Origin of the sequence: Paraburkholderia sejongensis, assembly GCF_020880815.1 — a bacterium.
Taxonomy (GTDB): Bacteria; Pseudomonadota; Gammaproteobacteria; order Burkholderiales; family Burkholderiaceae; genus Paraburkholderia; species Paraburkholderia sejongensis.
The window spans coordinates 170739-283654 of sequence record NZ_JAJITD010000003.1 but is presented as its reverse complement, the minus strand read 5'-3'; the positions used below and the strand labels follow the sequence as shown (position 1 = coordinate 283654).

112 protein-coding genes and 2 pseudogenes (1 of these 114 only partly in view) are annotated in these 112916 nt (G+C 63.6%); 44 read left to right on the top strand and 70 right to left on the bottom strand.

Annotated elements, in window-relative coordinates:
• Together LJ656_RS07510 and LJ656_RS07505 are read left to right on the top strand one after the other, a co-directional pair.
• Positions 1–728: the 3' portion of an NAD(P)-dependent alcohol dehydrogenase gene (locus LJ656_RS07510; protein WP_230508638.1), read on the top strand. Its footprint begins 373 nt before the window's first position; the window shows 728 of its 1101 coding nt (coding positions 374–1101); its start codon lies beyond the left edge, outside the window; the stop codon is at positions 726–728.
• 194 nt (positions 729–922) lie between these two features.
• Positions 923–1336, top strand: coding sequence for a glyoxalase superfamily protein (locus LJ656_RS07505; RefSeq protein WP_329958836.1), 414 nt, complete (start codon positions 923–925; stop codon positions 1334–1336).
• Between the two features lie 98 nt (positions 1337–1434).
• Here the strand turns inward: LJ656_RS07505 and LJ656_RS07500 are convergent, their stop codons facing one another.
• On the bottom strand, positions 1435–2103 hold the full coding sequence (locus tag LJ656_RS07500; RefSeq protein WP_230508636.1) for a TetR/AcrR family transcriptional regulator: 669 nt from the start codon (positions 2101–2103) through the stop codon (positions 1435–1437).
• 69 nt (positions 2104–2172) lie between these two features.
• Between LJ656_RS07500 and LJ656_RS07495 the strand changes: the two genes are divergently transcribed.
• Together LJ656_RS07495 and LJ656_RS07490 are read left to right on the top strand one after the other, a co-directional pair.
• Complete coding sequence (locus tag LJ656_RS07495; RefSeq protein WP_230508635.1) at positions 2173–2817, top strand: glutathione S-transferase C-terminal domain-containing protein; 645 nt, start codon at positions 2173–2175, stop codon at positions 2815–2817.
• 95 nt (positions 2818–2912) lie between these two features.
• A pseudogene (locus LJ656_RS07490) lies at positions 2913–3116 on the top strand (SUMF1/EgtB/PvdO family nonheme iron enzyme); the annotation flags it as partial.
• 50 nt (positions 3117–3166) lie between these two features.
• Here LJ656_RS07490 and LJ656_RS07485 read toward each other — a convergent pair.
• On the bottom strand, positions 3167–4186 hold the full coding sequence (locus tag LJ656_RS07485) for an alcohol dehydrogenase (protein ID WP_230508633.1): 1020 nt from the start codon (positions 4184–4186) through the stop codon (positions 3167–3169).
• 153 nt (positions 4187–4339) lie between these two features.
• Positions 4340–5458 (bottom strand): NAD(P)H-dependent flavin oxidoreductase, encoded by a 1119-nt coding sequence (locus tag LJ656_RS07480; protein WP_230508632.1) that lies wholly within the window; start codon positions 5456–5458, stop codon positions 4340–4342.
• 327 nt (positions 5459–5785) lie between these two features.
• Here LJ656_RS07480 and LJ656_RS07475 point away from each other — a divergent pair, with 327 nt between their 5' ends.
• Together LJ656_RS07475 and LJ656_RS07470 are read left to right on the top strand one after the other, a co-directional pair.
• A complete protein-coding gene (locus LJ656_RS07475; protein WP_230508631.1) occupies positions 5786–6820 on the top strand; it encodes a GGDEF domain-containing protein in 1035 nt (344 codons plus the stop codon).
• Positions 6821–7657: 837 nt separating this feature from the next.
• Positions 7658–8917, top strand: a complete 1260-nt coding sequence (locus LJ656_RS07470) for a hypothetical protein (RefSeq protein ID WP_230508630.1) — start codon at positions 7658–7660, stop codon at positions 8915–8917.
• Between the two features lie 20 nt (positions 8918–8937).
• Here LJ656_RS07470 and LJ656_RS07465 read toward each other — a convergent pair whose 3' ends face one another.
• The 12 genes from LJ656_RS07465 to phaP all read right to left on the bottom strand — a co-directional run bounded on the left by LJ656_RS07465 (position 8938) and on the right by phaP (position 21257).
• A complete protein-coding gene (locus LJ656_RS07465) occupies positions 8938–9390 on the bottom strand; it encodes a DUF3237 domain-containing protein (RefSeq protein WP_230508629.1) in 453 nt (150 codons plus the stop codon).
• A 145-nt stretch (positions 9391–9535) separates the two neighbouring features.
• Entirely contained in the window at positions 9536–10303 is a 768-nt protein-coding gene (locus tag LJ656_RS07460) for a lipoyl protein ligase domain-containing protein (protein ID WP_230508628.1), read from the bottom strand.
• Between the two features lie 95 nt (positions 10304–10398).
• Positions 10399–11520 carry an acetoin dehydrogenase dihydrolipoyllysine-residue acetyltransferase subunit gene (locus tag LJ656_RS07455; protein ID WP_230508627.1) on the bottom strand — a complete coding sequence of 374 codons (1122 nt, stop codon included), beginning with the start codon at positions 11518–11520 and terminating at the stop codon, positions 10399–10401.
• Positions 11520–12539 carry an alpha-ketoacid dehydrogenase subunit beta gene (locus LJ656_RS07450; protein ID WP_230508626.1) on the bottom strand — a complete coding sequence of 340 codons (1020 nt, stop codon included), beginning with the start codon at positions 12537–12539 and terminating at the stop codon, positions 11520–11522. The genes LJ656_RS07455 and LJ656_RS07450 overlap by 1 nt, the downstream gene beginning before the upstream one ends.
• Positions 12540–12574: 35 nt before the next feature.
• A complete protein-coding gene (locus LJ656_RS07445) occupies positions 12575–13564 on the bottom strand; it encodes a thiamine pyrophosphate-dependent dehydrogenase E1 component subunit alpha (protein ID WP_230508625.1) in 990 nt (329 codons plus the stop codon).
• A gap of 25 nt (positions 13565–13589) precedes the next feature.
• A complete protein-coding gene (locus LJ656_RS07440) occupies positions 13590–14792 on the bottom strand; it encodes an ATP-NAD kinase family protein (RefSeq protein ID WP_230508624.1) in 1203 nt (400 codons plus the stop codon).
• A gap of 230 nt (positions 14793–15022) precedes the next feature.
• Positions 15023–17008 carry a sigma-54-dependent Fis family transcriptional regulator gene (locus LJ656_RS07435; RefSeq protein ID WP_230508623.1) on the bottom strand — a complete coding sequence of 662 codons (1986 nt, stop codon included), beginning with the start codon at positions 17006–17008 and terminating at the stop codon, positions 15023–15025.
• Between the two features lie 238 nt (positions 17009–17246).
• A complete protein-coding gene (locus tag LJ656_RS07430) occupies positions 17247–18665 on the bottom strand; it encodes a uracil-xanthine permease family protein (protein WP_230508622.1) in 1419 nt (472 codons plus the stop codon).
• A gap of 103 nt (positions 18666–18768) precedes the next feature.
• Entirely contained in the window at positions 18769–18933 is a 165-nt protein-coding gene (locus LJ656_RS07425; protein ID WP_178392161.1) for a hypothetical protein, read from the bottom strand.
• Between the two features lie 112 nt (positions 18934–19045).
• Positions 19046–20116: a GAF domain-containing protein gene (locus LJ656_RS07420; protein WP_230508621.1), complete on the bottom strand. Its 1071-nt coding sequence runs from the start codon at positions 20114–20116 to the stop codon at positions 19046–19048.
• A gap of 190 nt (positions 20117–20306) precedes the next feature.
• Positions 20307–20525, bottom strand: a complete 219-nt coding sequence (locus LJ656_RS07415) for a hypothetical protein (RefSeq protein WP_230508620.1) — start codon at positions 20523–20525, stop codon at positions 20307–20309.
• A 147-nt stretch (positions 20526–20672) separates the two neighbouring features.
• Complete coding sequence (phaP, locus tag LJ656_RS07410; protein ID WP_230508619.1) at positions 20673–21257, bottom strand: TIGR01841 family phasin; 585 nt, start codon at positions 21255–21257, stop codon at positions 20673–20675.
• A 435-nt stretch (positions 21258–21692) separates the two neighbouring features.
• Between phaP and LJ656_RS07405 the strand changes: the two genes are divergently transcribed.
• The 4 genes from LJ656_RS07405 (at position 21693) to LJ656_RS07390 (ending at position 25716) form a co-directional block, all read left to right on the top strand.
• Positions 21693–21992, top strand: coding sequence for an XRE family transcriptional regulator (locus LJ656_RS07405; RefSeq protein WP_230508618.1), 300 nt, complete (start codon positions 21693–21695; stop codon positions 21990–21992).
• 153 nt (positions 21993–22145) lie between these two features.
• A complete protein-coding gene (locus LJ656_RS07400) occupies positions 22146–22784 on the top strand; it encodes a 2Fe-2S iron-sulfur cluster-binding protein (protein WP_230508617.1) in 639 nt (212 codons plus the stop codon).
• Between the two features lie 17 nt (positions 22785–22801).
• Complete coding sequence (locus LJ656_RS07395) at positions 22802–24451, top strand: FAD-binding protein (RefSeq protein WP_230508616.1); 1650 nt, start codon at positions 22802–22804, stop codon at positions 24449–24451.
• Positions 24452–24474: 23 nt separating this feature from the next.
• On the top strand, positions 24475–25716 hold the full coding sequence (locus LJ656_RS07390) for a complex I 51 kDa subunit family protein (RefSeq protein WP_230508615.1): 1242 nt from the start codon (positions 24475–24477) through the stop codon (positions 25714–25716).
• An 11-nt stretch (positions 25717–25727) separates the two neighbouring features.
• Here LJ656_RS07390 and LJ656_RS07385 read toward each other — a convergent pair whose 3' ends face one another.
• On the bottom strand, positions 25728–26018 hold the full coding sequence (locus LJ656_RS07385) for a contact-dependent growth inhibition system immunity protein (protein WP_230508614.1): 291 nt from the start codon (positions 26016–26018) through the stop codon (positions 25728–25730).
• Between the two features lie 5 nt (positions 26019–26023).
• The gene (locus LJ656_RS07380) at positions 26024–26860 is read right to left on the bottom strand and encodes an RNase A-like domain-containing protein (protein ID WP_230508613.1); all 837 of its coding nucleotides are present in this window, start codon (positions 26858–26860) and stop codon (positions 26024–26026) included.
• 187 nt (positions 26861–27047) lie between these two features.
• Here LJ656_RS07380 and LJ656_RS07375 point away from each other — a divergent pair, with 187 nt between their 5' ends.
• A complete protein-coding gene (locus LJ656_RS07375) occupies positions 27048–27473 on the top strand; it encodes a DUF1810 domain-containing protein (protein ID WP_230508612.1) in 426 nt (141 codons plus the stop codon).
• A gap of 14 nt (positions 27474–27487) precedes the next feature.
• On the opposite strand, the gene LJ656_RS07370 is transcribed toward LJ656_RS07375, so the two are convergent.
• Together LJ656_RS07370 and LJ656_RS07365 are read right to left on the bottom strand one after the other, a co-directional pair.
• Positions 27488–28693, bottom strand: coding sequence for an amino acid aminotransferase (locus LJ656_RS07370; protein ID WP_230508611.1), 1206 nt, complete (start codon positions 28691–28693; stop codon positions 27488–27490).
• Positions 28694–28737: 44 nt separating this feature from the next.
• Positions 28738–30120, bottom strand: coding sequence for an amino acid permease (locus LJ656_RS07365; protein ID WP_230508610.1), 1383 nt, complete (start codon positions 30118–30120; stop codon positions 28738–28740).
• Between the two features lie 386 nt (positions 30121–30506).
• Between LJ656_RS07365 and LJ656_RS07360 the strand changes: the two genes are divergently transcribed.
• From LJ656_RS07360 to LJ656_RS07350, 3 genes are all read left to right on the top strand, one after another.
• On the top strand, positions 30507–30980 hold the full coding sequence (locus LJ656_RS07360) for an Lrp/AsnC family transcriptional regulator (protein WP_230508609.1): 474 nt from the start codon (positions 30507–30509) through the stop codon (positions 30978–30980).
• 78 nt (positions 30981–31058) lie between these two features.
• Entirely contained in the window at positions 31059–31604 is a 546-nt protein-coding gene (locus LJ656_RS07355) for a hypothetical protein (protein ID WP_230508608.1), read from the top strand.
• Between the two features lie 285 nt (positions 31605–31889).
• The gene (locus LJ656_RS07350; protein WP_230508607.1) at positions 31890–32231 is read left to right on the top strand and encodes a hypothetical protein; all 342 of its coding nucleotides are present in this window, start codon (positions 31890–31892) and stop codon (positions 32229–32231) included.
• A 102-nt stretch (positions 32232–32333) separates the two neighbouring features.
• Here LJ656_RS07350 and LJ656_RS07345 read toward each other — a convergent pair whose 3' ends face one another.
• Positions 32334–33206 carry an endonuclease/exonuclease/phosphatase family protein gene (locus tag LJ656_RS07345; protein ID WP_230508606.1) on the bottom strand — a complete coding sequence of 291 codons (873 nt, stop codon included), beginning with the start codon at positions 33204–33206 and terminating at the stop codon, positions 32334–32336.
• Positions 33207–33808: 602 nt separating this feature from the next.
• Between LJ656_RS07345 and LJ656_RS07340 the strand changes: the two genes are divergently transcribed.
• The 7 genes from LJ656_RS07340 (at position 33809) to LJ656_RS07310 (ending at position 40439) form a co-directional block, all read left to right on the top strand.
• Positions 33809–34525, top strand: a complete 717-nt coding sequence (locus LJ656_RS07340; protein ID WP_230508605.1) for an ABC transporter permease — start codon at positions 33809–33811, stop codon at positions 34523–34525.
• Positions 34522–35418, top strand: coding sequence for a glycine betaine ABC transporter substrate-binding protein (locus LJ656_RS07335; protein WP_230508604.1), 897 nt, complete (start codon positions 34522–34524; stop codon positions 35416–35418). Before LJ656_RS07340 ends, LJ656_RS07335 begins: the two co-directional genes overlap by 4 nt.
• 14 nt (positions 35419–35432) lie before the next feature.
• A complete protein-coding gene (locus LJ656_RS07330) occupies positions 35433–36086 on the top strand; it encodes an ABC transporter permease (protein WP_230508603.1) in 654 nt (217 codons plus the stop codon).
• A complete protein-coding gene (locus LJ656_RS07325) occupies positions 36083–37276 on the top strand; it encodes an osmoprotectant ABC transporter ATP-binding protein OsmV (RefSeq protein ID WP_230508602.1) in 1194 nt (397 codons plus the stop codon). The genes LJ656_RS07330 and LJ656_RS07325 overlap by 4 nt, the downstream gene beginning before the upstream one ends.
• 405 nt (positions 37277–37681) lie before the next feature.
• Positions 37682–38269 (top strand): FecR family protein, encoded by a 588-nt coding sequence (locus LJ656_RS07320; protein WP_230508601.1) that lies wholly within the window; start codon positions 37682–37684, stop codon positions 38267–38269.
• Complete coding sequence (locus LJ656_RS07315; protein ID WP_230508600.1) at positions 38266–38892, top strand: OmpA family protein; 627 nt, start codon at positions 38266–38268, stop codon at positions 38890–38892. The genes LJ656_RS07320 and LJ656_RS07315 overlap by 4 nt, the downstream gene beginning before the upstream one ends.
• Before the next feature lie 38 nt (positions 38893–38930).
• A complete protein-coding gene (locus LJ656_RS07310) occupies positions 38931–40439 on the top strand; it encodes a CHASE2 domain-containing protein (protein ID WP_230508599.1) in 1509 nt (502 codons plus the stop codon).
• Between the two features lie 75 nt (positions 40440–40514).
• Here LJ656_RS07310 and LJ656_RS07305 read toward each other — a convergent pair whose 3' ends face one another.
• Positions 40515–40919 (bottom strand): hypothetical protein, encoded by a 405-nt coding sequence (locus LJ656_RS07305; protein ID WP_230508598.1) that lies wholly within the window; start codon positions 40917–40919, stop codon positions 40515–40517.
• A 12-nt stretch (positions 40920–40931) separates the two neighbouring features.
• On the opposite strand from LJ656_RS07305, the gene LJ656_RS07300 reads away from it, so the two are divergent.
• Positions 40932–41228, top strand: a complete 297-nt coding sequence (locus tag LJ656_RS07300) for a hypothetical protein (RefSeq protein ID WP_230508597.1) — start codon at positions 40932–40934, stop codon at positions 41226–41228.
• Positions 41229–41395: 167 nt separating this feature from the next.
• On the opposite strand, the gene LJ656_RS07295 is transcribed toward LJ656_RS07300, so the two are convergent.
• The 6 genes from LJ656_RS07295 to LJ656_RS07270 all read right to left on the bottom strand — a co-directional run bounded on the left by LJ656_RS07295 (position 41396) and on the right by LJ656_RS07270 (position 46651).
• Complete coding sequence (locus tag LJ656_RS07295) at positions 41396–42331, bottom strand: dihydrodipicolinate synthase family protein (RefSeq protein ID WP_230508596.1); 936 nt, start codon at positions 42329–42331, stop codon at positions 41396–41398.
• 105 nt (positions 42332–42436) lie between these two features.
• Positions 42437–43321 carry a glycosyltransferase family 2 protein gene (locus LJ656_RS07290; protein ID WP_329958835.1) on the bottom strand — a complete coding sequence of 295 codons (885 nt, stop codon included), beginning with the start codon at positions 43319–43321 and terminating at the stop codon, positions 42437–42439.
• Positions 43322–43464: 143 nt separating this feature from the next.
• Positions 43465–44178 carry a GntR family transcriptional regulator gene (locus LJ656_RS07285; protein WP_230508594.1) on the bottom strand — a complete coding sequence of 238 codons (714 nt, stop codon included), beginning with the start codon at positions 44176–44178 and terminating at the stop codon, positions 43465–43467.
• An 81-nt stretch (positions 44179–44259) separates the two neighbouring features.
• A complete protein-coding gene (locus LJ656_RS07280) occupies positions 44260–45051 on the bottom strand; it encodes a maleate cis-trans isomerase family protein (RefSeq protein WP_230508593.1) in 792 nt (263 codons plus the stop codon).
• Positions 45048–46292, bottom strand: a complete 1245-nt coding sequence (locus LJ656_RS07275) for a D-amino acid dehydrogenase (RefSeq protein WP_230508592.1) — start codon at positions 46290–46292, stop codon at positions 45048–45050. Before LJ656_RS07275 ends, LJ656_RS07280 begins: the two co-directional genes overlap by 4 nt.
• 11 nt (positions 46293–46303) lie before the next feature.
• Positions 46304–46651, bottom strand: a complete 348-nt coding sequence (locus tag LJ656_RS07270) for a RidA family protein (RefSeq protein ID WP_230508591.1) — start codon at positions 46649–46651, stop codon at positions 46304–46306.
• A 304-nt stretch (positions 46652–46955) separates the two neighbouring features.
• On the opposite strand from LJ656_RS07270, the gene LJ656_RS07265 reads away from it, so the two are divergent.
• The 6 genes from LJ656_RS07265 to LJ656_RS07240 are packed head-to-tail and all read left to right on the top strand — an operon-like array spanning position 46956 to position 52736.
• The gene (locus LJ656_RS07265) at positions 46956–48059 is read left to right on the top strand and encodes an ABC transporter substrate-binding protein (protein WP_230508590.1); all 1104 of its coding nucleotides are present in this window, start codon (positions 46956–46958) and stop codon (positions 48057–48059) included.
• A gap of 26 nt (positions 48060–48085) precedes the next feature.
• Entirely contained in the window at positions 48086–48979 is an 894-nt protein-coding gene (locus tag LJ656_RS07260) for a branched-chain amino acid ABC transporter permease (protein ID WP_230508589.1), read from the top strand.
• The gene (locus tag LJ656_RS07255) at positions 48972–49856 is read left to right on the top strand and encodes a branched-chain amino acid ABC transporter permease (RefSeq protein WP_230508588.1); all 885 of its coding nucleotides are present in this window, start codon (positions 48972–48974) and stop codon (positions 49854–49856) included. The genes LJ656_RS07260 and LJ656_RS07255 overlap by 8 nt, the downstream gene beginning before the upstream one ends.
• Entirely contained in the window at positions 49856–50641 is a 786-nt protein-coding gene (locus tag LJ656_RS07250; RefSeq protein WP_230508587.1) for an ABC transporter ATP-binding protein, read from the top strand. Before LJ656_RS07255 ends, LJ656_RS07250 begins: the two co-directional genes overlap by 1 nt.
• On the top strand, positions 50638–51357 hold the full coding sequence (locus LJ656_RS07245) for an ABC transporter ATP-binding protein (protein WP_230508586.1): 720 nt from the start codon (positions 50638–50640) through the stop codon (positions 51355–51357). Before LJ656_RS07250 ends, LJ656_RS07245 begins: the two co-directional genes overlap by 4 nt.
• The gene (locus tag LJ656_RS07240; protein WP_230508585.1) at positions 51354–52736 is read left to right on the top strand and encodes an MFS transporter; all 1383 of its coding nucleotides are present in this window, start codon (positions 51354–51356) and stop codon (positions 52734–52736) included. Before LJ656_RS07245 ends, LJ656_RS07240 begins: the two co-directional genes overlap by 4 nt.
• Before the next feature lie 143 nt (positions 52737–52879).
• Here LJ656_RS07240 and LJ656_RS07235 read toward each other — a convergent pair whose 3' ends face one another.
• The 5 genes from LJ656_RS07235 to LJ656_RS07215 all read right to left on the bottom strand — a co-directional run bounded on the left by LJ656_RS07235 (position 52880) and on the right by LJ656_RS07215 (position 56661).
• Positions 52880–53275, bottom strand: coding sequence for a hypothetical protein (locus LJ656_RS07235; RefSeq protein ID WP_230508584.1), 396 nt, complete (start codon positions 53273–53275; stop codon positions 52880–52882).
• Positions 53276–53452: 177 nt separating this feature from the next.
• Entirely contained in the window at positions 53453–53851 is a 399-nt protein-coding gene (locus tag LJ656_RS07230) for a hypothetical protein (RefSeq protein ID WP_230508583.1), read from the bottom strand.
• A complete protein-coding gene (locus LJ656_RS07225) occupies positions 53848–54216 on the bottom strand; it encodes a tlde1 domain-containing protein (RefSeq protein WP_230508582.1) in 369 nt (122 codons plus the stop codon). Before LJ656_RS07225 ends, LJ656_RS07230 begins: the two co-directional genes overlap by 4 nt.
• A 439-nt stretch (positions 54217–54655) precedes the next feature.
• On the bottom strand, positions 54656–56023 hold the full coding sequence (locus tag LJ656_RS07220) for a sensor histidine kinase (RefSeq protein WP_230508581.1): 1368 nt from the start codon (positions 56021–56023) through the stop codon (positions 54656–54658).
• The gene (locus LJ656_RS07215) at positions 55987–56661 is read right to left on the bottom strand and encodes a response regulator (RefSeq protein ID WP_230508580.1); all 675 of its coding nucleotides are present in this window, start codon (positions 56659–56661) and stop codon (positions 55987–55989) included. The genes LJ656_RS07220 and LJ656_RS07215 overlap by 37 nt, the downstream gene beginning before the upstream one ends.
• Positions 56662–56850: 189 nt before the next feature.
• Here LJ656_RS07215 and LJ656_RS07210 point away from each other — a divergent pair, with 189 nt between their 5' ends.
• The 6 genes from LJ656_RS07210 to LJ656_RS07185 all read left to right on the top strand — a co-directional run bounded on the left by LJ656_RS07210 (position 56851) and on the right by LJ656_RS07185 (position 64458).
• Positions 56851–58143 carry a TolC family protein gene (locus LJ656_RS07210; protein WP_230508579.1) on the top strand — a complete coding sequence of 431 codons (1293 nt, stop codon included), beginning with the start codon at positions 56851–56853 and terminating at the stop codon, positions 58141–58143.
• Between the two features lie 7 nt (positions 58144–58150).
• Entirely contained in the window at positions 58151–59188 is a 1038-nt protein-coding gene (locus LJ656_RS07205) for an efflux RND transporter periplasmic adaptor subunit (RefSeq protein ID WP_230508578.1), read from the top strand.
• Complete coding sequence (locus tag LJ656_RS07200; protein ID WP_230508577.1) at positions 59185–61050, top strand: efflux RND transporter permease subunit; 1866 nt, start codon at positions 59185–59187, stop codon at positions 61048–61050. The genes LJ656_RS07205 and LJ656_RS07200 overlap by 4 nt, the downstream gene beginning before the upstream one ends.
• Entirely contained in the window at positions 61034–62380 is a 1347-nt protein-coding gene (locus LJ656_RS07195; RefSeq protein WP_230508576.1) for an efflux RND transporter permease subunit, read from the top strand. The genes LJ656_RS07200 and LJ656_RS07195 overlap by 17 nt, the downstream gene beginning before the upstream one ends.
• Positions 62381–62491: 111 nt before the next feature.
• On the top strand, positions 62492–63700 hold the full coding sequence (locus LJ656_RS07190) for an MFS transporter (RefSeq protein WP_230508575.1): 1209 nt from the start codon (positions 62492–62494) through the stop codon (positions 63698–63700).
• Positions 63697–64458, top strand: coding sequence for a phosphatase PAP2 family protein (locus LJ656_RS07185; RefSeq protein ID WP_230508574.1), 762 nt, complete (start codon positions 63697–63699; stop codon positions 64456–64458). The genes LJ656_RS07190 and LJ656_RS07185 overlap by 4 nt, the downstream gene beginning before the upstream one ends.
• Before the next feature lie 82 nt (positions 64459–64540).
• On the opposite strand, the gene LJ656_RS07180 is transcribed toward LJ656_RS07185, so the two are convergent.
• The 16 genes from LJ656_RS07180 to LJ656_RS07105 all read right to left on the bottom strand — a co-directional run bounded on the left by LJ656_RS07180 (position 64541) and on the right by LJ656_RS07105 (position 78351).
• On the bottom strand, positions 64541–64825 hold the full coding sequence (locus tag LJ656_RS07180; RefSeq protein ID WP_230508573.1) for a hypothetical protein: 285 nt from the start codon (positions 64823–64825) through the stop codon (positions 64541–64543).
• A gap of 150 nt (positions 64826–64975) precedes the next feature.
• Positions 64976–65671: a glycine zipper 2TM domain-containing protein gene (locus LJ656_RS07175; RefSeq protein WP_230508572.1), complete on the bottom strand. Its 696-nt coding sequence runs from the start codon at positions 65669–65671 to the stop codon at positions 64976–64978.
• A gap of 189 nt (positions 65672–65860) precedes the next feature.
• The gene (locus LJ656_RS07170) at positions 65861–66208 is read right to left on the bottom strand and encodes a copper-binding protein (protein WP_230508571.1); all 348 of its coding nucleotides are present in this window, start codon (positions 66206–66208) and stop codon (positions 65861–65863) included.
• Positions 66209–66273: 65 nt separating this feature from the next.
• A complete protein-coding gene (locus tag LJ656_RS07165) occupies positions 66274–67569 on the bottom strand; it encodes a copper oxidase (protein ID WP_230508570.1) in 1296 nt (431 codons plus the stop codon).
• Positions 67570–67571: 2 nt separating this feature from the next.
• Complete coding sequence (locus tag LJ656_RS07160; RefSeq protein ID WP_230508569.1) at positions 67572–69077, bottom strand: TolC family protein; 1506 nt, start codon at positions 69075–69077, stop codon at positions 67572–67574.
• Positions 69074–69367, bottom strand: a complete 294-nt coding sequence (locus LJ656_RS07155; RefSeq protein WP_230508568.1) for a hypothetical protein — start codon at positions 69365–69367, stop codon at positions 69074–69076. Before LJ656_RS07155 ends, LJ656_RS07160 begins: the two co-directional genes overlap by 4 nt.
• Positions 69368–69452: 85 nt before the next feature.
• A complete protein-coding gene (locus tag LJ656_RS07150; protein WP_230508865.1) occupies positions 69453–69845 on the bottom strand; it encodes a hypothetical protein in 393 nt (130 codons plus the stop codon).
• A gap of 117 nt (positions 69846–69962) precedes the next feature.
• Complete coding sequence (dhaK, locus tag LJ656_RS07145; protein ID WP_230508567.1) at positions 69963–70952, bottom strand: dihydroxyacetone kinase subunit DhaK; 990 nt, start codon at positions 70950–70952, stop codon at positions 69963–69965.
• 14 nt (positions 70953–70966) lie between these two features.
• The gene (gene dhaL, locus LJ656_RS07140) at positions 70967–71605 is read right to left on the bottom strand and encodes a dihydroxyacetone kinase subunit DhaL (protein WP_230508566.1); all 639 of its coding nucleotides are present in this window, start codon (positions 71603–71605) and stop codon (positions 70967–70969) included.
• Positions 71602–72621 carry an ABC transporter ATP-binding protein gene (locus LJ656_RS07135; protein ID WP_230508565.1) on the bottom strand — a complete coding sequence of 340 codons (1020 nt, stop codon included), beginning with the start codon at positions 72619–72621 and terminating at the stop codon, positions 71602–71604. Before LJ656_RS07135 ends, dhaL begins: the two co-directional genes overlap by 4 nt.
• On the bottom strand, positions 72614–73729 hold the full coding sequence (locus tag LJ656_RS07130) for an ABC transporter ATP-binding protein (RefSeq protein ID WP_230508564.1): 1116 nt from the start codon (positions 73727–73729) through the stop codon (positions 72614–72616). The genes LJ656_RS07135 and LJ656_RS07130 overlap by 8 nt, the downstream gene beginning before the upstream one ends.
• Positions 73730–73732: 3 nt before the next feature.
• The gene (locus LJ656_RS07125; RefSeq protein WP_230508563.1) at positions 73733–73927 is read right to left on the bottom strand and encodes a hypothetical protein; all 195 of its coding nucleotides are present in this window, start codon (positions 73925–73927) and stop codon (positions 73733–73735) included.
• On the bottom strand, positions 73924–74877 hold the full coding sequence (locus LJ656_RS07120; RefSeq protein WP_230508562.1) for a carbohydrate ABC transporter permease: 954 nt from the start codon (positions 74875–74877) through the stop codon (positions 73924–73926). The genes LJ656_RS07125 and LJ656_RS07120 overlap by 4 nt, the downstream gene beginning before the upstream one ends.
• The gene (locus LJ656_RS07115; RefSeq protein ID WP_230508561.1) at positions 74874–75830 is read right to left on the bottom strand and encodes a carbohydrate ABC transporter permease; all 957 of its coding nucleotides are present in this window, start codon (positions 75828–75830) and stop codon (positions 74874–74876) included. Before LJ656_RS07115 ends, LJ656_RS07120 begins: the two co-directional genes overlap by 4 nt.
• A gap of 71 nt (positions 75831–75901) precedes the next feature.
• Positions 75902–77233, bottom strand: a complete 1332-nt coding sequence (locus LJ656_RS07110) for an ABC transporter substrate-binding protein (RefSeq protein ID WP_230508560.1) — start codon at positions 77231–77233, stop codon at positions 75902–75904.
• Positions 77234–77346: 113 nt separating this feature from the next.
• A complete protein-coding gene (locus tag LJ656_RS07105) occupies positions 77347–78351 on the bottom strand; it encodes a LacI family DNA-binding transcriptional regulator (RefSeq protein WP_230508559.1) in 1005 nt (334 codons plus the stop codon).
• A 288-nt stretch (positions 78352–78639) separates the two neighbouring features.
• Here LJ656_RS07105 and LJ656_RS07100 point away from each other — a divergent pair, with 288 nt between their 5' ends.
• Entirely contained in the window at positions 78640–80415 is a 1776-nt protein-coding gene (locus LJ656_RS07100; RefSeq protein WP_230508558.1) for a site-specific integrase, read from the top strand.
• A gap of 13 nt (positions 80416–80428) precedes the next feature.
• Here the strand turns inward: LJ656_RS07100 and LJ656_RS07095 are convergent, their stop codons facing one another.
• Complete coding sequence (locus tag LJ656_RS07095; RefSeq protein WP_230508557.1) at positions 80429–80668, bottom strand: hypothetical protein; 240 nt, start codon at positions 80666–80668, stop codon at positions 80429–80431.
• A gap of 265 nt (positions 80669–80933) precedes the next feature.
• Entirely contained in the window at positions 80934–81269 is a 336-nt protein-coding gene (locus LJ656_RS07090; protein WP_230508556.1) for a hypothetical protein, read from the bottom strand.
• A 207-nt stretch (positions 81270–81476) separates the two neighbouring features.
• Here LJ656_RS07090 and LJ656_RS07085 point away from each other — a divergent pair, with 207 nt between their 5' ends.
• The 4 genes from LJ656_RS07085 to LJ656_RS07070 all read left to right on the top strand — a co-directional run bounded on the left by LJ656_RS07085 (position 81477) and on the right by LJ656_RS07070 (position 85399).
• On the top strand, positions 81477–82316 hold the full coding sequence (locus LJ656_RS07085; protein WP_230508555.1) for a universal stress protein: 840 nt from the start codon (positions 81477–81479) through the stop codon (positions 82314–82316).
• Between the two features lie 255 nt (positions 82317–82571).
• Positions 82572–83219, top strand: coding sequence for a response regulator (locus tag LJ656_RS07080; RefSeq protein WP_230508554.1), 648 nt, complete (start codon positions 82572–82574; stop codon positions 83217–83219).
• Positions 83220–83401: 182 nt separating this feature from the next.
• Positions 83402–84184 carry a fumarate/nitrate reduction transcriptional regulator Fnr gene (gene fnr, locus LJ656_RS07075; protein WP_230508553.1) on the top strand — a complete coding sequence of 261 codons (783 nt, stop codon included), beginning with the start codon at positions 83402–83404 and terminating at the stop codon, positions 84182–84184.
• Positions 84185–84298: 114 nt separating this feature from the next.
• Positions 84299–85399 (top strand): PAS domain-containing sensor histidine kinase, encoded by a 1101-nt coding sequence (locus tag LJ656_RS07070; RefSeq protein ID WP_230508552.1) that lies wholly within the window; start codon positions 84299–84301, stop codon positions 85397–85399.
• On the opposite strand, the gene LJ656_RS07065 is transcribed toward LJ656_RS07070, so the two are convergent.
• The 11 genes and pseudogenes from LJ656_RS07065 to LJ656_RS35085 form a co-directional block, all read right to left on the bottom strand.
• Positions 85359–85874, bottom strand: a complete 516-nt coding sequence (locus LJ656_RS07065; RefSeq protein ID WP_230508551.1) for a universal stress protein — start codon at positions 85872–85874, stop codon at positions 85359–85361. The two genes, LJ656_RS07070 and LJ656_RS07065, sit on opposite strands and share 41 nt — an antisense overlap.
• A gap of 241 nt (positions 85875–86115) precedes the next feature.
• Positions 86116–86748: a glutathione S-transferase family protein gene (locus LJ656_RS07060; RefSeq protein WP_230508550.1), complete on the bottom strand. Its 633-nt coding sequence runs from the start codon at positions 86746–86748 to the stop codon at positions 86116–86118.
• 8 nt (positions 86749–86756) lie between these two features.
• Positions 86757–87944, bottom strand: coding sequence for a Rieske 2Fe-2S domain-containing protein (locus LJ656_RS07055; protein ID WP_230508549.1), 1188 nt, complete (start codon positions 87942–87944; stop codon positions 86757–86759).
• A complete protein-coding gene (locus tag LJ656_RS07050) occupies positions 87937–88860 on the bottom strand; it encodes an aromatic ring-hydroxylating oxygenase subunit alpha (protein ID WP_230508548.1) in 924 nt (307 codons plus the stop codon). The genes LJ656_RS07055 and LJ656_RS07050 overlap by 8 nt, the downstream gene beginning before the upstream one ends.
• Before the next feature lie 40 nt (positions 88861–88900).
• A complete protein-coding gene (locus LJ656_RS07045; RefSeq protein ID WP_230508547.1) occupies positions 88901–90013 on the bottom strand; it encodes a BMP family ABC transporter substrate-binding protein in 1113 nt (370 codons plus the stop codon).
• Between the two features lie 107 nt (positions 90014–90120).
• Positions 90121–90951, bottom strand: coding sequence for an alpha/beta fold hydrolase (locus LJ656_RS07040; protein ID WP_230508546.1), 831 nt, complete (start codon positions 90949–90951; stop codon positions 90121–90123).
• Complete coding sequence (locus LJ656_RS07035; RefSeq protein ID WP_230508545.1) at positions 90948–91934, bottom strand: isopenicillin N synthase family dioxygenase; 987 nt, start codon at positions 91932–91934, stop codon at positions 90948–90950. Before LJ656_RS07035 ends, LJ656_RS07040 begins: the two co-directional genes overlap by 4 nt.
• Positions 91935–92123: 189 nt before the next feature.
• Positions 92124–93077 (bottom strand): LysR family transcriptional regulator, encoded by a 954-nt coding sequence (locus LJ656_RS07030; RefSeq protein ID WP_230508544.1) that lies wholly within the window; start codon positions 93075–93077, stop codon positions 92124–92126.
• Between the two features lie 153 nt (positions 93078–93230).
• Positions 93231–93656, bottom strand: a complete 426-nt coding sequence (locus tag LJ656_RS07025; RefSeq protein ID WP_230508543.1) for a RidA family protein — start codon at positions 93654–93656, stop codon at positions 93231–93233.
• A 46-nt stretch (positions 93657–93702) separates the two neighbouring features.
• Positions 93703–94440, bottom strand: a complete 738-nt coding sequence (locus LJ656_RS07020; protein ID WP_230508542.1) for a LysR family substrate-binding domain-containing protein — start codon at positions 94438–94440, stop codon at positions 93703–93705.
• Positions 94441–94467: 27 nt separating this feature from the next.
• A pseudogene (locus tag LJ656_RS35085) lies at positions 94468–94590 on the bottom strand (LysR family transcriptional regulator); the annotation flags it as partial.
• 121 nt (positions 94591–94711) lie between these two features.
• Between LJ656_RS35085 and LJ656_RS07010 the strand changes: the two are divergent.
• Together LJ656_RS07010 and LJ656_RS07005 are read left to right on the top strand one after the other, a co-directional pair.
• Entirely contained in the window at positions 94712–96247 is a 1536-nt protein-coding gene (locus LJ656_RS07010) for a UbiD family decarboxylase (protein ID WP_230508540.1), read from the top strand.
• Positions 96240–96833: a UbiX family flavin prenyltransferase gene (locus LJ656_RS07005; protein ID WP_230508539.1), complete on the top strand. Its 594-nt coding sequence runs from the start codon at positions 96240–96242 to the stop codon at positions 96831–96833. Before LJ656_RS07010 ends, LJ656_RS07005 begins: the two co-directional genes overlap by 8 nt.
• Before the next feature lie 167 nt (positions 96834–97000).
• Here the strand turns inward: LJ656_RS07005 and LJ656_RS07000 are convergent, their stop codons facing one another.
• From LJ656_RS07000 to LJ656_RS06985, 4 genes are all read right to left on the bottom strand, one after another.
• Entirely contained in the window at positions 97001–97642 is a 642-nt protein-coding gene (locus LJ656_RS07000) for a TetR/AcrR family transcriptional regulator (protein ID WP_230508538.1), read from the bottom strand.
• 11 nt (positions 97643–97653) lie between these two features.
• The gene (locus LJ656_RS06995; protein ID WP_230508537.1) at positions 97654–98055 is read right to left on the bottom strand and encodes a DoxX family protein; all 402 of its coding nucleotides are present in this window, start codon (positions 98053–98055) and stop codon (positions 97654–97656) included.
• 1053 nt (positions 98056–99108) lie between these two features.
• A complete protein-coding gene (locus LJ656_RS06990; protein ID WP_230508536.1) occupies positions 99109–100071 on the bottom strand; it encodes an SOS response-associated peptidase family protein in 963 nt (320 codons plus the stop codon).
• Positions 100072–100118: 47 nt separating this feature from the next.
• Positions 100119–101051, bottom strand: coding sequence for a LysR family transcriptional regulator (locus LJ656_RS06985; protein ID WP_230508535.1), 933 nt, complete (start codon positions 101049–101051; stop codon positions 100119–100121).
• 214 nt (positions 101052–101265) lie between these two features.
• On the opposite strand from LJ656_RS06985, the gene LJ656_RS06980 reads away from it, so the two are divergent.
• The 3 genes from LJ656_RS06980 (at position 101266) to LJ656_RS06970 (ending at position 107176) form a co-directional block, all read left to right on the top strand.
• A complete protein-coding gene (locus tag LJ656_RS06980; protein WP_230508534.1) occupies positions 101266–102039 on the top strand; it encodes a putative hydro-lyase in 774 nt (257 codons plus the stop codon).
• Positions 102040–102185: 146 nt separating this feature from the next.
• Entirely contained in the window at positions 102186–103493 is a 1308-nt protein-coding gene (locus tag LJ656_RS06975; protein ID WP_230508533.1) for an MFS transporter, read from the top strand.
• A gap of 50 nt (positions 103494–103543) precedes the next feature.
• On the top strand, positions 103544–107176 hold the full coding sequence (locus tag LJ656_RS06970; protein ID WP_230508532.1) for a hydantoinase B/oxoprolinase family protein: 3633 nt from the start codon (positions 103544–103546) through the stop codon (positions 107174–107176).
• A 127-nt stretch (positions 107177–107303) separates the two neighbouring features.
• Here the strand turns inward: LJ656_RS06970 and LJ656_RS06965 are convergent, their stop codons facing one another.
• From LJ656_RS06965 to LJ656_RS06945, 5 genes are all read right to left on the bottom strand, one after another.
• The gene (locus LJ656_RS06965; RefSeq protein ID WP_230508531.1) at positions 107304–108860 is read right to left on the bottom strand and encodes a methyl-accepting chemotaxis protein; all 1557 of its coding nucleotides are present in this window, start codon (positions 108858–108860) and stop codon (positions 107304–107306) included.
• Between the two features lie 360 nt (positions 108861–109220).
• Positions 109221–109493, bottom strand: a complete 273-nt coding sequence (locus LJ656_RS06960; RefSeq protein WP_230508530.1) for a hypothetical protein — start codon at positions 109491–109493, stop codon at positions 109221–109223.
• Positions 109494–109514: 21 nt separating this feature from the next.
• Positions 109515–110303 carry a hypothetical protein gene (locus tag LJ656_RS06955; protein WP_230508529.1) on the bottom strand — a complete coding sequence of 263 codons (789 nt, stop codon included), beginning with the start codon at positions 110301–110303 and terminating at the stop codon, positions 109515–109517.
• Positions 110304–110587: 284 nt separating this feature from the next.
• Complete coding sequence (locus tag LJ656_RS06950; protein ID WP_230508864.1) at positions 110588–111679, bottom strand: extracellular catalytic domain type 1 short-chain-length polyhydroxyalkanoate depolymerase; 1092 nt, start codon at positions 111677–111679, stop codon at positions 110588–110590.
• Between the two features lie 44 nt (positions 111680–111723).
• A complete protein-coding gene (locus LJ656_RS06945) occupies positions 111724–112149 on the bottom strand; it encodes a CopG family transcriptional regulator (protein ID WP_230508528.1) in 426 nt (141 codons plus the stop codon).
• Positions 112150–112916 lie beyond the last annotated feature (767 nt).

The following is a 112916-nucleotide window of genomic DNA, read 5'->3' as shown; positions in this document are numbered from 1 at the left end:
CAGGCTGGCGTTTCGGCAATCTGATCGACGGCACCCAGGCCGAATACGTGCTGGTGCCGGACGCGCAGGCCAACCTCGCGCCGGTGCCCGACGGCCTGACCGACGAGCAGGTGCTGATGTGCCCCGACATCATGTCGACCGGTTTCAAGGGCGCGGAGAACGCGAACATCCGCATCGGCGACACGGTGGCGGTATTCGCGCAAGGACCGATCGGTCTGTGTGCGACCGCGGGCGCGCGGCTGCTGGGCGCGACCACGATTATCGCGGTCGACGGCAACGATCATCGTCTGGAGATGGCCCGCAAGATGGGCGCCGACGTCACGCTGAACTTCAAAAATTGCGATGTGGTCGACGAGATTCTCAAGCTGACCGGCGGCCGCGGCGTGGATTCGTCGATCGAGGCGCTCGGCACTCAGGGCACCTTCGAATCGGCGCTACGGATTCTGAAACCGGGCGGCACGCTGTCGAGTCTCGGCGTCTACTCGTCCGATCTGACTATTCCACTGTCGGCATTCGCGGCCGGCCTCGGCGATCACAAGATCAATACCGCGCTGTGTCCCGGCGGAAAAGAGCGGATGCGGCGTTTGATGAACGTGATCGAATCGGGCCGCGTCGATCTCGGCGCGCTGGTCACGCATCAGTACAGGCTCGACGACATCGTTACCGCTTACGAACTGTTTGCGAATCAGCGCGACGGGGTGCTGAAGGTGGCGATCAAGCCGCATTGACTGGTGCGGGAGATGTTGATGCGCGTGGCGGGGCTCCGGGGGCCGTCACGCTGCGAACTTTATGCGTGATGCCGATTGCGCTTTCGCGGACCGATATTCAGAATAGGCGCCTAAAAACGGTAGCAGAACCATAACCATGCAAAATCTCGCAGCGGTCGTTTTCGATTTCGAAACGGTACCAGCAGCGCAAGGTCATCAAATACAACCAGCTCGTCGCGAATCACACACAGGAACGTGATGCCATGACCCTTCGCAACGCCATTCCGATTCTGCGCATCTTCTCGGTCCAGACAGCTTACGAGTTCTATCTCGACTATCTGGGCTTCACGCTCGACTGGGAACACCGCTTCGCCGACGATCTACCGCTCTACGCACAGATCAAACGCGACAACGTCGTGTTCCATCTGAGCGAGCATTACGGCGACGGCACCCCCGGCTCGGCCGTGTTTCTGCCGGTCGACGATATCGATTCGCTGCATCGGGAGTTACAGGCGAAGCACTACCGATATGCGCGGCCCGGCGTGGAAACCGTCGACTGGGGACGGCAAATGCTGATCACCGATCCGTTCGGCAATCGCCTGAGTTTTTGCCAGCTTGCGCCAGAGTGAATGAGCGCTCGTTGTCGGGCCAGCGTGGGCGCAAAGTTCGGCTTGTCGATTTCAGCCCCCCGCCTCTCGCCGCTCCGCTCCCTCGCGTCGCTGCCCCGCTAGCGCTTCGGCTTGCGCCGCTTGCCTGGCACCTGCGCCGCGGGCGGCCTGCCGCAAATCAATGCAACCCCAGCCTGAACGGTCGCTCGCAGCGACTCGCGTGAATCGCCCGCGCGCGAGCGCAACGCGAGACTGTGCAACAACGCAGATGCGACTTTCGCGAGCAGCGCCGGATTCGCCGCTGCGTCGAGTTCGCCTTCTGCTTGCGCGCGTTCGAGCCGTCGCGTGAACTCGGCATCGAACGTATCGAGACCGCGCGCGAGCCTTTCGCGTACCTCGGCGTCCGCTCTCGATTCCACCGTCGCGGTGCCGATCAGGAAACAGCCACGCGGCACCTCGCCCAGCGGCAGATAAAGCGCCAGCGCGCTCTCATAGACAGCCAGCAACGCGTCGGCCAACGGGCGATCGCCATCCAGCGCGGCTTGCATCGCATTGCGGCCGAGTTCGATGTAGCGATCGAGCGTGTCCAGATAAAGCGCGTGCTTGTCGCCGAACGCGCTGTACAGACTCGGCCGGTTCATGCCGGTCGCCTCGCTCAGCGTATCGAGCGACGTGCCCGAATAACCGCTGTGCCAGAAGGCGTCGCGTGCATCGCTCAGTGCCTGATGCGAATCGTAGTTGCGAGGGCGGCCGCGTGGCCGCTTGTCATTTTTTGTACCGGTATGCATAAAAATATGTGGCGCCGTCGATTTTTGTTCACTATAGTACAAAAACTTCAACGCCCGGGAGACATCCGCATGGAACTTTACTTTTCGCCGCTCGCGTGTTCGCTTGCCACGCGCATTTCGCTCTACGAGGCCGGCGTGCACGCGCGCTTTGTCGAAGTGGATACGAAGTCGAAGCGGTTGCGTGACGGCACCGATTTCTACCCCATCAATCCGCTCGGCCAGGTACCGGTGCTCCGTACCGACGAAGGCTGGCTGCTACGAGAAAACACCGCGATCCTGCCGTATGTCGCCGATGCGTTTCCGGCCGCGCAACTCGCGCCGAAATCCGGCACCGCGCAGCGCGCAAAACTGCAGGAGTGGCTTGGATTCATCAGCACCGAGCTTCATAAGGGTGTATTCGTTCCGCTGCTCGATCCGCTCGCGACCGATGACGTGCGCAGCTATACGCTCAAGAGAGTTGCGCTGCGCCTGAATCTGCTCGAACAGCACCTACGTGAACGCGAATTTCTGCTGGACCACTTCACGGTGGCGGATGCCTATCTGGTCACCGTATTGAACTGGGCGCAATATAGCGGCGTCGAGCTCGCGGAGTGGCCGGCGGTGCACGCTTACTACGAACGCATCGCGCGCCGGCCCGCGGTGGCGAAGGCGTTCGCCGAAGAGTTCGCGTTGTATGCCGAGGAACAGCAGAGGCGCAATGCAGAGGCGGCGTGATTGAGGCGCTTGCCAGGTGAACGTCACGGCGGCCGCGGTCGCCGCCTGCCAGTTCGAGCGCAAGCTTCGCAGCAACGCTATCGCACAGCGCCCACGAAAACATCGACGGCAACGTCCATGACGCCGCCAGCTGCACCCGGCGCGTGATTCGCGGCGGGTCGTGGTCGAACGTGCCGTCGTTCGTGCGGGCGGCGAGCCGCGCCGCGGTGCCGGTCGGCGTGCGGCGCGGCTATTTCGGCTTCCGCGTGGTGCGCGAAATGCCGGCGGCCGATGGCGGGAAAGTGGCGAACGTGCAGTGAAATGGGGGCGTGGGCGTGGATATGAGGCCTGCCCCGCCCCGCTCACTTCTTCACGCGCCCGGCTTCAGCACGACCCGAAAGCGCGCTTTGCCGCTCATCATCCGGTCGTAGGCCTCGGCCGCGCGCGACAGCGGATACTCCTCGATCATCGGCTTCACGCCGGCCAGCGCGCTGAACGCGAGCGTTTCGGTCGAATCCGCCGCGGTGCCCGACGGCCAGCCCTGCACCGAATGGCGGCCCATGATGAACTGCGTGATCGGCACTTCGACCGGCTCTTCGGATACGCCGACCATGATCAGCTTGCCGTTCAGACCGAGGCCGCCGAGCGCCGCGCTCATCGCCTTGCCGCTCGTCGCGGTGGCCAGGATCACGCGCGCGCCGCCGAGCGCCTGCAACGCTTCGGCGACGTTCTGCGACGCGCTGTCGATGTAGTGATGCGCGCCCAGCTGCCGCGCGAGCGGCGCCTTGTCCTGGCCGCGCGCGATCGCCACCGTCACGAAGCCGAGCTTGCGCGCGTACTGCACGCCGAGATGGCCGAGCCCGCCGATACCGAGAATCGCGACCACGTCGCCGCCGCGCGCGCCGCTGTTGCGCAGCGCGTTGAAGGTGGTGATCCCCGCGCAAAGGAGCGGCGCAGCGTCGACGTCGGACAGGTCTTCGGCCATCCGCGCGAGCGCTTCCTGCGGCGCGACCATATATTCCGCGTAGCCGCCGTCGTAGCTGATGCCGGGAATCTGGCCGCGCTTGCACAGCACGAAGTCGCCATGCCGGCAATGTTCGCAATGACCGCAGTGGCCGCCGTGCCAACCCACGCCGACGCGCTGGCCGACTTGCCAGTCGTCGACGCGCGCGCCGAGCTTGTCGATCACGCCGGCAATCTCGTGACCGGGCACGCGCGGAAACTGCAGCCCCGGCCAGTGCCCTTCTTTCGTCATCGAGTCGCTATGGCAGATCCCGCACGCCTGGACCTTCACGAGCACATGTCCTTCGGGCGGTTCCGGCACTTCGCGTTCGACGAGTTCCAGCGGACCGCCGGCTTTCGCTACTTGCACTGCCTGCATCTTTCGCATCGCTTACTCCTTGGTAGGGAAGGAACCGTGCGGGATCGGTGAGCACGTCGCACGGGGACGGGAACGGCACAGCGATCGGCGCGCGCCCCGCCGTTTGGCGGCGGAAACGCGCGTCGGACAACCGGATAATTGTAGGACGTCGAAACGAAGGGATCACGCCCAACCCTTGCCCAGCCGCTCGATACTCTCGCGCGTCTCGCGCTCCAGTTGCGCGACCAGTTCGGCGGCCGGCAACGAGCGTGCGAGTCGCGCGGCCTGCCCCGCCCACTGCGCGCCGTAGCCCGTTTCGCCGCCCGCTTTGGCGGCCGCGTTCAGCGCCTTGCCCGCGTCGTAGGTGATCGGATAGGACGGCACGCGCGGCGCGTGCGGGTCCTCGCCGAGCGCGGTGAAGCGATTGACGATGCTGCGCGCCAGGCGCCCCGAAATCGCCGCCGTGAGGGTGGTCTGACGCGCGGCGTCGCCGAGCAGGGCCGCGCGATACGCGTCGTCGATCGAGGTCTCCGGACAGGCGACGAACGCGGTGCCCAGTTGCGCGGCCTGCGCGCCGAGCGCGAGCGCGGCGGCGATGCCGGCGCCGTCCATGATGCCGCCGGCCGCGATCACCGGCACGTCGAACTCGCTCGCGATCAGGCGCGTCAGCGCGAAGGTGCCCAGGCGCTCGTCGCGCTCGGTCGTGTCGAAGGTGCCGCGATGGCCGCCCGCTTCGATCCCCTGCGCGACGATCGCATCGACGCCCGCTTCGACCGCCGCGGCCGCTTCGTCGAGCTGGGTCGCGCTCGCCAGCAGACGGATGCCCGCGTGCTTGAGGCGGGCGATCACCGCATCGGGCGGCAAGCCGAAATGAAAACTCACGACCGCCGGCTTTTCTTCCAGCAGCATTTTCTGCATCGCTTCATCGGCGACGAAGCTCGTGTAAATCTCCGTGAGCGTTTGCGGCGGCGTCGCGTCGTATTGGCGAAATACCGGCTCGAGCCAGTCGAGCCAGGCGCGCTCGACGGCCGCATCCGACGTCGCCGGGCGATGGCAGAACACGTTGACGTTGAACGGCCGGGTCGTCAGCTCGCGGGTCTGCCGGATCGCGTTGCGCGCATTCTCCACGTTCATCGCGGCGACGCCGAGCGAACCGAGCGCGCCCGCGTTCGAGACCGCGGCGGCCAGCGCCGGCGCGGTGACGCCGGCCATCGGCGCCTGGATGATCGGCTTGTGGATGCCGAGGGTGCTCAGCAACGCTCGCTTACCGTCTTTGTTCGTTGTTTGCGCTGGAGTGCTCATGGTCGTTCACGATCCTCTACGTTAAGGATTGGGGTTGAGGCGGCGAAGGTCTCGGGCTCGAGCGGGTCGATCCGGCCTGTTGGACGACAGAATGTAATCCATTTTTGCGTGCGTCGCGGGCGCCGGTCGATCCTTGCGCAGCGCTCGACTTCGCAGGATTGATCCGTCCGCGAAAGATCGCGCGTGCCGGTGCCGATAACCGTACTAACCGGCACGGCGTTTACCGCGATACCTGACCCGGTCGGCAGGCGATCCGGTCAAATATACTGGCGGCTGTGCTGTTACAGTCCTGTTCAATTGAGCCACTCCAGTTCAAACGAGGTATTCATGGAATCAATGCTCGAGCGGCTTTCGGAATCGGTGGCTTCGGCGGAAAGCCTGGAGCAGCTGACGAGGCCGCTGCTCGAAATGCTGCAGATCGTCACCGGCCTGGAGTCGGTGTATCTGACCTCGATCGATGAAGCAGCAGGCATCCAGTTCGTCGACTTCGCGCGCAACACCGGCGAGTTGCAGATCCCCGAGGGCCTCGAAGTACCGTGGGCAGACACGCTGTGCAAGCGCTGTATCGAAGAAGGCTGCCGCTTCACTGCCAGCGTCAGTACGCTGTGGCCCGACAGCGACGCGGCCAAAGCGCTCGGCATCGAGACTTATGCGAGCGCGCCGATCTGCGCGAGCAACGGCCTTGTGATCGGCACGCTGTGCGCGGCCAGCAAGCAAAGCCAGATGATCGGCCCGCGCGCGCGCAGCGCGCTCAATCTGTTCTCGCGGATCATCGCCCAGCATCTCGAACGTGAACGCCTTCTGAAAGAACTGCGGCAGTCGAACGAGTACCTCGCGAAGTCCGCGCTGACCGATCCATTGACCGGCCTGCCCAACCGGCGCGCGTTCCTCGACGAACTGAACCGCCTGCTCGCGCGCGCCGCGCGAGACGGCGCGTATGTGATCGTCGGGATGATCGACCTTGACGGCTTCAAGAAGATCAACGACCAATACGGCCATGCGGCCGGCGACAGTCATCTGACCGCGTGCGCGCATCTCGTGCGCAGTGTCACGCGCGAGGGCGATATGGTCGCGCGGCTCGGCGGCGACGAATTCGCGTTCGTGAGCCCGGGCCCGCTCGACGCCGCCCAGGCGAACCGCAGCGCGGACGACATTCGCACGCGCATCGCCGCGGCGGCCGATGGCGCGAGCCTGTCGGGCCGCTACTCGGCGGACCCGATCTCGCTGAGCGTCGGCGTGGTCGCGGTGCACTTCGTCAGTGCGGATCAGGCAATCGCGCTCGCCGACGCGGCAATGTATGAGAACAAGCGCGACCGGCAACGCGCGAGAACCCGCGACAACGGTCAGCCAACTTCCGCCTGACACCGCAACATCGCAACACTGCAATGTGCTGCGCCGGCGGACCCCCAGGGTCCGCCTGTTTGCATGAAGCGCACGCGGCTCGCCTCCAGATGAGTACTCGCCTTCTTTGCGCACGGGGGGATTACCCTTATAAGCAGGGTCGATTCCGAAAAAATGTTCTCGACCCGCGCGCATTTTCATCACACTGATCGATTCGCGCCCGCCGGTAATTCTGTCTGATCCCGCCCTTCTGTCGTCCGGTTTCGCGCGAACCTGACTGATCGCGCGTCGCCGCGCAACCGGCGTTCCCGGAACGAATGTCTAATTCTTACCGGACCACGTCGAATCGGCCGATTTCGGGACTCCGAACGAATTCACCGTCCGGTACAAAAAGGCCGATCTCCTTCGCGAAAAGCGATCTCTGGAAAATTCCCGCTAATCGAGCAAGAAGCATCCAAATAATCCGACAAAGCCGGTATTATTCACCCCCATCGAACGGGCTGACGCAGTGACTTTTTCCGACTCACGAGTCGGCACAGCGCATCAGCCAGGCGACGCAAGTCGCCGTCTTCCTCGGAGAAACGGCCCGGCATGCCGGGCTCGCGGATCGTCATGGCCCCCGCGCCGTGACTCGCAACCTCCGGGCTCAAATCGTCGCGGCCAGCCGGCACTAACCGGCCAGCCGTGACGCGGCAGTAAGGCAGTCGTTCTCCGTTGTCACGCATCAGGCGAGTGGAACCTCATCGTTACCAGTCAGGAGTACTGGGTAATGGGTTCGCGCTCGTGTCGTCTTTCTGAAGCCCCGGCAAGCAATTGCCGGTTCTCTTTCAAAACTATTCCGGTGGAAACGCATTCGCGATGATTACACGACGTCAATTTCTCGGTTGCCTGACGGCTGTCGGCGGCAGCTATCTGATGAACGCATATGGACAGGTGTCCGGCACCTCGCCGGACGGCACCACGATCCCGTCGGCCTCGACCATCGTCGACAAGAGCGGCTCCAAGTGGACGGTCAAGGACGGCGTCATCTATCGCAACGGCAGCACCGTCGGCAATACGTATAACGTGTCGCTGCTGCTGTGGTACGGCGGCAGGATCTGGCACGTCGGCACCGGCGGACAGTTCTACGTGTGCAACGACGCCGACCAGTGGCTGCCGTGCAGCGATCCGCGCGTCGCGGTCGCCGCCACCGCGGGCTCGTTCTACGGGATGAACGGCCACTTCGACTACACGTACACGCCGGCCAAACTCATCTCGATCCTGAAGGACATGGGTTGCACGAGCTATCGGGTCGGCTGTACCGACGATCCGAACCAGATCTATGCGGTCTCCAAACTGGCGCAGGCGTTCCAGTCGAACGGGATGACGCTGCTGGTGCTGATCAACCATGGCATCTACGATTCGGTCGGCAATCTGTTTAGCAGCGAATCGGCCGCATACAACAGTGCGCAGCAGGCGGCGATGAACATCGCCAACGCGCTGAAGCAATACGGCGTGACGATCTACGAATGCGGTAATGAGCTGACGCGCCAGAACGACACGGTGCTCAACTTTACGTATGCCGGCACCAAGGTGGTCGACTTCAACAACCGCAATTGGCCGATCATGCGCGGCGCGATGCGCGGGATGATCGACGGCGTGAAGGCCGTGCAATCCGACGCGAAATGCGGGGTCAACTTCTGCGTCGCCGACATCGGCGCGTCCGACGCGCTGTGGGACGGCATGCAACCGGACGGCTCGGGCGGCTATCCGAAGGTGCGTTGGGACATCACGACCTGGCACAACTACGAGGTGTACGGCGATATCTTCAACATCGGCAGCGACGGCGCGGGCCCGGGCTTCGATCTGCCCGCCTATTGCAAGGCGCGCTATGGGGTGCCGTTCATCATCACCGAATGGAACACGGGTCCGGAGAAGAACGAGGACTACCGTGCCAGTTTCGTCACGAGCCGGTTGGGCAAGTACTACGGCGGGCGCAAGACGAGCAATGTTCAGTCGGTGATGTACTACGTGCTCGATAGCGGCGACCAGACCTACGGGATCATGGTGGACGGCAAGCCGATCAGCGCGCCGTATAACGCGTTCAAGAGTTTTGTCGCGAATAATCCGGACAATTGATTCGCGACGTGTAATCGACACTACTCGACGCGAAACACCTGCAACTGGACGCAGTCGGGGCGCCGGATACCCGACGCGACGAAGATATGGCGGCTCAGCCACGCATGTGCGGCCGATGTGGTTTCGAAGCGCGGCGTGGTGCGGAAGTACACCTGCTCCGGTGGCACGGGTTCGCCGCGGGTAATCCGCTCCATCACGTCGATGGGTCCGAACCGCACGCCGGTGTTGACGATGAAAAGATGCTCGCCGTTGTCGAGACGCGCTGCGTAGCGGGCGTCGAGCGTCGTGAAGCCGTCGGCGCGGATCAGTTGATAGTCCGCGCCGGCCGCGCAGATTTCGCCGGAAATCTCGCCGCGGATGGTGCCGCCGAGAATCGGCACGACGCGGCGCAATCCGTCGCCGGTGTCGCCGACCGTCACCGGTTGGCCGACTTCGATTGTGATGTCGGCGATATGGGTCAGAACGGGTTGCATGCGTGAGTCTCCTGTTTATACCGGGCTGCCAGGCGGTCCGGGCAAGCGTTTCGAACGTTTGATTCTCTATCAGGGGCCCTGATAATAGAAGAGGTACATGAAACGCCCGGTACAAACTCGGAGTGTGCGTGAGGCACGCTCAGGATCAAGCGCCGTCGGCCGGCGGCCCTGCCGCCACCACACACGCCCGCAGCGCCGCCGCGACCCGCTCGTCGAGCCGCCCCGCTGAGGGGTCGCCACGCAACGCCAGCGCCTGCTTCACGCTAACCACGCGCTCGGCGAGATACCGCCGGCCGCTGCCGATCGCGTCCTCGAACTCGTTGGCGCGCCGATTGATTTCCTGCGAATCGGCGCTGACCAGCAACACCGCGTGAGCCAGCACGACGTGCAACGGCGCGACCGCTGCTGCTGACGGCGACGTCGACGCCCCCTCCACCCGCCGCCAATACTGCGCGGTACCCGCGATCTTGCGCGCATCGTCCGGCGGCCCCCACGCCAGATTGAAGCGGCCGTCGCAAAACGAGCCTTCCACCGTCTGCCAATGCGTTCGCAGCCCGAGCGTGCCGAGCGCGTCGGCGATGATCGCGCACAGGTGTCGATAGACCGTCTCGGAGCGGTCGCCGACGGTGCCCCGCAGTGGATACGCAAGGCTCAGATTCAAAATGCCCGGCCCTTGCGGCACCAGCCCGCCGCCGGACATGCGCAGATACACCGGACACCCGCGTGCCGCGAATTCGGCGCGCGCACGCTCGAACTCACCGAAGCGCCGGTAACTGCGCGGCACCACCAGCGAAAGCGGCGCCTGCCAAAGATGCGCGACGCACCGCCCCGCCGCCGCCAGCGACAACAACTCCATCTCCGCGGCGAGCGGGTCGGCGCGGCCCACCTCGATATCGACAATCTCGAATGGCATAGGCATGAGCACGATAAAAGCGACCGCGAGTCCGGCCATGGCGACCCGGCCGGACCCTCGCGCAACGGTCGCCCGAGCTTGCGCGAACTCGCCCGTCAGCCGCCTGCGAGATGCCGCAGCAGCGCCGCGTTCACCTCGCTGGCCTTCTCGAGCATCGCCATATGGCCGGTCGCGTCGAACAGGATCACCTGCGCGCCGGCCGGCGCCCTCGCCGCCTGAGCGGACGGAATCACCCGGTCGTCCTTGCCCCACAACACGAGCACCGGTTTGTCCACGCCGGCGAGCCGGTCCGCCAGTATCGCCGATTGCCTGCCGTCCTTGAACAGCGTGCCGGCCAGCTCCGCCAGCAACGGCTCGATGCCGTCCATCCGCTTGAACTTGAGCAGATCGTCGATCATCTGCCGGCTGACCAGTTCGGGGTCCGCGAACAGCTGTTCCAGCACCGGCTTCAGCTCGCGCCGCGATTGCGCCTGCACGAAGCCATCGGTATAGCCGCTGTTGATCTCGCTGTCGAAACCGGCCGGGCTGACCAGCGCGAGACTGGCGACCTGCGCGGGCGCGCTGACGGCCATCTGCATCGCGATCGCGCCGCCCATCGAATGGCCGACAACGTGCACCGGACCGTTGACATGCGCCGCCTCCAGGAAGCCCCGCACGAAGTCGGCCAACGCATCGACCGAGGCGCCCGGCAACGCCGCCTGACTCTGGCCATGCGCGGGCAGATCGAGCGCGATCACCGGATGTTTGGCCGCGATCGCATCGAGGTTGAACAGCCAGTTGTTGAGGTCTCCTCCAAAACCGTGAATGAACAGCACCGGCGTGCCCTGTTCCGGTCCGCGTCGCGCATAGCGCACGCGAATGCCGCCGACGTCCACATAGTCGAACGCCGGCCCGCTGTCCTCTTCGTCGTCGCCGGCGGCCGGCACCTCGTATGCGGCGATGTAGGCCTCGATCTCGGCGTCGCTGACCTCGCTGTCGGCCAGCACGCCGAGCAGCGCCTTGACCGGCAGCGTGTCGCCGCTTTGCGCGACGATGCGGCGCAACAGGCCTGCGTCGGTCGCCTCGACGGCATTGGAGATCTTGTCGGTGTCCACGTCGAGCAGCGGCTGGCCGACTTCGATGCGCTCGCCTTCGGCCACCAGCCAGTCCTGCACGGTGCCCTCGCGCATTTCCAGCCCCCACTTGGGCATCACGATCGGGGTGATATACGTGCTCATCAGTGCTTGCCTCCTGTGCCGAGCGTGCGACGGACCGCGTCCACGATCTGCCCGGCGCTGGGAATATAAAGATCTTCGAGTGTCGGCGAGAACGGCACCGGCACATGCGGCGGCGCGACCATTTCGATCGGCCCCTTCAGCGCGCCGAAAATCTGTTGCGCGACCTGCGCGGAAATATCGGTCGCGATATTGCAGCGCGGGCTCGCCTCGTCCACCACGACCAGATGGCCGGTTTTCTCGACCGATTCGAGCACCGTGTCCATATCGAGCGGCGAGAGCGTACGCAAGTCGATCACTTCCGCGTCGATGCCGTCCTTCGCGAGCTGCGTCGCGGCCTCCAACGCGCGATGCACCATCAGCCCATAAGTGACGATCGACACCTGCTTACCGTCGCGCACGACGTTCGCCTCGCCGAACGGAATCGCATACGAGTTCTCCGGCACTTCGCCTTCGAAGCCGTACAGGTTCTTGTGCTCGCAGAAGATCACCGGGTCGTTGTCGCGGATCGCCTGGATCAACAGCCCCTTGGTGTCGTACGGCGTGCTCGGGCAAACCACCTTCAGCCCGGGGATGTGCGTAAACAGCGGCGTGAGCATCTGCGAGTGCTGCGCGGCCGCGCGAAAACCGGCGCCGACCATGCAACGGATCACCACCGGCGTCTCGGCCTTACCACCGAACATGTAGCGGAATTTGGCGGCCTGATTGAAGATCTGGTCGAAGCACACGCCCATGAAATCGATGAACATCAATTCGGCGATCGGCCGCATCCCGCAGGCTGCCGCGCCGATCGCAGCGCCCACATACGCGCTTTCGCTGAGCGGCGTGTCGAGCAGGCGGTCGCCGTGCTTCGCGTACAGTCCCTTGGTGACGCCGAGCACGCCGCCCCAGGCGTCTTTCTCGCCATCGGCGCCGGAGCCGCCGACGATGTCTTCGCCGAGCATGATCACGCTCGGATCGCGGGTCATTTCCTGGTCGATCGCTTCGTTGATCGCCAGCTTCATGCTGAGTTTGCGGGCCATGATACGGATTCCTCTGGATTCGTCGGGTTCGCGGGTCAGTACTTCACGTAGACGTCGGTGAGCAGATCGGCCGGTTTCGGCAGCGGCGCGGCCTTCGCTTCCTGCACCGCGCGCTCGATCAGCGCGCCGACCTCGTGGTCGATCGCCTCCAGCTCGGCCCGCGTGAGGACCTCGGCCTCGATCACCCGCGCCGCGAAAATCTTCAGGCAGTCGCGGTTCGCGCGGATCTCGTCCAGTTCGCCGGACGCGCGATAGGTCTGCGCGTCGCCCTCGAAATGGCCGTAAAAGCGCACCATCTTGCATTCGAGCAGCGACGGGCCGCCGCCTTCGCGCGCGCGGCGAATCACTTCGCCGGCGGCCTCGTGCACTGCGAAGAAATCGGTGCCGTCCACCGTGACGCCGGGAATGCCGAAACCGGCCGCGCGATCGACGTAGCTGTCGACGGCCGTCGCGTAGTCGCGCGAAGTCGCTTCCGCATAGCCGTTGTTCTCGATCACGAAAATCACCGGCAGATTCCACACGGCGGCCAGATTCAGGCTTTCGAGGAAGGTGCCCTGGTTGGACGCGCCGTCGCCCGCGAAGGTGATGCCGACTTCGCCCTTGCCGCGAAATTTGGCGGCCAGCGCGGCGCCGCAGATCAGCGGCGCGCCGGCGCCGAGAATCCCGTTGGCGCCCATCATCCCTTTCGACAGATCGGCGATATGCATCGAGCCGCCCTTGCCGTTGCAGGAGCCGCCGGTCTTGCCGTAGATCTCTTTCATCATGCCGATCACGTCGACGCCCTTGGCGATGCAGTGGCCGTGACCGCGGTGCGTGCTGGCGATCCGGTCGCCGTCGTGCAGATGGTGCAGGATGCCGACGCCGGCGGCTTCCTCGCCCGCATAAAGGTGCACGAAACCGGGGATGTCGCCGCGCGAAAAATCGACGTGCAGGCGTTCCTCGAACTCGCGGATGGTGCGCATCCGGCGATAACAGTCGAGCAGTTCGCGATGGCCCAACGGTAGCGAAGCAGATTGCGAAGTCATGCGTGTCTCCTGTGAAGGTTCTGATTTACAGCGGCGAAGGAAAAGGAGCGGGAGGAGCGGGGGCTGCGCCGGCGGCTTCGGCAGTGCCGTGCGGCGGGACGCCCGTCGCGAGAGCAAGACCGGGCCGCCCGCGCAACAGGCCGTGCAGCGCCGCATAGCGCAGGCAGGCGGCGACCGCGATCGAACGGAACGCGCGTTCGCGCAGCGTGATGCTCAGGTGATCGGTGGGGCCGAAGGTGATCTCGCGTTCGCCGTCGAGCGCGACCACGCCGTTGCGTTCGCGCACGCGTACCGGCTCGCCGTCGACCAACCGTTGCCAGCCGTAGACCGGCACCGGTTGCAGCAGGCCGGGGGCGATCGGCGCGTGTAGATGAAATAGCGGCGCGTGACCGGTGGGCGCGCCGCGTTCATCGCACTGACCCGGCTCGCTCGGCTGCGCCGCGCTCAACTGCACGTGCAGCCCTCCCGGCTCGTACCGCCCGAGCGGCGCCAGCAGCCCGCCGATCGACGACAGCCCGATCGCTTCCGGATCGGCAAAGGCCAGATAGACGGCCGCGAGCGAATCGGTGCGCCACAGCGCTTTGGCGCCGATGTAGTGTTCACGCGCGATCGCGACATCCACTAACGCGATGTCGTCGCGCACCGCCCCGCTCGCCGCCTTCAGCGTCACGTCGAGCCGTTTGTTGAAAGTCAGCGCCGCATCGGGCGCAATCCGGCCGGTCGCATATAGGCCCACCGCGAGCCCGGCCAGCGTGGCCTCGCGCAGTTCGGGGTACGCGTTGTTGGTGCCGGTGGACAGCCCCGCGATCGGCACCTGGCCGCACTCCCGCACCACCGCGCGGTGGGTGCCGTCGCCGCCGAGCACGACGATCGCCGCGACCTGCGCTTCGCGCATCAGGCGCGCGGCCTGGAACGTGTCGTCGACGCTCGCGGTGGTTGGCATCGCTAACCATTCCAGTTGCGGCCATGTATGAGACGCGCTCGCCGCCGCGCGTTCGCGGGCGAGGTGGCGTTCGAGCATCGGCTTCAGACCTTCGCGGTCCGGCATCATCAGCACGCGCGTCACGCCGCACGCGCCGAGCGCGGCCATCGCGCGCAGCACGATGTTTACGCGGTCGGCCAGTTGCAGACTATTGGCGTTGGCGACGACACGCCGGATGTCGCGAGCCGACACCGGGTTCGCGATGATGCCGACGAGCGGCGAACGATTCGCGCCAGCTTCGCGCATGCCTGTCTCCTGATCGGTGGATGCGGTCAGGCTTTTTGCAACAGGCATGCCAATGCGAAGGCCGGCGCAAATGCGGCGAAATGCAGCGAAAGCGCGGCGGAGATTACGTAGTTACCCTGAAGAACCGCCGCTGAAAAGCGTGCGGTCGACACGCGCTTGTGACAGGTGTCACAGCGGCGGTTGTATCGCGGTGGACAGGTGTCCCGGTGCGCTGTGGCAGCCGCGTACCGTCAATGGCCCGCGACCGTATCGCTGCGATTGGGCGACTGGATCCCATAGCGCGCCATCCGCCGATACAGTGTCATCCGGCTAATGCCGATCTGCCGCGCGACCGCGCTGAGGTTCCAGCCGGACGCGCGCAGGTACTGCATGAGCAGCATCGCTTCGGGCGGCAGCGTATGCGGATCGGTGACCGGAGGATGCACGGTGGCCGTCTCGCTTGCCGGCGCGCCGGGCGTAGGCGACGCAAGCGGCTCGGCGATCCCGTCGGGCAGATCGCCGGCCTCGATATGCCGATGGCTGCATACCGCGCGCGCATATTCGAGCGCATTGCGCAGCTCGCGCAAATTGCCCGGCCAGCGATGCCGGTGCAGTTGCGCGCGCGCCGCCTCGGCAAGCGTGAAGCCGGCCGCCCCTTGCGGCACCGCGAGAAACTTGTCGATCAGCCAGTCCAGATCGCTGCGTTCGCGCAGCGGCGGCAACACCAACCGCGCGCCGTTGAGCCGGTAATACAGGTCTTCGCGAAAGCCCCCGCCGCTGATCAGCTGATCGAGCGGATGATGGGTCGCCGAAATCACCCGCACGTTGACCGGCACCGGCCGCGACGCGCCGATCGCCAGCACCTCGCCCTCCGCGAGCACGCGCAGCAGCCGCGATTGCAGCTCTCGCGGCATGTCGCCGATTTCATCGAGAAACAGCGTGCCGCCATCGGCCTCCTGAATCAGCCCGCGGCGCGCCTTCGGCCCCGCGCCCGAAAAACTGTGCGGCAGATGCCCGAACAGCTCGCTTTCGATCAGCGTCTCCGGAATCGCCGCGCAGTTGACCGCGATGAATGGACCGTCGCGCCGCGCGCTTGCCTGATGCAGCGCCCGCGCGAAGTACTCCTTGCCGCTGCCGGTCTCGCCGTTGATCAGCAGATTGATCGGCGCGTCGATCAGCTTCGCGGCGCGCTGCAATTGCTGCGACAGCGCCGCATCGCCGCCGCACAGCGACGCCAGCGCCGACGGAATCGGCAGTTGGGTTTCGGCGGGCAGCCGCAGCATGGGCGGCATCACGCTCAGATAGAGCAGTTTGCCGCTGCCGCTGAGCCGGACGATGCGCTGCTCGCTCGGCCGCGAATAAACGAACCGGCCCAGCTCCTCCGCGCGCGCATCGAACAGCGTGTCGAAGCGCATCCCCAGCAACGCGACACCGCCGCCGCCCGCGGCGACGCGCGGCTCGGCCGTCAGCATCTGCTGCGCGCGGCGATTGTGGCCGACGATGCAGCCGTTCGCATCGAGCGCGATCAGGTACTCGGGATTGACGTCGAGAAATTCCGGGCCGGGGCTCAGCTTGAGGATCCAGTCCTGCCGGTGCCGGCGCAGAAAATAAGCGTCCTCGATCCGGCCCGCGTAGGTCCGCACCAGATGCAGCGCGAGCCTCTGGCTGTCTTTCGAGAGCGGCGAACTGAGGGCGGAAATGTCGAGGATCGCGTTCAGCCCGCCGTACGAATCGAACAGCGGCACCGCGGTGCAGGTCAGCGGGATATGGGTCGCATCGAAATGGTCGGCCTGATGCACGGTCAGCGCCTGGCCGGTCGCGAGCGCGGTGCCGACCGCGCAGGTGCCGGCGCCGTTCTCGCTCCATTCGGCGCCCAGATAGAGGCCCGCGCGACGCAGCCCCGCATCCGTGTTGGCGTCGCCGAGATAATCGACGGTGACGCCGTCGGCATCGGTCAGCAGTACCACGTAACCCATGCCGGCCACCTGGCCGTACAGCGTTTCGAGCCCATAACGGGCGATTCGCGCGAAGTCGTCGAGGCGTTGCTGATGCTCGCGCAACCGCGTTTGCGGCACGATGCGCGCCGCCTGCATTCGGGTCGGATCGAGGCCGTACTGGTGCACGCAGCGTTGCCACGAGCTCTGGATGATTGCATCGTGCATCCGGGCGGCCACCGGCGCTGCGCCGGCGGTCGTCAGCACCACGGTTTCGATGTGATCGCGTTGCCGCACGTCCATCGTTGTCTCCTGTGCCCGCCACATCAGACGGCGGACACGTTTGTACTTTTATCCGGGACCGGCGCGCCGGGCACGCGTCGCGCGCGCCCGGGTTATGCGAGGTCAGGCGTTAATGTACCATCACCGCGCGACTGTATTTGTAGGGGGAAACCGCCGGGAACGCGCCGTTTTGGCAGCGTCGACCCCGCCGCGGCAACAGCGCGGGTCCCGGTGCCGGCGTGATCGCCAGCGTCGCGCATCAACGCTTTTCCGGCAAAAACCAGTTCATCAGCAACCCGCAAATGCCGCCCGTCGCGACGCCCGATTCGAGCACGTTCTTCAACGCATGCGGCAAGCTCGTGAGAATCTCCGGCACCTGCGACACGCCCAGGCCCAGCGCGAGCGAAACCGCGATGATCAGCAGCGCGCGGCGGTCGAGGCGAATCCCCGCGAGGATGTTGATGCCGGACGCGGCGACAGCGCCGAACATCACCATCGCCGCGCCGCCGAGCACCGGTTCCGGCACCGCCTGCAACACGCCGGCCACCGGCGGAAACAGACCGAGCACGACCAGCATGCCCGCGATCCACAGACCGACGTGACGGCTGGCGATACCGGTCAACTGGATCACGCCGTTGTTCTGCGCGAACACGGAACTCGGAAACGTGTTGAAGAAACCGGCCAGCAGCGAGTTGACACCGTTCACCAGCACGCCGCCCTTGATGCGCCGCATCCACACCGGCCCTTCGACCGGCTCTTTCGAAATCTTGCTGGTCGCGGTTACGTCGCCGATCGCTTCGAGTGACGTGACCAGATAAATGATCAGCATCGGCACGAACAGCGGCCACGAGAAACCGAGGCCGAAGTGCAGCGGCGTCGGGATCTGCAGCAGCGACGCTTCGCGCGCGCCGGTGAAGTCGAGCCGGCCCATCAGGCCCGCCGCCACATAACCGACGGCCAGCGCGATCACCAGCGCGGTACTGCGCACCCAGACCACCGGCACGCGATTGAGCACGATGATCGTGCCGAGCACGAGACCGGACAGCGTGAGGTTTTCGACGCTCGCGAAGTTGCCCTTCGCGATCGCGCCATAGCCGCCGCCCATGCTGATCAGCCCGACCTTGATCAGCGTGAGGCCGATCAGCAGCACGACGATGCCGGTCACCAGCGGCGTAATGAGGCGCTTGACGAACGGCAGGATGCGCGACACGCCGATCTCGACGAACGAGCCCGCGATCACCACGCCGAAAATCGCCGCCATCACGGTTTCGACCGGGGTGCCCTGTTTGACCATCAGGCTGCCGCCGGCGATCAGCGGACCGACGAAGTTGAAGCTCGTGCCCTGCACGATCAGCAGGCCCGCGCCGAGCGGCCCGACGCGTTTGCATTGCAGGAAGGTCGCGATGCCGGACACCACCAGCGACATCGATACGATCAGCGTGGTGTCGCGGCTCGACACGCCGAGCGCCTGGCAGATCAGCAGACCCGGCGTGACGATCGGCACGAGGATCGCGAGTAGATGCTGGAGCGCCGCGACGAACGCGAGGGTCGGCGCGGGGCGGTCGTTCGGACCGTAGACGAGATCGTGGCTGGATTCGGCGGCGTCGGCGCTAGCGTCGCGCGCGGTAGCGGCGGGTGTGGCTGGTGTGGCGGGTGTAGCAGAGGAAGCGGATTGCACGGGCAGGTGAGTTTAGAGGAAAACCCGCGATTTTATCGTAGCCGCCGGGCTCGGCTGCGGCCCGGCATCGGCTGGGGAAACGCTCGCGGCGCTCGCCGTCGCGCTACTGCCACTTCGCGTTCTTGTGGCGATTGCGCCCGACCACGTCCCACTGCTTTCTCGCCTCCTTTTGCAGCGCCTTCGCGTGATCCTCATGCGGCTCTGCTTCGGATGCGTGAGCGACCTTGACGCCCCGCTTCGGGCGCCTGAACAGTTCGGCGAATCTCATTTCGACCTCCTTGCGCGGTAACGACGCCGCGAAAATCAGTGTACTCCGGCCGCTAACGCGCGGATCGCGCGTTGCCTTCGCGCATGACGATTCGCGCGTCCAGCCGTCCCGTTCAAGCCGCGTCGGCGGAGTCGAAGCGCGTGGCCAGCGACGCGGTCAACGTCGCGAGCGCCTCCAGCGCCCATGCGCGAGTCGCGGACGGCGCGCGCTCGACGTTCCAGTACACGCACAGCATGCCGGCCGGGCGCGGTTGCGCGCTGCCGACCGCGGTGAACTGCAGCGCCCGCACCCCCTCCTTAGCCAACGCGGCGCTCAGCGCGCCGGCCAGCCCGGCTTTCGCGATATCGCCGGCGAAGCGGCTTTTCGCGCCGCCGGGCGTCGCACTCAGCTGCCTCGCCAACTGTGCGTTAAGCGCGGGCGACAGCGCGATGCGCGAATTGATCTCCCGCGCGCCGGCGAGCCGTTGCCACGGCGCCGGCAATTGCACGCTGGCAAACGGTGCATTGGAAAGCAGGCAGGCGGACTTCAGCACCGCGCGCACGAAGTCGCGCTCCTGCCGGATCGCGCTCAGTTCGAGGCAAACGCCGATCAGCCGATGCAGGCTCGCGATCCGCTCTTCGATGCTGGCGCGCGCTTCGAGCGCCAACGCGTTGGTCCGCGTGCGCTGGATCAGCACGCTCACCAGATACGCGGCGCAGTCGGCGACGCCGGTCTGCTCGGCGGAAAATTCGCCGGGCGCGTCGCGGGCCAGCAGCAGCGAGCCCACCGGCCGCGTGCCGCCGACGAACACCGGCGTCGAGCAACAGGCCTGAATGTCCGACGCGACGCACACGTCGCGCCAGCGGGCAGCCCAGCGCCGGTCGCCCGCCACGTCGCTGCAGATGGTGCGCTCGCCCCGGTGGATCGCGCGGCCGCAGGTGCCGAACCAGGAATCGTCGATCGGCGCGCCGGGCAGCTTGTCGCGCAGCAACGGCGGCACCTGCTTGCCCTGGATCCGTTCGACCCGGCTCCTCGACTCGTCTGCCAGCACCAACCATGCGCGCAAGCCGTTGCCGAGTTCCGCGACGCAATCGGCGATCGCGTCCAGACACTCGTCGTACGGCAGGCCTCTCGCGATCATCTCGAGTATCAGCAAACGATACTGGCTCAGCCGGTCGGTCAAAACAGGGCTTGCCGTGCGCATGTTCGCTCTTGCCCCCTGGGACGAATGAAGGGCGGTGACGGTAATCGGTTGAAGGCTCGCTTGGGTGGGCATTCGTGTCGGTACTGGTGATCGGCGCAATAAAGTTTTACGCCGAATGAATGTTTTCCGCAGACAACAATCGGTCATTCGTCGCCAGATGTCTGTTGCGGTCAACCCCAACGCATCCGCGTTATGGCAAGCGGTCTTTGCCGGGTGGAAACACCTGCCAGCTGCCGTCGTCGTGACGGAAGAAAAACAGCCCGACGAGGCCGTCCGCGCGCCGCGCCTCGATGTGAATGCAACGCGTGCAGTTCGCGCCGGTGCGGCCGACTCGGGTCAGCCGCACCGGGGTCGCCGAGGTCAGCCATTTATCGACCAGCGACCGCAGGTTCCTCTTTGCCGTCTTCATCCACTGCTCCTTCGGGCTGCTTAACAGCTGCGCGCTGGCAGGTGGCACTGTCGTCGAGGTACCGGGGACGGCAGGCAAGGGAGCCCGCCGGGTAGCGTCGACGGCCACGCCGGGCTGGCCGGCGCGGCGCGTGCGCGAGCGTTTCGCTTACTTGCCGGCGGTGTCGGCGGGCGCCGCGAGTTGCCGGGTCCGCTTGACCGCGCTCGCTGCGCTCGCGGCGAGATCGTCGGCGGCGGTTTCCTGGGCCTGCGTGACCGCCTTCGTGACCGTGTCATACGCGGCGCTCGCCCGCTCCGTCGTGTCGCCGAGCGCGCCGATGAAGGCCTTCCATCCGGCGACCGCGGTTTCGCTGCAGGCCGGCGCCTGTTTCGCCAGATTGTCGAAATAGCGTTGCGCGTCGCTGCGATACGCGCTCAGCCGCGCTTGCGCGAGCGCCAGAAAATCCGCGCGCGTGCCGGCCGCGATTTCGTGAACTTCGCGCCAATAGGATTGGGTTTTTTCCAGCATGGGTTGCGAGCGGCCCGCCTGCTGCGCAAAGATCGTCTGCGGCGCGTTGGCGGCGAGCGCGTCGTGCGCGCGTTGCTGCTGGTCCGCGAGCGCGGCGTTGGCGGTTTGCAGGTTCAGCGCGATCAGCTTTTCGAGCGCGCCGGCCGTTTTGTTGAGGATTTCGAACGTCGTGTCGACGCCCGCTTTCTGCGCGGCGGCGAGATGTTGCGGGGTAGTACTGATCATCGATAACTCCATCGAGGGGCGGGACCAGCGGGCCGGGTGCGGTGCGCGGCAAAGCGGGACACGCGCCGCGCACCGCATCCGGCAAATCATTTGATGCGATGCAGCAAAACCGATTCTAGATCGGTGCCGAAGAATGTCAACGAGATTACGGCCCGAGTGTGATCGAGACCGCACTCACGCGCGCCAAAACCCCCGCCCACAAAAGGACTGACGCAACATTTAAGTGAAAACCCGTAGTCACGAATATGCCTATTCGTCCGATTTTTTCACCGTTAGGTAACTTTGTGCGACGCGCAATATTTGCCCGCCTTCCGCGCAATGCGCGCATCGATTCACACCGCTGTCATCACCGCCCCGTAATGTCTCGCGACCGTCGCGCGACGCCGCTCACCCGCCGGCGACGAGCGACAAAAAGCAAGCTCAGAGATCCGACGCATGAACCCGCATTTGCAGACTATTGGCCATCTCGAACGTAGCGTCGACGACGACCGTCTCCGGCGCGCGCTGGCCGCGCGCCTCGACCGGGCCTTCAAACGGGCCCGCCTCAGTTCGGCCCACGCCGCTAAATGGTTGGGCGTGAGCGAGTACGACGTGCAGTACTGGCGCCACGGCATCACCGTGCCGCCGCTGAACGCGTGCACCCGTCTCGCCGCCGCGTTCGACCTCGACATTCACTGGCTCTGCACCGGCGACACAGCCGCCGCTTCGCGAGACTACGCGCACGCAGCCGGTTAGACGAAGCGCCGACCGGCGCGCACATGCATCCCGCATCGGGCCTCGCACTTCCCCCTCGCGAGCCCCGGTTCTCCGCGTTTTCCTGTGCTATGTTTCATAGCGTTTTTCACGGCCTCGCCATGGTGGCGACAGCGCCTCGCAAGGAGACCTGGGATGGTTCGCCTGAGCATCGATGGGCGCGAACTCGAAGCGCCGGATAACTGCTCGATCCTGCAAGCGTTTCAGCATGCCGGCCACACGCTGGTCGAAGGAGTCGGCTGCCTGGGCCAGGGGGTATGCGGCTCGTGCCGCGTGATGGTCCGGCGCAGCGGCGAGCAGGAAGTCAAAACGCTGCTCGCGTGCGAGACGCTGATCGAGGACGGCATGCAGGTCGCGTTCATCGATTACTTCAGCAGTCAGACGCGCCACACCTATCGGATGGAAGAGCTCGGCGATAGCTGGCACGCGCTGCGCACCCTCGCCGACGTCTTTCCCGAAGCCGCCCATTGCCGTCACTGCAGCGGCTGCGATCGCGCGTGCCCGAAAGGCCTCGAAGTTCAGCAAGGCGTGAATCTCGCGGTGGCCGGCAAACTGGCCGACGCGGGCCACGTATTCGACGAATGCGTGATGTGCAACCTGTGCTCGCTCGCCTGCCCCGAGCATATCCGCCCCAATCACCTCGGCCTGTTCGTCAGACGGATGAGCGCATCGCAATCGTTGCGGCCGGCCAATCTGATCCGCCGGCTGCAGCAGATCGACAGCGGCGAGATGACGATCGATTTCGACGCGCCCGGCGCGCGGCCGCCGCGCTGACGGAGACCCGCACGATCATGACCGTTGGCATTCCCTACGAAACCGCGCGCCGGCGCTACCAGCCGGGCAGCTCGCCCGCGCTGCGCAGCGACGACACTTCCGTCGCTGCACTGCTGAAGGCTTACCATCCCGATCACGGGGCGAATGCGCGCGTCGCGCTACAGGTCGGCGTGAACCGCGGCGACCCGTGCCAGCCCGATCTCGCACGGCACCTGCAAGCGAATGCGCTGATCGACGACGTCGACCTCGCCGGCGCGCAGCTCGTCAGCACCGATGTGCTGATCATCGGCGGCGGCGGCGCCGGCTGCGCGGCCGCGCTAAGCGCCGCGCAACAAGGCGCCCGGGTGATCGTCGCCGGCAAGCTGCGGCTCGGCGACAGCAACACGGTGATGGCCGAAGGCGGCATCCAGGCGGCGATCGGCGACGACGACAGTCCGCAGCTGCATTTCGAGGACACGCTGCGCGCCGGCCATTTTTGCGCCGACCCCGAACTCGTCGCGCAGATGGTGATGGACGGCCCCGACGTGATTCGCTGGCTGATCCAGCTCGGCATGGCGTTCGACGTCGAAGACGAACGGCCGGCCGGCGGCAACCTGCTGCGCAAGAAGCCGGGCGGCGCATCGGCCGCGCGCATCCTGTCGTATCGCGACTACACGGGTCTCGAGATGATGCGGGTGCTGCGCGAGGCGGTGTATCTCGAACCGGGCATCGACGTCTGGAACCGCTGCCCCGCTGTCGAACTGCTGTCGGACGAGCGCGGCGGCTGCGCGGGCGCGGTGATCTACAACCTCGAATGGCGCACCTTCGTGCTGGTCCGCGCGCGCTCGGTGATCCTCGCGACCGGCGGCGCCGGCCGCCTGCACCTGAACGCGTTCCCGACCTCGAACCACTACGGCGCGACCGCCGACGGCCTCGTGCTCGCGTACCGGCTCGGCGCGCGGCTGCGCGAACTCGACTCGTTCCAGTACCACCCGACCGGTATCGCATGGCCGCCGCGCCTCGCGGGCGGGCTGATCTCCGAAGCGGCGCGCTCCGCCGGCGCGACGCTGATCAATGGCGAAGGCGAACGCTTCGTCGACGAACTGCAGCCGCGCGACGTGGTTGCGTCGGCGATTCTGCGCGAATGCGCGCAAGGCCGCGGGATCGTGCGCGACGGCCAGGCCGGCGTGTTTCTCGATACGCCGACGCTCGAACTGGCGAACCCCGGCATTCTCGCGCAACGCCTCGTCACGCTGCGGCACCTCGCGCACAAGTGCGGGATCGATCCGGCGCGCGAGCCGTTTCTGGTTTATCCGACGCTGCACTATCAGAACGGCGGCGTCGCGATCGACACGCACGGCGCGACCAACGTTCCCGGACTGTATTGCGCAGGTGAACTAACGGGCGGCATTCACGGCCGCAACCGGCTGATGGGCAACGCGCTACTCGACATCCTCAGCATGGGGCGGCGCGCCGGGCGCAGCGCGGCCGAAGCAAAGGGCCGCGTGATGGCGAGCCGCGCGAGCATCGGCCACGTGCATGCGTGGCAGCGCGAGCTGACGTTGGCGGGGTTGTCGCCGGAATTCAAGGCGCCGCAGCTGTTTCCCGACTACGCGCACTTCGATCTGCGCGCCGCTGCCGGCCTGCATCCGGACGCGCCGCCGCAAGCGCCCGGCGACACACGATGAGGCAAGTCACGGAGCGAGCGCCAATGGACAAACCCAATCAGGTTCTATTGCGCGACGAGATCCGCGTCGGCGCGGACCTCGACGCGTGGCTCGCGCGCGGCGGCGGCGTGGGGCTGAGCCGCGCACTCGACGACCGTGCGGCGGTGCTGGCGGAAATTGCCGCCGCCGACTTGCGCGGGATGGGTGGCGCGGGCTTTCCCACCCATCGCAAATGGGCGCCGGTGGCGGCCGCGCCGGCCGGCGACAAATACATCATCTGCAATGGCAACGAGGACGAACCGGGCACCTTCAAGGATCGCTTTCTGCTCGAACATACGCCGCACCAGGTGATCGAGGGCGCGCTGATCGCGGCCGTCGCGACCGGCGCCAATCACGTCGTGCTGTATGTGAACCCGCATCAGCAGCAAGCGCTCGCCGTGACCCGCGAGGCCGTTGGGCAGTGGCACGCGCATCCGCTGTTCGCGGCGATCGGGCAGGCTGTCGGCATGCCGCTGTCGCTGCGCGTCGTGCCTAGCTCCGGCTTGTATATCGGCGGCGAGGAGACCGCGGTTATCGCCAGCGTCGAAGGCGGCTTTCCGTTCCCGCGCCGCAAACCGCCGTTTCCCGCCGAGCGCGGGGTGCATGGGGCGCCGACGGTCGTCAACAATACCGAAACCCTCGCGCACGTGCCGGGCATTCTGCGCCACGGCGCGCAGTGGTATCGCGACCTCGGCGCGGGCGACGCGGCCGGAACCAAGCTCTACTCGCTGTCCGGTGATGTGCTGCGGCCCGGTCTGTACGAACTGCCGATGGGCATCAGCCTCGCGACGCTGGTGTTCGAGCATGGCGGCGGCATGTTGCAGGGCAAGCAATTCAAGGCGGTGTTTACCGGCGGGCCGTCCAATACGCTGCTGACGAAGCGCGACCTCGACGTCGCGCTCGACTTCGATTCGGTGCGGCAACGCCACTCGCGTCTGGGCACCGGCGCGATGATCGTCGTGTCGGAGGGCACCAGCATCGTCCGCAAGGTCGCCGAGTATGTGAGCTTCTTCGCCCAGGGTTCGTGCGGGCAATGTCCGCCGTGCAAGGGCGGGACCTTTCAGATGATGCGGCTGCTCAATCGCCTCGACACCGGCCGTGGTGTGCGCGCCGATCTGGAGGCGCTGGAGAACCTGTGCCGGATTCTGCCGGGTAGCGGGCGCTGCGGGCTGATCGACGGCGCGGTGACGGTGGTCGAAAGCTCGATCGCGCAGTTTCGGGAGGAATACGAAACGCTGTTGGCGTAGGTGCCAGCCGACTATTCGCGCAGCAGGCGCTCTACTTCGGCAAGGAACGATACCGTCGTGTAGCCTTCCGGCTCCGGAGAGAATGCCCGCAAATAAGTCTTCTCGAATGCGACGGCAAGATCGTTCGGATGTTCGCTTCTGAATGCGTGTATTTCACGAAGCACGTTTTGATAGTGACTATGGCAGTCTCTCTTGAAGCACGCGACAATTTCAGGAATCGAATCTCCGAACAGATCGAAGTCCTGCCCGAAATACATATTAAAGAGATGATTCATTGCTGGATAGCGATCGGCTGGTTTCATCTTTTTTATCCAATGAAAGCGGTAACAATGTAGAACGGCATTCCGTTGTACGTTTCATATTTCAACATGATGAAGACTTCGTTCATGCGCGTGAATTCGCCAGTCGCCCGCGTTACCCCATAGCCAATCTCACCGGAAACTACTTTCGTCACAGTGAGCGTATCGTTCGGCGGGCAGTTTCGAGCCCAGTTCTTAATTATTGCCGCATTCGCGTGCATTGTTTCAGAAATGGCCCGTTTCGCCTGTTCAACATTTACAAACGAGGACACGACTTTCTTCCTGGGCTCTCTTTTCAAGCGCGCCCGAAGCCATGCCTCATCCTTCCCCACATGTTTTCGAAGTGTATGCCCGCCGAGATTCGGCTGCGCGGCCTTCGCCTCATGCATCTGCAAATCGATCCGGCCACGCGTGATACTGATCGCCCGCGCAGCCTTGATGGACCCCGCAAAACCGAACGGCACCATCAGATCGAGTGAGACGGCGATATGGTTCGCCGTTTCCGGCCCGGCCTTCATGGCCTGAGCCAGCTTGCTGGTGCCCTGCTGCGTGAGTGAGAGGGTGTCGTACCCGGTCCATACCTGGCGCAAACCTGTGGCCGCGGCATCGGAGCCATGCGCACCGAACACAATGCAGCCGGCCTTGCTCACCATCGTTGGTTCGGGCAGCACGCAGAGCGCCGCCGCGCCGACCATTTCCAGAACGCCGCCGACCACCTGCAAGCTGCCCCAAAGTCGATTAGTCAGCATTTCTGTCTGACTGATCGACTGACGGGCCAACACCGCAGCCAACTGCGGCGCGCTCAGTACTATGCGCAGGCCGTCTGAATCTTCTTGATAAGACATCCGAATCGCTCTCCTTTGATGGGGAGCGGAAAAACTACCAATTAGCACTAAGGTATTAAATGGGCGAAGGATGATTTTGAGGTGTCATTTTTCCTGGATTGACTGTAGAGGGTCCGTGCATCGGAAAAGCCGCCCGCAGATCCGGCCCACGGATTGCTAACCTCTCCGACATCAGGAGGACTAGCCCATGGACGATCCCTACGACCTGCAACGTTTCGTCGATGCTCAGGACCCGGTCTACGCCCAGGTCCGCGATGAATTGCGGCATGGCCGCAAGCGCAGCCACTGGATGTGGTTCGTGTTTCCGCAAATCCGGGGGCTCGGCGCAAGCGCGACGGCCCAGCGCTACGCGCTTGCGTCGCTCGCCGAGGCCGAGGCCTATCTGCGCCACCCGCTCCTCGGCCCACGGCTGCGTGAAACGACGCAGTTGGTCAATCAGGTCGACGGCCGTTCGATCGAAGACATCTTCGGGTATCCGGATGACCTGAAGTTTCGCTCGTCGATCACGCTGTTCGCGCGCGCGACGACCGACAACGACGTGTTCGTCGAAGCGCTGCGCAAATATTTCGGCGGCGAGGCCGATCCGCGAACCGTGGCATTGCTCGAAGCGTAGCTCCAGGCACTGCCCTAGGTGCCGCGCTGCGCGATCACCTGCGCGATCGCGTCGGCCACTGCCGCCACGTTGTTCTCATTCAGCGCGGCGACACACATGCGCCCGGAGCGGATCAGGTAGACGCCGTGCGTCTCGCGCAGCGTGTCGACCTGCCCCGCCGACAGCCCTGTATAGGTGAACATCCCGCGCTGCTCGATATAACGCGCGAGCAGCCGGTCCGGCACCTTGCCGCGCAGACGCTCGTGAATCTCCCCGCGCATCCGCTTGATGCGCCCGCACATCGATGCCAGTTCTTCCTGCCATGCTTGCCGCAGCGCCGGCGTGCCCAGCACGCGCGCGACGATCTTCGCGCCGTGAGTCGGCGGATTGCTGTAGTTCGCGCGCACCGCGCTCGTCAATTGACCCAGCACGCGCGCAGCAATCGCGGGCGATTCGCAGATCACCGACAGTGCGCCGCACCGCTCGCCATACAGCGAGAAGTTCTTCGAAAACGAATTGGCCACCAATGCGGGGACGTTCTGGCGCGCGAGTTCACGAAGCGCAAATGCGTCCGTTTCGATGCTCGCGCCGAAACCCTGATACGCGATGTCGATGAACGGCAGCAACTCGCGCCGCTTCATCACCTCGATCAGTTGCACCCATTGCGCGTCGTTCAGATCGACGCCGGTCGGGTTATGACAGCACGCGTGCAGCAGCACGACGCTGCGGGGCGGCAGCGCGTCGATCGCCGCGAGCATCGCCGGGAATTGCAGGCCGCCGCTCGCTTCGTCGTAGTACGGATACGTGCCGACTTCGAAGCCCGCGCGTTCGAAAATAAAGCGGTGGTTTTCCCACGTCGGATCGCTGACCCAGACCTTCGTGCCCGGAAAGTAGCGCTTGATGAAATCCGCGCCGACCTTCAGCGCGCCCGAGCCGCCCAGCGTCTGTACCGTCGCGATGCGCCCTTCGCTGCGTGCGTGCGAGTCGTCACCGAACAGCAACGCCTGCACCGCGTCGCGGTACTGCGCGAAGCCGGCCATCGGCAGATACGGTTTCGGCCCGGGCTGCGCGAGCAGTTGCGCTTCGGCCTCCCGCACCGCTTGCATCACCGGTAAGCGGCCCTGGTCGTCGTAGTAAATGCCGATGCTTAGATTGACCTTGGCGTCGCGCGGGTCTTTCGCGAAGTTCTCGTTCAACGTGAGGATCGGGTCGCCGGGATAGGCATCGATGTGTTCGAACATGCTGATTCCTCGATTTAGCTGGAAGGTTGGACAGCGCGCGGCGCCTAGCGCGTCGGCACGCCGATCCCGACCGACGCGTCCGCGCGACGGTTGCGCAGCCGATAACCAACGGCCAGCGCGACCAGCCACACGGGGATCAGGTAGACCGACAGGCGCAGATCCGGGATCAGCCACATCACGACCAGAATGCCTGCGAGGAACACCAGACACAGGTAGTTGGTCAGCGGATAGCCGAGGCTGCGGAACGCGGTCGTCTCGCCGGCGCGCGTTTTGGCGGCGCGAAAGCGCAGATGGATGATGCTGATCATTGCCCAGTTGATGATCAGCGCGGACACGACGAGCCCCATCAACAATTCGAACGCCTTGCCCGGCATCAGGTAGTTGATCACCACGCAGACGGCCGTGGCCAGCGCGGAAACGCCCAGCGCGACGAGCGGAATACCGCGCGAATTGACCTTCAGCAGCGCACGCGGCGCATTGCCTTGGCCCGCGAGGCCGTACAGCATCCGGCTGTTGCAATAGACGCCGCTGTTGTACACCGACAGCGCGGCGGTCAGCACCACCGCATTGAGCACGTTGGCGACGAAGTTGCTGTTCATCGCATGAAAGATCAGCACGAACGGACTGCCGCCCGTCACGACTTTTTGCCACGGATACAGCGACAGCAGCACGCCGAGCGCGCCGACGTAGAAGATCAGAATCCGGTAGATCACCTGATTGGTCGCGCGCGGAATCGTGTGCGAGGGGTCGTCGGCCTCGGCGGCGGTGATGCCGACCAGCTCCAGCCCACCGAACGAGAACATGATCACGGCCATCGCCATCACGAGACCCGACACGCCGTTCGGAAAGAAGCCGCCGTGCCGCCACAGGTTCGCCACGCCCGCTTCGGGACCGGCATGGCCCGACACCAGCAGATAACCGCCGAAGCCAATCATCCCGACGATCGCCGCGACCTTGATGATCGAGAACCAGAACTCGAGCTCGCCGTACGACTTTACGCTGGTGAGATTGACGGCGTTGATCAGGCAGAAGCAGACCAGCGCCGAGACCCACGTGGGCAGACCCGGCCACCAGTACTGCATGTAAATTCCGACCGCCGACAACTCCGCCATCGACACGAGGATGTACAGCACCCAGTAATTCCAGCCGGACACGAACCCGGAGAACTGGCCGCAGTATTTGCCGGCGAAGTAGCTGAACGAACCGGCAACCGGCTCGTCGACGACCATTTCGCCGAGTTGCCGCATGATAAAGAACGCGACGACGCCCGCGATCGCGTAGCCGAGCAGCACCGACGGCCCCGCCGTTTTGATGGTCTGTGCAATGCCGAGGAAGAGCCCGGTACCGATTGCGCCGCCTAGCGCGATCAGCTGGATATGACGATTCTTCAGCCCGCGGTGTAGCGAGCCCTGCTGCTGAGCCTGCATGTTCTCTCCTGTCTCCTGAGTGCTGCGATGGATTCCGCACGTCACGCCGCGTTTTTCTCCCGCGCTGGTCAGGCGAGGCGAAGGTGCCGCGGCGTTACGGCACCGGCGCTTGTGACAGCGGTGCCGTGTCTGGTAGCGATTTGTGTTGTCGATGCGGCTGTGAAGTTTGGCGTCGGATAGATGAAAGGAAATTTCGCTGTTCATTTCGCGGCGACGGGGCCGGACAGTCTGCACGGCCCACGATTTGCTGTGTTCGACTGCTTTCCTCCAGCTTCACGGGAAATCAGTGTAATTTTTTATCGCCGCAATATGATTTCCTAACGGGCAGAGACAAACCCTTATTGGCGCACTAAAATTTCCTTTCATCCACGAATGGAGAAAGAAAAGTGCAGACGGCCGAATTCGATCGTATCGACCTGCGTTTGCTGGAGATTCTTCAGTCGCAGGGGCGCATCTCCAACCTCGAACTTGCCGAGGCGATCAAACTGTCGCCCGCGCAGACGCTCAGGCGCCACCGGCGGCTCGAAGAACTCGGCGTGGTCAAGTCCTACGAAACCCGGCTCGACGCACAGATGCTCGGCTTTGGCGTGGTGGCTTTCATTCAGGTGACGATGGAGCGCGGCCATGTCCGCGATCTGTCGAAGTTCAAGCGGATGATCACGGAACTGCGCCAGGTGCAGGAATGCTTCGTCGTCACCGGCGATATCGATTACATGCTGAAGGTCGTCGCGCACGATCTGAAGGCGCTGTCGGAATTTCTGCTCGATACGCTGATGCGGATTCCGGGCGTGAGCGGCGTCAAATCGAGCGTATGTCTGGACGAAATCAAGTGCACGGGCGCAGTGCCGCTGGCGGAGTAAGTGGCGCAATGCGAGCGCCGGCTTCCGGTCGAACGCGGCGTTAAAATCGCGCATCGACCTCAGCAAGGAATTGAGCAGATGAAAGACGCATATGAACGCCGGGCCCTCTTACTGCACCTCGCCGACGTATTGGAGGCGGTAAACCTGCTCGTCAAATACGACGACAGGCACAGGACGGTGCGTGAGCTCGTCGCCACGAATAAACTGCTCGCGCGCTTGCCGTTGCTCGAGTGCGTGTCGGCGCGGATGACTTCGCTGGAGTTCGTGCGGGGAGCGACTGGTGCATTGCTCGAATGGCCGCGCGAACTGCTGGAGCCCGAGTTGAACCGCGAGCGGCTCGCCGCGACGGTCCAAAGCCACCTATTCGCCGGCAACCCGGACGGCTGGCGCGCGTATGTCCGCAGCTTGACGGGCGAAGTGTCGTGGTTCGGTGCCGGTGTGCCGTTGCCGGAAGCTGACGAGGACATGCGTGAACCATCGAACGAATCCGATGCGGACCCTCGGGCCTTGGCGCAGGACGTTGCCGCCGGCGCCGCCCCGCTCGCCGACGAGCAAAGCGACAAAGGTCGCGAGAGCATCGAGACCAGCCAGCGGATCTATCCGACGTGGCCCTGGAAACCCTGACAGCGATGCGCGCCGCGCGGCCTTATTCGATCGTCGTGCTAACCATATTCAGTCCGCCCTCAGCCCCGCTACCGCAGGTGCTCAACTTCAGCCGTGCTCGCGCATTTTGTCGCATCTGCGGCGGCAACGATGAACCTGCCGCATGAGCCTTTCCGGCGCCACTGGCGGCGCTTCGCGGTGGCCGCAGGGCGCTTCGCAAAGACGCGGTGCGTCGCGGGGCGAGCGCCGCAAGCCGCTCGCCGGCATGCTGTCGCATAATAGCAGCTTGTAGCCTGGAGATGATCGATGCAAAACGATATACCCCCGCGGCCGCGGGTGACATACCAGAAAGGGATCCGGATCGGCGGCTCCGGATGGTTCAGCCGCTTACTGGTCGTCGTAGTAAGCGCTGTGGTGTTCGTGGCGGCGGCTGTGCTGTCGCTGGTTCTGCTTGCGGTGCTGTTCGGCGTCGGCCTGATCGTCGTCGGCTATCTGTGGTGGAAGACGCGTTCGCTGCGCCAACAGTCGCGCACCTTCGGCGACACGCGTCCGTTCGGTGATGCCCGCCCGTTCGGCGACGATGGACGGACCATCGACATGGAGGTCGTCGAAAAAGAGGTTCATCGCGACGACGTCCACAAACAGTGACGGTTAATACCGCGCGCCTGCCCTGCTTCCGTCCTGCCTGAATTCACACTCCACGCGCTGGTGTCCGGGCCTTCGCCCGGCACTAGCGACATCGGGTTCACGTCAAACCAGTTCCAACCACATCGGCTGATGATCCGACGAACGGCTGTGCGGATCGACGTCGCACGACGCAACGCGCGCGCCCAGCTCCTCGGTAACGAACACGAAATCGCACGCGAACGGTCCGTCCGGCCATTGCTCGTGATCGTACAGACCAACCGTCGCCGCGCGCGCCTCGCCGGCATGCGCGCAGGTCCATGCGTCGACGAACGCCGGCGCGTCCGCGACCGGTTCGAGCATCCGGCAATACGCGCTGCCTTCGAATGCGCTGTTGAAGTCGCCGCATAAAACGGCGCTGACCGGACGCGCGGTATCCGCAAACGGACTGTCCGGCTTTTCCGCCTTTGCCGGAAAACGCGCATGCTCGCAAGCCTCCCGATGCAGCTCGCGCAGTCTCTCCACTTGCGCGAGACGCTGCTTTTCCGAATAGAACTCCAGATGCGTGCTGATCACCCGCAGCGGACCGATGTCGGCTTCGAGCACCACTTCGAGCGCGACCCGCAACATCGACGGTTTGGCGGGATCGGCGGGCCACGGCAGAGAATGCCGAAGCACCTGACGCACCGGCAAGCGGGTCGCGATTGCATTGCCAAACTGGCGACGATTGCGGCTCGTGCCCGGCGATGGAAGATCGGAGCCGATCGCGTCGAACACGCTCATGCCCGGCAGCAGCGCGGCCAGTTCGGCGAACTGATCGAACGAAGGCTGGCCCTTCAGTCCGCCGCGCGCCGGCTCCTCGTTGAAGCCGCGCGTGACTTCCTGCAAACACAGCACGTCGAAATCACACAACGCGCGCGCGTTCCGCACGATGCGGCCGAGGTCGACGCGGCCGTCCACCCCGCAACCCCACTGTATGTTCCAGTCGAGTAGTTTCATCACGTCCTCCGGTTGCGAGACTTGCTCCAGTTTATCGCCGCGTTTTCATCGAGTGTGATCGTGCGCATCGGAGCCGCAATGACCCGCGGCCGATTGCTACGCAGTCCGTATCTTCGTCTTCATTGCAATGAATGTAGCAATACGTGTCGCGAGCGCGGCGTGGCCTGTCGATTAGCCGCATGGGTAGACTAATCGGCATACGCCGACTATAATCGCCGCACCCTAACCGCTCAATCGCAGTCGAAGAGGCTAAGTTAGAAGGGGTTGAATACAAGTTATACGAACCTCGTATTCGACCCAGCACCGGCCCAAATCCGGTTCACGAAGGGGCTTGCCAAGCCCCTGCCGGACAAGCGGCTCAACGCCGCCGTCCACTTTATCGAAGGATCTGGCACCAGTATTGCTAACCGCACACTGGCAAGCCATCGAGGACAACGCAACATGCTGCGTCCTCGCGTCGGGCAAGTCATACAGAGTCCCGGCATCACTCGGTTCAATTCGCGGCACCTGCCGCGTCCCGAACTTCCCATTCGCAGCGCCTTGATGGCGCTTGTGCGGCGTGGCCTGTTGCGCGCGTCGCTCGAACACGGAGGCGCATCTTCATGATTCATCGTCCTGCCAGACTGATCGGCAGTCTCGTGGCTCTCGGCATCCTCGTTGCATTGCTCGGCCACGTTATCGAACCCGCCGCGTTGCATCAATACGCGCCGGATCTCGCCTACTACACGAAACGGCATCTGCTGCTGGTCGGCTATTCGATGGCGGCCGCGTTGCTGGTCGGCATCCCTTGCGGCGTGCTGTTGAGCCGGCCCGCGTTCGCGCGTCACGCCGAGCGCTTCATGCAGATCTTCAATATCGGCAACACCGTGCCTTCGTTGGCAGTACTGGCGATCGCGCTCGGCGTCTTCGGCATCGGCGATATTCCGGCGCTGGTCGCACTGTTCCTCGCATCGCTGCTGCCGATCACCCGCAACGCGTACGAAGGGATGAAGAACGTGTCGCCCGCACTGAAGGAAGCGGCGCGCGGCATTGGCATGACCGGCTGGCAGTCGCTCGTGCGCGTCGAGTTGCCCAATGCGCTGCCGATCATCATAGGCGGCGTGCGCACCGCGCTCGCGATCAACGTCGGCAGCGCGCCGCTCGCCTATCTGATCGGCGCCGACAGTCTCGGCACGCTGATCTTCCCCGGCATCTATCTGAACAACCAGCAGCAGCTTCTGCTCGGCGCGGCGGCGACTGCCATTCTCGCGCTGGTGCTCGACGGCATCGTCTCGGCCGGCAGCCGCTACATGCTCGCGCGACGTGGGGTGGCCGCATGATGAATCTGTTCAAACGCTGCCGCTGGCTCGCGGCCGGCGCATTGGTGCTCGCTAGCCTACACGCTGGTGCAACGACACTCGTGGTCGGCGGTAAAAATTTCACCGAGCAGTACGTGCTCAACGAAATCACCGCGCAATATTTGCGCTCGAAGGGCTACACGATCGACGCGCGCGCCGGTCTCGGCAGCACGCTGATGCGCAGCGCGCAGGAGAACGGCCAGATCGACGTGGTGTGGGAATACACGGGCACTTCCGCGCTGGTCTACAACAAGATCACCGAAAAGCTCGACGCGCAAGCGATGTACGAACGCGTGAAGGAACTGGACGCGAAACGCGGCCTCGTCTGGCTCGATGCGTCGCCGCTGAACGATACGTACGCGCTCGGCCTGCCGCAAAAATACGCCGAGGAAACCGGCATCCGCACGATCTCGCAGCTTGCCGCGAAGATCGCCGCCGAGCCGCACAAGAAGCACGTGTTCGCGATGGACGCCGAGTTCGCCAATCGCCCCGATGGCCTGAAGCCGCTCGAAGCGGCGTACGGAATGAGCTTCAGCCGCGCCGAAACGCGCCAGATGGATCCGGGTCTCGTGTACACCGCGCTGCATAACGCGCAGGTGCCGATCGGCCTGATCTACACGACCGACGGCCGCGTGAAGGGCTTCGACATCGTGCCGCTCGAAGACGACCTGCACTATTTCCCCGCCTACAACGCGACGCCGGTGGTGCGCAAGGCGACGCTTGACCAGAACCCGCAACTCGCGGCGCAACTGAACGCGCTGTCGGCCGTGCTGAACAACGACGTGATGCTGGAGATGAACAAGCAGGTCGATATCGACGGCAAGCCGGTGCGTGAAGTCGCGGCCGAGTTCCTGCGCGCACACCCGTTGCCCTGAGCGGAGACCTTTAGATGACTGTATTCGACTATCTGTCGGCCAACTGGCCGGAACTGCTGCAACTGACCGCGCAACACGTGTGGCTGGTGGGGATCGCGGTGGGTTGCGCGATTGTCGTCGGCGTACCGTTGGGGATCCTGATCAATCGCCACGAGTGGCTGGCCGCGCCGTTGCTGAGCGTCGCGACCGTGGTGCTGACCTTGCCTTCGATCGCGCTGTTCGGCCTGATGATTCCGCTGTTCTCGCGCTTCGGCCAAGGCATCGGCGCGGTGCCGGCGATCACCGCCGTGTTCCTCTATTCGCTGCTGCCGATCATGCGCAACACCTACCTCGCGCTGCGCAACGTCGACGCCGGCATCAAGGAAGCCGGCCTCGGCATCGGCATGACCGTCTGGCAACGGCTGCGTCTGGTCGATCTGCCGCTCGCGGTGCCGGTGATTCTCGGCGGTGTGCGCACCGCTGTCGTGATGAACATCGGCGTGATGACGATCGCCGCGGTGATCGGCGCGGGAGGTCTGGGTAACCTGATCATCCGTGCGATCGGCCAGAGCAACATGATGAAACTGTTGGTCGGCGCGGTGCTCGTGAGCGTGCTCGCGATCGTCGCCGACCTGCTGCTGCAAGCGCTGCAACGCCTGCTGACACCGAAGGGAGTGCAAAAGACATGATCGAACTCGACAAACTGACAAAGACCTTTACGCAGAAGGACGGCCAGCAGATCAAGGCGGTCGATTCGGTGAGCCTCACCGTCGGCGAAGGCGAAATCTGCGTGTTTCTCGGGCCTTCCGGCTGCGGCAAGACCACCACGCTGAAGATGATCAACCGCCTGATCGCGCCGACCTCGGGCCGCGTGCTGATCAACGGCGAAGATACGTCGGGCCTGAACGAGGTCGAGTTGCGCCGCCATATCGGCTACGTGATCCAGCAGATCGGTCTGTTCCCGAACATGACGATCGAGGAGAACATCACGGTCGTGCCGCGTCTGCTCGGCTGGGACAAGAAGCGTTGCCGCGAGCGGGCCACCGAACTGATGTCGATGGTCGCGCTCGATCCGAAGCAATATCTGAAGCGCTATCCGCGCGAGTTGTCCGGCGGCCAGCAGCAGCGCATCGGCGTGATTCGCGCGCTCGCCGCCGATCCGCCGGTGCTGCTGATGGACGAGCCGTTCGGCGCGGTCGATCCGATCAACCGCGAATCGATCCAGAACGAGTTCTTCCAGATGCAGCGTCAGTTGAACAAGACCGTGATCATGGTGAGCCACGACATCGACGAAGCGATCAAGCTCGGCGACCGGGTCGCCGTGTTCCGCCGTGGTCAGCTGGTGCAATACGATCATCCGGATACACTGCTCGCGCATCCGCGCGACGACTTTGTCGGCGCATTCGTCGGTCAGGACAGCACGTTGAAGCGTCTGTTGCTGGTGAAGGCCGGCGACGCCGCCACCCAGCCGGAAACCGCGCGCCCCGATCTGCCGCTGACTCGCGCGTTCCAGATCATGGACGACAGCGACAACCGCTATCTGACCGTCGTCGACGATAAACAGCAGGCGCTCGGCTACGTGACGCGCCGCGCGGCGCGCGCGGGCCAGGGCGTGTGCGGCGATCATCTGACGCCGTTCAAGGCGACCGCCAGCGCCGACGAGCATCTGCGCATCGTGCTCTCGAAGATGTATCAATTCAACTCGTCGTGGATGCCGGTGCTGGACGCGGATGGACGCTATATCGGCGAAGTCACGCAGGATTCGATCGCCGACTATCTGAGCTCCGGGCGGTCGCGTCGGCAGACCGGTCAGCCGGCGATCGTGTCGCCCGCAGTGGTCGCCGCCGAGGCGGCCGCGGCGCAGGCGGCGGTGTCGTAATGCTTGCGTACAGCGAAGCGCATTTGTCGACGCAGCATTAATTCGAGCGGGCGCGACCTCGGTACGAAGCGAGGCCGCCGCTCATCGGCAGCGTGGCTGACATCACGAGACGCCACGCGCCAATGCCGCCATATCAAGGCCGATAGCGCCTGGTTGCGCGCACTCTCCTCCCGCACGTTTCTTACGAAATGCGCGCAACCGCACAGAACGGCGCGCGCCGGCCACCCTACTCTGTTCGTTGCAGCACAAACGACGCCCCGCTTTTTTGCCGGGCCTCCGTTTGCGCCTGCCCAGCACCTGTCTCAACGCCGCGCGCAGTCGGTCGTCTCCGGTCACAGCCCCACGTCGGCATCGGCAAGCCGCGCTGCCGCGTGGATTTAGCGTTTTCGCCAGCAGGTGTCACCGATGCATGCCCGCTCGATCACCCGTGTCCCGACTGTCGCGCGTGGCCTCGTCGCGGCCCCCGCCGTTAACGCGTTCTGCGCGTTCGGCGCGTTCTGCGCGCTCTGCACTTTCATCGCCGCTAACGCGCTTGCAGCCGATCCGAATGCGAGCGCGGGGTCTACTCCCGCGCCGGCGAGCGCGCCCGCCGTCGGCGCCGATGTCGCCGGCGTCGTCAAAACCGTCAAGGGCACGGTGCGGATCGAGCGGCCGGCAGGCAGCGCGCCGGCGAGCATCGGCAGCGACGTGTATAGCAAAGACCGCGTCGTGACCGGTCCGGAATCGTCGGTCGGCATCACGCTTCGTGACACCACCCAGCTGTCCGCCGGCGCCAACACCACACTCGAACTCGAACAGTTCGCGTTCAACAGCAAGACCTATGACGGGGTGCTGCACGCGAGCGTCAAACACGGTTCGCTCGCTGTGATCTCCGGCAAGCTGGCCAAAGCGAATCCCGACTCGGTCCGCTTCAGCACACCGACAACGACGCTCGGTGTACGCGGCACGCAGTTCATCATCGAAGTCGGCGACCCACGGGAGACGACGCCTTGAAAGCCGCGCTGCGATCCGGGCGCGTCGCGTCGCCGGCAACAGCGGCCGCATTCGTCGCGCTGAGCTGGCTGGCCGGATGCAGCACGCCGCCGGACAAGATCATCCTGTTGCCCGACCCCGACGGCAAGGTCGGCGCGGTTCTCGTGCATAGCGCAAAAGGCGAACAGACGATCGACAAGGCTTACGCCGGCGTCGACGTCGCGCAGAACGGCAAGATCGAAGCGACCGCCGATAGTCAGCAGACCGTACAAACGCGTTACGGCGCTCTGCTCGCGGCGCGTCCACCGCGCCCACAGACCTTCACGCTGTTCTTCCTGTTCGATTCCGCCACCGAACTCGCACCGGAATCGCCCGCCACCGTCGAGAAGATGAAAGCGGTGCTGGCGAACTGGCCCGCGCCGCAGGTCGTCGTGATCGGTCACACCGATCTGGCCGGCTCGGACGAGTTCAACGACCGACTGTCGATGCGGCGCGCGCAGAGCGCGGCGGCGTTTCTGGTCAAGCAAGGCATTCCCGCCAGGCAGATCGAAACCGCCGCGCGCGGCAAACGCGAGCCGCTCGTGCCGACGCCGGACGGCGTGCCCAACCGGATGAACCGGCGGGTCGTCATCACGATTCAATGAGCACTGCTGCCCGGCGCCGCTGACGGCCCTTGCCCGCGATGAAACGCTTCCACGATCTCCGGCACGCGCGCATCGGCAGACTGCTGAAAGCGATGCAGGGGCGACCGATCGCGTTGATCATGCTGGGGGGCCTGAGTCTGCTGAATCTGATCAGCGAATGGCCGAGTGACATTGCGCGCCCGTCGTTTGTCGATACGGTCGACGAAGCACTGCCCGACTCGTTCAAGTCGGCGCGGCAGCTGCTGTTCGATCAGTATCAGCGTCACTATCCGCGCGTGCCGGACGCGCAGCCGGTGATCATCGTCGAAATCGACGAGGAAACACTCGCGGCCGTCGGACAGTGGCCGTGGCCGCGCAACCGCCTCGCCGGTCTGATCGATGCGATCGCGGCGCAGAAACCGCTGGCGATCGGACTCGACATCTATATGCCGGAGCCGGACCAGACCTCTCCCGAGCGCGTCGCCGACAATTTGCCGCCCGGCACCACCGCACTCGCCGCCGCGTTGCGCGCGCTGCCGACGCACGACGAGATTCTCGCCGCGTCGTTGCACGCGGCGCCGACGATCCTCGGCGCGGCCGCGCTCGATCATCCCGCGGTCGAGACCCGCACCTCGCTGCGCAGCGCGCCGATCCGGCTGCACGGCAACGGTACGCTCGGCCGCGTGCCGCGCTTCGACTATGTGCTCGCGAGCCTGCCGATGCTGCAAGCGGCCGCGCATGGACAGGCGCTGCTGAGCGTCGCGTTGGAACAGGGCGTGGTCCGGCATTTGCCTTTGGTAATGGGACTCGGCGACAAACTGGTGCCGAGTCTGCCGATCGAAATGCTGCGCGTCGCGACCGGGTCGCCGGCCATCGATGTCTACACCGACCGCTCGGGCGTGCAGACGGTCGGCGTCGCGGATGCGCTGGTGCCGACGCAACCCGGCGGGGACATCTGGCTGCATTTCGCGTCGATTCACTCGACGCTGGCCCGCTACGTGTCGGCGCGCGAGGTCCTGCAACGCACGGTCGATCCGCAACGCTTTCGCGACAAACTCGTACTGGTCGGCCTGACAGGCGCCGGCGTGACGGACATGCGCACGACACCGCTCGGCGAACTCGTGCCGGGGATCGAAATTCAGGCGCAGGTCATCGAGACGATCTTCGAAGGCCGTTTCCTGCGCCGCCCGACGTGGCTGAAATGGGCGGAGACCGGCTTCATCATAGTGTTCGGGCTGCTGATCGTCTGGTACGTACCGCGCAAGGGCACGCGGCTGCCGGCGTTCATGAAGGCGGTGCCGAGGGGGCTCGCGGTGGTCGGCGTGTCGCTGCACCTGCTTAACGTGCTGTGCTGCTTTTATATCTTCGTGCGGTTCGGGTTCCTGATCGACGCGGCGGCGATTTTTATCATTCTGTCGGCGGTAATGGGGTGTTTTCTGTCGCCGACGTTGATGCATCAGTTGGAAGGCGGTGCTGGCGGGCAAGCTCCGTTTGGACAGGAAGAGCCTCCGGTTGGGTCGCAAGCTCAAGCGCGGAAGCGCTCCGGGGATGACAAGGACGTGAACTGAGACGGGACGGTAGCGACCCGCGGACGGCTCGCGGCGCGACGAGGCGGGTCAGCGACGCGGGCCGAAGCTTGCGGGTCAGCGCTTTTTGCCGGAGTAGTCGAGTCCTTTAATAAGATGCTCCTCCGAAGGATAGTGTTGTGTAACGACGAATACGTCTGCACCAGTTAGCGAACATTCGAATTCACCTGCGTCGCTCACAGTCATCACGTCGATAACTCTGCCGCTTTTATCGTGAAAGGTAATGTGATAGACCTGACGCCACATCTGCTGGCCGTCCTCATACTTGCCGATTTTCTCGTTCGAGACGAGTACCGCACGGGTTCTGGAATCGTCGATATTGCCGAGGATTCCATTTCTTTTTAATTGCCCCTCGGCGAGCCTGGTCGGCCAGTTGTCGCATGGTGGAAAGGTTTTGGGTTTGAGTTCGGCCAGACATAACGCGGGGAGCGATAGAAGCAAGGCTGCAAAGGCGCGTTTCATGGATGCTCCACCTTGAGTAATCTGTCGCCGCTGTTCCAGATCTTTCTCCTCCAGATCATTTTAAGAACGATACAGCCATTGGACGCGGTCGCCTGTTTGTATATCCACACCATCGTTCTCACCTTCTTCGTTGCGGGAGCCAACGATTACAACAAAACAGATGATCGAGCACAAGTTTTAAGACGCAAGCGGGCCATTGTGTCGCGGGCCGTTCTCGCTCATTGCAGATTGGCCGGACCATCTGTTTCGCCGCCGCCTGCGCAACGCGGAACGCCCCGTGCAAAATTGACTTCCATGCCTTGTCCTTGAGCAGCATGGATGCCCCTCCTGTGGCTTGTCACGAGCCGCGATCGACGTGCATACAGCCGCTGGGCGTATAACGCTGGATTCAGCCGCCCGCCGAAGCCGGGCGTGTCGGGCACCTTCATCCTGCCGTCGAGCGGCACGGCTCGTCCAGCAGCGGCGGGTTGCGAGACCTAGTGAGCCCAGCGCAGCACAAGTGCGTCGAGGCGCCGGGCGATCTCGACAAGGCTCTGCCGGGTAGCCGGATGAAGCGGCGTCAGCGGCCGGCGCGGCGCGTCGCAGGCGATAATGCCGCCCTCCTTCATTAAAGCCTTGCACGCCATGAGGCCAGACTGGCGATTCTCGAAGTTGATCAACGGCAGCCATTTCTCGTAGACACGCACCGCCTCCTCGCGATTGCCCGCCAGGTATTCGCGAATGATCGGCTGCAAGCCGTCCGGGTAACCGGCTCCCAGCACACTGCCGGTCGCGCCCGCGTCGAGATCCGCGAGCAGCGTGATCGCTTCTTCGCCGTCCCACGGCCCTTCGATGGCGTCGCCGCCCAGCTCGATCAGTTCGCGCAGCTTGGCGGCCGACTGGGGTACTTCGATCTTGAAGTAGCGAAGGTTGGGAATCTCGTGGGCCATCCGCGCAAGAAACGCAGCCGACACCTGAGTACCGCTCATCGGCGCATCCTGATACATGATGGGGATTTCGATGTGTTCCGATACATCGCTGAAGAACGCATGGATCGCCGCTTCGCCGCACCGGATCGTGGCGCCGTGATACGGCGGCATGATCATGACCATGGCCGCGCCACGCGCCTGTGCGTCATGGCTGCGCTCCGCGCAGATGCGCGGGTTGAAATGCGTCGTGGTCACAATCACCGGCACGCGCCCGGCCACATGGTCGAGTATCGTCGCGGTCAGACGCTCGCGTTCGGGGTCGGACAGGGAAAACTGCTCCGAGTAGTTCGCGAGAATGCAAAGACCATCCGCACCGGCGTCGATGATGAAATCGATGCAGCGTTTCTGCCCCTCGAGATCGAGATTGCCCTGTTCGGTGAAGATCGTCGGAGCTACGGAATACGCCCCTGTGTAACGGCGTGCGCCGGGTGACACTCGGTTCATTACGGCTCCTTATCTGTAATTAGCATTCCGGATCTATCTACGAAATCGCATCGATCAAATATCGCGTTGAAGGTGCACGACGGGAAAGAACAGTTCCCGCGAACCTCAGACCCGACCGAACCGTCCACGCAACCCGTCGGCTACGCCGCACAGGATCGCCTGCAGTTTCGTGCGCTTTTCCGTGGCATGAAGCAACACGAACGCGACATGCTTCAACGTGATCAGATTGATCAGCAACATTGCCGGATAGCGGCGCCAATAGTCGCGCGCCACCAGAATGCAATTGCGGGCAGCGTAATAGTGGCGCAACGCGCTCTGATCGAAGATATCGACTTGCGGCCAATGCCGGTGCGCCGGCGGCTTGCCGAGTTCATGCGGTAGCGACACGTCCGCGTTCACACACACCGGCACGCCGTGAGCCTGCGCGCGCATGCAGTATTCGGCGTCGACGTGGTCGATGAAAAAGTCCTCGCGGAACTGCCCGAGCTCCCGGTACGCTTGCAGCGAGATGGCGGTTCCCGACGAGATGATCACCGAGCAGCGCAAAAGGCCGTGCGCGCCGTCGTTGATCCGCTTGATCTGCGCCGACCAGCGGCGCACCGTGAAGAGCGGCAGGTCGCGGTTGAAGTTCAGGTTGAATATTCGCGGCCCGACCAGGAAGCGCGGATCGCCCACCGCGGCGCATCCTTCCAGCATGCGGTCGAAATAGTCGTCCGGAATATAGGAGTCCTGGTCGAAAATGAAAAAGACATCGCAGCCGCGATCGATCAGAAACCGAACACCCGCATTGAATGCCCCGGCAATGCCGCCACGATTCCGGTTGGCGAGCACGTCGACGCCATGTGCTGTTAGGCGCGTGTGCAGTTGCTGATCCACATACGGGGAATTATCGACAGCCACGACCACAGGGCTCAATCGCGGCAAATCCACCAGATGATCGACCTGCTCCTGGGTCGGTTTGTAAAGCGTGATCAATGTGCCATGCTTCATGACGGCGCCTCGTTGCGAAGAGATGATGGTCTCTCGCCCCATACCTGCGGGCGAGCCCGTCCTCCTGTCGATCGACTGCGTCCCGTACCGGCGCGGTGCGCTGCGGCGCTTCCGCCTTGTGTGGAAGCCCCGCAGCCCGGCCGTTATTTCGCGTACAGCTTGATCACGCTCGCGTGCACGACGCGCGTGATCTCTTCCATTCGCCAGCGGATATGCGTATCCGTCAGCGCCATGCAGCGCTCGACATCGCGCGCCGCCAGCGCATCGAGGATATGCAGATGCTCGGTGAACGCCTCGTTGCGCCGCTGGTCGACATCCACCCATCGCACGTAGTGGATCCGCGCGTTGATACCCTGAAGCACCCGGCCGATTTCCGCGTTGCCCGACAGCGCGGCCAGCTCCAGGTGAAACGCCTCGTCCTTGACGACGAGCTCGTCGGAGCGCATCCGCTCCGCGCTCTTCATCACCTGCTTCCACGACCTGCGCAACGTCTTGATGTCGTTGTCCGACGCCCGTTCGCAAGCCAGCATCACCGCGGTCGATTCGATCGTGCGGCGCAACTCGAAAAGATCGAACACTTCTTTCCCATCCAGTTCCCGAATGAAAAAACCCCGATTCGGCACGAAGGTCAACAGGTTCTCCGCGACCAGCCGGTTAAGCGCCTCGCGGATCGGCGTACGGCTGACGTCGAAGCGCTCCGCCAGTTCGAGTTCGTTGACCCGCTCGCCGGGGCGGATCTTGTACAGCACCGCCATCTGCTTCAACTGCTCGTAAATCTCGTTTACCGTCAGTCCTGCCCGCTTGGGCGCGCTGTTTTCCCGCGCCCCCGGGCGCACCATCACGGAATTCGCAGCCATCGTGTCTCCTGGTTCATTTCGCTACAGCTCATTATCGATTGCGCGTGCCGGCCGCCCGCTGGCCGCCGCCTGCGCATTCGTTCAGATCGTAAATAGCCGGCCAAACCGCGGCAAGCGGTCTTCGACGCCGCCGAGCCGCAACGCATGCCATGCCAGGGCATGATTACTCGACAAAACCGGCTTGCCGAGCTTTGTTTCGATCCCGGCGATGGCGTCGACGAGCCGCAGACTCGTGCAGGAAACGAATACCGCGTCGACGTGCGGATCGCGTCCCAGTTCGAGTACCGCGTATTCGAGCGACGCGCGATCGATGCGGGCCACTTCGTTGTCGTCGCGATGCTCGAACGAGCCGACACTGACGACGTCGACACCGCGCGCCTTCAGATAATGGCTCATCGCGTCGTTGATCGGCCGCTCATACGGTGTCAGCAACGCCACCCGCCGGGCGCCGAGCGCGTCGAGCGCGATGCGCGCAGCGGTGATAGGCGTCGTGCAGGCGACACCCGGGCGCGCCTCGCGGATACGTTCGAACACCCGCTCCTCGCCCAGCACCATCGAAGCCGACGTGCAACCGAACGCGACCACATCGAGATGCTCGCCCGGCCGGATCAGCTGGACTGCCGGCGCGATCCGGCCATCCATCTCGGCGAGCGTCTCAGCTGTGATCTCGGCCGAATTGGCAACCCGGCTTTCGTAGAACGCCACACCGTCGAGCGACAGCATGTTCCGCCATTCGAACTCGATCGTATGATCGGTTGCCAGCACGACGAGGCCGATCGCCGCGCGCCCCGCGATCCCGTCGTCCAGCGAGAAACCGAAGCGCGCGTATGCGCCCGGAGGAGACTCGATAATGCTCGATTGAAGTTCGCTCACTGCAGTGTCATCCCTGTGATATCGATTTCCGGGCGTCGGCCGCTCATCAGGTCGACGAGTATCTTCGCGGTGCCGCACGACATGGTCCAGCCCATATGGCCGTGCCCCGTGTTGAAGAACAGGTTGCGATGCCGGGTCGGGCCGATCAGCGGCGTGCCTTCAGGCGTCATTGGCCGCAGGCCCGCCCAGTACGACGGGCGCTGATAATCCGCGCCGTTCGGAAACAGCGCCTTCGACGTCTGCAGCATGTGCGAGAAATCCGCCGGCGAGTGATTCGTGTCGTAGCCGCAGAACTCCGCTGTCGCCGTCAGCCGCAAGCGTTGCCCGAAGCGCGCCCATGCGACCAGTTGGTTCTCCTCGACGCCACCGAGCGTCGGCGGCTCGTGCGACGCGTCGATCGGCAGCGTGACCGAATAGCCCTTGACCGGGTAGACCGGCAGACGATAGCCGAGCCGGCGGGCGAGGAACGGCGAATATGAACCGAGCGCGAGTACGTAACGATCGCCGCTCACTCGGCCTCGCGATGTGTCGACATAGTCGATCCGGTCCGCGCTCGCGCGCACCTCGTGGATCGTCGTGCCCAACTGGAATTCGACACCCAGTTCCCGGCACCGCCGTTCGAGTTCGCGAGTGAACAAATGCGCGTCACCGCTTTCGTCGGACGGGCAGTAGATCGCACCTTCTATGCTGCTCGCCGAAGCCGCGAGCGCCGGTTCCCGCGCAATCACCGCGCGCCGGTCCAGCGTCACGAGCGGCAGCCCGCTGTCGGCCAGAATCGACATGTTCGACACGCCACGCTCGAACGACGCAGGATCGCGATACAGATACAGCAGGCCGCCGCTGATGCGGTCATATGTCAGCCGCTCGTCCTCGGTTGCCCGCTGCAGCAATTGCTGCGAATAGCGGCACAGGCGCACCTTGCGCGACGTGTTCAGACGCGAACGTTCCACCGTGCAGTTGCGCAGGAACAGCCAGCACCAGGCCCACATCCGCCAGTCCGCGTTCAACTTCAGCCGCAACGCCTGCCCTTCCGCAAACAGCGACTTCAGCAGGATCTTCGGCGCACGCGGCGACGCCCACGTGTACGAGTGGCCCGGCGCGATCAAACCCGCATTGGCAAAACTGGTTTCGAGCGCGACGCCTTCGCATCGATCGACCACGACGACTTCGTCGCCTGCTTTCGCGAGGAAATAAGCTGTGGTCACACCAACGATGCCGCCGCCCAGAACGACCGTTTTCATCCGCCTCGCTCCTATAGGGCCGCTATCGCCGCGATTTCCACTGTGTACTCGGGAAACGCGAGCTTCGATTCCACGCACGCGCGCGCCGGCGCGTCGCCTTTGGGCACCCATGCATCCCAGACCCGGTTCATCTCCGCGAAGCTGCGGTAGTCGGCTAGCCAGATGCTGGCCGACACGATCCGCCGTTTGTCCGCGCCGACGCTGTCGAGCAGGCTGTCGATCTTGTCGAGGATCTGACGCGTCTGACCGGCGACGTCGAGACTGCTGTCGCCGGCAACCTGGCCGGCAATGAATGCCAGCCCGCCGACCACGACCATCTGACTCATCCGGTCGCCCACCCCATAGCGCTTGATGTCCATCTTCCGAGCCTCCGTCAATCGATTCAGGTTGAACGCATTCTAGCCACGAAAATTCAGCACTGTGTACACTTTTTAATCAAATTACACGGATTCCCCATTTCGATTCGCGATCCTGATCGTGGTGCATCTGCTTTCTCACAATTCGTGCAAACATGCTTTGAAACAGGGCTTTAATCGAATGAGCAGCATGCTTTTAATTTTCGTTTCCGCCGTTCAAAAAAATTTCCCAAATGTTTTTTGTTCTGTGATTCTGTCGACACTTTTGTATATCCATCACCGATTATCGACGCTTTGGAGAACGACCATGAAGCTGCGCCGCCGCGGAATCGAAGCCTTCGTGACATTGTGTTTCGGCCTGTCTCATCTGCCCGATGCGCACGCCGACGCAAGCGTCGGCGCCGTGTTGCCGCTAACGGGATCGAGTGCGTCGATTGGCGAGGATCAGCGCCGCGGCATCGAGCTCGCTGTCGCAAAGATCAACGCTCAGGGCGGCGTGCTCGGCCAGAAACTGCAGGTCAGGATCGAGGATTCCGGGGGCGGCGCGAACACCGCGCTCGACGCTGCCCGCAAGCTCTCCACGGTCGAGCACGTGCCGGTCGTGCTCGGTGAATTCTCGTCGTCGATCACGATTCCGGTTGGCCAGTTCCTCGTGCGTCAAGGCGACGTGCACGTGAATATCGGATCGTCGAGCCAGCAGATTCGCAAGATCGGCCCCGGTTCGTTCAGCGTGATTGGCCTCGACAACCTGTCCGCGCGCTTCGCCGCTCAGGACGTGTTCGACCGGAAGCTGCGCCGCGTGGCATTCATCGCGCCCAACAACGGCTACGGCCAGGGCATCGCCGACGAATTCAGGAAACGCTTCGAGGCGCTGGGCGGGACAGTCGCGGCCGTCGTGCTCTATACCGAAGGGCAATCGACCTATCGCCGCGAACTGGAACAGATGGCGCGCGCCAATCCCGATGCCTACGTCTACAGCGCGTACGGCCAGGAAGCGGCGACCATCAACCGCCAGGCGTATGACATGCAGTTGAACAGGAGCCCGTGGTACGGCATCTACCTGACGATGTGCACGAGCGATACGCCGCCGCAGATCGCGCGCGGGCAGATCGGTCTGGAAGTGGCGTCGGGTGGGGCGGGCGCAAAGGCGTACGAGCAAGCGTACGAGGCCGCCTACAAGGAAAAGCCGCGTTCCGCCTTCGGCAGCTACGCGTATGACGCGACGATGCTGTCGGCCGCGGCGATCAACCACGCGCACTCGACCGATCCCGCAAAAATCCGCTCGGCGTTCGACGCGCTCGGCAACGCGTACGCGGGCGTGACAGGCGCGATTTCATTCGACAGCGACGGTCAGCGCATTGCCCAGCCCTACGAGAAGGTGTCGTTCAAGCAAACCGTCGCCGCGCAGTAAGGGCAGCGGCGCCACTGGAGCCCATCATGCTGCAGTTTCTTCTCGACGTCCTGATCCGTACGTCCGATCTGCTGCTCGTCTCGGTCGGCCTGTCGACGCTCTATTCGCTGATCCGTTTCCCGAATGTCGCGCACGTGCAGTACGCGATGCTGGGCGCGTTCCTGTCGCTCGCGGGACAACGCGCGGGCCTGCCGTTGGGGCTCGCGGCCGCGCTGTCGTGCGTGCTCGTCGGCTGCCTCGCGGTGCTGCTCAATGTGTTCGTCTTCATGCGACTGCTGCGCTCCGGCAGCGCGGTCGCGATGATCGGCTCGCTCGCGGTGTCGCTGCTTGCGGTCGCGCTCGTACTCGGCACGGCGGGCTCCCGACCGCTGCAATACACGCAGGACATCAGCGCGCCTCTGACGCTCGGCGGGGTAGCGGTGTCGACCGCGCAGGCAAGCTCGATCGCGTGCGGTGCACTCACGCTGCTGATCTTTTCCGTGCTGCTGTATCGAACCAACCTCGGCCGTTCGATGCGCGCACTGGCGTCGAACCGGCCGCTCGCGCTCGCCTCCGGCATCGACGCGAACCGGGTGACGAACCTGATCACATTCGCGAGCGGCGTGCTGGCGGCGCTGGGCGGCACGATGCTCGGCCTCACCGAAAGCGTGCACGTCAATCTTGGCAACAATCTGTTGATTCCGGTGTTCTCGGCAGCGATCCTAGGCGGCCTCGGCAACCCGCTCGGCGCTGCCGCCGGTGCGCTGCTGATTGCGCTTGCCGAGACGCTCGTCATCAACGTCGATTTCGGTTCGCTGGTGGGCCGCTCGATGCAGTTCTTCCCGGTTGCCTACGTGAGCGCGGTCTCGTTCCTGATCCTGCTCGTCACGCTGATGGTCCGCCCGTTCGGCATCTTCGACCGGGAGGTGCGGCGTGTCTAGCTTCCTGATCCATCTGCTGACCCTGGTCTGCCTGTACGCGATGATGGCGTTGGGTCTGAATCTGCAAGCCGGCTACGCCGGGATGGTCAACTTCGGCTTCATCGCGTTCGCGGGTCTGGGCGCCTATGCTGCGGGCATCGCATCGCAGCTCGGCTGGCCGCTGCCGGCCGCACTGCTGCTGGGTCTCGTCGCGGCGGCCGCACTCGCGGTCGCGACGGCCGGGCTCGGCCGCCAGCTATCGGCCGACTACTGGGGCATCGCGACGCTCGCGATTGCGGAGATTCTGCGCACGATCGCACTCAACGAGTCCTGGTTGACGGGCGGCGCGCAAGGCATCGGCGGCATTCGCCCGCTCTTCGCGGACCTTCCCGCACAGTGGGGCGACCTCGCGTTTCTTGCGCTCGCCGCAGTTTGCCTCGCGCTCGTCTACGGCGGCTACGCGCGCATCATCCACAGCCGCTTCGGCCGCGCGCTGAAGGTGATGCGGGAAGAGACCTCGCTTGCGGTGTGCTTCGGCTACGACCCTGTGTCGCTGAAGATCCGCGCGTCGGTCGCCGCGGCGCTGCCGGCCGCGCTCGCCGGCGGGCTGCTCACCTACTACATCAGTTACGTCGGCCCGGACGTGATGGTGCCGTCCGAAACCTTCGCGCTCTGGACCATCGTGATGGTGGGCGGCCTCGGCAGCAATCTCGGCGTGCTGCTTGGCGGGCTGCTGGTCCAGTCCGTGTATTCGTTCGCGCCGTTCCTGAAAGACTGGCTCGGCGTCAGCAGCGATCTGGCCGGCGCGGTGCGACTCGGGCTGGTCGGCCTGATGCTGCTTGCCTGTCTGTTGTGGCGGCCGCGCGGTTTGCTGCCGGAACGCCTGGAGACGCTCTGATGACAACCCTTCTCGAACTGGACGGCATCGCCATCCGCTACGGCGGCAACACCGTGCTGTCGGGTCTCACGCTGTCGATCGACAGCGGCGAGATCGTCGGCCTGCTCGGGCCGAACGGCTCGGGCAAGAGCACGGTGCTGAACGCGGTCACCGGCTTCACACCGCTCGCGAGCGGCGCGATCCGCTTCGACGGGCGGCGCATCGATCCGCTCGCGCCGCACCGCATCGCGCGACGCGGGATTCGCCGCACGTTTCAGTTGCCGTCGATGCCGGGCCGGATGTCGGTACTCGAACTGACGATGGCCGCGTCGTCCGAGCAGCATCAACTGTGCGCAGCGCTGCTGCGCGGCCGCGCGAGCCGCCGCATCGAGCGGGCCACTCATGCGCGCGCCAGCGCCCTGCTCGAGCAGTTCAAGCTCACCGCGGTCGCCCACCTGCCCGCCGCGTCGATTTCGGGCGGCCAGAAAAAACTCCTCAGCATCGCCTGCGCGATGATGACCGAACCCAAACTGTTGCTGCTCGACGAACCGACCGCGGGGGTTCACCCCAACCTGCGCGGCGAACTGATCGACGAGCTGCGGCGCATTCACGGCCTGGGCGTGACGCTCGTCGTGATCGAGCACGACATGCACTTCATCCGCGAGCTATGCGAGCGCTGCGTCGTACTCGACCGGGGTGCCGCGATCGCGAACTGCAAGCCCGCCGAGCTCGACAGGAACCGCCGCGTGCTCGATGCCTATCTGGGCCGCGCGCATCGCACCGCGCCACCGTTGGAGACGCCATGATCGAGGTCCGGGATCTGTTTGCGGGCTACACGCCGGAACTCGACATCCTGCACGGGGTGTCGCTGCGCGTCGGGCCGACCGACATCGTCACGATCCTCGGCCCGAACGGCTGCGGGAAATCGACGTTGCTCAAGGCGATCGCGGGCTTCCTGCTGCCGCGTTCGGGAAGCGTCACGATGCAGAGCGGGGATCTCGCGCGCGTCCCCGTCAATCGCAAAGTGCGCGAGCATGGCATCGGCTTTGTGCCGCAGACCGACAACGTATTCGGCGCACTCACCGTGCGCGAGAACCTGATGCTGGGCGGACACGCGATGTCGTCGTTCCCGCGCGAGGCACGCATCGACGAGCTGTGCGAACAGTATCCGGTGTTGCGCCGGCGTTATCGCTCCCCCGCCTCGGCATTGTCGGGCGGTGAGCGCCAGATCGTGTCGCTCGCGCGCGCGCTGATGCCGAGGCCCGTGATGCTGTTGCTCGACGAACCGTCGGCCGGCCTGTCGCCGAAAATGGTCGACGAAGTGTTCGACGCCATCGTGCAGATGCGCGACGCGGAACACATCGGCGTCCTGATGGTCGAGCAGAACGCGATCGAGGCGCTGCGTATCGCCGACCGCGGCGTCGTACTGACGATGGGACGCGTGGCGCTCGCCGGGCCCGCCGCCGAGCTGCTGGCGAGCGACGAGATGCGCCGGCTGTATCTGGGCGGGAGAGCCGCATGAGTCTTCCCGCCGCGGATACCGCCCCCGCTGGAACCGGCGCCGCCGGCGCGCGGCCGGCAACGATCATGGTCGCGGTCGCGTCGGGCTTCGTGATGGCGATGCTCGACGTCACCATCGTCAACGTCGCGCTGAAGGCGATGCAGGACAGCCTGTCGCTGTCGCTGACCGCGCTGGTCTGGGTCGTCGACGCCTATACGCTGAGCTTCGCGGCGCTGCTGCTATGGGGCGGCGCGCTCGCCAACCGCTTCGGCTCCAGAGCGATCTACCAGACCGGTCTGGTCATCTTCGTGATGGCGTCGCTGCTGTGCGCGGCGGCGTCGACGCCGGCCATCCTGATCGCGGCCCGGTTGCTGCAAGGCGTCGGCGCGGCGCTCTTCATGCCGAGTTCGTTGAGCCTGCTGACGCTCGCGTTCCCGCCCGGGCCGCTGCGCGTACGGATGATCGGTATCTGGGGCGCGCTGGTGTCCGCGGCCATGGCGTTCGGCCCGTTCGTGGGCGGCGTGCTCGTGAACGCCATCGGCTGGCGCGGCATCTTCTGGGTCAATCTGCCGGTGGGCCTGATCGGTTTGTGGCTGACGCACCGCCACGTCGCGCGCTCGCCGCGCCATGCCGGTCCGCTGAACGGCGTGGGCCATCTGTTCGGCGCGGCCGCGCTGGCCGCGCTCAGCTTCACGCTGATACAGGGGCCAAGCACCGGCTGGACCTCGCCGGCGATCGTCGGCTGCGCGCTCGCGACGCTCTGTGCGGTCGCCGCGTTCGTCGTGCGCGAACGGCGCGCGCGCCACCGGATCCTGTCGCCAGCCCTGCTCGGAAATCCGCACTTCGTAGCGGGCAGCCTGCTCGGGCTCGCGATCAATTTCGCGATTCTCGCCGAGATTTTCCTGATCAGTCTCTACCTGCAACAGCAACGCGGCGACACCCCGCTGCAGGCGGGGTTTCACCTGTTTCCGCTGATGGCGATGTTCGGCGCCGGCAATCTCGCGTCGGCACGCGTCAGCGCCCGTCTGGGCGCGCGCGGCACACTGCTCTCGGGGCTTGGACTCGCGACGCTCGGCGCAGTGGCGCTGATCGATATCGCGCGGATGCCGTACTGGATGCTCGCGCTGGCGATCGGCGTGTCCAATTTCGGCGCCGGGCAGGCGATTCCCGCGATGAATCTCACGGTGATGCAGTCGGCAGGGCCGGCGGACGCCAACCTTGCCGCCGCGTCGCTCAACGCCAGCCGGCAAATCGGCTCGTTGCTGGGGGTCGCGATCGCCTCGGTGATCCTGCATTCGCTCGTCGATCAGCAACTCGCGACGGCCATCGGTTTCGCCGTGATCGCGGCCGCTTACGCGGGCGGTTTCGGACTCGTGTTCAGGTCATTGCGGCCGGATTGAGACGGATCGCGCGTGCTGCCTGTACGTGAAGCGCCCCGCGACGGATGTTTCCATTTTTGAAAGTTTCGCTCACATCGAGGCCTAGCGGCCCGTACACGGCCGGCGCGACGAGGGCATGAGCCACGCGCGCCGGAGCTCGCGGCTCAACGTTTTGTCTGTGGATCCGAGTAGTCGAGTCCCTTAATCACGTGCTCCTGCGACGGAAAATGTTGCGAGACGACAAAAACGTCTACGCCAGTGATGGAACATTCTTCCTCCCCGGCGTTATCTACAGTGACAACCTTAATCACACTTCCGTTTTGGTCATGAAAGGTAATGTGATAGACCTGCCGCCATAACTGCTCCCCGTAGCTGTCTTTACCGATTTTCTCCGGCGCCACTAGTACGGCTTTGGTTTTGGTGTCGTCGATATTGGGGAGGAGGCCAGCGTTTTGCAGATTCACCTGGGCCATACTGGTTGGCCAGTTGTGGCAGGCCGGAGATTTTGCAACGCAGATCGCGGGGAGCGATAGCAGTAGGACGGCAAAGACGTGTTTCATGGGTATTCCACCGTCAGCAGTCTGTCGACACTGTTCCATACAAGCCTCCTTTGCTGTAAGTGCCAACGATTACAACAAAGCAGGTGGCACTGCGGAAGTGAAATGACATGGGCAAAGCGGCCCTACACGGCCCCCGGCGCGACGAGGGGATAAGCCACGCGCGCCGGAGCTTGCAGATCACTGCTTTTTATCGGGATAGTCGATCCCCTCGATAAGACGCTCCTCCGACGGATAGTGCTGGCTAACCACGAAAACGTCTACGCCAGCTATCGAACATTCGAATTCGCCGGAGTGGTTCACGGTAATCACCTTTATCACGTTCCCGTTTCTATCGTGAAAAGTGACGTGATACACCTGTTTCCACAACTGTTCTCCGTCCTTGTCCTTGCCGATTTTTTCATTCGCCACCAACACAGTTTTAGTTTTCTCGGCGTCGATATCACCGAGGATGCCAACGTTTCGAAGTTGCATATAGGCCATGTTTGTGGGCCAGTTTCCGCACGGCGGGAACGGCTTGCCGTCCGCCAGACATAACGCGGGGATCGCTAGCAGCGTCGCTGCGATAGCCCGCTTCACGGATATTCCACCCAAAGTAATCTGTCGCCGCTGTTCCATATTTTTTCCCGATATATTTTTCTTAAAATGATGCATCCGTTTGACGCGTTGCCCGGCCCTGTCAAGCTGTCGCCGTGAATCATAAAGCCGTCGCGTCCGCCCAGATTCGTTCCCGCCACAGGGTTAAGCCGCATCGTGAATGGGCCTGTTTTGTCGTGTCTGAACGGCGGGAGGATCTCGAATCGTCCCACGGGGATTGGTCCCAGGTCCCGTATATATTGGCTACTGTGTTTATTCTGGTGTGGGATTTTCCCGGCGTACCCTTTAGCGATCCATTCTTCGTTGTGGTACAGATCGCCGGTCGCCTGTTTGTAACGCCATGCCATCGCTTTGTTCTCCTTCGTTGTAGAAGCCAACGATTACAACAAAGCAAGTGATCGAGCACAATTTTCAAGATGCAAATCGGCCATTTTGTCGCACGACGCCACGCCTCAAAAACAAATAATGTCTCGGCAATGACATTGCGCAATGCGAGGCATCTCAAATGATGTTAGGCCACCGAATACAATGCTGTCCGGGCTGTGAAGAACAGACCCTTCTTCGATACAAAAGACCCAACCCGCTTTCTTCTCGTGGTTTTTATTGTGCGCGAGGACCATCCCTGCCCCGCGTTATCTTCTCTTCTCCTAGCCTCGCAAACCGCCGGAATTTCCGACGGCCGTATGAGCGATTTACCTACCGGTCACCCTCGACCGACATCGCTGAGTCAGCAGTCTTTGATGCGCAGGCGCAGCCGACGCCCTCTCGTCGAGGTCGCCGGTGACCCTAGGCGTGAGAGAACTTCAGCTGTTCGGCTGTCCCCGTTAAGTCGAACGGTTGAAAGTATCGAGCCCGAAATCCGCCTTCGATGTTCTCGAGCACCAGCCGCCCACCCGTGCGTCGCGCAATTTCGGACACGATAGACAGACCCAGTCCGCTTCCTGGCGCCAAGGCGTGATTTAACCGATAGAACGGCTCCAGAACATGCTCAAGTTCGTTATCCGGTATGCCTGGCCCGGTGTCAGTGATTTCGAATATCAGCTCGCCAGCTTTCTGAAAGGCTGATACGTCGACCTTGCCGCCATCGGGCGTGTATCGCACCGCATTGTCGACCAGATTCCTCAGTACCACTGCCGTGGACGTCCTATCAACCACAACCTCGATGTCGTCCACATGCACAATCCCAAGGTCGATGTCCTTTGCACGCGCAAGTTCTATGCAGGCATTGATGGCATCGGTTGCGGCAGCGCCTAACGACCACGCGGCCGGTGGTTCCAGCGTTCCCTGTTCAGACCGCGCCAGTGCCAATAGTTGCTCCACCAGCCGGTGGGTCCGCCTCAACCCCGACTGAAAGGAAGAGAGCCGCTCGCGAGCATCGGGCGACGTGATGGTTGCCTCCAGATTTCCCGCTTGCAACGACAGAGCCGCCAGCGGCGAGCGCAACTCATGCGCAGCGCTCGCAACAAAACGTCGTTGATGACTGATCGCGTCTTTCAGCCGTCCAATGAGCCGGTTGATTGACCGGACAAACGGAAGCACCTCGGTGGCGATGCCCTCTTCCGGCAGCGGCTCAAGCGACGCGTCCGTTTGCCGGTCCACCACTATCGCCAGGCGTGAGAGCGGCGCCAGCTTCGTTCTGACAATCACGACGACGACGACAAACAGCACCGGCATCAACAGAAGCACGGGCACGAGCGTCCTCATTGCACCATCCCTGGCAATTTCGTCGCGCAACGCAGATGGCTCGGCGACCGCGATGCGCTCGCCGGTGCGCAGCGTACGGATGTTGACGCGCCAGCTCTGTCCGCTGCTGTCCAGGTCGTGAAATCCGTCGGCCATCGCATGAGGAATCGTGAGTCCCGCCGCTTTCGACATCTCAGCCGATCTTTCGCTGAGTCTGTCGATAACGACTTTGACGTCCGAGTCCTGCGAGCTCTCGACCGACGACTGCGGTCCCGTAAGCGCCAGCGCGCGACTGTCAATCAGAGCAGCGATTTCGTTCAACTGGCCATCCTGCAACGCTCGCGCCTCCTGATAGGCGAACGCGAAAGAAAAACCACATGCGAGGATGCCTACCACTGCCATCACAACGCCAATCCACGCCGAAAGCTGCAGCGTCAGCGAGCGTGATTGTTTTCCTTGTCCACCAGCCATCCCACACCTCTCACATTGCGAATCACCGACGTACCAAGTTTTTTGCGGATACCGTGAATCAGGACTTCAACCGCGTTGCCTTCCACCGCCTGTTCCCACGCATAGAGCTTTCGTTCCAGCTCGGCTCGCGAGAGGACCGTTCCCGGACGCATCAACAGCGCGCTCAAAAGAGCGAACTCTCGACTCGTCAGGCGGCACTCGGTTCCGTCGTACTCGGCAATGTGCGTCGCCGCATCAACCGTGAGTTTTCCGCTCGTCATTCGCGTATCGCCATGGTCCCCCAGCCGGCGGGTGACTGCCCGAAGGCGCGCAAGCAGTTCTCCGATTTCGAACGGCTTCACGAGGTAGTCGTCAGCGCCGGCGTCCAGTCCCGCGATTCGGTCCTCGACGCCGTCGCGCGCGGTGAGAACAATCACCGGAAGCTTGTTGCCGCCACTGCGCAGCGACCGCAGCAGGTCGATGCCATCCCGATGCGGCAGGTTCAGGTCCAGCAGCAGGACGTCGTGCTCCTGACCCAGCAACGCTCCGGCCGCCGCATCACCATCGCGTACCCAGTCGGTCGCATAGGCCGCATCTTTCAACGCCTGGACGATTGCGTCGCCAATCATCTCGTCGTCTTCAACCAGCAGAATTCTCATCGGTCTTTAAGGAATCACGGGTGTCGTGCTAAGCCAAAACTAAGTCTTGCCCAATAGCATCCGAAGCGTCACATACGCCGGATAGCCATCGTGCCCAGTCGTGCCTACGATACTAGGTCGCAAAGCGCAATTCGCGCAACCAGTCCTCAACGACAAGCCAGCCTACGCGCTCTCGTGCGAGTCTCGCCCGTGGCATTGCTCGTGGCGTCGCTTGTGGCATTGCTCGCGACGCTGGGCGGCTGCGCGTCGTACGCTCCCGAGCCCCTTCCTGCCGCACCGGAGTGGCCCGACGACGTCGCCGCAACCACTGCACCGCTGACAGTCGATCAGGTAGTCCAACGCGCACTCGAGCACAGCCCCGAGGTCCGCCGCGCGGAGCGCGAACTGACCATCGTAAATGCGCGCAAATACGCGGATGGATTGCTCCCGGACCCTCAGCTCAGCTTCAGCACCGACCGCCCCGGCGCAGCTGGATTTGTCCCGGCGTTCATGGTCGGGCTCAGCTATGAAGTGTCCGCCCTAATTGACCACCCGGCAAAGCAGCGAGGTGCGACTGCGGCCCTGCAAAAGCAACTGTTCGCGCTGCAGTGGACGAAATGGCAGGTCGCCAACCATGCCTATGCGCTGTACGTCACCAATGTGAGTCTTTCCCGTGTTGAAGCGCGGGTCGCACAACTGGCGGTCCATGAGCAGGTTGTCGACGGCCGTATGCGGCAGGCGCTCGCGCGGGGCGACGTAACTCGCGATACCGCGGTGCAATCGGAGACGGCATATCGCGACAGCCTGCAGCAGCTGAGCGCACTTAAGCAGGACCGCCTCAAGGCGCAGCAGGAACTCAATGCAATGCTCGACCTGCAGGCTGGCACGCGCCTGACGCTTGTAGCGCCTCCCGGAGCCTATGACGTGCCGTCCGGCGCGGTGCATGACGCGCTGACCACTCTGGGCCAGCGTCGTCCGGACCTGCTGGCGTTGCGCGCTGGTTACGCGGAACAGGACGAGCGTTACCGCGCAGCACTGCTCGGGCAATTTCCCCGTCTGGATATCGGCATCACGCGAGGCAGGGATACGTCCGCCATCTACACGTCAGGCGTCGCCATCACCGTGACACTACCGCTCTTCAACGGCAATCGGGGAAATATCGCGATCGAAAAGGCCACACGTGAGAGCCTGCACGAGGAGTACACGCAACGGCTCAAAGACGCGTACACCGCAGTCGAGAACATCGTTTCAAACCTTGACCTGCTTAACGACCAGCTCCGCAACGCCCGGACAATGGAAGCGACTCTGGAGCAAGCGACGAAAGAGACAGGTATGGCTCAAGCCCGAGGCGACGTGACACTTCCGACGCTGATGGACCTTGAATCGCGACTGCTGAACCAGCGCATCGCGACGGCGAAGCTCGAGAACGCTGCGCTTTTGCAGCAGGTCGAGCTGTGCACCCTGATTGGCGTTAGCGCCATTGACTACCACTCTCTCCAATAAGTCCGAGATGAAGTCCATTCGCCTTCTCGTCATTGCTGCTATCGCGAGCGCGTGGTACACGGCCAGTCCCAGCGTGTCCGCCCAGGACGTTGTGACGATGCCCGCAGTACAAAAGCGCATCGCGGTGAAAGTATCCGCACCTGCACATGTGCAGGCCGTATCCAATGCGGTGCTGTCCGCACCGACGGCCGGCATCGTCACAGGCTTGCGAGTCGGCCCAGGTGAAACGGTTCGAGCGGGGCAGACGATTGCGCATCTGGCCGGGCCGTCGGTGACGTCCGAGAAAACGCGTCTGGCCACCGAGCTTAAAACTGCCGAGATACGCGTGTCCGCCGCGACGCAGGGGGTGGCGATTGAAAAACAGAAATTTGATGACCAGCTCAGCACGCGCGACGCTGTCGCCCGCGTTCGTGCTGACCTGGATGCAGCGCATCAGCAACTGCTGGCCGCGCAGTCGGCCGCTCAGAGCTACGCGGGCCTCGCCACAGTTGCCGCGTCAGAACCCGGCGTGGTAACGATGGTCAGCGCGGCCGACGGCCAATACGTAAGTGCCGGACAGCCGCTTGTGACTGTCTCGTCGTCACGCGACCTCTACGTCGTGGCGAATTTATACGGTAGTGATGCCGCCTTCGTTGCGGTCGGCATGAAGGGAGCGTTCCTGTCGGAACATGGCGATGCGCCCACCTATGTCGTCGTGAGACGCACGTCATGGAGCGTTGCGACGCCAGGGCAGCTGGAGGTGTGGCTGAGCCCCGTCGAGGGCAGTAGCCCCGAGCCCGGCTCCGTCGGGACGATATCGTTGTCCCCGCCAGACGAAAGACACCTGGCCGTTCCATCCACGGCACTCGTACTCGATGGTGGCGAATGGTGGGTACTGGTTCACGACAAGACCGGAAATCACCGGCGCCGCGTTGCGCCAGGACTGACTGATAGCGGCTGGACCGCCATCAGGAATGGACTCTCCGCAGGCGAGTTAGTGGTGACGCAGGACGCCTATCTGTTCTTCCACCAGGATTTCTCCACGCGATACCAGCAGGCCGATTGACGTCCTTCGACAAGAACATGCTAAACGACATCGTCAAGCGGCCCCTGCTATGGGTCATGCTGTACGGCGCATTGATTGCCTATGGCATCTATGCGCTCGTCAACATCCATTCGGAAGTCCTGCCGCAATTCAACATGCCGCAGGTGAGCATCGTCGCCCAGGTGCCAGGTGCGACCACGCTCGACCTCGAGGGCTTGATTGCGCGGCCGCTCGAGGCTGAACTCTCTTCGCTTCAGTCGTTGAGCGACGTGCGGACAGTCGTGAGCCAGGGCTCGGTCAAGATTGAAGCCCGTTTCTCGGAAGGAACAACGGCGGCAAGCGCACTGCAGGACGTCAACGGCGTGGTGGGTCGTGTCAATGGCACGCTCCCCAAAGGGACGAGCCTGACCACCGAAATCTCCGGCAACGCCATCAACGAAGTCGCGGACTACGCGATACAGATTCCGGACGGCGTAGATGCCTCCAGGGTACAGCGGCTGGTCGAATCGAACTTCGCACCGCGTGTCCGGGCGGTTGCCGGCGTACAGCGCGTTTCAGTCGTCGGGCCTGGCGCAGACGCAATATGGGTCCGGCCTGACCTCGGAAAACTACAGCGATTCAACGTCTCCGCCGCGGCGCTTGCGTCGTCACTGGAAGCCACGACTGCGATGGTGCCGAGCGGGTACGTCGACGTCGGTCACCAGGACGTTTTCATCGAAGGAAGAAATCTGCCGACTGAGCCGTCTGCCTATGCCGGGGTGTCGGTACAGACGCCTAACGGCGGTGTACCACTCGGAGCAATGGCTGACATTATCCGCTCAGCCTTGCCGTCACACCACGAGGTCAAGCTCGACAACCGGCCCACTATCGCGCTGATTGTGTTCAAGCAACCGGGCGCCTCGACAGTTCCGGTCGTCGACGCAGTGGACAAGACACTGCGTGAGCTCGAACCCCAACTGCCGCGAGGTGCGCGCTTCGTGCGCATTTACAGCCAGGGGCACATCGTCGGTGTAGTCGCCGAGGATTTGAGCCGGAACCTCGCCATTGGCGCAGCGCTGGCTGTTGCCGTTCTATTCTGGATGCTCGGCGCGAGCCCCAGCATATTGGCGCTCGCCTTGAGCATCCCGCTCTCGCTCCTGCTGGGTGTTGCCGGCCTGTATCTGATGGGGCAGACACTGAACCTGCTGACATTCGGTGCGCTTTCGGTCGCGGTTGGCTTGCTGGCGGACGATGCCATCATTGTGCTGGAGAGCATCTACCACCGCTGGGAGCGAGGCGATGGCGGGTGGGAAGGCGTTGCACAGGGCCTGCGCGACATCGCGGGTCCCGATATCTCGGGCACGCTGACGACCGTCTCGGTGTTTGTACCGCTCGCGTTCGTCGGCGGCCTCGCCGGACTGTTCTTTGTGCCGTTCTCGCTGGCGATGACCGTGAGCCTTATCGCCTCGCTCATCATCTCGCTGAGCCTGATTCCGTTGGTGCTGGGCGCCGTCGGACCACACGTCCGAAAGCGCGCGACATCAGGCTCGCGAGCGGTAGCGTGGCTCAAGCGCCATAACTTCCGATTACTGGAATTCGCGCTGCGCCGCCCACGACTGTCCTTGTGGACGTGCGTCGTCATTTTTGTGCTCTCCGTGGCCGCACTCGCCTTGGTTCCTGTCGACTTCCTGCCGCTGCCTAACGAGGAAGTACTGCTTGAAAGCTTCACGCTGCCGCCCGGTACGTCATTGCACGACACCCGTGATGCGGCGGACCGCATCAGTCAGCGCCTGATGGGGCTGGAACCGGTCGCACACGTCTTCACACGCGTGGGTTCGGCATCGGGGACGTCGTACACCGAGCCCGCTTACGCGGCCCGGTACGTCATTGCACGACACCCGTGATGCGGCGGACCGCATCAGTCAGCGCCTGATGGGGCTGGAACCGGTCGCACACGTCTTCACACGCGTGGGTTCGGCATCGGGGACGTCGTACACCGAGCCCGCTTACGCGGGAGAGATTCAAATTGCACTAAAGCCGAACGTGAATGCTGGCAGCCTCGATAAAATCGGTCAGCAGGTTCTCGCCGCATCCAGGCTGCCCGCAGTACAGACCGCGATTGGAACGCCGACCCTGGAACGGGTCGGTGAGACACTTTCCGGGTTGCCCCAGCCGTTCGTGATCGACCTGTATGGCGATTCCATTACGACGCTGCAATCGCTCTCATCTGAAGTGACGAGCCGACTCGCGGAAGTGCCCAATCTGTCCGACGTATTCAACAACGACGGTTATCCCATCACCGAATTGCAAATCACGCCCGACCCGGCCGGTCTTGCCCTTCACGGCATCACACCGGCGCAACTCTTCTCACAGTTGCATATCCTGCTGGCGGGACAAACCATTGCAACGGTTCCAGACGGTAACAGCCACCTGGACGTCTTCATTCGACTGGCGGACCCCACGCAGCTCTCAATTGAGCAACTGAAGCAAATTCCCATCATGGCCAATGGCTGGGCCGCCTTGCGGGACGTGGCCGACGTCAACATGGCGACGGGGCCGAACGTTATCCGGCATCTGAACGGCCTTCGTGCAATTGAGATACTTGCCACGCCGACCGCGCCGCTCGGGCAGGTTATCTCGGCGTCGAAAAAAGCCCTGGAAACGCTTCACATGCCGGCAGGGTACGAAGTGAAGTTCGGTGGTTTGTATCCGCAACTGGAGCATGCGGCGATCAATGTCGCCATTGCAGCGGCAATCGCGCTGGCACTGATGCTTGGCATCCTGACGTTGCAATTCGACGGCCTACTGGTGCCGGGACTACTTCTATTGCAGATGCCGCTGGCATTCTCCGGCGGTGCAATCGCGCTGGTTGTAAGCGGTATCGGACTGAATGCCATCGGGCTGATCGCGTTTCTCACGCTAATAGGGGTGAGCCTCAATCACGGCATCGTGCTGCTGCAACTGGTGAAGCGCAACGAAGCGCAGGGACAGTCGGTACTCGATGCAGTACGAGACGCGGTCGAGGTACGATTCCGGCCGATTGTTCTCACGGTGCTGACCGCTTCGCTGGGACTACTCCCGACCGCGCTCGGTTTCGGCAAGGGTGCCGCGCCCGAGCAAGGGCTCGCCATCGTCACGCTGGGTGGACTGGTCTGGAGCGGTTTGCTCAGCACGAACCTGCTGCCAGCGCTTTATGTGTACCGGCGCGAGCGGCAGCTCCGAAAAGCATCGTGAGTCATGCCAATGCCTGAAGGCCGCGCAGACAGTCGTTGAGCAGCACCTCTCAGTTGCCAGGCGGTGGGACAATACGCGGGTTGATGCAGACCAATCCCGAACTGAGGACACATGCAGACCGATTCCACCCCGCGCGCCAGTACGCTCGGTCAAATCCCCCGTGGCATCTGGATGCTTGGCTTCGTGAGCATGTTCATGGACATCTCATCGGAAATGATCCATAGCCTTCTACCGATGTTCCTTGTGACAAGCCTTGGTGCAAGCGCCACGATGGTCGGCCTGATCGAAGGCGTGGCAGAGGCCGCTTCGCCCATCGTCAAGATGTTTTCCGGGGCGCTGAGCGACTACCTTGGTAACCGGAAGTGGCTCGCGGTTATCGGATATGGCATGGGTGCGTTAAGCAAACCACTGTTTGCGCTGGCGCCGACGGCGGGCATCGTATTGACGGCACGCGTGGTCGACAGGGTAGGCAAAGGCATTCGGGGCGCGCCACGCGACGCGCTCGTGGCTGACATCACCCCCGCACATCTACGTGGCGCGGCCTATGGCCTGCGCCAGTCGTTAGATACCGTTGGCGCATTTCTTGGGCCGTTACTCGCAGTCGTGCTGATGCTGCTTTGGGCGGATAACTTCCGCTGGGTATTCTGGGTCTCGGTGCTTCCAGGATTTGTTGCCGTTGCGTTACTGGCTTTCGGTATCAGGGAACCGGCACGGCAGCCAGGTGCAAAGCGCGTCAATCCGATTGCATTCGAAAATCTGAAGAAACTCAGCCGGCCCTATTGGTGGGTCGTCGGTGTCGGTGCAGTCTTCACGCTCGCACGCTTCAGTGAAGCCTTCCTCGTGTTGCGTGCGATGCAAGGCGGTGTCCCGATAGCCCTCGTCCCGCTCGTCATGGTGGCGATGAATGTCGTGTATTCGCTGTCGGCGTACCCATTCGGAAAACTGGCTGACTCGATGAGTCACACCAGGCTGTTGGCCGCCGGCCTCGTGGTGCTAATCGCGTCCGACCTCGTACTCGCCCAGGGCAACTCCTGGCCCATCGTGCTGATTGGCGTAGCGTTGTGGGGTCTGCACATGGGAATCACGCAAGGCCTGCTCGCCACCATGGTGGCGCACCCGGCCCCGCCGGAGCTGAAGGGCACCGCATTCGGCTTCTTCAACCTGATGAGCGGGCTGGCGATGCTGGTCGCCAGTGTCATGGCCGGTGAACTATGGGACCGGTTTGGAGCGAGCGCGACCTTTTATGCCGGAGCGGGTTTCTGTATCGCAACGCTGGTTGCGCTGTCGAGCAGTACAACCAAACGCAGAGGCAAAACATGACGTGGCGGCTACTCTATGAGCGCATCGGGATCCGCAACCTGCTCGTGTCCGGCGTGCTGGTGACTGGCGGCGTGTGGCTCTTTTTCGGCATCCTGGAGGATGTCATCAGCGGCGACCCGCTCGTCGCCGCCGACGTCCAGATTCACGCCGCGTTGCAACAGCTTCGCTTTCCCTTGCTCGACACCCTGATGGTTGGCGTGTCAGAACTGGGGGACGCCGCAGTTACCGTTCCTGTCATTGTCGTGGTCTTTGCCTGGCTCTTATGGCAAGCGAGGTTACGAAGCGCTCTTTACTGGATTGCGGCCGTCGGGTTCGCGCAACTCTTCGTAGTTGCGCTGAAATCCGTGATCCGTCGACCGCGGCCGGCTTTGATGTATGACGGGGTGCATAGCTTCTCCTTTCCTAGCAACCACGCAACCTTGAGCATCGTCACATACGGCTTTCTTGCGTTCTTCGTGGCGCGAGCCTGGGGCACCGCCGCGCGGCTTCGCATTGCGATTGCGACGAGTCTCTTTATCCTCCTCATCTCCTTCTCACGCCTCTATCTGGGCGTGCACTGGTTTTCAGATGTTCTCGCTGGACTCAGTTTCGGTGTGGCGTGGATAGCAACGGCGGCCGTGCTTCATTACGTCGGAGACGAAAATCAGAAGGATGCTACTTCGCTCGGTGTGGCGTCCTTCGTCACGTTTGCCATCAGTGCGACAGTACACATCGTCATGCAGCACGGTGGCGACATGATTCGGTACGCGCCGGGGTAGCTTGCCGGGCGCCAACGAAGAAGAGTCGCGCTCAATTCGGTGTGCGGCCAATCATGCGCTGTCGAGGGCCAGCAGCGGCAAATCAGTCGTCGTCTTCGTGACGATGGTGTTCCCAGCCACGGTGCCGACCGTGGTCATGCCATCGACGCTCGTCGCGGTAGTCGCCTTCATAGCGGTATCCGTAGCCATAGACCGGGGCCGGCGCGTAGACGATTGGGGGCGGCGCCTCGTACACGACCGGAGGTGGCGCGACATACGCGGGGCCAGGAAGCCCCAGATAAACGCCGATGTCCGCGTGAGCGAAAGCCGCGCTGGACGCGCAGGCAGCGGACACTCCCACTGCGAGAAAAAGGGTAGCGCACTTCATGGAGTTCTCCAGTCCTGCCCGGTTCTGGCGGATGCCAGACCACGACGAACGACGCAGATTGTAGGGAGGCCAAGCCGCAGCAGATACGGTCGGATTGTCAATTCTGTAACCGGCGGTAACCGTAACGGCTCCGCCGGTTTTGAAGGCCGGTTACGACGCACTGAGGGAATCGCCCGAGACGTGGACGCGCTCTCCGACCTGCACAGGCGGCTGGGTTGGATAGTTGAAGTTCCGGTAGCTGCCATCCTGCATCCTGACCTGCACCTGATAGCTGGTCTCCTTGCGCACGGCATGCTCGATGCCATTGCCGGCAAAACCACCGCCGACCGCGCCGGCAATCGTTGCGAGAACGCGACCGCGGCCTGCGCCGACCTGATTTCCCAACAGCCCGCCAGCTACTGCGCCGCCTACTGCCCCGAGACCCGTGGTCGGCTCGGGTTGCTGAACCGTGTTGACCGCGACTACTTCGCCGGCGTTCGAATCAACGGCGACTGGCCGCTGCGGGACAACTGCCGGGGATTGATACGCGCCGTTGTTCGCATAGCCCTGGTTCTGCTCAACTGGCGCACTATGGCGATGATGGACGCGCGGCTGGGCAGGCGCTTGCTCGCGAGCCACGCGCTGCTCCTGATTCGGTTGCGGCGAAGCGACCGGTGCGCTGGCGATTGGTGCCGCGACGGGTAGCGCTTGCGTCAGCGGCGTCGTCACTGCGCGGGACGTTGGAAGCATGCCCGTCATTGCCGCGATACCGGTAGCGCTGGCCAGGATCACAGCCACGGCTGCGCCTGCAATCAAGGGGTGAATGCGACCGCGCTGCGGTGAACTGGACGTCAGGTTGGTGCTCATGTCGCGCTCCGTTGTTGAGTACCAGCAAGAACGCCGCAACTGACGCCGCGGTGCACCGGGCGACTGCGAGATTTGTAAGTAGTTGTAGTGCGCTACGAAGGATGCAAGGAGAAGCCTTATCAGGGGTAAAACCGTAGAAGCGTCGAAGAACAGCACTCTGCGCTGCACCAGTGCCGCCCCACTGCATCTTCACTGCTTCTGCAGCTTCGTCACGGTGAGAGCGCCATTAACTTCCTCAGCGACGAAGTCAATCTTGTCGCCGACTTTCAGCTGGGACAGCATCGCCGGATCCTTAACCTTGAACACCATTGTCATCGCTTCCATGTCGAGGTTGACGAGCGGTCCATGTTTGATGGTCAGCTTCCCCGCGGCGGTATCCACTTTCTTCACTTCGCCATGCGACATGCTGTTGTTCGCGTCCGCGCCCTGTTGCGCGCTGCTTGCCATATCTGTGTTGCTCGTGTCGCCGGCCGCGTAGGCGGTTGCCGAAAGGGCTACAGCACAACCCATCACAATTGAAGCAATCGCGTTTTTCATCACGTCCTCTCCCATAGTTGAAGGAACAAAACAGCGGCCGGACTCGTGTCCGGCCTATTACGAAATCAGCTATCCGGCAGGTCGCCGGTGTATTCGAACGCCACGGTCCCCTTCGGGTGCTTGAACCAGCCCGGGTCGCGGTAATCGTTGCGGCCGAGCCCCTCGCGCACCTTCACGACAGTGAACATGCCGCCCATTTCCAGCGCGCCGAACGGCCCGGTACCCGTCATCATCGGTAGCGTGTTGTCGGGTAGCGGCATTTCCATGTCGCCCATCGAACCACCCGTGCTGCCCATCGCCATGTAGTCCGGGACGAGCTTGTTGATGCGCTTTGCGAGGTCCTTCTGCGGCACGCCAATCAGATTCGGAACCTGATGCCCCATCGCGTTCATCGTGTGATGCGACTTGTGGCAATGAAACGCCCAGTCGCCGGGACGGTTTGCGGTGAACTCGATGGCGCGCATCTGCCCGACTGCGACGTCGGCCGTCACTTCCGGCCAGCGTGCGGCGGGAGGAATCCATCCGCCGTCGGTGCCCGCGACCTCGAAGCTGTACCCGTGCAAATGGATGGGGTGGTTGGTCATCGTCAGGTTGCCGAAGCGGATGCGGACGCGGTCTCCTGCTCTCACAGGTAGCGGGTCGATGCCCGGAAACACCCGCGCATTCCAGGTCCACATGTTGAAGTCGGTCATTTCATTGACCCGCGGCGTGAAGCTGCCCGGGTCGATGTCATAGGCGGACATCAGGAACACGAAGTCGCGGTCCACCGGCATCACGCTGCGGTCCTTCGGATGCACGATGAACGTGCCCATCATCCCCATGGCCATCTGCACCATCTCGTCGGCATGCGGGTGGTACATGAACGTGCCGTGCTTCTCGAGCTGGAACTCATAGACGAATGTCTTGCCCGGCGGGATGTGCGGTTGCGTGAGACCACCCACGCCGTCCATCCCGGACGGCACCAGCATCCCGTGCCAATGCACGGTGGTGTGTTCCGGCAGCTTGTTGGTCACGAAGATGCGGACCTTGTCGCCTTCGACGGCTTCGATGGTCGGGCCAGGCGCCTGACCGTTGTATCCCCACAGGTTCGCCTTCATGCCGGGGGCCATTTCGCGCACGACCGGCTCGGCAATCAAATGGAATTCCTTCCAGCCGTTCTTCATGCGCCACGGCAGGGTCCAGCCGTTCAGCGTGGCGACGGGCGTATAAGGGCGGCCGTTGGGCGGCACGAGCGGCGGCTGCGTGGCCGTTTTTTCCATAGTCGGCGCCTCTGGAAGCGACGCCGCGCCAGCCTTGCTGACCAGCGCCGCGCCCAGCAGCGCAGCACCCGAGCCGCCGAGAAAACTTCGACGTGAAACCATGTTCATTTACCTTCGGAATTTGTCGGCGAAACCGGCTGGGTCGCCGGAGGCGGAGATGGCGAATCTTGCGACGGGGCCAGTGATGCTGGCGTCGCCGGGCCAGGCGTTGCGCCACGGTTCGGTGCGCCTGGCGCCTGTGCCATGGCAAGCGGCGGGAGCCGCCCCCCTAGCGACTGTTGCAGGTCCGTCTCCGCAATCCAGTAGTCCTTGAGTGCATCGATGTACCCGTTGACAGCGGAGACCTGGTCGCGCGAATCGGCAAGCAGCTCAAACACGCTTGCGAGCATGCCGTTGTAGCGCAACAGCATCTCGTCCGAAATGGTCTTGCGTAACGGCACGACCTCGTCGCGGTAGTGCTTTGCAACGTCGTAGCTCGTCAGATAGGCGGAATACGACTCGCGTACTTCGGAGCGGGCGTCAATCGCGGTCTGGGCGAGCCGGTTCGCCGACTGCATATAGATGGCCTCGGCGCGTGCGACCTTTGCGCTGCCCCAGTCGAAGATGGGAATCTCGACGCTGATTTCGTACCCGTGTTCATGTCCCTTGTCAGTCTCGAAGTTGTCGAGGTAGCCGACATCGAGCGCATTGATGAAGCGGGTCGCCTTGCTGAGTCCCAGAGACGTTGCGACGCTTTGCGTCCGGAGCTTGGCCGCCTGAATGTCGAGGCGGTTCTGCATCGCAAAGCTTTCGAGCTCGTTCAGTTGCGGCCTGTCCTTCGGCAGGTCAGGCAGACGGTCTGGCAGCTTGTACTGCGTTCCCGAACCCCACAGACCCATCGTGCGGGTCAGTTTCTCCCGGGCCGCCACCGATTGCTGTTGTGCCTTGGCGAGCTGTGCAACCGACTCCGCGTAAAAGGCCTGCTCACGCGCATAGTCGAGCTTGCTGAAATTGCCGGCCTGACGCATGCGCAACGCGAGTTCCGCGCCGGCCTCGGCGGAATCCTTGACCTGAGCGGCATATTGGGCTGCCTGCGCCGCGGCCACGGCATTCACGTAGGCTTTGCGGGCATCGGCGGCCACGGCGAGCATCGCATTGGCCGTCTCGAATTTGGTCTGTTCGAACCGCCGGCTTTCGATACCCGTTGCCACGGGCAGCGTGAGAATGCCCAATACGCCCATCGAGAAGGTCCGGCTGATGCCGAAGCCATCGCTCCAGTGAGTGCGGCTGAACGTAAAGCCCGGATTAGGCAGGCGGCCCGCCTGGACGAGGTCGGCTTCCGAAATACCCAGTTCGCCGTACGACGCCTGGAGTCCCCGGTTATTCAGCAGCGCGACCTGAACCGCGTCATCCATGCCGAGCGGCTTCGACAGCAGTTCCTGCGTACGCTTGAATGCAGCGGCGCGGTCTTCGTCGGACTTGATGTGGACCGCATCCTTACCAAGGCGCTCGGAAGCGGTCGTCGACACGGTGTTGAATCCACCGTCCTTCGAAAACGTCGTGCAGCCGGCAAGGAATACCGTCGCGATCGCGATGGATACCGCACGGTTTGGGGCGAGATGTCGAATCATTTCGACTCGCCCCCGTGTTCGTGCCCGCTCTTTCCGTCGGATGTCGCGGCCGGTTGCTGACCGTGCTTCATGGTGATCACGCCTCGGCTGGGCGCAACAGCGCGATTCAGTTGTTGCCAGCCAGGCGCTTCGCCGTCCTGCCAGGACTTGTAGCCGTCGAACGCGGATTGCACGGTGACGGCCGGAACTGATGCCGCGGCATCAGTCGGGTCGGGAACGGCAGTCGCAGCGTGCGCGAGCAACGGCAATACCGCGCCCGCGCCTACGAGCGCCGCAGTAATTGTTCGCATGAATTTTTCTCGTCATGAATCATCCGGCGCCCGTGACGGACGCCAGCAAACTTGCAAGGCGCAGCCGACGGCTGCGCTGCGCGGATTAGACGAGAATGAACCGGGGCGGCCGTTCGATGCCGTCGGTCAGGAACAACACGACACCGGCATCGGGAGGCAATGGAGCGGAGAATTGAATCTGGTCAGCGCAGGCGGACACAGTGGGCACAACCGGTAGCGCCGCACCGGCACAGCACGACGCGCACGTCAGACACGCATGCATATGGTGACCGCCGTGATGGTGGTGAGCCTGGTGGTCGCCGCGTTCGGTGGCACCAGCATGTCCGTCCGTCAGTTCAATTTGATGAAGACTGTCAGCGGTCGCGCCATCGTCGGCCGCTTCGGCGGCGGCACAAATCATCGAGACGGCCGCATACGACTGAACCGGAAGGCTCAGTGCGAGCAGCACGACGAGAAAGAGTTTGCGCCAATAGGACATGGGTGCGGAGTCTAGCACGGGGTCAATACTGCGGTAATCGTGCATGCTGGAGTTTCCAGTTACAACGTGCAAATCATCACGTCCGAGCGTCTCTCTATAGACCGCGTTCAATGCCCGCTATACCCCCCACCTTAGCGACGGCGTATGCACCGGACTATCCCAATGCCGCGTCATGTCGTCGTTCATCACACACAAGGTGATCGACGCACCGGCCATTTCCAGCGAGGTCGTCAGCGAACCGACCTGCACGCGCGCGATGTTCAGGTCACGCCGTTGCAGCCATAAGCGCGTGGAATTGAACAACAGATAGAGTTCGCCGAGCGGCGTCCCACCCAGCCCATTGATCAGGACCAGCAACTGCGCGTCAGTGCGCGGTTTCAGATCGGCGACGATCGCTGTCAGCAGTTCTGCCGCAATCGCGTCGGCCGCGGCAAAGCGCGCGCGCCGCCGCCCCGGTTCGCCATGAATGCCGACGCCGAGTTCGATTTCATCGTCGCCGATCTTGAACGTCGATGTGCCCGCCGCGGGTACTGTGCAACTCGAGAACGCCACTCCCATCGACGCCGTATTCTTGTTGATGAGGTCGCCGAACGCCTTGCACTGTTCGAGGTCCGCGCCGCTTTCCGCCAGGCTGCCCACCAGTTTCTCGACGATCACCGCACCGGCCACCCCGCGTCGGCCCGTCGTGTAACTGGAGTTTTCGACGGCGACGTCGTCGTTGATCAACACCATTGCATTGGGCACTTCCGACATCTCCGAGGCCATCTCGAAGTTCATCAGATCGCCGGAATAGTTCTTCACGATGAAGAGCGTCCCCGCGCCTGTATCGACAGCATTCGCGGCAGCCATCATCTGATCGGGCGTTGGCGACGTGAAAACCTGGCCAGGGCACGCCGCATCGAGCATGCCGTAGCCGACAAAGCCGCTATGCAATGGCTCGTGTCCCGAGCCGCCGCCGGACACCAGCGCAACCTTGCCCGGCTTCAGCGTCTTGCGGCGCACGAATACCGGGTCCTGATTCAGCACGACAAGATCGCCATGTGCGGCGGCAAATCCGGCGAGGCTCTCAGGCAAAAAGTCGTCGACGTGATTGATAAATTTCTTCATGGCCTACGCTCCTTTCACTCTCTGAGTTGCGCGAGCCGCGCACAGACCGCTTCGATCATCAGCTGACTCGAACGCGCGCCCGGATCGATGTGACCTCGCGAGCGCTCGCCGAGAAAGGACGCGCGCCCCTTCGTTGCAAGCATGTCGCGCGTCGCGAGCATGCTCGCCTCGGCGACCTGCGGCAACGCATCGAGCACGGCTTCCGGTGCCGCGTTGGTGTCGGCCAGTTCCGCAAACCGCGACGCAACCGGAATGAGCACGTCCATCATCGTCTTGCTGCCGATGCCCGCCTTGCCGCGCTGAGCGACGGCATCGACACCCGCGGCGAAGATCCGCGCAACGTCCTCGACGCTCATCGCGTTTGCACTTTCGGCCGAGGCTTTCGCCATTCCGTGCAGCAACGAAAAAAACAACGGCCCGGACGAGCCGCCGACCGTCGACAGCAGTTTCGACCCAGCAAGATCCAGCGCGGCTGCGAACCCTTGCGCCTCTATCTCGGCGCGCATCGCTAGCAGCGCATCGACGCCGCGCAACAGATTGAAGATATGATCGCCGTCGCCGATCTGCTGATCGAGCGCCGCGATCTCGTCGGTGTGTTCCTTCAGCGCGGCATGCGCAGCCTCGATGCACGCCATGACCGTTTTGCCGTTCATGCCGGAATCCTCCTGCCATCGGAGCGGAAATAAAGCAGGTTGCGCGGCGGCAGCGACACGCCGACCGTTTGCCCTGGCTCGAAATTGCGTTCGGTCATCGTCGTCGCGACAATCGCGGTGCCGTCGCGGTCCAGAATCAGCAGATGCCGAAGTGGGGAATATTCGAGCACGCGAAGCTTGAGCACATCTCGCGCATCGGCGCCGTGCAGCACGATGTCTTCAGGCCGGATCGCGACCGTCGACGTACCCGCCGGCATCGCGGCGGCATCGAACAGCGCGGCGGACAGCAAATTGATGGGCGGCGAGCCGAGGCGGCGCGCCGCGCTGACGGAGGCCGGATTACCGTACACTTCGCGCGGCGCGCCCATCTGCACGATGCGGCCGTGCTCGAGGATGCCGATGCGATCGGCGAGCGTCGTCGCTTCGACCTGGTCGTGCGTCACGTAGATGATCGTCGCGCCGATCGTGCGATGCAGCCGCTTCAATTCGATCCGCAGTTCCTCACGCAGTTTCGCGTCGAGTGACGACAGCGGCTCATCCATCAGGAACACTTTCGGCTCGCGCACCAGCGCGCGCCCAATCGCCACGCGCTGCATTTCGCCGCCCGACAGGCGCGTCGCCGGGTTGCCGAGCTTCGACTCGATGTGCAACATCCTGGCCACCGCCTGCACACGCGCGGTGACTTGCGCGTCGCTCACGCGCCGCCGCGGCGAACGCAATGGAAAAGCAAGATTGTCGAATACGGTCAGATGGGGATACAGCGAATACTGCTGAAAGATGAACGCGACGTCGCGATCGGCCGGATGCGAATCCGTCGCCCGTTCGCCGTCGATGAAGATTTCGCCCTGGTCTGGCTTTTCGAGCCCGGCGATCAGGCGCAGCGTCGTCGTCTTGCCCGCGCCGCTCGGCCCGAGCAACACGACGAATTCGCCCTCCTTCACGTCGATCGACACGTCGTCTACCGCGACGATATCGCCGAAGCGTTTGGTCACCTGGAGCAAACGGATCTCAGACATAAGCGTCCCCATTGCCGTTTCCATTGACAGCCATCTGCCGCGCCGCGCCCGGCAGCATCTTGCCGCTCGCCGCGTCGTAGAGCAGCGTGCGCTCCTTGCGAAACGACAGGCCGACCTGTGCGCCGGCGGCCCGCCCTTCGTCCTTGCCCACCCTCACGCGCACAATGCCCAGCGAGGTTTCGACGACGAGGATTTGATGCGAGCCGAGATACTCGTCGGCGATCACGCGGCCACGCAACGCAGCGCGCGGGTCGATCAGCACGTGCTCGGGCCGGATCCCAAGCAGCGATTGCGAGGCGTACGCATCGACGCGTGCGACCGCCACCGGTGCACCGCCGAGCGACACTTGTTCCGCGCCCGCTTCGACGGCGGCGTCCACAGCAAGAAAATTCATCGGCGGACTGCCGATGAAATTGCCGACAAAAACGGTGGCCGGAGAGTGATAAACCTCATGCGGCGACGCGGACTGAAGTACTTCGCCCTGATTCATCACCACGACGTCGTCGGCCATCGCCATCGCTTCACTTTGATCGTGCGTGACGTAGATCGTGGTTGCTTTGAGCGTGTTATGCAGCTTGCGCAGCTCAAGACACATCAGCTCGCGGAAATCGGCATCGAGCGTGCCCAGCGGCTCGTCCATCAGGAAGGCCTTCGGATGCCGCACGATCGCACGCCCCAATGCGACGCGTTGCCGGTCGCCGCCCGAGAGTCCTCCTGTCTTGCGATCGAGTATGTTTTCGATGCGCAGCATACGAGCGGCGGATTCGACGCGCGCTGCGATTTCCCGCCGCGAAATGCCCTCGTTTTTCAGCGGAAATGCGATGTTGTTGCGCACGCTCATGTGCGGATAAAGCGCGAACATCTGGAACACGAATGCAATGTCGCGCTGCCGCGCGCGCAGCGCCGTCACATCTTCTCCGTCGATGTGAATCTGCCCCGACGTCGGCAATTCGAGCCCGGCGATCATCCGCAATGTCGTCGTCTTGCCGCAGCCGGAAGGTCCGAGCAGCACCACGAAGCGGCCGGCGCTGATCGTCAGATTGGTATTGCGCACGGCCGTAAAATCGCCGAAACGTTTGTGAAGATTCGAAAGAACGATCGTCGACATGGCTCATTCCGGAAAATGACTGGTCACGACGAAAGCCAGCGCGCCCACCAGAATCACCGGAAACGACCACGTATAGAGATCGACGGTGAACGGTTGAACGAGCATCGCGATGCCGGCGACGATCAGCACCGTCGACGCGCCTTCACAGTAGCGCCGGCGGAACAAGCGCCGGCGTGGCAGGGTTGTTGGCACTTTCATTTGCGCACCGCTCCGAAAGTGATGCCGCGCAACAGGTGCTTGCGCAGCACGACGGTGAAGATCAGGATCGGCAGCACGAACAGTGTCGTCGCGGCCGCGACGGCCGGCCAGTCCTGGCCGCCCTCGCCGATGATGAACGGAATGAACGGCGGCATCGTCTGCGCGTCGCCGCTGGTGAGCAACAGTGCAAACGCGTACTCGTTCCACGCAAAGATCAGACAGAAAATCGCGGTTGCGGCAATGCCCGTGACCGCCTGCGGCAACACGACCTTGATGAAAGCCTGTAGCCGCGTGTAACCGTCGACGAGCGCGGCCTCTTCATATTCGCGCGGTATCTCGTCGATGAAACCCTTCAGCAACCACACCGCCAGCGACACATTCACGGCCGTATACAGCACGATCATGCCCACGTAGCTATCCGCCAGCCCAAGCGCCCGGTACATCAGATAGATAGGAATCGCAACAGCAATGGGCGGCATCATCCGGGTCGACAGAATAAAAAACAGCAGATCGTCCGCCAGCGGCACCCTGAATCGCGAGAACGCATACGCGGCCAGCGTGCCGAGAAACACCGCGAGAAACGTCGAGCCGAATCCGATCACAAGCGAATTGACGAAACGGGGCAAGACCTTCGATGGCCCCGCAATCACCATATTGCGCTTGCGTACGTCCCGGTCATACCAGGTCTGCGCCGGAGGCAAGCTCGCGATGAACTCCGGCGTCTGCCGCGAGCGGATCGTAAAGAGATTCACGTAGCCTTCCATCGATGGCTGAAACATCACGACGGGCGGATACGCAATCGCGTCTTCCTGGGTCTTGAAGCTCGTCAGGATAATCCACACGATGGGCAACGTCGCAACGAGTGCATACGCGATCACGACGATCGCGGCGAAAGTCTTGCTGCGCGGCGACGCGGCGACGACCGATTGTTGAAGGGCAAGCTCTGTCATCGCTGTTTCACCCTGTTGAGGGCCTTCACATAGAGATTCGCGGCGCCGAACACGGCGACGAACAGAATGATCGCCAGCGCAGACGAATAACCCGTTTGCCACTTTTCGAACGCCGCGCGCTTCAGTGTGATCGACACTGTTTCGGTCACGGAACCGGGACCGCCCGACGTCAGCAGATTCACCATGTCGAACATCTTGAAGTTCTCGATGCCGCGAAACAGAATGGCCAGCATCAGGAACGGCAGCGTCATCGGCAGCGTGATCGACCAGAACTGGCGCCACGGCGAAGCGCGGTCCACTTCGGCTGCTTCGTAGATGTAGTCGGGAATCGAGCGCAGGCCCGCACGACAGATCAGCATCACGTAGGGTGTCCACATCCATGTGTCGACCATGACGATCGTCCACGGAGCGAGTGGCACGTCGCCGATCATCTGGAACGAGTTGGGCGCAATACCCGTGAAGAAACTGACGATGTCGTTGAACAGGCCCGTTTGAGGCTGCAGCAGGAAAGTCCAGAAGTTACCGACGACCGCGGGCGACAACATCATCGGCAGCAGGATCAGCGTGGTCCAGAAACTATGGCCGCGAAACTGCCGGTTCACCAGAAGCGCAAGTCCGAAGCCGAGCAGTACTTCGAGTCCGACCGACCAGAACACGAAGCGCGCGGTGACCTGCATCGCGTACCAGATGTCTTCGTCGGTCAGGATGTCCGTGTAATTGTCGATGCCGACAAAACGCGCCGGTACGCTCGGCATGTTCGACTTGAAGTTCGTGAACGACAGCCGCAATGCCCAGATCAATGGAAAGATGTTGATTGCAAGCAGCAGCACGATGGTCGGAAGGATGAACAGCCACGCGATCGTCCGGTCGGACAGTCCGCGCGGACGCGCCGCCGCGCGCGCCCGCGATTGCGCTTGCAATCCTTCTGGAGCAAGAGGCTTGTTCGCCAACATGCCAGACTCCTTTACACGGATCGTCGAGGTCAATCAGCCTGCCGCTCCGCGCGTTGAGGTCCCTGGAGATTTCAGTTCTTCCCTTCCGTCCTGAAGACCTTGTTCCAGTCCTTGACCAGCAGATCGAGCGCTTCCTTCGCCGTGCCTTTATCGGCAACCACATAGTCGTGCACACGCTTTTGCATGTCGAGCAGCAACTCGGCATAGGTCGGCTCTGCCCAGAAGTCCTTGACGATCGCCATCGACTTCAGGAAAGCGGGCGCGAACGGCGCACTCTTCGGAAAGTCCGGCGCATCCACGACCGACTTCGCTGCCGAATAACCGCCGACCTGCCACCACTTCTTCTGCACATCGGGTTGCGAAAACCACTTGATGTATTCGAGCGCGTCCGCTTTGTGATCCGAATAGGAGACGACCGAGATGCCCTGCCCGCCGAGTTGCGTGAATTGGGCGATTTCCTTTGGATTGACGAAGAAGCCGATCTTGTCGCCACCGACATTCGGGTCTTTATAGAGTCCAGGGAAGAACGCGAACCAGTTCATCTGCATCGCGACCTGACCGGACTTGAACGCATCGAGTCCTTCCTGCATGTACGCGTTCGTCATACCCGGTGCGGTGCAGCACTTGTAAAGCGCCTTATAGAACTCGAGCCCCTTGATTGCACCGGCCGAATTCACGAACCCATCGAGGTGATATGGCTTCTTGGGATCCTGATATTCGAAGCCATAGTTGTAAAGCATGTTGGTCACACCCATCGTGATACCTTCGGAGCCGCGTTCCGTGAAGATATACACACCATATACCGTCTTTCCGTCGATCTTGCGCCCCTGGAAGAATTCGGCGGTTTGCTTGAGTTCGTCCATCGTGGTCGGCGGTTCGAGTTCGCGTTTGTATTTCTGCTTGAACTCGGCGCGCAGTTCAGGTCTTGAAAACCAGTCTTTCCGATACGTCCAGCCCACCGCGTCGGCCATGGCTGGCAACGCCCAGTAGTTCGGCGTGTTCTTGGGCCATTGCGCGTAGCCGACAACCGTTGCCGGCACGAAGTCGTCCATCGATATCTTGTTCTTCGCGAAGAAATCATTGAGCTTCACGTAGTGCCCGTTGACAGCTGCACCGCCGATCCACTGGCTATCGCCGATGATGAGGTCGCACAGCTTGCCGTGCGAATTGAGCTCGTTCAGGAAGCGGTCCGCGTAGCTCGTCCAGGGCACGAACTCGAACTTCATTGCAATGCCGGTTTTGGCTGTGAAGTCCTTCGATAATTCGACTAGCGCATTGGCGGGATCCCACGCGGCCCAACAAAGCGTCAACTGCTTGCCTTGCGCGTGCGCCGCCGATCCGAAGCAGAGCCCCAGCGACGCTAGCACCGCCGCAATTACCCTTGCTAACGTTAGACGTAACATTTGTCCTCTCCTTGTCTCTCTCGGTCTCCAACCTGATGACAGACAGCGTCCATGCGCCGGGCGCCGTATGCGGACTCTGGCGGAATCAGACGACGATCCGCGTGTCGCGAGCTTCAGGCATGCGCATTCTCACGAAGATAAATTCGGGTTTCGAGTGTTGGGATGGTCAGCACACCGCGCACGTCGTTCAGAAAATTGATCGCGGCGAGCCCCGCCCAATGGACGATCCCACGCACGTCCTGATCGAGGATCACATCGATCGCGCGCTCGGATAATTGCAGGCGCGTGTCGGCCGTGCATTCGTGGCCTATCAGAACGAGGCGCGCCTTATCGCCCGATTCCTGTAACGCAGCCGCAATGCCGGAAATCCCCCCGCCCGTGACATACACGCCAACCAGATCCGGGTGTCCGGCAATCAGCCCCTGAACGGCGAGGCCGGCGCTATCGTCGTCTTCGGCGAAATCGGGTTCGGTGACCCAGCGCAGGTTGCGAAAGTCTTCTTCAAGAACCTGAGAAAAACCAGTTCGACGCTCGAGCTGATCGTGCAGCCGCGACGACGCCGACAACACTGCAACGGTGCCGATGCGTGATCCGGCAAAGCGTCCCATCAGCAGGCCGGCAGTGCGTCCGGCGATGCGGTTGTCGACGCCGACGTATGCGGCGCGAGCACTCGACGGCAAGTCGGAAAACATCGTGACGACGGGCATGTTTGCATCCGTCATGTCCTGAATCATCCGCTCGACCCACGGGTAATCGAGCGGCACGAGCACCAGCGCATCGTAGTCGGTCAGTTGCTGGGCGAATGACGTGACATCTCGCTGGTTCGACAGGTCGCAACGATAAAACGACGGAACGATACGGTGCTCGCGGAAGAAGCTGGCCGACAGCGCGATATCGCGCTCGACCTGATCGAGAAAGCGGGAGTTGATTTGCGGCAAAACGAACGCGACCCGGAACGAGGTGGCTTTCGGGGGCCGGCCGCGGCTTGCGCGCTCGTCACGCAGCGTCGCAAGCGCGAGGTGGACGCGTTCGGCTGTTTCGGGGCGCACCCCCTGGTCCTCGCGTAGCACACGGTCTACCGTGGCGACGCTGACGCCAGCGCGACGCGCAATCATCATACGTGTAGCCGGCATGGGTCTCCTCCGGTGCCGAGCCAGGAGTGAGTTTGTTAACTCAAGATAGTTTTCCGCCGCTCAAATGCAAGCTTTTTTATTTCCTTAAATGCGTCATTCCTGCAGAAAGGATTGCACGGAGTCCTGTATGTACTTAATGTCGCCGCCACTTCGTCAGCCCGGATCGCGACGTCAATTCATCTGGCAAGTCCCCGCTCAACATGACGGAGAAAAAGCCCATGAAGATAACTTTTCTTATCATAAGGCACCGATTTAAGAGTTAAACTCACGCTCATGAAATCGCGCCCCACCACCACACCGCCACTCCCCGCCCCCACCGCCCCCGCCGCCGCCCCGCTGCCCAACGCCGACGAACTCGCGGTACTACGCGCGTGGTACGCGGGCCTGCCGGTCCGGCAGGCAGTAGCACGCTACCTGCCCGGAGCACTGGGCGACAACAAATCCGCGCGCGGCGTACTCGGCAAAATCCGTCGCCAACTGCTGGCCGTTGCGCGCGCCCTTCATCGCGCCGATCTCGTCGCGCTGCTCGACCATCCGGCCAACGAACGCGAGCAGCACGCCAAAACCGTCGCGCACGTGATCGAGATCCTGCGTACCGCGCGCCCGGCCGAGCCGCAGATCGCCGACGACATCGAACAATGGCTCTCCCCGCGCGCGGTACGCGTGCTGCGCGAACACGGCATCGCGACACTGGCCGATCTGACCGTGCGGGTGCCGCGCCGCCGCCAATGGTGGAAAGCGGTGCCCGGCCTCGGCGCGGCGAGTGCGCGCGCGATCGAACAGTTCTTTGCCGCGTGGCCCGCGCTCACCGAAAAGGCCCGCGCGCTGATCGTAGCGAGCCAGCGCAGCGACATCGTGCCGTGGGAAGCGCTGAAGTTGCCGCACGAAGTCGACGGCAGCAACGGCACGTTTCGCGCGCCGGCGGCGACCTGCACGCTGGATGCATCGAACGACTATGAGGCCGTGCAGACGTGGCTCGCGCTGCAGGAGTCGCCCGCGACCCGGCGCACCTACCGCAAGGAAGCCGAGCGTCTGATCCTGTGGGCGATCGTCGAACGGGGCCGCGCGCTGTCGTCGCTGACCACCGAAGACGCGATCGCGTATCGCGCATTTTTGCGCCGCCCCGCTCCGCACGCACGCTGGGTCGGCCCGGTGCGGCCGCGTACGTCGCCCGAATGGCGGCCGTTCAACGGCAATCTGTCGGAGCGCTCGGTCGCGCACGCGCTGTCGATCCTCGGCGCGCTGATGCGCTGGCTGATCGAGCAGCGCTACGTGCTCGCCAATCCGTTTTCCGGCGTGAAGGTGCGCGGCGGCAGCACAGCGGCGACGCTCGATACGTCGCATGCGTTCACCGAAGGCGAATGGGCACTCGTGCGTACGATCGCCGACGGCCTCGAGTTTCGCGACGACGCGGCGGCGTCATCGACACGATCGGCACGATCGACACGATCGGCCGCGTCGGGCTGGAGCGTGCCGGCCGCGCAGCGTCTGCGCTTTCTGCTCGATTTCGGCTATGCGACCGGCCTGCGCGCGAGCGAACTGGTCGGCGCGACGCTCGGCAACGTCAGAACCGATGCGCGCGGCGATCACTGGCTGCACGTGACCGGCAAGGGCAACAAGCTCGCGCAGGTCGCGCTGCCGCCGCTCGCGTGGGATGCGCTCGCGCGCTATCTCGCGGAACGGGGACTACCGGTTGTGCAGGCGCAATGGCGTCCGCGGACGCCGGTCATCGGCAGCCTCGAAACGGACAGCGCCGCGGCGATCAGCAGCGTGCGGTTGTGGGGCGTGCTCAAGCGCTTCTTTCTGCTGGCGGCGGCCGACATCGAAGCAGACCATCCGCCTCTGGCCGCCAAACTGCGCAACGCCAGCACGCACTGGATGCGCCACACGCATGCGAGCCATGCGCTCGGTCGCGGCGCCGAATTGACGACGGTGCGGGACAATCTGCGCCACGCATCGGTGTCGACCACGTCGATCTACCTGCACAGCGATGAAGTGACCCGGGCGCGGCAGATCGGCGACGCGTTTGCAACGCGACGACGCCCGTGACTGGTCCGCGCTTTTACACCGCGATGGTTCGGTTCGTCTTCAGCGCGATCCAGGTCATCCCTTCGCGCAGCCCTTCGAGCACCGCTTCGCGTTCGGATGCAAAGATCGTCGCGTGATGAAAGCCATGTTCGAAGTCGCCGCCCGGCGACGAATGCTTGACGAAAATCGTCGACTGATAGCCGCCGCCTCGCGCCTCGTTGGTCCGCACGCTCACGGACCAGGTTCCCTCTTGCAGGTTTGCCGATAACGTCATTGGGAACTCCTTCTGTTTTTTGCCCGCGCATGCCGGCCGGGCACGCGCGCCGGAAACCGCTCGCGTGCCTGGGCTTGCCGGCACTGTGGACCGAAACTTCAGCGTAGCCGGGTGCCGTGCCGCGCCTTTGATCCATATCAAATGCGGCCGGGCGCGCGGGCGAGCCGCGAACGCCATGCGAGCCGCTGTCGAATCCGGCGGCATCGCCGAGCGGGTCGCGCAGGTCGCGCGGCTTACGCCGGTGCCGCTGCCGCTCGTCCAGACGTCACGACCGCCCCCTGTCGGCGCGGCTGTTAAACAGCGCGACGACCGTTGTTTCCAGCTGTTTTTCGGCGAGATCGAACGCGCGGCGAATCGCTTCCTCCGCGTTCGCATTCGCGCAATGCGCGATCGGCTGAAGTTCGTGGGCCGGCGTGATCAGATCGAGCCGCACGTCATACAGCGGGTGGCCGGTCCGTGCGCCGAGCGCCTCGATCGCGAGATGGCAGTTCGATAACAGCGCGCCGAACCGCGCGAGACGCACCAGCTGCGCCCCCGCCTCCGCTTCCAGCTGCGCCGCCCCGGGAAAGCCGAGATAGACGACCTGCATGCCGATGCCCATGCTTGCCTCCGCGCTCCGAAAATCGACCGGGCACCGCCTGGATAGTCCGCCGCCAGCGCTGTTTGCCACTGGCCTATCGTGTGCCGACGCGCAACGCAGTATTTGACCTGGGTCAAACGCGGCGCGCACGCCGCTCCTAGACTCGATCTCACCGCGGGGCCGCCGCCCGTTTCTCGCGTTCTCATGTTCTGTCACGGAGTCCCGGCGATGAGCTACCACACCATCCTCGTTCACCTCGATACGAGCGCTCGCGCGCACCCCCGTCTGGAGTTCGCTCTGCAACTCGCGCACCGGTTTCACGCGCGGCTGACGGGGCTGTTCTCGACCTACGTGCCGCCGCGCCACGCGTTTCTCGTGATGGCCGGCACCGCCGGGTATTACGCCGAGCACGAGCGCTTGCGCCACGAACGGGCCGGCGCGCTGGAGCGGCTATTTCACGCGGAACTCGCGCGCGCAAAAGTCGACGGCGAGTGGATCGCGGCCGACGGCGATGCGAACGACGTGGTGCCGCCGTACGCGCGTCTGGCCGATCTGATCGTGCTCGGCCAGTTCGATCCGGCCGATCCCGAGTCTTTCGTCGCCGAGCAGTTCGTCGAGCACGTCGTGTTGTCGGCCGGGCGCCCGGTGTTGCTGACGCCCTCGGCGGGGACCTTCGCGGCGCCGGGCCAGCACGCGCTGATCGCGTGGGACGGCAGCCGCGAAGCCACCCGCGCGATCGCCGACGCGCTGCCATTGCTGGTGGATGCCGCAAAAGTCACGCTACTGACCGTCCATTCGCCACGCGACCGGACCGCGCCGGACCGGCTTCCCGGCGCCGACATCGCGCGGAACATCGCCCGTCACGGCGTGAAGGTCGACGTGCGGGAACTGAGCGTCGCAACCGATACACCGGTCGGCGACGCGCTGCTGTCGCAGGCGTCCGAGCTCGGTTGCGACCTGCTCGTGATGGGCGCGTACGCGCATTCGCGCCTGCACGAAATCGTGCTGGGCGGCGCGACGCGCACGATGCTGCACTCGATGACGGTGCCGGTCCTGCTGTCGCACTGACGGCGGCTCGAAGCCCTCCCGACCGCAGTTCGTCGACAGTCGCGGTCCCGATTGCCCGCTGCGGAAAGCGGATAATGGCCTGAGCGTGTCGCCTGCCGCCGGGGGACACCGCGCACATACCCTTCGGCCTGATCGGCGCGCGCGAACGCGCTCGCACACTCGGCGGTCCGGTCCGGATCGATACGGCCGACAAGGTGGGTTTCGCAGTCAACGTGACGTTTCCCCTGCAATCGCCGCACCAGGCAGAGAGCGACCATGATCAAGGTGTTGCTGGCTGACGACCACACGCTCGTGCGCGAAGGGCTGCGCCATATCCTGCAGAAAGCCAGCGGCTTCGAGGTGGCCGGCGAAGCGTCCGACAGCGCTTCGACGATCGCGCTGATCCGCGCGACCGACGCGCAGGTGCTGGTGCTCGACCTGTCGATGCCCGGCCGCAACGGTCTCGAACTGATCCGGCAGATCAAGGACGAGAAGCCCGCGCTGCGCATTCTCGTGCTGACGATGCACGCGGAGCAGCAATACGCGGTGCGCGCGTTCAAGGCGGGCGCATCCGGCTATCTGACCAAGGAAAGCGCGAGCGCCGAACTGGTCGGCGCGGTCGCGAAGATCGCCGGCGGCGGCGTCTACGTGAGCCTCGCGATGGCCGAGCGCTTCGCGCAGAATCTGCACGAGCCGGCCGACGCGCTGCCGCACCAGCGGCTGTCCAATCGCGAATTCGAGGTGTTCCGGCGCATCGTCGCCGGTCAGAGCATCACCGAAATCGCCAAAGAATTGAGCGTCAGCGTGAAGACGATCAGCACCCACAAGACCCGCATCCTCGAAAAAATGCAGATGCCCAACGAGAACGGGCTGCTGCGCTACGCAATCCGTCACAAGCTGTTCGACGACGAAAACGAGCTCTAATCGGCCCTGCTCCTCGCGCGTTAGGAATATTCCTACAGCCGCTACCCGAATTCCTGGTCCCACTTAAAGCCTGGCCGATATATTTTTGAGATACAGGGACCGATACTGGTTGGCACCGACACCACCGCCGCCGCGTCAGCCGACGCGGCGCGCGCATCATGCGTAGCCAACCGGAGCAGATCATGCAACTTGCACAAACCTGCGAACCCGCCTATCGAGCGCCGCGCCCGGCACCCGCGCCGCCGCTTCACACGCTCGAAACCGAGTTCCCGACGACGCCGCGCACGCCGCGCTGCTCCGATTGCTCGCTGCGCGCGCTCTGCATGCCGCCCGATCTGACCGCGCAGCAACTCGCGAAACTGGACGCCGTGATCTGCTCGACGCGCTCGCTCAAACGCGGCGACGTGCTGTATCGCACGGGCGACACTTTTCAGAGCATCTACGCGGTGCGCTCGGGCTCGTTCAAGACCGTGCTGATGCATCGCGACGGCCGCGAACAGGTGACCGGTTTTCAGATCGCCGGCGATGCGCTGGGCCTCGACGGCGTCTGCGCGGGCAGGCAGAACTGCGATGCGATTGCGCTCGAGGACAGCGTCGTGTGCATCATCCCGTTCGCGCAGCTCGAAGCGGTTTGCCGCGAGATGAAGCCGCTGCAGCAGCACGTTCATCGGCTGATGAGCGGCGAGATCGTGCGCGAATCGAGCCAGATGATGCTGCTCGGCACGATGACCGCCGAACAGCGCGTCGCGACGTTTCTGCTGAATCTGTCGACGCGCCTGAAGGCGCGCGGCTTCTCGTCCGCCGAATTCAATCTGCGCATGACGCGCGAGGAAATCGGCTGCTATCTGGGCATGAAGCTCGAAACGGTGAGCCGGATGTTCTCGAAGTTCCAGCGCGAAAACCTCGTGAACACGAATGGCAAAACGATCCGCATCGTCGACCCGGACGGCCTCGCGCAGTTGTAAGCACGGCAGGCCATCGATATCGGCCAGAGTCGATCCGCACCTGGAATAGCCCCGCCCCGCCTGATATAACTCAAGCACACGGATACGCGCCGCGCGGCAGCGCGTGGAGGAGCGATGGGTGATTCGGGTGGCAGGTCTGCACGCGGTGCCGGTGCGGCGTCGATCTCGGACGTCCCCGTCGAGGACCGCTATTTCCTGTTGATCGAAGCGGTTCACGACTACGCGATCTTCATGCTCGACGTCGGCGGCCGCGTGGCCAGCTGGAACCCCGGCGCGCAGCGCATCAAGGGCTATACGTCCGACGAAATCATCGGCCGGCATTTCTCCGCCTTTTACACCCCCGAAGACATTGCCACCGGCAAACCCGCTCGCGCGCTCGCCGGCGCTGCCGCCGACGGCCGCTTCGAGGACGAAGGATGGCGCGTGCGGCGCGACGGTTCGCGCTTCTGGGCCGACGTGGTCATTTCCGCGGTCCACGACGAGTCCGGCGCCCTGCTCGGTTTCGCCAAGGTGACGCGCGATCTCACGGAGCGGATGCGTCTTGCCGAACTGGAACGCGCGGACATGGTATCCACCCAGGTGCAGATCGCCCGCGAAAGCGAGCAGAAACGCGTCGCCCAGGAACTGCATGACGATCTCGGCCAGCGGCTGACCGCGCTGAAGATGAGCGTCGCGCTGCTCGAAGCGGACCTGAACGCCGGGCCGGCGACCCGGCCGCTCGCGTCCCACGCGCATGAACTGCAAATCCAGCTCGACGCGATGGCGAGTTCGCTGCGGCGGATCGCAGCCGATCTGCGGCCGCCGCTGCTCGACGACCTCGGGCTCGCTGCCGCGCTCGAGTGGCTCGCCGAAGACTTCACGAAACGCTACGGCGTGCGGGCGAGCGTCCACCTCGAAGCGGCCGAGCCGCGATTCGGCGAATTCGCTTCGACCGCGCTGTTCCGGATCGTCCAGGAAGCGCTGACCAATGTCGCGCGGCACGCCAATGCAACGCGCGTGCGCGTCGACCTCAAATGCGCGGATGCGGTCCTTGCGCTCGATATCGAGGACAACGGCGGCGGCGTCGAGCTGGACCAGCCGCCCGCGCGCCCATCGTTCGGCCTGCTTGGCATTCGCGAACGCGTCAGGCAGTTGCACGGCAACGTCGCGTTTTCGAGTGCTCCCGGCCAAGGCTTCAGGATGTCGATCCGGATTCCGCTCGACGCGTTGCGCTAGCGTCCTCGTCGAAATCGGGTTCCTGCCCGCCCTCTTCGCGGATCAGCAACACCGGACAACGCGAGAAACGCAGCACCTGTTCCGCGACGCTGCCAATCACCAGACGCCGGATCCCGCGGCGCCCATGCGTGCCCATCACGATCAGATCCGCGTCGACCTGCTGCGCGTGGCGCAGCACCGCGCTGGCGACGTCGTCGGACAGGCTGTTCGACTCGGTCATTTCGGCGCGGCATTGCACGTCCGCCACCATGCAGGCCTGCTCCGCCTCCGCCAGCACCGAGTGCCCGTCGTTGCGCAGCGCTTCCATCAGCGTGATCGGATCGTAATAGCCGGCGTAGGAAAACAGCGGCGACTTGTCCACCACATAGACCGGGTGGACGACGCCTCGTGTCAGGGCGGCAAGACCGACGGCTTCTTTCAGTGCGCTTTTCGACGCGTTGCTGCCGTCGAGCGCGACGAGGATGTTCTGGTACATGGCGAATCTCCGGGAAGGTGAGCGATCTGCGGGTAGGCGCGTAGATCAATCATCGACCGCGATCCGCAATTCAATTTGATCTGGGTCAATCGCGTGCCGTACCGGCAGGGCCCGAAGATGTTGACCGTCGCGTACGACGGGCGGCCCGGGATGAGTTTGCGTTCTGTGTAAACCTGACCTGCCTGATTTCTTCGGTCCATCTCAATCTTGGAGAACGGCCTCGGCTGCATGGCCTTGGCTTTCATCTCGCCGCATAGACGCCCGCCATTGTCACGAAGCCGTCCAGGCGCTTGACGCGCGTACACCACGTTGCGAGCGACGGATAGTCGATCGTGTCGATCTGCGCCTCGTCGAGCAGCGCGACAGGCGCGAAGCACGCGATATCGGCGATCGTCGGCGCGTGGGTCGAACAGAGAAACGGCGTGCCCATTGCCTCGTTGAACCAGCAGGTCTCGTCGAGCAGGCGCAACAAGGGCCGCGCTTCGCGATCGGCGCGTGGCAATGGCGCGCCCACGTCGTGAAGCACGTGCTCGCGGCGCGTGAACACGATCTGCGAAAGCCGCGTCGCCACGCCGAGCCAGCGCTGTATTGCGGCGTTCGTGTGCGCATCGTGTTGTGGCAGCCACGTGCGGCTCGCGTCGTAGCGCTGCGCCAGCCAGACGAGGATCGCGTGCGCGTCGGCGAGCGTGGTGGCGCCGTCCTGCAACACCGGCAACGCGCCAAGCGGGCTCAGCTCGCGAAACGCGGGCGCGTCCTGCTGGCGCGACGGATAGCGCTCGACGCGGATGCGCTCCGCGTTCAGGCCGAGCAAGCCCATCAGCAGACGCGCCTTGTAGCTGTCGCCGCACAGTTCGTCGTCGTGGAGTTTGAGCATCGCTGGCCTCACAGATCAAGCGTCAGGGTGGGCGTGCGTGCACGCGAGACGCACACCATCATGCAGTCTCCGGCAGCGCGTTCGCGCGCGTCGAGCCAGGCGTCGCGATGCAGCGGTTCGCCGTCGAGCACGCGCGTCAGACAGGTCCCGCACACGCCCTGCTCGCAGGACGTCGGCACCTCGACGCCGTGCGCGCGCAGCGCGTCGAGCAGGCTGATATTCGCGGGCACGTCGACACTGCCGCCACTGCGTGCGAGATGCACGGTGAAGGGGCCGCCTTCGTCACGCGATGCATCGACGGCCGATGAAACCGCACGCCGTGCGGCGTCCATCCGCACGAGCGGCATCGCGACGGCGACGGGCAATGGCTGCGCGCGTGCCGCACGGTTCGGCTCGGGCGCGTCGGTGGACGAAGCGGCCAACGCTTCTGTCAACGCTTCCGTCAGCGAGGCGGCCTGCACGTGGCCAGCCGCTTCGAGCGCATCGCGCACTGCATTGAGCCGGGCCTGATGCGTGCGCTGGAGCGCGAGCCGCTGCGCCGCGTCGAACTCGCCGGGCACGACGCCGTGCACGCGCGTCTTGCCCGCCCGCGCCGGTTGCAGCACGAAGATCGCCGAACTCGCCGCGCCGTCGAGCGACTCGACCGTGAGCGTGCCGAATTCGCATTCGAAGACGGCACATTCCGCGGCATCGGCATGCGGCAACACATAGGCCGACAACGCGTGTCTCACGCTCGCGAGATCGGCGTCGATCGTCGTAGTGCGCAAGGGCACGCAGTCTTGCGATTGCGCGGCGGCGAGCGCGTCGATTGGCGGGAACGCCGCCGTTGCCGCGCGATCGGCGCTCTCGCAAGTCCACACGAAACCGTAGCGCTCGATCGCGGGCCACGTCGTTGCGTGAATCGGCGGCGCACTCGCTTTCGGATGCGCGGGCACCGCGCGGCACGCGCCGTCGCCGCTCGCGAACCGCCAGCCGTGATACTGGCATTGCAGCGTATCGCCGCGATGATGGCCAAGCGAAAGCCGCACCCCGCGATGCGGGCAGCGATCTTCCCACACGTTGACGCGCCCGTCGTCGGCGCGCCACACGACGAGGCCTTCGCCGTGCAGTTCGGTGCGATGAATCGCGCCATTGTCCAGCGCGCCCGCCGCGCACAGCGCGTACCAGCGCGCCGCCTCCTGCCCGCGCTCAGCCATGCTGCGCTCCTTGCACCGGTGACGCCGTCGAGCCAGCAGTCGTGGCAGCAGTCGTTCCATAAGTCACGCCGCGAGCGCGCAGCCAGCGCCGATACGCAACCGACATCGCATCGGCCAATACCGGATGTTCGCTGCCCGCCGCCAGCGGCAGGCGTTTTGGCACCTGGTTGACGAGGATCTTGATGTCCTGCGCAAAAATGGTTTGCTGAAAGCCGCGCAGGGCTTCGTCGGGGCTCGCGTCGTCGAGATAGCTCATCACGGTGTGCGCGACGCACCACTCTTCATCGACAGGCTGCACGAACAGCGCGATGACATCGAAGCGCGCGGGCTGCGGCGGACACGTCTTGTACAGCACGGCGATATACGGCCGCGCGACGCGATAGACGTATTGCACGTCGAGCGCGGCATCGGCCGTCATTGCCGCGCGTGGCTGATAGAAGCGGCAATCGCGCGCATACAGCTCGTCGTTCGTCTCGTCGTGCTCGATGCGATACGGCGCCACCTCGGTGTACGGCTCGACGCCCAGATAGCCGGTATGCACGAACGGAAAATGGCCCATGTCGAGAAAATTTTCGACCGCGCGCAGACCGCTCACATGCACGCGAAACGCGCCGGCGTGCAGCAGGCGACGGTCCGGCTCGGAGGTTTCGGGAATCGCGACGATATCCGCGCGCGGCTCGCCCAGGCACGCCCATAGCACGCCATGGCGCGCCCGCGCGTGACACGGCGTGCCGAGATCGAGCCGCGTCACGCGTGGCCCCTTCGACGAACCGGCGCCAGGGTCAACGTGCAACTCGACGCCCAGCAACCGCGTGCGCCCCGCGCGCATGCCGTCGAGCGCGGCCACGGGATGCCAGTCGTTCCAGATCAGCGCGTCGTGCGCTGCGTCGCGTGGCTCTTCAATCCTGGTTTGCATCTGCGCGTCTCCGTGTTCCTGTTTCGTTGCACGCGCAACCTCACTGCGGGAGGCTGCCCTGCACGCCGTCGACGAACCAGTCGAGCCGGTTGGCGTCCGCCGCGGACAGCGCCGTGCCCGCCGCCACGCGCGTCTGGCCCTTCTGATCCTTGATCGGCCCGGCGAACGGATCGAGCGTGCCCGCCACGAGCGCGGCGCGGCGCTCCGCCAGCGTGCGCAGCGCCTCGGGCGGCGCAGCCTGCGCGTTGACGTGCACGAGATCGGTGATGCCCTCCTTCACGCCCCAGTACACGGGCTGATTCGTCCACGTGCCCTGGCGCACCGCTTCGATCGCCTTCACGTAGTACTTGCTCCAGTCGTAGGCCACCGAGCCCAGATGCGCGTGAGGCCCCCATTGGCTCATATCCGAGTCCCAACCGAACGCATGAACGTGGTGCGCTTCGGCCACGCTCATCGTCGCCGTCGAATCGGTGTTCTGCAACAGCACGTCGGCGTTCATGCCGATCAGCGTTTCGGCGGCCTGGCGTTCCTTGCCCGGGTCGAACCAGCTGCTGATCCACACGACCTTCACGACGGTCTGCGGTGCCACCGACCGCGCGCCGAGCGCAAACGCATCGATATTTCGGATGACTTCAGGAATCGGCACCGAACCCACGAAACCCAGCACATGCGTCTTCGACGTGTAACCCGCGAGCACGCCGGCCAGGTAGGCCGACTCGTAGACCTTGCCGTTGAAGTTGCCGAAATTGCGCGCGCTCTTGTAGCCCGAACAATGCAGGAACACGGTGTCCGGATAGTCGCGCGCGACCTTCATCATCGCGTCCATATAGCCGAACGAGGTGCCGATCACGACCTTGTCGCCCTTCGCCGCGCGGTCGCGGAACACGCGTTCGGCATCGGCGTTTTCGGGGACGTTTTCGATCCGCTTGAGTTGCATCTCGCCGCCGAGCACCTTCTGCGCGGCGCTGATGCCGCGTTCGTGCGCGTAGGTCCAGCCCGCATCGCCGGGATTGCCCAGATAGACGATCGATACGTCGAGCGGCGCGCTCGAAGCGGCTTGCGCAGTTTGCGCGGCGCGGGCGTCCAGCGGGCCCGCAAGCGCGGCCGCGACGATCGCAACGAGCGAAGCAGACCAGCGCGCCAATGCGGGCATGACGGGCACGGCGCGACGGCGCACGATTGGCGCAACAGCGGACGGCGAAACGTTGAGGCAGGCGCTAAGGCAGGCGTTAAGACAGGCGTTAAGACAGGCGGGCGTCGTCATGTGGGCGTTCCATTCAAGGCGCGAGGTGAGGAAACGGAGCGTGCGGCGGACAGATCTTCATGCGTGATACCGAGTTCGGCGAGCGTTTCGCAGACGATCCGGGCGAGCGCGTCGGGCTGCGCGAGTTGCGGGACGTGGCCGCATTCGAGCGTGCGCACCCGCGCGCCGGGCACCAGCGCCTGCATGCGCCTCTGCAGAGGCAGGAGAACGGAGCGGTCGAGCGTCGCCTCGACGTAGACGCGCGGCACGCGGCCGAAGCGCGCCGCGCTCAGGGTCGCCACGAGCGCGCGCCCGCCTTCGGCCTGCGGCGTCAGCAAGCTGGCCGCGCGGCGCGCCGCATCGGGGGGACAGTCGTGCAGAAAGATGTCCAGCGCGGCATCGGCGGGCACCCGCGACACCCGGCCATCGTCGCTCCAGACGAGGTAAGGCGCGATGCCGCTCGCGTTCTCGACGTCCGCGCTAGCGGCTTCGACGAGCTCGCTGTAACCCATACCCGACGGCAGCATCATCCCGGCGACATAGACGATCGCCGCGACGCGCTCCGGCACGGCCTCGGCCACTTGCGAGGCGATCACGCCCGCGCCGCTGTGCGCGACGATCACGCATGGACCGTCGAAGCGCTCGAGCTGGCCGCGCACGGCGTCGACATAGGTATCGAGCGTGATCTCGTCCAGTGCGGCGTCGCGCGCGGGATCGGCTCCGTTGCCGGGCAGATCGAGCGCGTGCGCGAGCCAGCCGCGCTCGCATATCGGCGCGCGCCACGCGTCCCACGCCCAGGCGCCCTGCCACGCGCCGTGGATCAGCAGCATGCCGGCCGCGCGCGTCATCCGTAGGTTCTCCGGTAGCAGGCCTGCAAATGCTCGCCGACCGTGATCGGCGGCCACGCGGCGGCTTCGCCCGGCGCGGCCGTGATGCAGGTGACGAGATAGTCCGGGCGGCCGGTGAAGAAGAACGGCATCGAGTAACGCTGGCGGCCCGAGACGTTGACGACGCGGTGGAGCGTCGAGCGATAGCGGCCGTTGGTCCAGCGCGCGATCAGATCGCCGAGATTGACGACGAAAGTGCCGGGCAGCGGCGGGACGTGAATCCAGGCGTCGCCGTCTTCGACTTGCAGACCGCCGTGCTCATCCTGCCACAGCAGCGTGAGACAGCCGAAATCCGTGTGCGCCCCACAGCCCTTCTGCCCCGGCAACGCGCCCGCCGGCTGCGGCGGATAGTGGAGCAGCCGCAGCGTGGCCATCGCGTCGTCGCAGAAGCCTTCGAAATGGTTTTCGGCGAGACCGAGCGCCAGCGCGAGGCCGCGCGTCAGACGCTTCGACAGCGCGTACAGCGCGTCGAAATACGCCTGCATCGCGGGTCGAAACGTCGGCGAATGGCCGGGCCACTGATTCGGGCCACAGTTGAACGTCCCCGCCTGAACGTGCGGATGGTCGTCGGCGAGTTCGTTGCCGATGTAGAAGCCTTCCTTCAGGTCGGGCGGCGTCCCCGCCTCCAGCACCTGGCCGCGCAGCGGCTCGTAGCCCCGGTTGCAGGGCGAGCGCGCCTTGTCGACCAGGCGTTTGTCGGCCTCGTCGAGCGCAAAAAATCGTTCGGCTTCGCGGCGTGCCGCGTCGATGAGCGCGGCGTCCACGCCGTGGTTCGCGATGTAGAAGAAACCTTTGTCGGCGCAGGCCGCGTGCAGCGTCGCGCCGACCCGCGCGCGATCGCCCGCATGCGCCGAAAACAGGCCGCCGATATCGATGATCGGCAACGTGGCCGTGGGTACGTTACGCGCGGCGAACGACGCCTGGGCGGGCGGGCTGACTGGCATGCGGGTTCCATGCAAAAGGATTTCAGGCAAGTCTAGCGCCGCCGCTGTGCTCAAAAAAGCAGAGAAAAGTGTCCATGGTGATGCCGTTTCGGCATCAGGACGCGCGTGGGCGATCCGCGGCTGGCCAATGCAGTTGGCGAATGTAGTTGGCAAATGCGGCTGGCGAATGACAGCCGCCCACCCCCGGCCTTACACGACCGGCTCGTCCTGCTCGCGTTCGGCGAAGGCTTCGGCGAGCAGGCGCACGAAGGCGTCGAGCGCCGGGGTCATGGTGCGGCCGGCGCGCGCGTAGACGCCCAGTTCCGAGACGAGCGGACGCGGCGAACGCAGCGGTATGTGCACGAGCGCGCCTTGAGCGAAATCGTTTTCGAGGCCGAGCCGCGTCTGGAAGCCCACGCCGTGGCCGCGCGCCGCGAGACGCCGCATCAGCTCGATCGAATCGCTTTCGAGTACGGTGTCGAGCGGCTTCGCATAGCGGCGGATCAGCGGTTCGAGCAGGCCGCCGATCGACAGCCGCGCGCTACCGAGCAGCAGCGGAAACCGCGCGCATTGCGCAAACGTGACGCTCGCCTCGGGCGCCAGCGGATGCCCGGCCGCGACGATCGCACCCAACTGGAAACGGCCGACCGCGAGTTGCTGGAGATCGCCCGTATGCGGCAGCGAAAACGCGAGTCCGAGATCGGCGTCGCCGTCGAGGATCATCCGCCGGATGGCCGCCGAGCCCGCCGTGTGCACATGAAAGCGGATGCCCGGATAGCGCGTGAGCATGCGCTCCACCACGTCAGGCAGTAGGCTCGTGTTGAGCCCTTCGACGGTCACGACCGAGATCTCGCCGCGCCGGATGCCGCGCAGCGCGTCCATTTCGCTGTCGAAGCGGCGCGCGTCCTGAAGCACCGTGATGACATGACGCGCGAACGCCTCGCCCGCCGCCGTCAGCGCGAGTCCGCCCGGCAGACGCTCGAACAGCGGCGTACCGACTTCGGCTTCGAGCTTCAGCAATTGCCGGTTCACCGCCGACGACGCGACATGCAGTTGCCGCGCCGCCTCGCGGATCGAGCGGTGACGGCGGATGGCGTCGAAATAGCGCAGCGAACGCGCGTGAATGTGCGAGGCGAGTGTGTCGGAATGGGCGGGCTTGCGCATGGGCGAAGGGAAGGACGGTTGGGGCGCGATCATCCTACCGTACCGTGCGTGCCGATTTGCGTGGCCGCCGGTAGGGGGGCGCGCGCGTCGGCAATTTTTTTCAGAAAGTATCTGGACGCGGGCGTGCGCCGGCTTTGCACTGGCGACTGATCTTCAGCTATTAGCAAACTCTTCCGTTGCCGCGGTATCTCGCTTCACTGCCACGCACTTGATCTCGACCAGCAAGCCGGGATGCGCGAGTTCGGTCACGCCTATCGAAGTCCACGCGCATGTGCCGCGTGGAAAAAGCCGGTTCTTCACCTCGCGGAATATGGGCATATGCGTGCTCATCTGCACGTGGTACGTCGTCATATCGACAACATCTTCAAAAGTACACCCAGCCGCCTCCAGAACCACGCGCAAATTTTCCCAGCACGCGAGGAATTGCGCTTCGGGATCGGCGATGACTTCGAGGTCGACGGTACGCCCGACCTGCCCAGCGCAGAAAACTATGGAACCAGTCTTCACGGCCGGTACATAACCGGCGCGCTCTACGATACGTTGCATCGTCGGCGGGAGGATCAATTCACGGACTGTCATGTGTATTACCCGTTACAGGATTGAAGCGGAGCGAAGTCAGTAGGAATCAACCCACCGACGGCAACAGCCCCAGAAACGCGCGAGTGGCGGCGGAGCGGTCATAAGCCCGGCTCGCGATCACCACTTCGCTGAAGCCATTGGCAATCGACAGCGGTTTGCAAACCGCACCTTCCACCGGGTATCGCGACAGCGAACGCGGCACCAGGCCGACTCCCAGACCCGCGGCGGCAAAGCTGACGACACCGAGTGAATCGGTAGTACGCAGAAACACGTTCGGCTCAAAGCCGGCTTCGAGACACAGCTCGACTACGCGGTGCCCCAGCCCCAACCCGGGCGGATCGTCCACGACAATGAAGCGATCCTGCGCGACGTCGCGCAAGCTCAGCCGTTTGCGCGCCGCGCAGCGGTGGTCCGCGCTCATTACGAGGTCCAACGGCGTGCGCGAAAACGGCGTGATCTTGATGAAATTCGGCAGCGGCCCCGGCGGCGATCTCAGAAACGCGAGATCGATGCGGTCATCGGCCAGCGCGCGCATCTGCTCCTGAACCGACACGCTGCGCAGCTCCAGTTCCACGTCCGGCTTTTCCTGCGCGAATCGTCTGAGCAAGGCGAGCAACTCCGGCTCCAGGACCGCGGAATTCGCATAAGCGATGCACAGTTTGCCGAGCTCGCCGCGGCTCGCGCGGCGGCCGGCCATGATCGCCGTGTGGGCCTGCGCGAGCGTCGCCTTCGCATGCTCCAGAAACACCGCCCCTGCCGCGGTCAACTCGATGCCTCGACGCACTCGATGGAATACCTTGAATCCGAGTTGCGTCTCGAGCGTCTTCATTTGCTGCGTGACGGCGGGTTGGGCAATCCCCAATCGATCCGCAGTCCTGCCGAAATGCAGCTCTTCCGCCGCGATCACGAACGTCTGAAAGTGCCGGAAGTCCATTTCGAAGGCCTTTTTAAAAATAAGGTTATCTTATCAAAATCGCTGGTTTCGATTGATTGATTGTCACCGGTTGCGGGTGTCAAATAGCGTTCGTTGTCCACCACTAGTTGCAATACAAAACATGAACTCCCGAACCGACGCCGCGAAACTCGAACCGTCCGCTATTGATGCGGCGGAACCTGTCAACGATCTGCGCTCCGCGCTCAAGCGCCTTTGCGCCGTGCCTGGCCAACTGTTGGAGACCGATCGCGAAGTCGATCCGCATGCCGAGCTGGCGGGCGTGTACAAACGCATCGGGGCCGGTGGCACTGTCCAGCGGCCGACCCGGCTCGGCCCGGCGATGATGTTCAAGCGCATCAAAGGCTATCCGCAAAGCCGGGTGCTGGTCGGCTTGATGGCGAGCCGAGAGCGCGTGGGCCTGTTGCTGGACGCTGAGCCGCGCCGCCTGACCCAACGGATGGCGCAGGCCGTTCGCAATCCGATCGCGCCGACCACCGTGGCGCAAGGCAATTCGCCGTGCCAGGAGGTCGTGCATCTGGCGAGCGATCCGGATTTCGATCTGCGCAAGCTGATCCCCGCACCCACCAATACCGAAAGCGATGCGGGCCCGTTCCTGTGTCTTGGTCTCGTCCTCGGCAGCGACCCGGATACCGGCCACGCCGACGTCACGATTCACCGCCTGTGCGTGCAGGGTCGCGACGAACTCTCGATTTTCTTCGCGCCGGGCCGCCATATCGACGCGTTCCGACAGGAAGCCGAACAGCGTGGGCAAGCACTGCCGGTTTCCATCAACATGGGTCTCGATCCGGCGATTCATATCGGCGCGTGCTTCGAAGCGCCGACCACGCCGTTCGGTTTCGACGAGTTGTCGATCGCCGGCGGCTTGCGCGGCAAGCCGGTCGAACTGGTCGATTGCGTCAGCGTCAATCAGAAAGCGATCTCGCGCGCCGAAATCGTCATTGAAGGCGAGATCCTGCCGAACGTGCGCGTGGTCGAAGACCAGAATACGCACACCGGGCACGCGATGCCGGAGTTTCCGGGCTACAACGGACCGGCCAATCCGTCGCTTCCTGTCATCAAGGTGAAGGCCGTCACGATGCGCCGCGAAGCCATTATGCAAACGCTGGTCGGGCCGGGAGAAGAACACACGAGCCTGGCCGGCATCCCCACCGAGGCGAGCATCTTCAATGCGCTCGAAGCAGCGATGCCGGGCTTCGTCAGTCAGGTCTACGCGCACACGGCCGGCGGCGGCAAACTTCTCGCTGTGATCCAGGTGAACAAAAAGTCGGCGTTCGACGACGGTCGCGCCCGCCAGGCGGCGATCATCGCACTAGGCGTCTACTCGGAACTGAAGAACGTGATTCTCGTCGACGCGGACGTGGACCCGTTCGATACGAACGACGTGATGTGGGCCATGACAACGCGTTATCAAGGCGACGTCTCGACCATGTTCCTGCCGAAGATCAACGGCCACGTACTGGACCCTTCGCAATCGCCCGAGTTCAATCCCGCACTGCCGGCGCGCGGTGTCACCTGCAAAACCGTGTTCGATTGCACCGCCCCATTCCACCTGCGGGCCGAATTCGAGCGTGCGAAGTTCAAGGAAGTCGATCCGCGCCCCTTCGCTCCCGAACTGTTCGGAGGCAACGATGAATAAGCATGCTCGTCACGACCATAAGCGCCTTATCGTCGGAATAACCGGCGCCACCGGCTTCATTTATGCCGAGCGCGCGTTGCGTCTGCTAAAGGAGATGGACGTCGAAACGCATCTGGTCATTTCACGCGCGGCCGAACTGACTCGCGAATACGAGTCGTCGCTTTCGCGCGATGCGGTCCATGCGCTGGCAACCCATGTTCACCCGATTGCGGATGTAGGCGCGTCGATTGCTTCGGGTTCGTTCCGCACGCTCGGCATGCTGGTCGTGCCCTGCTCGATGCGCACGGTCGGTGAACTCGCGTCGGGCGTCACGAGCACGCTGCTCACGCGCGCGGCCGACGTCGTGCTCAAGGAGCGCTTACCTCTGGTGCTGATGGTCAGGGAAACGCCGCTGAATCTGATCCACTTGCGCAATATGACGACACTGACCGAAGCGGGCGCCACGATTTTTCCGCCGGTCCCCGCGTTCTATGCAAAACCCGCGAGTTTGACGGAAATGGTCGATCATTCGGTCACTCGCGCGCTCGATCAATTCGGACTCGACACTGGCCGGATTGCCGCGTGGCGCGATGAATTGGCTGCATAGGAATCAAACACCCGGTGTTTCCCACCGGTTCAATCCGCCGTCCGATCCCGGCCGTTGCGAATAGCGTTAAGGTTCATTCAATGCTTGCCATCGGCTGCTGGAACGTGTCGGCGGGCGTCGACCAGGCCCTATGGAAGAAACCACGGGCTTAGCGCCGCCATGTGCGCTCATTTACGAGTTCGCCGCTCGCGTTCAGGCCCATAGAATCGCATGAAGACATCGATTCCATGATCGACTTTCTCCCGCAATTGCGCGTCGGTGAATGGAGCGCGGGCGCCAAGTTTCACTTCAAGGTTGGAGAAACCGATCCACAGTCCGGCCAGGTCATCCGCCGCCTGCATCGCGTCGCATTCTTTGAGTGTCCCCTTCTCTATCGCATCAAGGATCAGCGACGCGAGAATCGCTTGACCGCGTCCCGGACCGCTCGCGAAAAACCGCTTCGGAAGCTCTGGGCTTCTTTTCGCGGGCGTCGCTATGAGTCGATCCCATCCGGCCAGGTCGCGCTCATTTATGAATCGCGTAAAGCGCATTCCGAACTCGCGAAGCGCGTCCACGATGTTCATCGTCAAGCCCTGCGCCAACTGCGCGTCAGTCGCTGTCCGGTCAGACTCTCGTCGAATTACCGCGTCGATCAATTCGTCTTTGTCCGCGAAATACGCAAACAAAGTCGCTTTCGCTACTCCCGCGTGTGCCGCAATAGCGCTGGTCGTAACGTCCGCCCCATGCTCGAGCAGCAACTCGCGCGCCGCATCGAGAAGCGCTTCCCGTTTCGTTAGATCCTTGGGCCGTCCGCGCGGTAGTGTAGTCATGTGAAATACGATCATTTCAAGGTCAAAATTGCGGCGATCAGCATACCGCCGCTGACAGAAATATGCTCCAGCGCGATATGCAGCTCTTCGGTTCGACGCGGCTCAGCAAAAGTCCAAAACGCATGGCCGAACGGAATCGTAAGCAAGGTAAATACGCCGAGAACGGCTGCGCCCAACCATCCCCACCCATTGAAGTTCCCGATTAAAAGCAAGGATCCGACGAGCTGCACGGCTATGGTTGCCACCGCAAAAGAGATCGGAGCGGGCAAGTTCACCGCGTTCATTTCGGAGACAATCGCCGAAAAATTGAAGAGTCCGAATATACCGGCGCTCCAGAAGAGAGTCGTGAGCAATACACGAGCGAAGATCGACGTAATCGGGCTTTCGAGAGTCCAGGCGATAGAAGCAGGCATGCCGCGCCTCCGTGGTTGACATGGGCGCCACGTATATATTGAACTCGCTGGTCTGTTAAATGTAAAACCCTATGCGATACAGGGTTGCCACGGAGTGCGTCGTACGCGGCTCGTGAGAACACTGCCGCTCGGCAATAGCCGAAGAATGAGTACCTGTCGTTTCAACGATGTAGATTGCGCAGCTGCTTTCGTATAGGCCAAGCACCGGTGGCGGCTAGACGATCCCAGTCTCCTGGGTGGCACGTGGGGCTCCGACTTTTGGCGTCCGTAGCGCCCCTCCATGGCTTTCCCTCGTGACGCACGTTGTTCATTTTTTGGCATCGTCCGCCGTCTATCGTCTATGGGCACTGGTATTGCCACCGTGCCGGATACGCCACTATGAGGGGGCCGTCATGAAGTCGTCTAACCACCCAGTTGCGAAAACTGTCGCTTACCTTCTGGTCGCGTGCTCAGCACCGCTGGCTGCGCTTGCTTTCGCGGGCGCTTACGTGCCTTGTCGCTCCGGCAGCGCAGCGGCAGCACCGCAAAGCAGTAAAACGATGCCGTTGCACCACGCCAGCGTGGTTCACAAGAACAATGGCGGCGCCAACGGTGGCGTGCCGACGCCGTCGCAGTCCGGCAAACGCGCCCCCGGGGGCGACTCGATCGATCCCATGTATCGGGGCGGTTGATGTGTCCGACGCAGTGTCCGACGCAGTGCCCGAAGCAGCACCCGGCAGAACCGGCACGCGGATCAGACCTTTCCGGAGCACGCTTCGTCTTGGAACGGCGCTCGTTGCGGCCGCTACACCGGCTTACCTGAAGGCGCGCGGCACGCCGCGCCATCCGCGTGACCTGATTGGCCACGCGTGCATCTGACATCGTTTCGAGAGCGGCCGTGTGCCCTCACGGGTGACCGGACAGCGGCCCGGTCCCGCGGCGTGACAGACACGCCGCCCCCGAACGCCGCCATGGTGGCCTGCTGGAGATGGTGCAGCTTGCGAGAGTCGCGAAGGGACGCTGAGTCGATCTCGATCCCGGTGCCACTGCGATTCGGCCAGTCGGAATAAAACGTCACGCAGCCAAGCGGTGTTCGTAGTACGGCCGGTCCCGGTCATCAAGTATTGCGTGGAGCGCCGCGAGGTTAGATGCATCCGGATTGAGCCACGCATCGATGTTTTCAGGCTTGATTGGAACGATGCAGCGGTCGTGCCCAGCGGCCAGAATTTCCGGCGGAGGCTCATCCGTAATAGCGGCGAAAGACAGCAGGTCTGGCTCACCGGGCGCCGACCAGCGCGACCATAGACAGGCAACAAGCATGTCGTGAGGCGAATCTGGTTTGAATTGAAGGACGACATTTTCGTCTTTCTCGCCCTCGGCGAGTTCACGCCCTTCCCTTCTTGCACGACTCACATTTTCATAAAACGCACTTACGACAAGAATGCAGTGCGAGTATCCGAAGAGTGGCTTCCAGAAGCCATCGAGACTATCGCGCCGGGCGTTATACGTTCCCGGGTATTTGAAGTCGTAGTTCGCGGGCTTTCCGGCAATGCGGCACTGATAGCGCATCGGACGCACGACGCGCTGGCCGTTTTCGATCAGCAATACGGGCGCATACTGCCCGGGAAAAATGCGCGAGTCACGTGATTCCAGTTCCGTCCGTTTGAGGTCATCCAGCCAGCCTAACGTCTGTTCTATCTTGCTGGTCGCTATGCGCCGGCTTTCGGCCGCAGCTTTCGTCACCCTTGTCGCCAGTGAGCGTTCCGCATCCGTCAGTCTTTTGCGTTGCTGGAAAAGCTCCTGTTCCAGTTTTGAAGCGCGCTGCGCCCGGAAACGGTCGATCAGGGCTTTGACTTCGCGTTCCGCTTCGGTTTGGGGTTCCGCGAACGCATCTTCCATTGCCTTGGGGATTTTCGCATTGCTGATTCCCTCTGCCCGTTCAAAGAACAGGCGGGCGAATTCGTGAATATCCATGATGGCGCCGAACTGACGCACAAACTTACGGTAGTCCGCGTATATCTGGGCCGAATAGCACATGGATGTCTCCATCGGATCCTTTCTGGCAATCATACGCAACTACACGTCTATAACCGCTCGATCAAGCGCCGGTCTCCCTGCTCGCAGTATTCATGACACGCCGCGCGCGCCGCATTCGCCGCGCCGTGCACGAACAGCGGCGCATCCGCGCGTCTGGACATCGACACGACGATGGACGGCGGCGAAGGCTGCAATGGCAGTTCGACCACTTCGCCGTGCGTGATCAGATCATCGACGAACAGACGCGGAATTGCCGCCACGCCGAAGCCGTCGCGGACCAGTCGCACGATCACCGAAATCGACGGCGAACCGGTGATGCGCGTATCCGCGAGCGGCACCCCATTGGCGAGCGCGAGCTTGCCGACGATGTCCTCCAGCGCGCGATGCGGAGCCGTGCCCCGCCCGAACGTCAGGATCGGATGCCGCAGCACGCGCTTCGCGAGTCCGCTGCGCGACAGCGGCAGGAGCCCCGCGCGCGCGATCCAGTGCACCGGGTAATTCGCGAGCGCATCACATACCACCGATTCCTCGTCGCTGCCTTCCACGCGGATGATCAGATCGAGTTCGCCAGCCATCAAACGCCTCTGCAACACCACACTCACATCCACCGCGAGTTCGACTTCCAGATGTGGAAAAGTGGTCGAGAGTCGTCGCAGGTAATCGGCGAGCCAGCTGTGCACCACCGTTTCGATCACGCCGAGCCGCAGCTTGCCGCGCATCGCACCTTCATCCGACGCGGCGGTCTGCAGCTGACGCGTCGCCTCGACCACCGCTTTCGCGTAGCCGAGCAGATATTCGCCGTTCGGCGTGAGCCGGAATTCGCGGCTTTCGCGATCGACGAGCACGGTGTGCAATTCGTCTTCCAATGCCTTCACGCGCTGCGAAATCGCGGCAGGCGTAGCGTGCAGCGCCGTCGCGGTGGTCCGGAAGCTGCGCAGCTTGGCGAGCGTGACGAAAGTTTCGAGAAAGCGCGTATTCATAGCCCGAAGATGGGTGCGGACAACGGTCCAACCGCTCCAAAAAACTCAGCGTGATCCGGGAAAACCCGCGAATCCGTTAAGAAATTCTATTCAACAGGTGCAAAGAAAACTAGTTGGCGCAAAAAAATCTTCTTTTCTATGCTTGGCCTGACGGTACGAAAACATCTCGCCACCGCGGATCACCACCCAAACCCTCCCGAGCACCGCTGACACCATGACGCCATTCGAATTCCGCCAGGCCGTACGCCATCGCGACTTCCGCGCCCCGACAGCCGGATACTGCGGCGACTACGCGCAAGCCAATCTGGCGATCCTGCCCGCCGCACACGCGCACGATTTCCTGCGCTTTTGTCATGCGAATCCGAAGCCATGTCCGTTGCTCGGCGTGGGCGAGCCCGGAGACTTTCGGGTGCCGATGCTCGGGCGCGACATCGACATCCGCAGCGACGTCCCCGCGTACAACGTTTATCGCGACGGTCAGTTGAGCGAGCGCGTCGAATCGATCGAAGCGCTTTGGCAGGACGATTTCGTCGTGTTCGCGATCGGCTGTTCATTCTCGTTCGAGCACATGCTGGCGAAGGAGGGGATCGGATTGCGTCATGTCGAAGAAGGCCGCAACGTGCCGATGTATCGCACCAAGGTTCCGAACCAGCGCGCGGGTGTATTCGGCGGCGAACTGGTCGTGTCGATGCGGCCGCTTCGCGGTGCCGACGCGATCCGCGCCGTGCAGATCACGAGCCGTTTTCCGGGGGTGCACGGCGCGCCCGTGCATATCGGCGATCCGGCTGAACTCGGCATTGCCGATCTCGCGCGCCCCGAGTTCGGCGACGCGGTAACGATCCGCGCGGGCGAGCTGCCTGTCTATTGGGCTTGCGGTGTGACACCGCAAACGGCGTTGATGGCCGCGAAGCTGCCGATTGCGATCGCGCACGCGCCTGGTCACATGCTGATGACGGACATCACGAACGCGTCGCTGGCCATTTTCTGACCGTCCGGGCGGCTCGCCACACCGTCACGCACGCGGTTACCAGCATCCTGAAGCCATCCGGCCTCGCGGTCCGGAGGGACCGACGCATCCCTACGCTCGCGCGCGGCTTCAATTGTTATCCATGCGTCTATCCATAGGAGCAACAGATGGACAGCAAGACATTTACGGCAAGCGTCGACGATGCCGCCGACATGCCGGCATCCACCGCAAACCCGCAACTTTCGTGGTACGCAGAGGCCGGTCCGCGCGCCCGCCGGGCGTTCTGGAGCTGCAAAGTCGGCTACATGCTCGACGGCATGGACACGCAGATGCTGTCCTTCGTAATACCGACGCTCGTCGCGACCTGGGGCATTTCGCTCGCGGACGCGGGTTTCATCGGCACCGTTACTCTGCTGTCCTCCGCGCTCGGCGGATGGATCGCGGGAATTCTTTCCGATCGCATCGGCCGGGTGCGCACGTTGCAACTCACCGTCCTGTGGTTTGCGGTGTTCACGGGCCTGTGCGGCCTCGCTCAGAGCTACGGCCAGTTACTCACGGCTCGCGCATTGATGGGCTTCGGCTTCGGCGGCGAGTGGACGGCTGGCGCGGTACTGATCGGCGAAGTGATTCGCGCCCGCGACCGCGGCAAGGCGGTCGGCCTCGTGCAGTCGGGATGGGCGCTCGGTTGGGGACTCGCCGCCCTCCTCTACGCATTGCTGTTCTCCGTGATGGCCCCTGAAATCGCGTGGCGCGCGTTGTTTCTGATCGGGCTCGTCCCGGCTCTGCTCGTACTCGTGATCCGCCGCTACGTGAAAGAACCCGAAGTGTTCGAAAAAGCCAGGGTTCAGCAGCGCGACGCCCAGGACACGCCGCGCTTCACCGAGATCTTCTCTCCGAAGCTGCTCTCGACGACACTGCGCGCCGCGCTGCTCACGACGGGCGCGCAAGGCGGCTACTACGCGATCACGACATGGCTGCCGACCTTCCTGAAGAACGAACGCCATCTCACGGTAATGGGCACTGGCGGCTATCTGGCGACGATCATCGCCGGCTCGTATGCGGGCTATCTGTGCAGCGCGTGGCTCACCGATCGTCTCGGCCGCAAGCCGAATTTCATTCTGTTCGCCGTGGGATCGATGACGATCGCCTTCGTCTACACCTCGTTGCCCCTCACCAATGCATCGATGCTGTGGCTCGGTTTTCCGCTCGGCTTCTTCGCCTCGGGAATTTTCTCCGGCATGGGCGCTTTCCTCACGGAGCTGTTTCCGACCCGAGTGCGCGGTTCCGGTCAGGGCTTTTGCTACAACGTCGGCCGCGCGATCGGCGCGCTATTTCCGGTGCTGATCGGCGCATTGTCGAGCCGTTTCGGCCTCGGCGCGAGCATCGGCATGTTTGCCGTAGCCGCGTATGGCGTGCTGATAATCGCCGCGCTCACGCTGCCCGAAACGCGCGGCCGCGAACTCGAATCGGCCTGATTTACGGGTTGCGCATGTCTTCACTTCTTTCGCACTACGAACACGACACCATGAATCACGCTCAAGACTCCGATGTTTGCGCGCCGTCCCGCTGGCAGTTCTGGATCGACCGCGGAGGCACCTTCACCGATATCGTCGCGCGCCGCCCGGACGGCTCGCTCACCACGCACAAGCTGCTGTCGGAAAACCCCGAGCAGTATCGGGATGCGGCTGTCGCCGGGATCCGTCATCTGCTTGGTTTGCACGCCGGAGAGCCGATCACGCCGCGCGAAGTCGAGATGGTCAAGATGGGGACGACGGTCGCGACCAACGCGCTGCTCGAACGCAAAGGCGAGCCGGTGGCGCTCGTGACCACGCGCGGCTTTCGCGATGTGCTGCGGATCGCGTATCAGAACCGCCCGCGCCTGTTCGATCTCGACATCGCGTTGCCGGAAGCGCTTTATCAACACGTGGTGGAAATCGACGAACGCATGAGCGCGCAAGGCGAAGTGGTCGCGCCGCTCGATCATGCGGCAGCAGAGCGCGCGCTGCGCGAACTCTACGATGTGGGCATCCGTGCGGTCGCGATCGTGCTGATCCACGGTTATCGCTACACGGCGCATGAAAGCGAGCTCGCCGAACTGGCGCGCCGGATCGGCTTCACGCAAGTCTCGGTTTCGCACGAAGTCTCGCCGCTGATGAAGATGGTCTCGCGCGGCGATACGACCGTGGTCGATGCGTACCTGTCGCCGATTCTGCGTCGTTACGTGGATCAGGTCGCCAGCGAAATGCCGGGCGTGAACCTGCAGTTCATGCAGAGCAGCGGCGGACTGACACGCGCCGATGTGTTTCAAGGCAAGGACGCGATTCTCTCCGGCCCGGCGGGCGGTATCGTCGGGATGGTGCGCGCGGCACAGTCAGCGGGCTTCGAGCGCGTGATCGGCTTCGACATGGGCGGCACGTCGACCGACGTCTCGCACTTCAACGGCGAGTTCGAGCGCGTCTTCGAAACACAGGTGGCGGGCGTGCGGATGCGCGCGCCGATGATGAGCATCCATACCGTCGCAGCAGGCGGTGGCTCGGTCCTCGGCTTCGACGGTGCGCGGCTGCGCGTCGGACCCGACTCGGCCGGTGCCAATCCGGGTCCGGCGGCGTACCGGCGCGGCGGCCCGCTCGCAGTCACCGACTGCAACGTGATGCTCGGCAAACTTCAGCCCGGCTATTTTCCGCGCGTCTTCGGTCCGCACGCGAACGAGCCGCTCGATCGCGAAGTCGTCGTGGAGCGTTTCCGCACCCTCGCCGATGAGATCTTCGCGGCGACAGGACAGCGCCGTACGCCGGAAGAGCTCGCGGAAGGTTACCTCGAGATCGCTATCGGCAGCATGGCCAACGCCATCAAGAAAATCTCCGTGCAACGCGGCCACGACGTTTCGCAGTACGTGCTGACGACCTTCGGCGGCGCGGGCGGCCAGCATGCATGCGGCGTGGCGGATGCGCTCGGTATGACGCGGGTATTCGCCCATCCGCTCGCGGGCGTGCTCTCCGCTTATGGGATGGGGCTCGCGGATCAGACTGTAATGCGCGAGCGGGCGCTCGAAATCGCGCTCGACGAGGCTTCGATTGCAACGCTCGACAGCGCGCTCGACGCGCTCGCGACCGCCGCGACCGACGCACTGCTCGAACAGGGCGTGGACGCCGTCCGTATTACGACCGAACGCCGGGTGCATTTGCGCTATCAGGGCACCGACTCTGCGCTCGCGGTGCCGGCCGGCAGCGTTGACTCGATGCGCACCGCTTTCGAAGCCGCGTATCGCCAACGCTACGCGTTCCTGATGACGGATACGCCCCTCATCGCGGAACTCGCTTCGGTCGAAGCGATTGGCCACTCCGACGCTCCCATCGATGCCGGCAACGTGCCGCGGCGCGCGGCAGGCGAAGCAGCCCATCCGCAGACGGTCGTGCTCATGTATTCGGGCGGTCGCTGGCACGACGCGTCGCTCTACCAGCGCGAAACGCTGTGCGCTGGAGACGTGCTCGACGGCCCGGCGATCATCGCCGAAAAGAACGGCACGACCGTGGTCGAGCCGGGCTGGCAGGCGACGCTGACCGAGCAAGGCAATGTGGTGATGAGCCGCGTGCAGCCGCTGCCGACCCGCCGCTCGATCGGCACCGAGGCCGATCCCGTGCGCCTCGAGATATTCAACAATCTGTTCATGTCGATCGCCGAGCAGATGGGATTGCGCCTGCAGAACACCGCTTATTCCGTGAATATCAAGGAGCGCCTCGACTTCTCGTGCGCGCTCTTCGACGCAGCCGGCAATCTGATTGCGAACGCGCCTCACATGCCCGTGCATCTCGGATCGATGGGCGAGAGCATCAAGACCGTGATCGAGCGAAATCGCGGCGCGATGCGCGACGGCGATGTGTTCATGCTCAACGACCCGTATCACGGCGGCACGCATTTGCCGGACGTGACGGTCATCACGCCCGTGTTCGCCGACGGTTCGGCCGAACCGCTTTTCTATGTCGGCTCACGCGGCCATCACGCGGATATCGGTGGAATCACACCGGGATCGATGCCGGCTGCCTCGTCGCATATCGAGGAAGAAGGCGTGTTGATCGATAACTGGCTGCTCGTCGCGGCGGGCGTGCTGCGCGATACGCAAACGCGTGCGCTACTCCAGTCGGGCCGCTACCCGGCACGCAATGTCGCGCAGAACATGGCCGATCTGCGCGCACAGGTCGCGGCGAACCAGAAAGGCGTGGACGAACTGCGCCGCATGGTCGCTCAATTCGGCCGCGACGTGGTCTTGGCTTTCATGCAGCATGTGCAGGACAACGCCGAGGAAGCGGTGCGCCGCGTGATTGGGGCGCTCAAGGACGGCGCGTACCGTTACGAACTCGATAACGGCGCGGTGATCGAGGTTGCCATTCGCGTCGATGCCGCGACGCGCAGCGCGGTCGTCGACTTCAGCGGCACTTCCGGACAACTGCCGAACAACTTCAACGCGCCGAAGGCGGTCTGCATGGCAGCCGTGCTCTACGTGTTCCGCACGCTCGTCGGCGATGAGATTCCGCTCAACGCGGGATGCCTGAAGCCGCTGACGGTGATCGTGCCGGACCGCTCGATGCTCAATCCGGTCTATCCTGCCGCTGTGGTCTCCGGCAATGTGGAGACTTCGTCCGCGATCACGAACGCGCTGTATGGCGCGCTAGGCATCGTGGCCTCGAGTCAGGGCACGATGAACAATTTCACTTTCGGCGACGCGCGCTACCAGTACTACGAGACGATTGCGGGCGGCAGCGGCGCAGGTGACGGCTTCAGCGGCGTCGATGCGGTACAGACACACATGACCAACTCGCGCCTGACCGATCCCGAAGTGCTCGAATGGCGCTATCCCGTACGGCTCGAGTCGCACCTGATTCGCGCGGAGTCGGGAGGCACCGGACGTTGGCGCGGCGGCAACGGCGCGATACGGCGGATCCGCTTTCTCGCGCCGATGACCGCCTCGATTCTTTCGAACAACCGTATTCATGCTCCTTTCGGGGCGGCAGGCGGGCATGCGGGGAGGCGCGGCAGCAATCTCGTCGAGCGCGCGGACGGCGATATCGTCGCATTGGGTCATATCGCGAGCGTCGAGATGGCCGCGGGAGACGTGTTTGTAGTAGAGACACCCGGTGGCGGCGGTTTCGGGCAAGCGTAATCGCGTTGCAGCGGGCCGTGATCGCGTCACGGCTCGCGGTCGGGGCTAACTCTTGATGCACGGCAAACTGGCGCGTTTCAACGGCGCTTCCAGCATGCAACCGACCGTTTGAACCACTACGTGACGCCTACGCCAACGCGGGATTCGAAGCAAGCCGGAAAACCCTGACCGTCGAGCGCAAACGCGCGGCCTGTTCGTCGAGCGACGCGGCCGCGGCCGCGGCCTCTTCGACCAGCGCCGCATTCTGCTGGGTGACTTCGTCCATCTGCGAGACGGCGCGGTTGACCTGCTCGATGCCGGTGCTCTGCTCGACCGACGCAGCCGCGATCTCGCCCATGATGTCGCTGACGCGTTTAATCGACTGCACGATCTCTCGCATCCGCTCGCCGGCCGTCGCGACCTGCGCGGTGCCGCCATCGACGCGCGCCACCGACGAGCCGATCAGTTCCTTGATGTCTTTCGCCGCCGTCGCGCTGCGCTGCGCGAGCGAACGCACTTCGCCCGCGACAACCGCGAACCCGCGTCCTTCTTCGCCGGCGCGGGCCGCCTCGACCGCTGCGTTCAGCGCAAGAATGTTGGTCTGGAAAGCGATGCCTTCGATCACGCTGATGATTTCCCCGATCCTGAGCGACTCGTCGGCGATTTCGCGCATCGTGCCGATCACCTGATCGACCGCTTCGCCGCCGCGTCCCGTCGCGTCCGATGCGAGCTCGGCAAGTTGGCTCGCCTGACGCGCATTTTCGGCGTTCTGTTTGACGGTCGCCGTCAACTGTTCCATGCTCGCCGCCGTTTCCTCCAACGAGGCGGCCTGCTCTTCGGTCCGTTGCGACAGATCGGTGTTGCCTTCGGCGATCTCGCCGCTGCCAGTCGCGATCGATTCGCTCGCCTGCTGAATGTCGCCGACGATTTCACGCAATTTGAGCCGCATTTCGTTCAGTTCGTAAAGCAGGCTCGATTGGTCTCCCGGTGCGAGCGCGATTTGCGCGGCGAGGTTGCCCGACGCGATCTGCGCAGCGAACGCGCTTGCGTCTGCCGGCTCGCCACCGAGCGTGCGGCGAATGCTGCGCGTCATGAACAACGCCATCGCGCCGATTACCGCGAACACTGCCAACGCTACCGCGAGCAGCGTCCGCGCGAGATTCCAGAACACTGCGTCGATGTCGTCGTAGAAGAAGCCCGTGCCGACCCACCATTGCCATTGCGGCACCGCGAAGATGCCCTGAAGTTTCGGTTCCAGTGGGCCGTCCTGCGTGCGTTTGACTAGCACGTCCACCAACGCGATACGCGATTGTTCCAGGCCTTTCGCGTAAGCCTGCGTGTCAGTCAGATCGCCGTGAAGTGTGCGATTGCCCTTGGCCATCGTACCGACCAGGCTCGGGTTCGGATGAACGAGATTGATGCCTTCGACGGTCCTGATGAAGTAGTAGCTTTTCGAGTTCGCGTTCAGCTGTCCGATCGCCGTTTTGGCGGCCGCCTGCGCGTCGTCACGGCTCAGTTTGCCGCTCGCCTCGAGCGACTGATAGTACTGCACCAGATGTTCGGCCTTGTTCAGCATTTCGGTGATCTGCGCCTTCCGGCCTTCGACCAGCGCGTGGTCGAGTTGCGTCAACGCGATCGCAGCGATGCATATGACGCCGGCGAGCGCCGCGCCTACCATTGAAATCAGTTTCGTCGAGACTTTCATGTGATTGAGACGTTGTGAGGCCATCAAGAGCGGAATACTGACTCTTTATCGGCCTCGCGCCGTCGCACTTGAGCGAAAGTTTGCGCCAGCGCTTGCGGCGCGGGTTCGCGATGCGCTGCCAGCGTCGATGTAACGGCGCATTCGTCATCGACGTTTTGCGTGGTGCTTTCAGAGCGCTATTCAGCGCACGCTCCATTTGGCGGGAGACCGAGACACCGCGAGGTGCTCCGTAAGCGGCTGGCGAAGCCATCTCGACGAACGGAATCGTGCCTTAAACCAGGAACTTATTAGAGAGCGTTCCAGAGCGCAATTTCTGCGCGCGACGCGCAACGAATCAGCCCGGTCGCCCGGAATTGGCTTTCAGCTTATGGTGATCGACTGCCCGCACTTGGGACAATTGGTGCTGACCGGGCCTCCACCACCGCCGGTTCCGCTGGTTGGCTTTGGCACTGCGATCGGAAATGGCGTCGACCCGCCGGGCGACGTTGCCTGTCGCATCACGAAGTCCAGCAATTTAAGCGCCGAGTTGATCCCCCGATCGACTTGACGATCGGTCAGCCGGCTTTTCTCGAAGCGCGCCATCAGATCCCTAAGGTTTGTTTCGAGCGTGTCAAACGATTCGTCCGAATCCATGATTCCTCCTGATAAGGAAAATCAGATCCCGCAAAACCTTTTTATTCCAGGCGAAGCATCGAGTTCGCGCGCTAATTCCTCAGCGACATATTGCGCGATTTTTTGCTCCTGGTTTTGAACGCCACCGGCAGCCGGTTGCGGATATTGTCGGGCCTTGTCCAAGGCGGCCTTGAGAACCGTCATGAAATCGCGCATCGGCGTGACCAGGTCTAGCCGGTCGGTTATCGTCTTGTCCGTCAAAGACAAATCGGTCGCCATCGTCGCGAGGCCTTCGAGCCAGTTGCGCAATGCGCGTATCTTATCGAGGCCGTCCTCCGTCATCTTCTCAGGAGGACTGCGCAGAAGCTTGATGACGTCGCCGAGCTCGATGTACTTCGATATGAACTGATCCCATACCTCGAGAGACAACTTTTTCCTTTCGAAAGATTCGGTCGTGCGTTTATTGATTCGCGGAACCCAGTATGCGGTCAACCATATCGTTACGCACATACTTACTATGGAAAGCAGCAGACTTCCTATCGCGATTTGCCGGTCCACACTCGATTTTTGTTCCAGCTTGTCATCGTAGCGCTGCTTCGTTCGTGCAAGATCATCGGATATCGACCGGATATCGGTTTCTTCCCTTTGGGCCCTGGTCGCCGCGTCTTCGGCTCGCACCTCGAGACGTTGCAGCCGCGCGTCAATTTGCGCATATTCCGCGCGCGCTCGTGCGTTAGCCGCGTCAGTCCCCCTGCCGAGATGGGCAACGGGAGCGGCATTGACATAACAGGAAAACGAAACCGCGATCAGAACCGTAGCCAGCCGCATCATACGTCCGCCCCGCCGTACTTATTCACAACTTTATAGGCGTTGGTCGGCAAATGCGCCATGAGTTCCGACCCTGCGTCGACGTTCTGCGCAGTCGCGTTGATCCACAGAACTGCAGCATCTTCGGGCGAATCGCGAGGCCTCCTGCAAGGCACGCCCAATATGCGCAGCCGGCCACGGCTGCCGCCATTTTTGGCCGGATACGCTCGCTGATCGCATGACGCGTCGTTGGAGCCACTGACCCGCTTGAGCCGCATTGAGCGTGACCCGACACGACGGCCGCATGATTACCGTTTCGGATGATCAAGAAAGAAACGCAGCATTTCGGCACTTGCGTCCGGACCTGTCGGGTCCGTGTAACTGCCTCGTGCATTGCCGCCTGCCCACGCATGCCCCGCTCCGTGAATGGTCCACAGTTCCGCATCGATATTGTCGATCGACTTCAGCCGCGAGACAGTGCAGCGACGTTGGGTTCCGTTGGTCCGACTCGATGCGCTGTCTGCGTCCGGCGGCAAATCAAAGCCCTTCACAAGGCGCGTGGCATTGGCAACGTTGACGGTTGCGTCCGCGTCGCCGTGAAAAACGATGAGTGGCCGCTTCGGCGGCAATGCCGCACCTCGCTGCGCATGGCGGGCTCCAGGTTGTTTGCCCCCTTTCATCGCCGCGAGCGCGGAAGGCAGATTGTGCGCGCATCGGGCCGGCAACCCCGAATGCACGCCGGCCGCGGCATACAGTTCGGGGTACTCGGCGATCATGATTGCCGCCATGGCGCCCCCCGCAGACATTCCCGCAATGTACACGCGCGCGGGATCGACGTTGTGGGACGAGATAATTTCGCGCGTGATGCCTGCGATCAATGACGGCTCGCCGCTCTCGCGCTGCTGATCTTCCGGTTTGAACCAGTTCCAGCACTTCGACGGATTCGCCTGCTGCGGTTGCACCGGATACGCGACAAGAAATCGATCGCGCTCCGCAAGCGCGTTCATCTGCGTGCCTGCTGCGAAGTCGTCGGCATCCTGCGTGCAGCCGTGCAGCATCACAATCAGTGGCAGCGGCTCGCTGGCAGCCCCCGCCGGCACGTACAGCCGATACTGACGGCGACCGGCGACATTCGCATACGAAAGGGTGCTGAAGTGACCTCGATCCTCCACGTCAACATCTTCTACTGCCGCTCTTCGCGCGGTCGCCTGTTTTGTCTTTGCAAACGCAGGGATGACGAACTCATACGCGTCGTCCCGCGGCGCGCTTTCTTTCACGCCGCTCTCGCTTTTCCTTTGCAGTGCGCGTTGTATCGCTTCAGTTGCTTGCGCAACGCCGCCAGTGCGCAGCAGCGCCATCGCCTCGTGCATTGAACTTAAAAAGCCTTCATTGAGTTTCATCATTTGTGTCCGTTTTCCTGTTTTGGCATCGGGCCTTTGCCCGGCTAGTGGATTCGGTCGGCGAGTGCCGCCTTGACCGCGGTCGAAGCGTGAAAGGCTCCCAACACCTGAACGCTTTCGATCGTCGCGAGGGCGAGTTCCGGGGTGACGTCATCGGCAATGCTGGCGAGTCCCAGAACCTGAATATTTAGACGCTCGTGCGCGGCTCGCACCGCCTCGAGATCCTGACGCGAAAAGTGCTGCAACCCGAGTACCAGCGATCGACGCGCGACCGTGTCGTCGACGACCCGTGCATGTTGCGCAAGCTGGTTGCGAATTGCGGTGCGGATGAGGTCCGTCCGGTTCGCATAAAAGCCTTCCTCGACCAGGAGATCGATCTGGCCGAGATCGACAGGGCCGAGATTGATCGTGATTTTTTCCGAGTCGCCGCCTTTCGAGCGGGGCATCGCCACTGTCGCCGATTTTTTCATCTGACCATCCAATTTCCATCCACTTGGATGGTTATAGGATGGTTTTGTGTGCGGCGCAACATGAAAATATAGGGTCGGTCAGATTTGTTCTTCGCTGTTACCGTGCGGTACGCCGCTGTTCTGGCAGAAGTGCGTGCGCCTAGAGTCCTTGCGACGCCTACATCTCCCGGCGCGAGGGCCCGAATCACTCTTTTTCATGATCCGGCCACTGGCGAGGACGCGCGGTGCCTCACCGGCGCCTTTGCGGCGCGCGCATTCAGGCCCGTTCCGTGATGTCGCGGATCTCGCGAACCGCGCGCAGTTGATCACCTCGATGTGCGGATACTAGCGGCCGTGAACTCGCTGCAACGACTCGCCGGCGCCCGGCGACAGACACTATGGGCAGCGGTCGCTGCGGTACGGGGAGAAGGATTGGTTGCGTGCGACGGCACGGGTGACGCTGGAAGACGAGACAGGATCGGTCAACGTCATGGTCTGGCAGTCTGTTCCGGAACGGCAGCGTCGCGAGGACCTTCAGCCTTTCCCCCCGACTTCGACTACTGCGGGGATGTCTACAAGGACTTCGCGCCCGTCTTTCACCATTCCGAAAGCGGCTTTGAGACAGTCCCAACATCTTTCGGGATCGTGCTCCGACGACACACCCCGCCCGGCGTGAATGCATTCGACACGATGAGTGCTTTGGGAACTGCTTGCAAAAGAGTCGGGCGCGCAAAACGCTCGGCGCTCGGCCGACGCTTTTCGACCCGAAGCGGCCAATCGGATAGCTA

Excerpts from the sequence above, each read along its gene's own strand:
- LJ656_RS07500 (WP_230508636.1), bottom strand. The coding sequence starts at position 2,103 with ATGCATACCGGTACAAAAAATGACAAGCGGCCACGCGGCCGCCCTCGC.
- LJ656_RS07495 (WP_230508635.1), top strand. The coding sequence starts at position 2,173 with ATGGAACTTTACTTTTCGCCGCTCGCGTGTTCGCTTGCCACGCGCATT.
- LJ656_RS07485 (WP_230508633.1), bottom strand. The coding sequence starts at position 4,186 with ATGCGAAAGATGCAGGCAGTGCAAGTAGCGAAAGCCGGCGGTCCGCTG.
- LJ656_RS07480 (WP_230508632.1), bottom strand. The coding sequence starts at position 5,458 with ATGAGCACTCCAGCGCAAACAACGAACAAAGACGGTAAGCGAGCGTTG.
- LJ656_RS07475 (WP_230508631.1), top strand. The coding sequence starts at position 5,786 with ATGGAATCAATGCTCGAGCGGCTTTCGGAATCGGTGGCTTCGGCGGAA.
- LJ656_RS07470 (WP_230508630.1), top strand. The coding sequence starts at position 7,658 with ATGATTACACGACGTCAATTTCTCGGTTGCCTGACGGCTGTCGGCGGC.
- LJ656_RS07465 (WP_230508629.1), bottom strand. The coding sequence starts at position 9,390 with ATGCAACCCGTTCTGACCCATATCGCCGACATCACAATCGAAGTCGGC.
- LJ656_RS07460 (WP_230508628.1), bottom strand. The coding sequence starts at position 10,303 with ATGCCATTCGAGATTGTCGATATCGAGGTGGGCCGCGCCGACCCGCTC.
- LJ656_RS07455 (WP_230508627.1), bottom strand. The coding sequence starts at position 11,520 with ATGAGCACGTATATCACCCCGATCGTGATGCCCAAGTGGGGGCTGGAA.
- LJ656_RS07450 (WP_230508626.1), bottom strand. The coding sequence starts at position 12,539 with ATGGCCCGCAAACTCAGCATGAAGCTGGCGATCAACGAAGCGATCGAC.
- LJ656_RS07445 (WP_230508625.1), bottom strand. The coding sequence starts at position 13,564 with ATGACTTCGCAATCTGCTTCGCTACCGTTGGGCCATCGCGAACTGCTC.
- LJ656_RS07440 (WP_230508624.1), bottom strand. The coding sequence starts at position 14,792 with ATGCGCGAAGCTGGCGCGAATCGTTCGCCGCTCGTCGGCATCATCGCG.
- LJ656_RS07435 (WP_230508623.1), bottom strand. The coding sequence starts at position 17,008 with ATGGACGTGCGGCAACGCGATCACATCGAAACCGTGGTGCTGACGACC.
- LJ656_RS07425 (WP_178392161.1), bottom strand. The coding sequence starts at position 18,933 with ATGAGATTCGCCGAACTGTTCAGGCGCCCGAAGCGGGGCGTCAAGGTC.
- LJ656_RS07420 (WP_230508621.1), bottom strand. The coding sequence starts at position 20,116 with ATGCGCACGGCAAGCCCTGTTTTGACCGACCGGCTGAGCCAGTATCGT.
- LJ656_RS07415 (WP_230508620.1), bottom strand. The coding sequence starts at position 20,525 with ATGAAGACGGCAAAGAGGAACCTGCGGTCGCTGGTCGATAAATGGCTG.
- phaP (WP_230508619.1), bottom strand. The coding sequence starts at position 21,257 with ATGATCAGTACTACCCCGCAACATCTCGCCGCCGCGCAGAAAGCGGGC.
- LJ656_RS07405 (WP_230508618.1), top strand. The coding sequence starts at position 21,693 with ATGAACCCGCATTTGCAGACTATTGGCCATCTCGAACGTAGCGTCGAC.
- LJ656_RS07400 (WP_230508617.1), top strand. The coding sequence starts at position 22,146 with ATGGTTCGCCTGAGCATCGATGGGCGCGAACTCGAAGCGCCGGATAAC.
- LJ656_RS07395 (WP_230508616.1), top strand. The coding sequence starts at position 22,802 with ATGACCGTTGGCATTCCCTACGAAACCGCGCGCCGGCGCTACCAGCCG.
- LJ656_RS07390 (WP_230508615.1), top strand. The coding sequence starts at position 24,475 with ATGGACAAACCCAATCAGGTTCTATTGCGCGACGAGATCCGCGTCGGC.
- LJ656_RS07385 (WP_230508614.1), bottom strand. The coding sequence starts at position 26,018 with ATGAAACCAGCCGATCGCTATCCAGCAATGAATCATCTCTTTAATATG.
- LJ656_RS07380 (WP_230508613.1), bottom strand. The coding sequence starts at position 26,860 with ATGTCTTATCAAGAAGATTCAGACGGCCTGCGCATAGTACTGAGCGCG.
- LJ656_RS07375 (WP_230508612.1), top strand. The coding sequence starts at position 27,048 with ATGGACGATCCCTACGACCTGCAACGTTTCGTCGATGCTCAGGACCCG.
- LJ656_RS07370 (WP_230508611.1), bottom strand. The coding sequence starts at position 28,693 with ATGTTCGAACACATCGATGCCTATCCCGGCGACCCGATCCTCACGTTG.
- LJ656_RS07365 (WP_230508610.1), bottom strand. The coding sequence starts at position 30,120 with ATGCAGGCTCAGCAGCAGGGCTCGCTACACCGCGGGCTGAAGAATCGT.
- LJ656_RS07355 (WP_230508608.1), top strand. The coding sequence starts at position 31,059 with ATGAAAGACGCATATGAACGCCGGGCCCTCTTACTGCACCTCGCCGAC.
- LJ656_RS07350 (WP_230508607.1), top strand. The coding sequence starts at position 31,890 with ATGCAAAACGATATACCCCCGCGGCCGCGGGTGACATACCAGAAAGGG.
- LJ656_RS07345 (WP_230508606.1), bottom strand. The coding sequence starts at position 33,206 with ATGAAACTACTCGACTGGAACATACAGTGGGGTTGCGGGGTGGACGGC.
- LJ656_RS07340 (WP_230508605.1), top strand. The coding sequence starts at position 33,809 with ATGATTCATCGTCCTGCCAGACTGATCGGCAGTCTCGTGGCTCTCGGC.
- LJ656_RS07335 (WP_230508604.1), top strand. The coding sequence starts at position 34,522 with ATGATGAATCTGTTCAAACGCTGCCGCTGGCTCGCGGCCGGCGCATTG.
- LJ656_RS07330 (WP_230508603.1), top strand. The coding sequence starts at position 35,433 with ATGACTGTATTCGACTATCTGTCGGCCAACTGGCCGGAACTGCTGCAA.
- LJ656_RS07325 (WP_230508602.1), top strand. The coding sequence starts at position 36,083 with ATGATCGAACTCGACAAACTGACAAAGACCTTTACGCAGAAGGACGGC.
- LJ656_RS07320 (WP_230508601.1), top strand. The coding sequence starts at position 37,682 with ATGCATGCCCGCTCGATCACCCGTGTCCCGACTGTCGCGCGTGGCCTC.
- LJ656_RS07310 (WP_230508599.1), top strand. The coding sequence starts at position 38,931 with ATGAAACGCTTCCACGATCTCCGGCACGCGCGCATCGGCAGACTGCTG.
- LJ656_RS07305 (WP_230508598.1), bottom strand. The coding sequence starts at position 40,919 with ATGAAACGCGCCTTTGCAGCCTTGCTTCTATCGCTCCCCGCGTTATGT.
- LJ656_RS07295 (WP_230508596.1), bottom strand. The coding sequence starts at position 42,331 with ATGAACCGAGTGTCACCCGGCGCACGCCGTTACACAGGGGCGTATTCC.
- LJ656_RS07290 (WP_329958835.1), bottom strand. The coding sequence starts at position 43,321 with ATGAAGCATGGCACATTGATCACGCTTTACAAACCGACCCAGGAGCAG.
- LJ656_RS07285 (WP_230508594.1), bottom strand. The coding sequence starts at position 44,178 with ATGGCTGCGAATTCCGTGATGGTGCGCCCGGGGGCGCGGGAAAACAGC.
- LJ656_RS07275 (WP_230508592.1), bottom strand. The coding sequence starts at position 46,292 with ATGAAAACGGTCGTTCTGGGCGGCGGCATCGTTGGTGTGACCACAGCT.
- LJ656_RS07270 (WP_230508591.1), bottom strand. The coding sequence starts at position 46,651 with ATGGACATCAAGCGCTATGGGGTGGGCGACCGGATGAGTCAGATGGTC.
- LJ656_RS07265 (WP_230508590.1), top strand. The coding sequence starts at position 46,956 with ATGAAGCTGCGCCGCCGCGGAATCGAAGCCTTCGTGACATTGTGTTTC.
- LJ656_RS07260 (WP_230508589.1), top strand. The coding sequence starts at position 48,086 with ATGCTGCAGTTTCTTCTCGACGTCCTGATCCGTACGTCCGATCTGCTG.
- LJ656_RS07250 (WP_230508587.1), top strand. The coding sequence starts at position 49,856 with ATGACAACCCTTCTCGAACTGGACGGCATCGCCATCCGCTACGGCGGC.
- LJ656_RS07245 (WP_230508586.1), top strand. The coding sequence starts at position 50,638 with ATGATCGAGGTCCGGGATCTGTTTGCGGGCTACACGCCGGAACTCGAC.
- LJ656_RS07240 (WP_230508585.1), top strand. The coding sequence starts at position 51,354 with ATGAGTCTTCCCGCCGCGGATACCGCCCCCGCTGGAACCGGCGCCGCC.
- LJ656_RS07235 (WP_230508584.1), bottom strand. The coding sequence starts at position 53,275 with ATGAAACACGTCTTTGCCGTCCTACTGCTATCGCTCCCCGCGATCTGC.
- LJ656_RS07225 (WP_230508582.1), bottom strand. The coding sequence starts at position 54,216 with ATGGCATGGCGTTACAAACAGGCGACCGGCGATCTGTACCACAACGAA.
- LJ656_RS07220 (WP_230508581.1), bottom strand. The coding sequence starts at position 56,023 with ATGGCTGGTGGACAAGGAAAACAATCACGCTCGCTGACGCTGCAGCTT.
- LJ656_RS07215 (WP_230508580.1), bottom strand. The coding sequence starts at position 56,661 with ATGAGAATTCTGCTGGTTGAAGACGACGAGATGATTGGCGACGCAATC.
- LJ656_RS07205 (WP_230508578.1), top strand. The coding sequence starts at position 58,151 with ATGAAGTCCATTCGCCTTCTCGTCATTGCTGCTATCGCGAGCGCGTGG.
- LJ656_RS07190 (WP_230508575.1), top strand. The coding sequence starts at position 62,492 with ATGCAGACCGATTCCACCCCGCGCGCCAGTACGCTCGGTCAAATCCCC.
- LJ656_RS07185 (WP_230508574.1), top strand. The coding sequence starts at position 63,697 with ATGACGTGGCGGCTACTCTATGAGCGCATCGGGATCCGCAACCTGCTC.
- LJ656_RS07180 (WP_230508573.1), bottom strand. The coding sequence starts at position 64,825 with ATGAAGTGCGCTACCCTTTTTCTCGCAGTGGGAGTGTCCGCTGCCTGC.
- LJ656_RS07175 (WP_230508572.1), bottom strand. The coding sequence starts at position 65,671 with ATGAGCACCAACCTGACGTCCAGTTCACCGCAGCGCGGTCGCATTCAC.
- LJ656_RS07170 (WP_230508571.1), bottom strand. The coding sequence starts at position 66,208 with ATGAAAAACGCGATTGCTTCAATTGTGATGGGTTGTGCTGTAGCCCTT.
- LJ656_RS07165 (WP_230508570.1), bottom strand. The coding sequence starts at position 67,569 with ATGGTTTCACGTCGAAGTTTTCTCGGCGGCTCGGGTGCTGCGCTGCTG.
- LJ656_RS07160 (WP_230508569.1), bottom strand. The coding sequence starts at position 69,077 with ATGATTCGACATCTCGCCCCAAACCGTGCGGTATCCATCGCGATCGCG.
- LJ656_RS07155 (WP_230508568.1), bottom strand. The coding sequence starts at position 69,367 with ATGCGAACAATTACTGCGGCGCTCGTAGGCGCGGGCGCGGTATTGCCG.
- LJ656_RS07150 (WP_230508865.1), bottom strand. The coding sequence starts at position 69,845 with ATGTCCTATTGGCGCAAACTCTTTCTCGTCGTGCTGCTCGCACTGAGC.
- dhaK (WP_230508567.1), bottom strand. The coding sequence starts at position 70,952 with ATGAAGAAATTTATCAATCACGTCGACGACTTTTTGCCTGAGAGCCTC.
- dhaL (WP_230508566.1), bottom strand. The coding sequence starts at position 71,605 with ATGAACGGCAAAACGGTCATGGCGTGCATCGAGGCTGCGCATGCCGCG.
- LJ656_RS07135 (WP_230508565.1), bottom strand. The coding sequence starts at position 72,621 with ATGTCTGAGATCCGTTTGCTCCAGGTGACCAAACGCTTCGGCGATATC.
- LJ656_RS07130 (WP_230508564.1), bottom strand. The coding sequence starts at position 73,729 with ATGTCGACGATCGTTCTTTCGAATCTTCACAAACGTTTCGGCGATTTT.
- LJ656_RS07125 (WP_230508563.1), bottom strand. The coding sequence starts at position 73,927 with ATGAAAGTGCCAACAACCCTGCCACGCCGGCGCTTGTTCCGCCGGCGC.
- LJ656_RS07120 (WP_230508562.1), bottom strand. The coding sequence starts at position 74,877 with ATGACAGAGCTTGCCCTTCAACAATCGGTCGTCGCCGCGTCGCCGCGC.
- LJ656_RS07115 (WP_230508561.1), bottom strand. The coding sequence starts at position 75,830 with ATGTTGGCGAACAAGCCTCTTGCTCCAGAAGGATTGCAAGCGCAATCG.
- LJ656_RS07110 (WP_230508560.1), bottom strand. The coding sequence starts at position 77,233 with ATGTTACGTCTAACGTTAGCAAGGGTAATTGCGGCGGTGCTAGCGTCG.
- LJ656_RS07105 (WP_230508559.1), bottom strand. The coding sequence starts at position 78,351 with ATGATGATTGCGCGTCGCGCTGGCGTCAGCGTCGCCACGGTAGACCGT.
- LJ656_RS07100 (WP_230508558.1), top strand. The coding sequence starts at position 78,640 with ATGAAATCGCGCCCCACCACCACACCGCCACTCCCCGCCCCCACCGCC.
- LJ656_RS07095 (WP_230508557.1), bottom strand. The coding sequence starts at position 80,668 with ATGACGTTATCGGCAAACCTGCAAGAGGGAACCTGGTCCGTGAGCGTG.
- LJ656_RS07090 (WP_230508556.1), bottom strand. The coding sequence starts at position 81,269 with ATGGGCATCGGCATGCAGGTCGTCTATCTCGGCTTTCCCGGGGCGGCG.
- LJ656_RS07085 (WP_230508555.1), top strand. The coding sequence starts at position 81,477 with ATGAGCTACCACACCATCCTCGTTCACCTCGATACGAGCGCTCGCGCG.
- LJ656_RS07080 (WP_230508554.1), top strand. The coding sequence starts at position 82,572 with ATGATCAAGGTGTTGCTGGCTGACGACCACACGCTCGTGCGCGAAGGG.
- fnr (WP_230508553.1), top strand. The coding sequence starts at position 83,402 with ATGCAACTTGCACAAACCTGCGAACCCGCCTATCGAGCGCCGCGCCCG.
- LJ656_RS07070 (WP_230508552.1), top strand. The coding sequence starts at position 84,299 with ATGGGTGATTCGGGTGGCAGGTCTGCACGCGGTGCCGGTGCGGCGTCG.
- LJ656_RS07065 (WP_230508551.1), bottom strand. The coding sequence starts at position 85,874 with ATGTACCAGAACATCCTCGTCGCGCTCGACGGCAGCAACGCGTCGAAA.
- LJ656_RS07060 (WP_230508550.1), bottom strand. The coding sequence starts at position 86,748 with ATGCTCAAACTCCACGACGACGAACTGTGCGGCGACAGCTACAAGGCG.
- LJ656_RS07055 (WP_230508549.1), bottom strand. The coding sequence starts at position 87,944 with ATGGCTGAGCGCGGGCAGGAGGCGGCGCGCTGGTACGCGCTGTGCGCG.
- LJ656_RS07050 (WP_230508548.1), bottom strand. The coding sequence starts at position 88,860 with ATGCAAACCAGGATTGAAGAGCCACGCGACGCAGCGCACGACGCGCTG.
- LJ656_RS07045 (WP_230508547.1), bottom strand. The coding sequence starts at position 90,013 with ATGCCCGCATTGGCGCGCTGGTCTGCTTCGCTCGTTGCGATCGTCGCG.
- LJ656_RS07040 (WP_230508546.1), bottom strand. The coding sequence starts at position 90,951 with ATGACGCGCGCGGCCGGCATGCTGCTGATCCACGGCGCGTGGCAGGGC.
- LJ656_RS07035 (WP_230508545.1), bottom strand. The coding sequence starts at position 91,934 with ATGCCAGTCAGCCCGCCCGCCCAGGCGTCGTTCGCCGCGCGTAACGTA.
- LJ656_RS07030 (WP_230508544.1), bottom strand. The coding sequence starts at position 93,077 with ATGCGCAAGCCCGCCCATTCCGACACACTCGCCTCGCACATTCACGCG.
- LJ656_RS07025 (WP_230508543.1), bottom strand. The coding sequence starts at position 93,656 with ATGACAGTCCGTGAATTGATCCTCCCGCCGACGATGCAACGTATCGTA.
- LJ656_RS07010 (WP_230508540.1), top strand. The coding sequence starts at position 94,712 with ATGAACTCCCGAACCGACGCCGCGAAACTCGAACCGTCCGCTATTGAT.
- LJ656_RS07005 (WP_230508539.1), top strand. The coding sequence starts at position 96,240 with ATGAATAAGCATGCTCGTCACGACCATAAGCGCCTTATCGTCGGAATA.
- LJ656_RS07000 (WP_230508538.1), bottom strand. The coding sequence starts at position 97,642 with ATGACTACACTACCGCGCGGACGGCCCAAGGATCTAACGAAACGGGAA.
- LJ656_RS06995 (WP_230508537.1), bottom strand. The coding sequence starts at position 98,055 with ATGCCTGCTTCTATCGCCTGGACTCTCGAAAGCCCGATTACGTCGATC.
- LJ656_RS06990 (WP_230508536.1), bottom strand. The coding sequence starts at position 100,071 with ATGTGCTATTCGGCCCAGATATACGCGGACTACCGTAAGTTTGTGCGT.
- LJ656_RS06985 (WP_230508535.1), bottom strand. The coding sequence starts at position 101,051 with ATGAATACGCGCTTTCTCGAAACTTTCGTCACGCTCGCCAAGCTGCGC.
- LJ656_RS06980 (WP_230508534.1), top strand. The coding sequence starts at position 101,266 with ATGACGCCATTCGAATTCCGCCAGGCCGTACGCCATCGCGACTTCCGC.
- LJ656_RS06975 (WP_230508533.1), top strand. The coding sequence starts at position 102,186 with ATGGACAGCAAGACATTTACGGCAAGCGTCGACGATGCCGCCGACATG.
- LJ656_RS06970 (WP_230508532.1), top strand. The coding sequence starts at position 103,544 with ATGAATCACGCTCAAGACTCCGATGTTTGCGCGCCGTCCCGCTGGCAG.
- LJ656_RS06965 (WP_230508531.1), bottom strand. The coding sequence starts at position 108,860 with ATGAAAGTCTCGACGAAACTGATTTCAATGGTAGGCGCGGCGCTCGCC.
- LJ656_RS06960 (WP_230508530.1), bottom strand. The coding sequence starts at position 109,493 with ATGGATTCGGACGAATCGTTTGACACGCTCGAAACAAACCTTAGGGAT.
- LJ656_RS06955 (WP_230508529.1), bottom strand. The coding sequence starts at position 110,303 with ATGATGCGGCTGGCTACGGTTCTGATCGCGGTTTCGTTTTCCTGTTAT.
- LJ656_RS06950 (WP_230508864.1), bottom strand. The coding sequence starts at position 111,679 with ATGAAACTCAATGAAGGCTTTTTAAGTTCAATGCACGAGGCGATGGCG.
- LJ656_RS06945 (WP_230508528.1), bottom strand. The coding sequence starts at position 112,149 with ATGAAAAAATCGGCGACAGTGGCGATGCCCCGCTCGAAAGGCGGCGAC.